The following is a 115,343-nucleotide window of genomic DNA, read 5'->3' as shown; positions in this document are numbered from 1 at the left end:
CATTGCACCGCGTCGAGCAAGTCGTCATGCATCTTGCGGCCCCACTGCAGGTCGCCGGCCGAGATGAATTGCTTGCCAAATCCCGTCGAACCCCGGTAATTCACCGACAGCACGGCGTAGCCGCGGTTGGCCAGCCACTGGTGGTAGCCGTTGTAGCCATAGGTATCGCGCGCCCATGGCCCGCCGTGCACCAGCAGCACCATCGGCACCGCCTGCGATGGCACGCCGCCGGCGCTCGCCTTCGACGCCTGCGGCAAGGTCAGGTAAGACACCAGGGTCAGGCCGTCGCGTGCCTTGATTTCCTGTGGGTACATGGGCACCAGCGGCGCACCCTCCAGCTCCGGGCGCGTGACGTAAAGCTGCGTCAGCTTCTTGGTCTTGCGCTCATACAGCCAGCTCGATGCCGGCGCCGTGACAGCATCGACGCCCACCAGCCACTTGTCGTCGGCTTCCGTGCGCGAAGTCACGTTGAACTGGCCCTTGGCATGCTTTTTCAGGAAGGCCAGGTCGGCCTTCAGGTCGTCCGTCAGCGGCAGGTATTCCTGCTGCAGATAGTCGACGGAATAGGCTTGCACCTTGCCCGTGCGCGTGTCGTACAGGGCGTCAGAAATATCGGCGCGCGGATCTTGCGCCACCAGCGTGGTCTTGCCGCTGGCGACATCCTGCGCCAGCAGCGCCGAGGTATTGCGGCCGCGCGAGTCGGTCCAGTACAAGGTCTTGCCATCGACCGTAAACGCCAGCGGCGCCGTGGTCTGCGAGTCTTCCAGGCCCACCTCGGTCAGCGGCGTGCTCTCGACCTTGCCGTCCGTCAGGCGGAAATACTGCATGCCGCCATCGGCGCGCGCCTTGCTGGCCATACGCAAATTGAGCAATTCATCGGCCAGGTAGCCGCCATAGCCATCATTCTGCTGCACCAGGGTCAGCTTGCCGCTGGCCAGCTCCAGGCTGTACACGTCATGCCAACGTGCATCGCGGTTATTGATGCCCACCAGGATGCGGTCCTTGACCTTGCTACTGATCTGGACGATCCGCACGCGGGTCTTCTCGAACGGCGTGTAATTGATCTGCTTGCCCGTTGCCACGTTCACGCCATACAGCAGGAAGTTTTCATCACCGCCCTTGTCCTGGATGAACAGCAGGGTTGTCGAATCGGGCGACCAGAAGCTGCTGCGGATGGGACGCACCTTCTCTTGCGTCAGCGGACGCGCCTGCGCCAGGTCGCTGGCCGGCGCCACCCACACATTGAGCACGCCATCGCGCGGCGCGATCCACGACAGCCACTTGCCATCCGGGCTGATGCGCCCGCCGGACTTGCTGGGATTGCCAAAGATCTTCGCCCGCTCGATCAGCAGTGGGTGATCGACAGGGGCTTGGGCGTGCGCCGGCAGCGCGGCGGCAAACAACAGGGCAGGCAGGGCATAGCGAATCATGGACACCTCATGGTTGTTGGATGAAGGGAAACATCACACATACACGTGCCAGCAAATCATAGGCGAAAGCCGTGTTGCCAGGTTGATTACAGCGACAGGGGACGGAAAGCGGAGGATGGAATGACGAAAACGCGGGATGGCAGGTCCGTCAAGTCACTGACGCAGGCGCGGCCAGGGGGACTTAGCAAACGCCGCCAGCCTCGCTCGTGCCTGTACGCAGGTCAAGCCCAAGCAGGCAGGTGTAGCCGTTTTCCCTGCTGTAGACGCACAGAAGATGCCCTCGGCGCCGCTCGCGGTCTTCAGGATCGCCGCTGCAGGCATGCTCGCGCCGCACGTCAGGCCCGATGCCATTGAACAAATCCCGGGCACTCTGCCCTTTGAACCTGAATGACACATGGCGGTCGTTCGGTGTCGGCGGCAGCATCTCGGCAAGGCTGCCGCCGTACACCTGATAGCGGCCGCTGAGTACCTTGGCGGCAGCCGTTTCCACGCTACTTTCGGCAGACTGTGCCAACGAAATCAGGGCGCACGCACCCAAAATTCCTGCTCTGTGAAAATTCACGCATACCTCCTGATCTCGACGTGAAAGTGATCGTCATGGCGTATCGCCGAGCGAACTCTTCCACCGCCAATCGCCTTCTGCACTTCCGTGTCATTAAAGTAAATGGTACGGACCATCATGTGCCGTGCAAATAGTCGAATCAGCCGGGTTGTTGCCTCACGATCATAGGCAGCATCAAAACGTGTCAACCGCGCCTCCTGCCCTGTCAGCTTGTCCTTCCGGACCGGCCGAATATCCATTTCAAGCCCCTTCTGGTGCGTGACGTGGCCATCATATTCGGCGCCACCAGCGACACTGATATTGCCAATACCAAACTTGCGCTCGTCAATGGCTTGCCACTCACGTTCAATGCACAGAATAAGAGTCATCAGGTTGGGGTGGGCATACTGGGCCTGATGGCCAGTATTGAGCCTGCCGCCCACATTTCCATAAACGTAATAACCCGCCCCCTCAGGCGCCTGGGGCAGCATAAAGTAACCGCGCTTATCTTTCGGTTGAAGCTCCAGCATGATGGTCTTCACTAAGCGAGTAATACGACATGCACACTACAAGAGGTGACCAGACAATGCGATTATTGCTGGCGTCGTAGTTCAATGACTTGGGATAAATCAATTCTGTCTCAATAATAGAATGCAGGATCGATTCTGCATGTCTCCTGTGAGTCGACTCGGGGGGGAGGCCACAGTGGTCGTGGCGATGCATTTATCCAGCCATGCCAGCAATAACAAAATGCCTACGTTGAGTGTGGTAAGCGCACGACACGCTACGCCTTGCCGAGCCATCGTCTTTTTGATATGTTTGATCGAGGTCTAGAAGTTTGCAGATTATCTGGTTGTGAAATTTCCATCACGATCGACCTCATGCGTCCCCTGGTGACATCTCACACAAGCAGAAAATTATGCTAATTGTGTTTTTTAGGAGCTATTTGTCGATCAGCTCGACATGTCCGGCTACAAGACTGGACGGCGCGAGGTATTGGCCACGCATGTGCAAGTGCAAGTGCAAGTGCAAGCGATACGCGAAGCCAGCATGATGAGCAAGGAACGCAAAGGCACGGGCTTGAGCATCCCGACGGCCAGCGGCCCCATGCTCGCCTGCATCATCGACAGGTCCTACCTGCTGTGGGCGCGCGGCATAGATATCCCCATGCTGAAAGAATCACAGATCGAGGATGGACGGATCAGGATCAAGCCAAGCAAGACACAAAAAAACCAGCGACAAAGCGGTCGATATCGTCGTCACGCCTGAGATTGCCGAAGTGATCGCCCGCGCCCGTGGACTGAAAATCAAGTATGGGCTGATCAGCCAGTTCGTATTCCCGATGCAAAAAGGCGGCGCCTACACCCGCTCCAGCCTTGGTTCGATGTGGGATCGCGCAAAGGAGCGCATTGGCATGAAGGATGATGTGGTGTTCCGCGATATCCGGGCCTTGGCGGCCACGGATGCCGCGCGCAGAGGAGAGAACCGCAGCGATATTCAAAAGCGCCTGGTGCACACATCAGGCAAGACCACGGATATCTACATAAAGGAAGTGATTGCGGATGTTTCCGAGATTCCGATGGCCTTGCCATTGTTAAGTAACGACCAAGGGCCATTGTTGAGTGACGACTAAGGGCCAATGTCAGTTCATTTCGATTCACTTTTCTTAAACAGCTCAGGCAAGGCCTTCAAAACATTTCGCATTAGTTCAGATTCGGCTTTGGCACGTTCAAGGTCCACAGTCGTCTGTCCTTTTTGCAAAATAAAATGTCGTTCAGTTTTGGCTAGTGAATCGAGCGCCACCTTGAGCGAATCGCGATCCGCCGATAAGAGCGCCACCTCGACGGCAATCATTTTTGACTCAAAGTTTGTCAGCTCATTTTGAAAATATTTTATTTCAGAAAGACCATCTCGATAGAGACGCAAGAAGAAGAAAGCAAAAATTTCGATGAAAATGACCAACGAAACTCTCGGGACGACAGGGAGAAGAATATCTCGAACCAAGTCCAATTCTACTGACGGCATAATCAGCTTACCTCCGGTCGCTCGCTCAATTTGGCCGACTGTTTCCCAAAGCATGAAGAGGCCGAGGCCCGTAATTGCCATGCCAATTAATAGGTTGAGGTTAGAGCGAAGGCGTAAATCGCGTATTTCACGCTCAATACGACGTACAGAAGCAAAGCTGGTGCGAAGCTGATCTAATTTAGCTTGGTGCAGGATGCTCTCGCGCAATTCAGCAGCTTTCGCCTCAAAAATATCGGCAATAGCACCAGCGCCAACCTTCTCTTTTAAGGACTCGATAATAGCCTCGCGGGTAGATCGGTCTGCGGTTAGCCCTGACTCTGGAATGGTTGTCGAAAGTTTATCAATCCTTTCTTCTAATTCGCAAATGCGCTCTGTTGCCAGCGTTGTTTCCCTTGCCGTCATTACCGCCAACTCTGGTCCCCGATTTGCTCCAGACTGCAAGTACGTAAACGCCCCCGATAGCGCGCCGCCTCCTAATGCGATGGAACCGACGATTCCTTGGGCGATCCCGAACACATCGCCGAATCGATCAAATGGCAACATGTAACTTATTATCCCAAATATGCTGAAGAAAGCGCTCAATGTATAGGCACGTCTCGTCGCTCGGGCTTGCTGCGCAATACGAAGAGAAAAGTCCATTTCGTTTTCTGATTGGCTCATGCATAACCTTGTGCAATTAATGAAATGATATTTTACCAAATGACAAGATTGGCAAAGTCAAATTACTGACAATTATTCGTCGCCCGGCATTACCGGGTATAAGTCAACTCTTGAGGTCGAACAATGTGGAAGAAGTTCTGCTTCTCCAACCTCAACTACGTTGAGTCGTTCCACAAAATCTTGCGTTCTCTTTTTAGCTGGCATATTGAAGCCACTGCTGCGTAAGCAGTGCCAATCCATGCTTATTACTTTTTCAGTAAGGTAGCAGGTAAATTTATTCCCTGAAAACGGAAAAACCCAGCACCTATATTATACAAACGTATAATATACAGTACTGGGTTTCTATACAGCTTGCGCTGTAACTCCTTGAATCTGATGGTCGGGACGGGAAGATTCGAACTTCCGACCCCATGCACCCCATGCATGTACGCTACCAGGCTGCGCTACGCCCCGACGAGGTGAGAATTATAGCAGAGGCTTTTAGGTTTTTGCCATGCTTTGCGCATGATTCATAGCGAACTGCGCAAAGTTTTTTTTCAGCCTGGGGGCACAGCGTTCTACTCGCCCAGCAGCAATGCCGTCAGGACGATGCGGAAACCGGCGATCAAGGGTTCGACCTTCATGTCCGGATTGTGCACCGCCCGCACGGGCAAGCCCTGGTACATGGCGATCATGGCGTTCAGGCGCCCTTCCAGCATCTCTTCGTCGGCCGGCAAGCCGCGCTTGATGCGCGCATCGCGTATGATCGACAGAAACAGCTTGCGCGAACGCACATCCGCGCAGTGCAACATTTCCGCGATGGCGGGGTTGCGCGACGCTTCGGCAAAAATCTCCAGCGGCATCACCCACGTTTTCGGGTCCAGGCTTTCCAGCACATGCTCGCCAGCATTGTCGACCACGGCCTGCAGCGGGTCTTCGCGCTGCGCCAGGTCCTGCATCAGGTTGGTGACCCGCTCCATGTTCTTCAGGACGAAGGCGGCGATGATCGCATCCTTGCTGTCAAAATAATTATAGATGTGGCCCGCGCTCATGCCGGCCGCCTTGGAGATCTCGGCCATGCTGGCGCCGTGGAAGCCGCGGCGGCTGAAACAGCTTTCGGCCGCATCGAGCACCTGCTTGCGCCGCGTGTTGGCGCGCTCGGGATCCGGATGCTTCTTTTCAACTTGGTTCATGATTTTCCAGTAGCGCGCCGGCCCTGCCCCTGCGGACAAGGGCAAGGCCGGCGTCGGCGTCCCCGTGATTATTGGACGCTGCCAGCCGCCGCGACGGCTGTCTGCTCAGGTTGCCAACCGCCGCCCAGCACCTTGTACAAGGTCACCAGGTTGGTCGATTTGGCCAGGCGCGCCGTGATCAGGCTTTGCTGCGCCGTGTACAGCGCGCGCTGGGCCACCAGGGCGTTCAGGTAGGACTCGGCGCCCTGCTTGTAGCGCGCATCGTGGATGGTGTAGCTCTTCGTCGACGCCTCGACCAGCGAAACCTGCGATTGCAGGCGCTCGTCGATGGTGCCGCGCTGGGCCAGCGCATCGGACACTTCACGGAAGGCGACCTGGATCGCCTTTTCGTATTGCGCCACGGAAATTTCACGCTGCACCTTGGCGATATCGAGGTTGGCGCGGTTCACGCCGCCATCGAAGATCGGCAAGCTGATCTGCGGAATGAAGCTCCACGTGCCGCTGCCCGCCTTGAACAGACCCGACAGGTTGTCGCTCAGCGAACCGGCCGTGGCCGTCAGCGAAATGCGCGGGAAGAAGGCCGCGCGCGCCGCGCCGATGTTGGCGTTGGCAGCACGCAAGGTGCGCTCGGCAGCCAGCACGTCGGGACGGCGTTGCAACACGTCCGACGGCACGCCGGACGGAATGTCCGCCAGGGCCGTCACGGCGCCGAACTCGGCTGGCGGCAGCAAGTCGGCCGGCACGGGGCCGCCCACCAGCAGGACCAGCGCGTTTTGATCCAGCGCCACCTGGCTCGTGAAGACAGCCACGTCGGAACGGGCCGACTCGACGCTGGTCTGGGCATCGTACTTGTCCAGGCCGGAAGTCGCACCGGCACTGAAGCGGCGCACGGCCAGGTCATACGACGACTGCTGGCTCTTCAAGGTATCTTGCGCCACGCGCAGGCGCTGCTGGTCGGCCACCAGGTTCAGATAGGTGCTGGCCACTTCGCCCACCAGGCTGATCTGCTGTGCACGGCGTGCTTCTTCCGTGCCCAGATATTGTTCCAGCGCGCTGTCGGACAGGCTGCGCACGCGGCCGAAGAAGTCCAGCTCGTAGGCCGAGACGCCCAGGTTCGCCGTGTACTGGCGATTGATGGACGCTTCGCCGTTGGCGCTGGCGTTCTTCGGCACGCGGCTGGCCGACTGACCGCCGGACGCCGACAGGGTCGGGATCAGCGCGGCGCGCTCGATGCCATACGTGGCGCGCGCCTTCTCGATGTTGAGGATCGAGACGCGCAGGTCGCGGTTGTTGGCCAGCGCCAGTTCCAGTACCTGGCGCAAGCGCGCATCGGCAAAGAACTCGCGCCAGGCGACGTCCGCCACCGGCTTGGCGTCGGCGGCGGCCGTGTCGGCCTTGTAGGAAGGACCGGTCGGCCACGCCGTGGGCGCCGGCGCTGCCGGACGCTCATACGTGGGAGCCAGGCTGCAACCGGCCAGCAAGGCCAGTGCCGCCATGGAGAGTAGTGATTTTTTCATATTAATGTGCATCCTTGGAAAGCGTGACGGCTGGCGAGCCAGGCGTCGCCGGCGTGGCGGGCGCGTCCGGCTTCGAGAAGAAGCCGCGCACCAGCACGAAGAATACCGGCACGAAGAAGATACCGAGGAAGGTGGCCGTCAACATACCGCCCAGCACGCCGATACCGATGGCGTTCTGGCTGCCGGAACCGGCGCCGCTGGAGATGGCCAGTGGCAACACGCCCAGGCCGAAGGCAATCGAGGTCATCAGAATCGGACGCAGACGCAGACGCACCGCATGCAAGGTCGCGTCCAGCAGCGACATGCCCGATTCCTGCATTTCCTTGGCAAACTCCACAATCAGAATCGCGTTCTTCGCCGACAGGCCCACCACCGTGAGCAAGCCCACCTGGAAGTACACGTCGTTCGACAGGCCGAACATCCACGTACCGAGCACGGCGCCGATCACGCCCAGCGGTACCACCAGCAGCACGGAGAACGGGATCGACCAGCTTTCATACAGCGCAGCCAGGCACAGGAACACGATCAGCAGGGACAGCGCATACAGCTGCGGCGTCTGCGAACCGGATTCGCGCTCTTCCAGCGAGACGCCGGTCCAGCTGAAACCGATGCCAGGCGGCAACTTGGCGACCATTTCTTCCATCGCGTTCATGGCCGCGCCCGTGCTCTGGCCCGGCGCCGGCGTACCGAGGATCTCTACCGACGGCAAGCCGTTGTAGCGTTCCAGGCGTGGCGAGGCGTAAATCCACTTGCCGGTGGCAAAGGCCGAGAACGGTACCATCTGGCCAGCGGTATTGCGCACGAACCACTTGTTCAAGTCTTCCGGCAGCATGCGCGATTCGGCATTGCCTTGCATGAAGACTTTCTTCACGCGACCACGGTCGAGGAAGTCGTTGACATATGAACTACCCCAGCCCACGCTCAGCACGCGGTTGATTTCCGAGAGCTGCAAGCCCAGCGCGGTGGCTTTCTGCTGGTCGATGTCGATCTTGTACTGCGGCGTATCTTCCTGGCCGTTCGGGCGCACGCCGACCATGGCCGGATTCTGCGACGCCATGCCCAGCAACTGGTTACGCGCCGCCATCAGAGCGTCATGCCCGACACCGCCGATATCTTGCAGCTGCATGTCGAAACCGGTGGCGTTACCCAGTTCCAGCACGGCAGGCGGGGCGAACGTAAACACCATCGCATCCTTGATCTGCAACAACTTGCCCATGGCGCGACCGGCCACGGCCGGCGCTTTTTGCGCCACGTCCTTGCGCAGCGACCAGTCTTTCAGGCGCACGAAGGCGATACCTGTATTCTGGCCGTTACCGCCGAAGCTGAAACCGGCGACGGCAAACACGGAAGCGACGTTGTCTTTCTCGCTGTTCATGAAGTGGTCTTCGACCTGCTCGATCACTTTCAGGGTGCGCTCTTGCGTGGCGCCCGTCGGCAATTGAATCTGCGTAAACAGGATGCCCTGGTCTTCTTCCGGCAGGAAGGAGGTCGGCAGGCGCATGAAGACGAATACCAGACCGGCCAGCAAGATGACATACAACAGCATCGAACGGCCGCGGTGACGAATCATGCTGCCAACCACGCTCTGGTACTTGTTGCTGCTGCTGTCGAAGCTGCGGTTGAACCAGCCGAAGAAACCCTTGTTGCTGGCGTGATGGCCCTTCTCGACCGGCTTGAGCAAGGTGGCGCACAAGGCTGGCGTAAACACCAGCGCGACAACCACTGAGAGCACCATCGACGAGACGATGGTGATCGAGAACTGGCGGTAAATCACGCCCGTCGAACCGCCAAAGAAGGCCATCGGCACGAACACGGCCGACAGCACCATGGCGATACCGACCAGCGCGCCCGTGATCTGCGTCATGGACTTGCGCGTCGCTTCCAGCGGCGACAAGCCCTCTTCGCTCATCACGCGCTCGACGTTTTCCACCACCACGATGGCATCATCGACCAGCAGACCGATGGCCAGCACCATGGCGAACATGGTGAGCGTGTTGATCGAATAGCCGAACGCATTCAGGATGCCGAAGGTACCGAGCAGCACGACCGGCACGGCCATGGTCGGGATCAAGGTGGCGCGGAAGTTTTGCAGGAACAGATACATCACCAGGAATACCAGGATGACCGCTTCGACCAGCGTCTTGACCACTTCTTCGATCGACAGTTTCACGAACGGGGTGGTGTCGAACGCCACCTGGTAGCTCATGCCTTCAGGGAATTGCTTGCTCAGGTTGCCCAGCATGGCTTTCGCCGCATTCGCCGTATCGAGTGCATTCGCGCCCGTCGCCAGCTTGATCGCCACGCCGGTGGCCGCATGGCCGTTGTAGCGGGCCACGGTGTTGTAGTTCTCACGGCCCAGTTCCATGCTGGCCACGTCCTTCAGGTACACCATGGCACCGTTGGTCGTGGTTTTCAGCAAGATGGCGCCGAACTGCTCCACCGTTTGCAAGCGGCTTTGCGCCGACACGGTCGCGTTCAGCTGCTGGCCCTTGACGGACGGCGTGCCGCCCAGTTCACCGGCCGACACTTCGGCATTCTGCGCCTGCACGGCCGTGATCACGTCCGCCGGGGTCAGGTTGAAGCTTTGCAGCTTGGCCGGGTCGAGCCAGATACGCATGGCGTACTGCGAACCGAACAGTGTCACATCGCCCACACCGGCAACACGGCTGAGCGGATCGACGACGTTGGCGGCAACATAGTCGCTCAAGTCGGTCTGGTCCATCTTGCCGTTTTCGGAAATGAAGCCGAACACCATCAGGAAGTTCTTCGTGGCTTTCGACACGACCAGGCCTTGCTGCGTGACAGCCGTCGGCAGCAGTGGCGTGGCCAACTGCAGCTTGTTCTGTACCTGCACCTGGGCGATGTCGGGATTGGTGCCGCTGCTAAACGTCAGCGTGATGCTGATGCCGCCAGTGGCATCGCTCGACGAGGCCATGTAGCGCAAGCCGTCGATACCCTTCATCTTTTGTTCGATGACCTGGGTGACAGCATCTTCCACGGTCTTGGCGGAGGCGCCAGGGTAGGAGCCGCTGATCGAAATCGACGGCGGGGCGATGCTCGGGTACTGCGCGATCGGCAGGCTGAGGATCGAAATCACGCCGGCAAGCATGATCACGATCGCGACCACCCAGGCAAAAATCGGGCGGTCAATGAAAAAACGGGCCATTAATATTCTCCTGAATTAGTGGGCGCTGGCAGCCGATGCGGCGGCAGAAGCGGCGGCGGCAGGAGCAGGAGCAGCTTCAGCCTTGGCCGGCACGGCAACGGCGGGCGCGCCTGGCTTGACTTTTTGCAAGCCTTCCACGATCACGCGGTCGCCTGCGGCCAGGCCGGACGTCACCAGCCAGTTGGTGCCGACGGTGCCGCTGGTGGTCAGCACGCGCTGCTCGACCTTGTTTTCCTTGTTCAGGATCAAGGCGGTTGCCTGACCCTTCTGGTTGCGCGTCACGCCCACTTGCGGCACGGTAATGGCTTTTTCATCCACGCCCGTTTCCAGCTGCGCACGCACGTACATGCCTGGCAGCAATTCGCCTTTCGGGTTCGGGAACAGCGCACGCAAGATCACGTTGCCGGTGGTCGGATCGACCGTCACGCCGGCGAACTGCAGCTTGCCCGGTTCGCTGTATTTGCTGCCGTCCGGCAGGATCAGGTCGACCTTGGCCTGGCCATCGCCCACTTTCTTCAGCGAGCCGTCAGCCATCTGGCGTTTCAGGCGCAGCAGGTCGGTGCTCGACTGGGTCACGTCGACATACATCGGGTCGAGTTGCTGCACCGTCGTCAGCGCTTCGGCCTGGCCTGCCGTCACCAGCGCGCCGGCCGTCACGGACGAGCGGCTGGTGCGGCCGCTGATCGGTGCCGTCACGGTGCTGTAGCGCAGGTTGATGTTGGCCGATTCCAGCGCCGCAGTAGCGGACTCGACGTCTGCCTTGGCTTGCTCGAACGCAGCGATGGCATCATCGTATTCCTGGCGGCTCACGCCTTCGATGGCAACCAGTTCCTTGTAGCGCGAGGCTTTCGGACCGGCCGTCAGCAAGTTGGCCTTGGCTTTCGACAGCGCGGCCTTGGCCGAATTGGCGGCAGCCTGGTAGGTGGCGGAATCGATCTGGTACAGGGCCGTGCCCGCTTTCACATCGCTACCCTCGACAAACAGGCGCTTCTGGATCAAACCGCCGACTTGCGGGCGCACATCGGCGACCTGGTAGGCATTCGTACGGCCGGGCAATTCGGCGCTCATCGGCAACGCGGCCGGATTAACAGTAAACACGACCACCTGTGGCGCTTGCTGCGCGTGAGGTGCTTCCTGTTTTTTACCGCAGCCGGCCATGATTACAGTGGCGCACAGAACGGCAATAGCGCCGCTCGTACGCGGCGACGTCAATGAAAAGGTTGGTTGCATCTTGGACTTTCTGAAAAAGAAGCTGGCTAGTGTCGTTAGAAATGACTAAATTTATTAACGCAGATCAAAGAATGAACGATCATTCTAAAATCGTCAAGCATCGTTACAATTGAAACATAGCAACTAACAAGCTAATTAAATTATCAATACAGCAATAAATAGAGGACAGCAACAGCGTCGGCACACCAGCAAAGTCAAACAAAAACCTGGTGGACGGCGGCAATATGGCAAAGCGGGAAGGTTGGATTGAATGGATACTGTAGCAGGGTAATGCGTTTTTTGCTGAAGCGGCGATCATGTGTGCAACACTTCCCGGCACGGCCAAGCCCACCGCCATGAATATTTACCAATGGTATCGAAAAGACATGCCCCGGCAGACGCGCTACTATCCTGTCAACGGCGTGGCAAAGCGGGGGCGCGATGATGACAGCACAGGCGCAAGGGCAAGTGCAAGGAGCGCAAGGAACGGCGCAACACGGGGGCGCGAGCGGCCCCGACGCGCCACCACTGCTGTCGACGGGTGTCCCCGGCCTCGACACCGTACTCACGGGCGGCTTGCTGGCCGAGCGCCTGTACCTGCTCGAAGGCGTGCCAGGCACAGGCAAGACCACCCTGGCGCTGCAATTTCTGGCTGAAGGCGCGCGCAGCGGCGCGCCCGTGCTGTATCTCGCCTTGGCAGAGTCCGAGATCGAGCTGCGCGGCGCCGCGCTGTCGCATGGCTGGGACCTGGCCGGCATCGCCATCGAAGAGGTGGCGCCCAGCGACGACATGCTCGACCCCGAGCGCCAGTACACCATCTTCCATCCGTCCGAAATCGAGCTGGCCTCGACCAACCAGCGCATCCTGGCCGCCATCGACAAGCACCGCCCGGCGCGCCTGGTGCTCGATTCGCTGTCCGAACTGCAGTTGCTGGCGGAAAATCCCCTGCGCTACCGGCGCCAGGTAGTGGCATTGAAGCAATACCTGGCCAGTCGGCACTGCACCACCATCCTGATCGATGACCGTTCCCCGCTCGACGACGGCTTGCAAGTGCGTAGCGTGGCCCATTGCGTGATCTCGCTAGAGCTGCAAAACCAGGCGTATGGCAATGACCGGCGCCGCGTGCGGGTGGTGAAATACCGGGGCGTGCCGTTTCGCAGCGGCACGCACGACTACAAGATCGCCCGTGACGGCCTGGTCGTCTATCCGCGCCTGGTGGCAGCCGATACGCGGCGCGATGGCGACCATCGGCGCCTGTCGAGCGGCGTGCCCGAACTCGACGCCATGACAGGCGGCGGCCTGGAAGAAGGCACGAGCACCCTCATTTCCGGCCCCGCCGGCAGCGGCAAGTCCACCCTGGCGGCGCAATTCGTGCACGCGGCAACGGGCCGCGGCGAACCGTGCGCCATGTTCCTGTTCGAAGAAGCGCGCAGCAAGCTGCTGAACCGGGCCGACAACGTGGGCATGCGCCTGCAGGCGGCGCTCGACACAGGCTTGCTGAGCGCACAGCAGATTGATCCGGCCGAGCTGACACCGGGCGAATTCGCCCAGGCCGTGGTCGACGCGGCGGGACGGGGCGCCCGCGTGATCGTCATCGATAGCCTGAACGGCTACATGCATGCGGTGCCCGATGAGCGCTTCCAGAGCACCTACCTGCATGAACTGCTCAATTACCTGGGCCAGTGCGGCGTGGTCACCCTGCTTGTCGGCGTGCAGCAAAACATGCTGGGCAACTACATGACCACCTCGGCCGACGCCAGCTACCTGGCCGACAGCGTCATCATGCTGCGCTATTACGAAACGGAAGGCGAGGTGCGGCAAGCCATTTCCATCTTCAAGGAACGCGGCTGCGCGCACGAACGCAGCAGCCGCCGCTTCGAAATCAGCCCGCAGGGCATCCGCATCGGCCCGGCCCTGGCCGGTTTTCACGGCATCCTGTCGGGCTTGCCCTAGAAATTGCCATGGAGCAGCGCATCCTGATCTACGCGCCTGCCGGCCAGGATGCCGCCCTGGCCGGCACGGTATTCGCAAGCAGCGCCATCGCCAGCCACGCCTGCCGCTCTCCCGGCGATCTGGCCGAGCAGCTGGCGCTGGGCGCCGGCGGCGTGCTGACGGTGGACGAAGCGCTGCAAGCAGGCGTCTACTCCGTGCTCGACGCTTACGCCCGGCAGCAGCCGGACTGGTCCGACTTGCCCATCATCCTGCTGACGCACGCGGGGCTCGATTCCCTGTCTTTGCGGCAAGCCATTGCCACCCTGGGCAACCTGACCCTGCTGGAACGCCCCGTGCACATATTGACCCTGATCACGTCGGCGCACGCCATGCTGCGCGCGCGCCAGCGCCAGTACCAGGTGCGCGAGACGCAGCGGCGCAAGGATGAATTCCTTGCCAGTCTCGGGCATGAACTGCGCAATCCGCTGGCGCCCATCAAGTCCTCCGTGGCCCTGCTCAAACGCCTGTTCCCGGCATCCGAGCAGGTCGGCAAGGTGAGCGACGTGATCGAACGCCAGGTGACGCACCTGACGCGGCTGGTGGATGACTTGCTCGACGTGGCGCGCATCACCAGCGGGAAGGTGTTGCTGCAGCGCAAGGAGTTTGAGCTACAGCAAGTGCTCGACCATGTGAGCGAGCTGTGCCAGCCTGCGGCAAGCAAGCGGCACATCCGCATCACCCTCGATCTGCCACCGCATGCCGTGACCTTGCACGCCGACTACGCCAGGGTGGTGCAAATCTTTGCCAACATCGTCTCGAATGCCGTGAAGTTCACGCCGGACGGCGGCCACATCCACATCACGGCACACCAGGCGCAAGACCAGTTGCAGGTGGTCATCGAAGACAATGGCATCGGCATCGAGCCGGATGCCATCGCGCGCATCTTTTCCATGTTCGAACAGGGACGCACGGTGGTGGGCGAAATGACCAGCGGCCTGGGCATTGGCCTCAGTCTGGCGCGCCAATTTGCCGAGCTGCACGGTGGCAGCATCGACGCCTGCAGCGACGGCCCCGGCCGTGGCAGCCGCTTCATCGTCACCTTGCCGGCCAGCGCCAGCGACATCCCGGCCGCCACGCCGGCCGCCGCCGGCAGCGAGTCGCCCGCCAGCGCACACCAGCCGCTGCAAGTGCTGGTGGTGGACGACAACCGCGATGCGGCCGATACCTTGCAAAGCCTGTTCCAGCTGGAGGGCTATGCCGCCAAGGTCGCGTATGGCGGCGCGCAGGCGCTGGCAGCGGTCGACATGGCCTGGCCGCAACTAATCGTGATGGATCTGGGCATGCCGGGCATGGATGGCTACGAAGCGGCGCGCCAGATCCGCCAGCGCGCGCAAGGGCGCGACGCGCTGCTGATCGCTCTGACGGGCTGGGGCCAGGGCGAAGCGCGCGCACGCACGGAGCAGGCCGGTTTCGACCACCACCTGACGAAGCCGGTGGATTTCGCCGCCATCGCCGCCCTGCTGCACGCGCACCTGGCGCAGCGCGCGGGCGCCGCTACGCGAGCGGAATGACGTTTATTTCCACTTGCCGCGCAATTCCTGCACCTTTTGCTGCAACAACTCCGGCGTGGCGGCCTCGGGCGCCACGGGCATGCCCACGGCTAGCGACAGACGCGAGCGCAAGCCTGCCTTGAAGGCGCGCTCGAACAAATGGCCATTGCGGTGGCTCAACAGATGGCCCCACAAGCCGCGCAGCGCCAGCGGAATCACGGGTACCTTGCTGCGTTCGACGATCTTGGCGATACCGCCCTTGAATTCGCTGATCTGGCCCGTGCGCGTCAGCTTGCCTTCGGGGAAGATGCACACCAGTTCCCCCTGGTGCAGCGCTTGCGCGATATCGATGAAGGCCTTTTCCATCAGGAAAGGATCTTCCTTGGCCGGCGCGATGGGGATCGCCTTGGCCGTGCGGAAGATCCAGCCCATCAGCGGCATCTTGAAGATGCGGTGGTCCATGACGAAGCGGATCGGGCGCGGGCTGGCCGCCATGATGACGATGGCGTCCACATAGCTGACGTGATTGCACACCAGCACGGCTGCGCCTTCTGTGGGGATGCGCTCGCCATCGACGACTTTGACGCGGTGCACGGTCTGGATGAGTATCCACGCCAGGAAGCGCATGAGGAATTCCGGCACCAGCGAGAAGATGTAGGCCGCCACCAGCGCGTTCAGAATGGCCGTGACGAGGAACAGCTGCGGAATCGTGAAACCCTGGCCCAGCAGCACGATGGCCACGCCGGCCGCCGCCACCATGAACAGGGCATTCAAGATATTCATGCCGGCAATCGTGCGTGAAATGTGTTTCGGGTCGCAGCGCGTCTGGATCAGGGCGAACAGGGGCACGATGAAGAAGCCGCCAAACACGCCGATCATGACGATGTCGAGCAAAATGCGTGGCACGCCCGCCTGGCCCACAAAAGCCAGCGCGTCGACCACTTGCGTATTTGCATAGGCATTGCTGGCGAAATACAGGTCGATGCCGAACAGCGACAAGCCGATGGAGCCGAACGGCACCAGGCCGATCTCGATCTTGTGGCCAGACAAGCGTTCGCACAGCAAAGAACCCGTGCCGATGCCGACGGAAAACACCGTCAGCAACAGTACGAAGACGCTGTGGTCGCCATGCAGGAAATCCTTCGAGTACACAGGGAACTGCGCCAGGATCAGGGCGCCGTAAAACCAGAACCAGGAGTTGCCCAGCATGGCCAGGAAGACGGGACGGTTCTTGCGCGAAAAATTCAGGTTGCGGAACGATTCGGCGACAAAGTTCAGGCTCACCTTCAAGTCCGGCTCGGGCGCGGGCGTGTGCGGCACGCGGTAGCTGGCGATCAGCCCGAAAATGGCCACGGCAATCGTCGCGCCGGCCACCAGTTCCACGCCCAGCGGCTTGTGCACGATCAAGACGGCGCCGAGGATTTCGCCCAATAAAATGCCGACAAAGGTGCCCATCTCGATCAGGCCATTACCGCCGACCAACTCCTCGCGTTTCAGCTGCTGCGGCAGATATGCATACTTGACGGGACCAAACAGGGTCGAATGCACGCCCATGCCGACCACGGCCGCTACCAGCAGCCACAGGGTATGCGTCATCCAGCCTGCGGCGGCCACGGCCATGATGGCCAGCTCCATCCATTTGACGAAACGCGCCAGGCCCGCCTTTTCAAACTTGTCGGCCAGCTGGCCCGCCGTGGCCGAAAACACGACATAGGGCAGGATGAACAGGCCGGGGATCAGGTTGGTGATGGTGGACGGGTCGAGCGTGGTCCAGCTCAGCGCGTCATAGGCGAGGATCACCATCAGCGCCGTCTTGAACAGATTGTCGTTGAAGGCACCAAAGAACTGGGTCCAGAAAAAGGGCCCGAAACGGCGCTGCGACAATAAGGAAAACTGGCTACTTTGACTCATGGCATGGGGAACTGGCAATTAAGGAATTGCTAAAATACAGCACTATCCTGCGCACGACAATCTGAATGTCGTCATCTTGCTCGGCGTCAATACGGAAAACAGCCTGTCGCGTCATGCTCGCCTTGCCGCCGCACGCGCTTCCTGGCACTTGCCCAGCCACAACAGAAATCGCTTGTTTCTTAATAATAAGGTAATGTGCGCATATCGCTGGCGCCCCTGCCTGCCCCTCCCGGAAAGCTGCCTCCATGTTTGGAATGACATCATTGACCATCCTGGCCTTGCTGGTCACCGCCTTCGTGCTGGTGCTGCAGCACCGCAGAAAAGTAGCGGATCTGGAGTTGCTGACGGCGCGCTTGCGCAAGGAAGTCGACGCCATCGGGCAGCGCCTGCGAGCACTGGAAGGCCAGGCCGAAGCGCCGGCCGCAGGGACCGTCGTGCCCATCGCACCCGCCGTACCCGCTAGCGCGGCGCCAGTGGCAGTGCCGACACCCTTGCCGCCGCCCACACCCGAGCCGCAAGCGGCCGCGATCAAGGTGACCGAACTGGCGAAGGTCACGCCGGCTGCAGTCCCCGCACCTGCCGCACCCTTGCCGCCGAAACCAGCCCCGCCGATTCCAGCCAAGCCAGTTCCTGCCGTACCGAACACCCCATCCTGGATCGCGCACCCGGACGGTCTCGTTGCCAAGGCGAAGAACTGGTTATTTACCGGCAACCTGGTTGCCAAGCTGGGCTTGCTGATCCTCTTCCTCGGCGTCAGCTTCCTGCTCAAATACGTGTCGGCACAGGTGACGCTGCCCATCGAGCTGCGCCTGGCCGGCATCGCACTGGCCGACATCGCCCTGCTGGCCTGGGCCTGGCGCATCCGGCTCCAACGCCCCGGCATCAGCTTGCCGCTGCAGGGCACGGCGCTGGCGATATTGATGCTGGTGACGTTTGGCGCCTTCCGCCTGTATGAACTGATTCCGGCGGGCCTGGCGTTTGCCGTGCTGTTCGTGCTGACGGCGTTCACGTGTTTGCTGGCCGTGCTGCAAAACGCCGTCTGGCTGGCCGTCTTCGGCATCGTCGGCGGTTTTGCCGTGCCCTTGCTCGTGTCGACGGGCAGCGGCAATCATATCGGCCTGTTCAGCTATTACGCGCTGCTCAATGCGGGCGTCTTCGCCATCGCCCTGAAACGCGCCTGGCGCGTCCTGAATGTGCTCAGCTTTGGCTTCACCTTTGTCGTCGCCACCACCTGGGGCCTGCTGCGCTATACGCCCGAGCACTACCTGTCGACGCAGCTGTTTTTGATCCTGTTCGTGCTGTTCTATATCGGCATCGCCATTGCCTACTGCGCACGCCAGGCGCCGCGCCTCAAGCATTACGTGGATGGCACCCTCGTCTTCGGCACGCCGCTGGCGGCCATGGGCCTGCAATACGGGCTGGTGCGGCACTTTGAATTTGGCCTGGCGTTTTCCGCGCTGCTTGCCGGTCTGACCTACACGGGACTGGCCGTGGCGCTCTGGCGCAGGAACGGTTTCAAACTGCTGGCCGAAGCCTTCCTCGCGCTGGGCATCGTGTTTGGCACGCTGGCCATCCCGTTTGCACTAGATGGCCGCTGGACGTCCGCCGCCTGGGCGCTGGAAGGCGCGGGCATCGTCTGGGTCGGCTTGCGCCAGCGCCAGACCCTGGCCTGGGCCTTCGGCCTGCTGGTACAGGCGGCAGCCTGGATCTCCTTCCTCGTCGCCATGCAAGGACTCGATACGGCAGCTGCCCTGCAGGCCAACATCTGGCTCGGCTGCGCGCTGCTGGCCGCCGCCGCGCTGGTGATGGCCTACAATTTCCGCCGCCACGCCAGCCACCTGTATCCGGAATTCATGCGCAGCCTGTCCGTGCTCTTCCTGACGGCCGCCACGGCCTGGCTGCTGGGTGGCCTGTGGAGCGAAATCCTGCTGCGCACGGATGCTGCCACGCAACTGAACCTGCTCACCGTCAGCGCCCTGGGCGTGGCCGCCCTGCTGGCGGCGCTGGCGCGGCGCGAACAATGGCATGCGCCGCGCGCCCTGCTGCTGGCAGTGCAGGTACTGGCCGGCATGGTCATGCTGAGCCGCGCCAGCTGGGCCTGGGACCAGCATCCGGCCAACCTGTTCCACGGCTCCTTCCTCAGCGCCCTGCTGCTGGGCGCCGCCGCCTTTGCCAGCGCCCGTTTCCTGGCGCTGCGCGCGCGCGGCGGCGACGCGCTGCTGGCCCTGGTAGCGCGGCCCCTGCTGGTCTGGAGCGGCTTGCTGTGGTTTGCCGCCATCCTCGTGCCCTTCACCAGCTGGCTGCTGCGCCTGATCGACGGCGACTTGGAGCTGCAAGCGCACGCGGGCGAGCACTGGCTGGCGCTGTACCTGATCGCCGTGTGCGTCACGACGCCCGCGTTCGCCGTCCTGGCGCGGCGCCTGGACTGGCCGCCACTGCGCTGGTTCAGCGTGGCCGCCTGGCTCGGTTTGGGCATGTGGAGCGCCAACCTGCTGCTGGCGCTGTATCTGCGCGACTACCTGCCGACGGGCTTGAGCTGGCTGGCCCTGGCCGGCGCCCTGGCGGCCGGCGAATACCTGCTGCTGGCCTGGCCGCAAGCGGGCTGGCAACTCGACGTGCGAGCGCTGCGTTTCTTGCATACGCTGCGCACGGCCGCGCCCTGGCTGATGCTGTGGCCCGTGGGCGCCATGTACGTCAACGCCTGGCTGGCACGCCACGAAGACAGCGTCAGCCCTGCCTGGGCCCGCTACTTGCCGGCCTGGGCCATGATGCTGGCGCTGGCCTGGCTGATCCGCCGCTGCCGCGCGGGCGCCTGGCCGGTGGCGCCAATTGCCGCATGGTACCAACGCACCCTGATACCGCTGGGCGCCCTGTGGTCGCTGCTGCTGATCGCCGTGTGGAATATTGTCGACGACGGCGCCATGGCACCGCTGCCCTATTTGCCACTGCTCAATCCGCTGGACCTGAGCACGGGCTTTGCCATCCTGCTGGCCATCGCCAGCTACCGCTTGCTGCCAGCAAAACAAGTGCCATTGCCCGCCCTGTGGCAAGCGCGTTTGCCCGCCGTGGCCGCCTGCTGCGTGTATGTCTGGTTCAACCTGATGCTGCTGCGCACGGTCTCGCACTATCTGGGCGTGCCATACACCTTTGACGCCATGCTGGCCTCGCAGTTCGTGCAAGCCATGCTGTCGCTGGTGTGGAGCGTCACGGCCCTGCTGCTGATGCGCCACGCGGCGCGCCAGCAGCGGCGCCAGCAATGGAGCATGGGTGCCGTGCTGCTGGGGCTGGTCGTGCTGAAACTGTTCCTGATCGACCTGTCGAACGTGGGCGGCATCGAACGCATCATCTCCTTTGTCGGTGTCGGCTTGCTGATGGTCTTGATCGGCTACCTGGCGCCCTTCCCCAAGGCTGCCGCGCCAGCGCCAGCCGAACCTCAGCAAGGAGCCGCATGAAAGCCTCATTGATCTGCTGCAGCCTGCTGGTGACAGGCGCCGCGCTGGCCGGTCCTGGCCAGGACCGGCCACAGGACTACGGCTGGAGCATGCCGATGACCGTGCCGGCCGGCGCAGGCATTGTCCAGCTTTCCCTGCCCCGGGAAGTCTACCTGCACGCCAGCTCGGTCAGCCTGGCCGACCTGCGCCTGTTCGACGCCGACGGCAAGCGCCTGGCCTATGCCATCGGCGCGCCACCGGCGCAATCGGCCACGCAGCGCACGAACATTCCAGCCCGCATTTTCCCCGTGACGGGCGCGCCTGCAACTGGCGATGGCTTGCAAGGCATCGACATCCGCACGGCCGACGATGGCCGGCTGCTGTCGGTCAGCACGCGGGCCGGCACGGCAGCGACCGGGGCGGCGCTGCAAGCGCTGATCCTCGACTTGGGCAAGCAAACGCAAGACAAGCGCATCGCCGCCTTGCGCTTCACGCCACCGGCCCGTACGGACAATTACAGTGCGCAAGTACTGCTGGAAGTAAGCGATGACCTGAAGCAATGGGACGCCATCGGCACCACCACCCTGAATTGGCTCAGCAACAGCGACACGCAAACCCTGGCCAACGACAGCATCGCCTTTGCGCCACGCGCTTTCCACTACGCGCGCCTGAGCTGGCAAGCGGGCGAACCGCTGGCCTTTGCGGCGATTACGGCGCAAGCCGTCAGCGAAACGGACATCGCCGCGCCGCACGCCAGCGTCGTGCTGCAAGGTTTGCCCGGCAAGCAGGCGAATGAATGGCGCTACGCCACGCCCCTCGCCATTCCCGCCGACAGCATCGCCCTGCAATTGACGCAGACCAATACGGTGCTGCCCGTGACTCTGGGCGTGTATCGCCAGAACAGCTATGTTCCCCGGCACCGGCTGCACCTGCGCCAGCACGCGCGTCCCGCGCAAGGCGTATATTTCGATCCCCTGCTGAGCACGACGTTTTACCGCATCGGCCTCGACGGCAAGGAACGGATCTCGGGCGATCTGGCCATGCCCGTGACGCAGACCGGAGAATGGGTACTAAAGACATCCACGGAACACCCGCTCTCCGCCGACAATGCACCCACCTTGCGCCTGGGCTGGACACCAGCCACTGTCGTCTTCCTGGCCAGCGGCAAGCAGCCCTACCAGCTGGCATTCGGCAACAGCGACGCCGCCGCCGTCGCGCAACCGCTGTCGCAGGTGGCGCCCGGCTTCAAGGCGGATGAATTGCTGGCGCTGAAGACGGCCAGCGCCGGCCCGCTCCAGACCAACGCCGGCGCTGAAGCCCCTCCACGCGTCACCAAGGACGGGGCACCGTGGCGCCTGGCCGCACTGTGGGCCGCACTGCTGCTGGGCGTGGCCGTGCTGGGCTTTTTTGCCTGGCGCTTGCTGTCGCAGATGAAAGAGGAACAAGGAAGTGCCGACAAGCACGAGCATTAGCCTGACCGCGACATCGCCACCGCTACTGCCGCAGCAGTGCCTTGAACGTCTGCGGCATCCACGGCCGCGCCGCCAGCATGAAGCTGATGGCCAGGCGCTCGTCGCCAGGCAGGCGCGCGTCTTCCTGGTGTTGCTGCGAGAATTCCACCGCCACTTGCTTCAATCGCTCCAGCAAGGCTGCCGTGGATTTCTTCGACAACATCACGTTCACCAGGCGCAGCAATTCTGTCTCGCCATCGAATTGCGAATTCAGGTAATCGCCATACGCTTCCTTTTTGAAATAGGTATGAATCGGGCCATTCGGTATCCACGCAAACGTGCGCGCCACCAGCAGTTTGACCCGGTTATTCGGCAGCAGTTCCAGAAAACCGATCTTGTCGAGGCGCAGCAGGTATTTCACGGCTTGCGCCTCGCTGATGTCGTAGATGGCGACGATCTGTTCCAGCGGCAACAAGTTCAGGGCGGAGACGGCCACCACGAACAGCCTGGTGTCTTCGATGATTTCCTTTTCCTGCGCATACGTCAGCCCCGTGATCAGGGTCGGTGCGGCATGCGCCGCCTGCACGGCCATCGCCAGCTGCTGGAAATCGCTGCCCACGGCCACCAGTATCTGGTCCAGCCGCTGCAGGGTGAATTGCTTCTGCGAAAACATCCGCTTGACGCTGGCTTCGGACACGCCGATGCGCTGGGCCAGTTCGGCGTACGTGACGGCGCGCGCTTTCAACAGGCGTTTCAAGGCTTCGATCAAGGCGTGGGTTTGCGGCATGCACTTCCTTTATAAAAATTGCATCGGTTCCAACGGTAAAAAAGTAGCGCAATACGCTACCTGCGGTATGCCTGCCCGCTACGAGTAGCGTTTTCATTGACCAATTGCCCACAGTCTACAATGATGGCGTTGCCACTTGGCACACTTGAAGGAGAAACACATGAAACGCTTGCTGCCCCTCTGCCTGTCCCTGTCGCTGTTGACGTTCTCCGTAACCGCTCCCGGCCTGGTCCATGCCGCCGCCTCGGAGAACCTGTCGAAAGGCTCGCAAAACCTCAGCCAGGGCTCCGCCGTCGTCGTCGCAGGTTCCATGTCGATGCTGGTCGCTTCCGGCCAGGTGGTCGTCGCCAGCGTGGAAACGGTGGGCGAAGGCATCGTCATCGTGCTGAAAGGCGCGTCCGAAGCGGGCGGCGCTTCCATCCAGATGAGCACGCAAGCAGCCAAGGGCCTGTCGCTGGCGGCCGGCACCGTGGTCAACGTGGTGGCGCTGTCCACCGGCCATATGCTGGTTCTTTCCGGCAAGGCCATCGCCTTTATCCCGAACGAACTGGGCAAGGCCCTGCTGCACCACTCCAAAGTGTAACTCCCCCATGCAAAGCCACTATCCCATGAAACATCTGCTCGCCATCGCCGTGCTGTGCGCTGCCACCCTGCATGTCCAGGCCGCCAACTCCGACACCACCAATGCCTCCGACAACGCCAGCATGGCCTCGGCCATCGTGCTGGTCGGCTCCATGTCGGTGCTGGCCGCCGCCGGTGAAATCGTCATCGACAAGGTGGAAGACGTGGCCGACGGCAGCGTCCTCGTGCTGAAAAGCGCAGCCAGGGGCGCATCTTCCGCCGCCACGGCCTCCGTCAAGCTGAGCCAGAAGGCCACGCAAGGCCTGTCGCTGTCGGCCGGCACGGTGGTCAAGGTGGTGGCCGTCTCGACGGGCCACATGCTGCTGCTGTCGGGCAAGGCCATCGCCTATGTGCCGAACGCGGCCGGCAATGCCATCCTCCACCATTCGAAAGCGTGAACCCCATGAAACGCCTGACCGTGATGATCATCAGCCTGGCCCTGGCCGGCGCCGCCCATGCGGGGCGCTCGTGCGAGGAAAAACCAACGGATGCGAGCACCCTCGTCAAATCGATGGAGCTGGCGCAAAAGACCCTGCAGGCGCTCGATGCCTCCGGCGCGCAAGTGGCGCTGGTGGCGCGCGCCGGGCAAGACCTGTCGAAGTACAATTTGCGCTATTCGCACATGGCGCTGGCCTGGCGCGACCACCCGAAAGGGCGCTGGCTGGTGGTGCATGAACTCAATGAGTGCGGCACGGCGCAATCGTCGCTGTACAACGAAGGCTTGGGCAATTTCTTCATGGACGATGTGTTCATGTATGAAACCTTGATCCTGGTTCCCGGCCAGGATACGCAGCAGCAACTGGTGCGCCTGCTGACCAGCAACACGCCCAAGCGCCTGCATGAGCCGCACTACAATATGCTGGCCTACCCGTTTTCCACCAAGTACCAGAACTCGAACCAGTGGGTACTGGAAACCCTGGCCGCGGCCAGCAACGAGCCTGGCAAGATCGAAACGCGCGCCGAAGCGCAAGGCTGGCTGCGCAGCGCCAGCTACGCGCCGCAAACGCTGAGCATCCCCGCCGCCACGCGCCTGGGCGCGCGCATGTTCCGCGCGAATATCGCTTTTGACGACCACCCGTTCGAGCGCCGCATGACGCGCCAGATCGACGTCGTCACCGTCGACTCCATCGTGCGCTTCATGCGCCAGCGCGAACCGAAGGTGCAGGAAATCGTGGTACGGGGAAACTAAGGACGTTGCAGCACGGACGAGGTGGCCAGGATGGCCACCTCGTCACCGTTAAAACACCCAGAGTTTATCGGCCGGCATGTGCAGCCAGTACTTGCCCGCTTCGAGCTTGTGGCGCGAATACGCGCGCAGGCTGATGTTCTCGGCACCGCCACGCTCGAACAGGCATTCCCAGCGGTCGCCCAGGTACATGCAGGTCAGGAGCGGCAGCTCGATGGCGTTGTCCACCTGCGTGGCGCTGATCTTCACTTCCTCGACGCGGATCATGGTGGTCACGTCCGTGCCCACGTTGGCGCCGCGCGCCACGCCCTGCATGGCGGCGCCGTCGACCAGCAGGCGCACCTGGTTGCCATCGCGCTGCACCACCTTGCCTGGCAGGCGGTTGTTACTGCCCATGAATTCGGCCGTAAACAGGGTGTCCGGCGTTTCATACATGCTTTGCGGCGTGCCCTGCTGCTCGATCTTGCCGTTATTCAGCAGCAAAATACGGTCAGAAATGGCCATCGCCTCGCCCTGGTCGTGCGTCACCATCAGGGCTGACAGGCCCAGGCGCACGATCAGTTCGCGCAAGAAGGCGCGCGCTTCCTCGCGCAGCTTGGCGTCCAGGTTCGACAGCGGTTCGTCGAGCAGGATCACGGGCGGGTTGTACACCAGTGCGCGGGCGATCGCCACGCGCTGCTGCTGGCCGCCTGACAGCTGATGCGGATAGCGTTCGCCCAGATGCCCCAGGCCCAGCTGCGTCAACACTTCCTTGATGCGCGCGGCGATCTCCGTGCTGCCCATCTTGCGCAACTTGAGGCCGTAGGCGACGTTGTCGAACACGGTCTTGTGCGGCCACAGTGCGTACGACTGGAACACCAGTCCCAGGTTGCGATGCTCGGCCGGCATCTCGAAGTGTTTCGCGCCATCGTAGACATTGCGCTCGCCGATCTGGATGGTGCCCGCCTTCGGGCTTTCCAGCCCCGCGACGGCGCGCAGCAAGGTGGTTTTGCCGCTGCCCGAAGGCCCCAGCAAGGCGACCACTTCGCCTTTTTTCAGGTGCATCGAAACACCCTTCAGTATCTGGTTGGCGGCAGCGCCGGTGCCATAATCGAGGTACAGCTCATTGACGGTCAATTCATTCATGATCTTGTCTCAGTCTCTAGTCTATATATTTAGTTATGTAACTTGACGCCGAAGCGCAGCGCGATGCCCAGGCCGATGGCCACCAGGGTGATATTGATGAAGGACAGTGCCGCCACCAGGTCGGTCGAGCCGCCGGCCCACAGCGATACCAGCATGGCGCCGATCACTTCCGTGCCCGGCGAGAGCAGGTACACGCCCGTCGAATATTCGCGCTCGAAGATCAGGAAGACCATCAGCCAGGCGCCCAGCAAGCCGTATTTGATCAGCGGCAGGGTCACGTCGCGCGTCACCTGGCCGCGATTGGCGCCGACGGCGCGCGCCGCCTCTTCCAGTTCCGGCCCCACCTGCAGCAGCGCGGTGGAAATGAGGCGCATGCCATAGGCCATCCACACCACCGAATACGCCAGCCACAGGGCGAAGATGGTCGAGCGCACTTCGCGCAGCACGGGGATCACATGGCCGCTCAGCCACAGGGCCACGCCGTTGTCCATGCCTTTCAACATGCCGTCCAGCCAGGCCGGCACGAACAGGAACACCCACAGGAACGACAGGCCAGCCAGCAGACCCGGCACGGCGCGTGGCACCAGCACGCTGTAGTCGAGCAGGCGCGTGATGCCGTCCTGCTTGCGGTGCATGGCCAGCGCGATGAAGCTGTAGCAACCCACGGCCAGCGCGCCGCCGACGACGCCGATCAGGATGGTGTTGACGATGCCGCGCACCAGCGACGGCTGGTCGAAAATATCGCGGAAATGCTGCAGGGTCAGCACGTCGGCCAGGTGCACGCCTTCGCCCCAGTACTGCACGAAGGAGCGCAGCACGATGCCAGTCAACGGCAGGATGATGGTGAAGATCAGCCAGCCCGCCAGCAAGGCAAAGGCCAGCCACTTCCAGCGCCCCAGCGGCATGGCCTTGCTGCGCGCGCCCTTGCCCTTGATCGACACATACTTGTTGGCGGACTTGAGCAGCCAGCGCTGTATCATCACCAGCGGCATGGTCACCATCACCAGACAGACGGCGACGGCGGCCATCAGGTGGTACGACGGCGTACCGAGCTTGTTCGTCAGCTTGTACAGATAGGTCGGCAGCACCAGATGGCCTTCCGGATCACCGAGCACCAGCACCAGGCCGAACACCTCGAAGCCGAGGAAGAACACCAGCACGCCCGCATACGCCAGCGCCGGCATGATCATCGGCAGCGATACATTGAGCATCACCTGGATCGGCGAAGCGCCCGCCACGCGGGCCGCTTCCTCCACGTCCGAGCCCAGGCTTTTCAGGGCCGACGAGGCATACAGGTAGACGTGCGGCACGTGCGTCAGGCCGGCGATGATGACGATGCTGGTGAACGAGTAAATATTCCAGGGCACGAAGCCGAGCAGCTCCTTGGCCCAGATCGAGTAAAAGCCCACGGGCCCCATCGAGACGACGTAGCCAAAGCCCATCACCATCGGCGAGACAAAGATGGGTACCAGCAGCATCGGCGCCACCCAGCCGCGGCCCGGCAAATCGGTACGCACCATCAAAAAGGCCAGCATGCCGCCCAGCGGCACGGCGATGACGGTCAGGCCGAAGGCCAGCATCAGGCCATTCTTGAAGGCCATGGCAAAATCGGGATCATCGAAGATGAAACGGTAGGAGTCAAAGCCGAATTCGCGCACCGGCATGAAGAAGGGCGCGTTCAAAAAGCTCTGGTAAAAGATCAGGAATAGCGGCAGGAAGATGGCGACCAGCGTGATCGTCACGACCACGCCGCGCGACCAGTTCAGGCGCGACAAGGGAGAGCGCGACCGTGCAGGCAGCGGCAAGATGGCAGTTTGCATGATGAATCCAATGAATGAAGGGTGCGGCATCCGTCCGCAGGCATGCGCCTGCGGACGGCCAGGACGGCATTATTTTTTGCCGGCTGTCTCTTTCCATTGTTTCAGGAAGGCCATGCGCTTGGCCGGTCCCAGAAATTGCAGGATGATCGGGTGCACGGGAATCGGCTTGACGTTGGCCGCACCGATTTGCTTGATCAGGTCAGCCGACGTGGTTTCGCCCGTGACGTCGGCGCGGATGGCGAACAGCTTGGCGCCGTTGGCGATGATGGTCTGGCCGCGGTGCGACAGGATGTAATCGAGCCACAGCTTGCTGGCGTTGACGTTCTTCGCGTTCTTGTTGATGAACTGCACGCGCGACAGGATCAGGGTGTAATCCTTGGGCAGCACCACGCCGATCGATGGGTCGGTCTTGGCGCGCACCAGGGCATACGAGCCCAGTACGTTGTAGCCGATCAGGTTTTCACCCGAGGAGATACGCTCCATCATGGTGCCCGTCGACGACTGCACGCGTACCTTGGCGGTACCAAACGCGTTTTCCAGCGCCAGGAATTGCGGATATTCCTTGGCATCCTGCGCCATGAACATGAAGCCCACGCCCGATTTTTCGATGTCGTAGGTGGTGACCTTGTCCTTGAATTTCGGCGTGGCGATCAGCTTGACGAAGTCATCGTGATTCTTCGGCACTTCCTTGGGGTCGAGCAAACGCTTGTTGTAGACGATGGCGGCCGGCTCGAACGTGGTGCCGTAGGCCTGGTCGTCCCACATGGCCCAGCCAGGAATCTTCGCCGCTTCGACCGATTTATACTTCAGGGCGTAGCCGTCCGAGGCCAGGCGCATCTGCAAATCCATCGCCGACGACCACATCACGTCGGCCGTGTTGCCGCCCGCCGCCACTTCGGAAATGAAGCGGTTGTACACCTCGGTAGAATTCATGTCGTTGTATTCGACCGAGATGCCGGGATACAGGGCGCTGAAGTCCTTGATCAGCGGCGCGGCGGCCTTGCTGTCGGTGGCGCTGTAGATCACCACCTTGCCTTCCTTCTTGGCCGCGTCCACAATCTTCTGGTAATCGGCCGGATAGCCGGGCGGCACTTGCGCGAAAGCGGCGCCGGCCAGGCTGGCAAACGCGGTGGCAAGGGCGGCTTGAAGCAGGGTCTTGGTTTGCATGGGATTGTCTCCGTCTGTGAAATAGTTTTTTTAAATGGAATGCCGTTCAGCGCATCAGGCCAAGCTCATTCGCCTGCCTCGCATACTCATCGACCGCCTTCCTGACATACGCGGTCAGCTTCGGCCCCGTCAGGGCGAATGGGTACAAGCCGGCCTGCGCGCGCCACTCGGCGAACTGCGGCGTGGCCATGACGCGGTCAAAGGTGGCCACCCAGCGCTGGTAGTCCGCCTCGGGCACCTGGGGTCCCATCCACACGCCACGGATGATGGGCCAGACCACGTCGAAGCCCTGCTCGCGCGCCGTCGGCACGTTCGCCAGCACGCCGGGCAGGCGTTTTTCCGACAGCACCGCCAGTACGCGCGCATGGTTGGCGCTGGCGTTCAGGGTGGCCTCCGACGTGTCGCCCGAGACCACCTGCACATAGTCGGCCTGCATCGCCGTAAACACTTCGCCGCCGCCTTCGAGCGCCACGAAGCGCAGCACTTTCGGGTCGATGCCGGCGTGGCGCGCCAGCAGCGCCATTTTCAGCCAGTCCTGGCTGCCGATGGTGCCGGAGACGCCGATCAGCACCTTGTCCGGATGCTGGCGCAGCGCGGCGATCAGGTCGGCCAGGGTCTTGTAGGGCGAATCGCTGCGCACGGCGATCATGCCGTAGTCGGCGCCCAGCGCCGCCACCCAGCGCACGTCGCCCGTCTTGGCGTTGCCGAACTTGCCTTGCGCCAGATTGAGCAGCGAACCGCCCGAAAACGCCACCAGGGTGTTCGCTTCCGCGCGGCGGCGTTGCGATGCCATCGAATGCCAGGCCACGGCGCCGATGCCGCCGGGCAGATAACTGATGCGCATCGGGCCCGCCACGCCAGCCACGCCCTCCTGCGCCAGGCCTTTTTTCGCCAGCTTGCAGGTCAGGTCCATGGCGCCGCCCGGTTTGGACGGCACCACGCACTCGACCGGCGCTGGCGTAGCCACCTGTGCCCCGGCAAATACGGGCAGCAGGCATGGCAGCAACAGAAACAGGAAGCGCAGCATGGTCATGGCTTAGAAGCGGTGCTGGATGCCGGCGATCACGCCACGCTGCGTGTCGCCGAAACCGGCGTCGTCACGCGACAGGCTGACCAGCTGGTTGTGCTTGGCCTTGGCGTAGGCGCCGGCCACGTACAGGTCGGTGCGCTTGGACAGCGCATAGCGCACGCGCGCCACGTACATGATCGGATCGGCATCGAGGTTGGCAGCCACGTTTTTCACGTCCTGATAGTAGATCACGCCCGTCAGGGTGATGACCGGCGTGGTCTTGTAGCTGACGCCGCCCCAGTACAGGGTGCCGCGCACGTCGGCCTTGCCGGAAGCAGCCGGATCGAGCTTGTAGTCGCGCGCCGCCGCCTGCACTTTCCACGGGCCGTCGTCATACATGGCGCCCAGGTGGTACACGACGTTCTTGTCGCGCGCGCCGCCGGCGATGGCATTGCCGTTGACGCGCTCATACGTGGCCAGCAGGCTGACAGGACCCGTCTTGTAGGTGACGGCCGTCGACAGCTTGGCGCTGTCCGAGTTGCCCGTCGACTGTTCGCCGAAACCGTACGATGCGCCGTAGCTGAAGTCGCCCGTCTTGCCCGAGTACTTGACCATGTTGTCGAAGGCCGTCGTCATGCCGTATTTGCTCGGGCCCGTCGCGTTGGCCGAGGTGGCCCACGAGTAGAACGGCGCATAGGCCATCGGATCGAACGGCAGCACGAAATCATACACGGTGGTAAACGAGCGTCCCAGCACGACGCGGCCAAAAGCGCCTTCCAGACCCACATTGGCCTGGCGCTTGAACAGCGCGCCATCGGCCGCTCCCGTGTCGACCAGGATGCCGCCTTCCAGATTGAACACGGCTTTCAGGCCACCACCGAGGTCTTCACTGCCCAGGATGCCCCAGCGCGAGGTGTTCATGCCACCCGAACTGACTTGCGTCATCGAGCTTTTGTTCGGACCGGCGTTGCTGGTATTGCTGATGCCGGCGTCCAGGCGGCCGTACAGGGTGACGTTCGACTGGGCGTGGGCACTGCCGGCAGCGGCGAGCACCGCCATGGCGGCCAGCGAGAATGCAGTTTTTTTCATGTAAAGTGTCTCCCTTAGATATAGTTATTGGTGATATGCCTGATTCATTTCGTGAATCAGGATCACACTATATAAGCGCCATCCTTTCAATTGGCTTTCAGCATGACAGGTGTCGCCGGCCAGCCACAAGGGGCGCAAACATATTCATCGCCGCCCCTGCCGCCAGGCTTACACTGCATCATTTCAACGAATGGCGGAGACCATGCGCATATTATTAGTGGAAGACCATCTGGAGCTGTCGCACTGGCTTGCAAAGGCCCTGCGCGACGCGCACCTGACGGTGGAGACCGCCCACAACGGCGCCGATGCCGACGCCCTGTTGCACACGCAGGAATACTCGCTGGTGCTGCTCGACCTGACCCTGCCGAAGATGGACGGCCTGGACGTGCTGCGCCGCCTGCGCGCGCGCGGCGGCACGCGCGGCAAGACTCCCGTCATGATACTCACGGCGCGCGGCGGCCTCGATGACAAGGTACAGGGCCTGAACCTGGGCGCCGACGACTACATGGCCAAGCCGTTCGAGCTGGCCGAACTGGAAGCGCGCGTAAAAGCCCTGCTGCGCCGCAGCCAGGGCAACGAAGCACTCGTGCACAGCTGCGGCGCGCTCAGTTTCGACACCGTCACGCGCATGTTCAGCTATGCCGGCGCGCCTTTTCCCCTGACGCCGCGCGAACACGCGGTGCTCGAGGCGCTGATCACGCGCTCGGGGCGCGCCGTATCGAAGGAAAAGCTGTTCGACGAAGTCTTCGCGCTGGCCGACGACGTCAACCTCGACGCCATCGAACTGTACATCCACAGGGTACGTAAAAAACTTGAAAACGGTGTGGAAGCCGGTTCGCCCGACGGCGCCGTCATCACCACCCTGCGCGGCATCGGCTACCTGCTGCAGCCGCGCAGCGCCATGGCGCCGGCCACGCCAAAATGAAGGCGCACGCCCCACGCCTGCCCCTGTTCGAGCGCCTGCGCCGGCGCTGGGCGCAAGGCCGGCCGCTGGGCAGCCTGCGCAGCCAGCTGCTGCGCTGGCTGCTCATCCCGCTGGTGATGCTGGTGCTGCTCGACGCTTTTTTTGTTTACCGCAATGCGCTCGACGCGGCCGACATGGCCTATGATCGCTCCTTGCTGGCGTCGACGCGGGCGCTGGCCGAGCGCGTCTCCATCGTCGGCGGCAAGGTGGTGGCCGAAGTGCCTTACGTGGCGCTCGACAGCTTCGAGACCGACACCCTGGGCCGCATCTACTACAAGGTCACGGGCATCAACGGCGAACTGGTCTCGGGCTATGGCGACTTGCCGCCCGTGCCGAAAAACGTGCCCCGCTCGCAGAACTACCCGGCCCTGGTGCGCTTCTACCACGCCGACTACCACGGCAAGCCGATCCGCATCGCCGCCCTGCTGCAACCCGTGTACGACGACTCGATGCGCGGCATCGCCCTGATCCAGGTGGCGGAAACGCTCGATGCGCGGCGCGGCCTGTCGAACCAGATCCTGTTCGATACCCTGAGCTGGCAGGCGGCGATGATACTGGTGATGGGCGCGCTCGTATGGTTTGCCGTGCGCCTGGTGCTGCGGCCGCTGATGCGCTTGAAAACGGAAGTCGAGACGCGCACCCTGTCCGACCTGTCCGACGTCGATCCCGCGCTGGTGCACAAAGAAATGCGCCCGCTGGTGAGCGCCATGAACGGTTCCATGTCGCGCCTGCAGCAACTGATCGCCAGCCAGCGCCGTTTCATCGCCGACGCCTCGCACCAGCTGCGCACGCCGTTGACGGTGCTGAAAACCCAGGCCGAACTGGCCATGCGCGAATGCGACCGCCAGGCCGGCACGCCGTCCGACATGGCCGCCCTGCGCGACATCGTGCGCTCGATCGCCGCCACCACCGATTCGACCGTGCTGCTGGCCAACCGCCTGCTGACCCTGGCGCGCATCGAGCATGGCGGCGACAGCCTGGCCATGGATACCGTCGCGCTGCGCGACGTGGCACAGCAGGTAGGACTGGAAATGGCCATGACTGCCGTCGGCAAGAATATCGATTTATCGCTGGAAGCGCCCAACGACGCGCCCGTGCATGGCCAGGCCTTGCTGCTGCACGAACTGCTGGCCAACCTGGTCGACAATGCCCTGCGCTACACACCGCAGGGCGGCAGCGTGATCCTGCGCGTGCATGCTGCACAAGCGGGGCGCGGCGCGGTACTGGAAGTGGAGGACAGCGGCGCCGGCATCGCGCCCGCAGAACGCGAACGGGTATTTACGCCGTTCTACCGGGTTGGCACGGCGCTCGAGAGCAACCCTGGCGGCGCGGGACTAGGCCTGGCCATCGTGTGCGACATCGCTGCCCTGCATGGGGCACGGCTGGAACTGGCCACGGCCGCGAATGGACATGGATTGAAGGTCGGCGTGTATTTCGCGCCCGGCGCCAGTCGATGCTAAGATCGCGCCCTGAGATTTTAATGAAGGCCCACTGCCATGATGACCAAAGAAGACGTAACCGAACTGTTTGCCAATATCGCCGAAAACGCGCCGTGGGACCTGTCCCAGCCGCTGCTGTGGGGCTATTACTTCACCAACCCCACTTCCGAGCCGCTGGAGCAGGCCGCCACCTTGCTGGCGCTGCAGGGCTACCGCCCGGTGGAACTGTACCAGCCTGAACTGGACGACCCGGCCGCCGCGCCCGTGTGGGTGCTGCACGTGGAAAAGGCCGAAGTGCACAGCGTCGACAGCCTGCACGCGCGCAATGGCGAACTGATGGCGTTTGCCCAGGAAAACCAGCTGGCCAGCTATGACGGCATGGATGTGGGCCCGGTCGGTACCGCAGCGTAGGTCGGATTAGGCGCAAAGCGCCGTAATCCGACAGCACATCACAAATAAAAAAACGGCGCCCGCGGGCGCCGTTTTGCGTGGATCACTGAAAACGCTCAGCTGAGGTTTTCCAGGCGGATCTTGGTGACCGTGCCCACCACGCTATTGAGCGCTTCCATCTTCTCGATGGCGGCCGTGACGTTCTTTTCCTGCGTCTGGTGCGTCAGCATGATGATGTCCGTATGCGTCTCGCCCTCGGCCGGCTCTTTTTGCAGCATGGCGTCGATCGAGATGCCGCGTTCGGCCAGGATGCGCGTCAGGTCGGCCAGCACGCCCGGCTGGTCGGCCACGTGCATGCGCAGGTAGTAACTGGTGGTGATTTCCGACATCGGCAGGATGTCGATGTTGGTCATCGCGTTCGGCTGGAACGCCAGGTGCGGCACGCGGTGTTCCGGGTCGGCCGTGGCCAGGCGCGTGATGTCGACCAGGTCGGCGATCACCGACGAGGCGGTCGGCTCGGCGCCCGCGCCGCGGCCCGAGTACAGGCTGGCGCCGACGGCGTCGCCGTGCACCAGCACCGCATTCATGGCGCCTTCCACATTGGCGATCAGGCGCTTGGCCGGGATCAGGGTCGGATGCACGCGCAGCTCGATGCCTTCCACGCCATTCACGGTAGCGCGCTTGGTGATGCCCAGCAGCTTGATGCGGTAGCCCAGTTGCTCGGCGTAGCGGATGTCGACGGCGTTAAGGTTGCTGATGCCTTCCACGTAGGCCTTGTCGAACTGCACCGGGATGCCGAAGGCGATGGCCGACATGATGGTGGCCTTGTGCGCGGCATCGACGCCTTCGATGTCGAAGGTGGGATCGGCTTCCGCGTAGCCGAGTTCCTGCGCCTGTTTCAGCACGGTGGCGAAATCGAGGCCCTTGTCGCGCATCTCGGACAGGATGAAATTGGTGGTGCCGTTGATGATGCCGGCGATCCATTCGATGCGGTTCGCCGTCAAGCCTTCGCGCAACGCCTTGATGATGGGGATGCCGCCCGCGACGGCCGCTTCGAAGGCCACCATCACGCCCTTGTCCTGGGCGGCGGCAAAGATTTCGTTGCCATGCACGGCCAGCAAGGCCTTGTTGGCCGTCACCACGTGCTTGCCGTTGGCAATCGCTTGCAGCACCAGGGTTTTCGACAGGTCGTAGCCGCCGATCAGTTCAACGACGATGTCGATCTCGGGATCGTTGACGATGAGCATCGGGTCATTGACGACCTTGCAGGCGCCGGCGACCAGCGCTTCGGCGCGCGCCACGTCGCGCACGGCGACGGCGACGACTTCAATGCCGCGACCCGCGCGGCGCTTGATTTCTTCCTGGTTGCGTTTCAGGACGCTGAACGTGCCGTAACCGACATTGCCCAGGCCCAGCAGGCCGATCTTGATGGATTTCATAGTTGTGCTTGACTGCTCATAAGTGGCGCCCCCTTGGGCGGCGCCAGGTTGATCGAGATTGCTGCTGGCTGATTCAGCCCCGGCCGTGACGCTTGCGGTAACCTTCGAGGAAGCGCGCGATGCGCCCCATGGCCTCGGTCAGGTCATCGGAGTTGGGCAGGAAAACGACGCGGAAATGGTCGGGCGCGATCCAGTTGAAGCCCGTGCCCTGCACGATCAGGACCTTCGCTTCGGCCAGTAATTCATAGGCAAACTGCTGGTCGTCGGCGATCGGGTAGATCTCCGGGTCCAGGCGCGGGAACATGTACAGCGCGGCCTTCGGCTTGACACAGGTGACGCCCGGAATATCGGTCAGCAGCTTGTGCGCCAGGTCGCGCTGTTTCAACAGGCGCCCGCCGGGCCCCACCAGGTCTTGTATGCTCTGGTAGCCGCCAAGCGCCGTCTGGATGGCAAACTGCCCCGGCGCATTGGCGCATAGCCGCATCGAGGCCAGCATGTTGAGGCCCTCGATGTAATCTTTTGCGTGGCGCTTTTCGCCCGAGACCACCATCCAGCCGGAACGGTAGCCGCAGGAGCGGTAATTCTTCGACAAGCCGTTCATGGTGATGAACAGCACGTCGTCGGCCAGCGAGGCGATCGACACGTGCTCGGCTTCGTCGTACAGCACCTTGTCGTAGATCTCGTCGGCGAAAATGATCAATTGGTGCTGGCGCGCCATGTCGACGATCTGCTGCAGCACGGAAACCGGGTACAGCGCGCCGGTGGGATTGTTCGGGTTGATGACGACGATGGCTTTCGTTTGCGGCGTGATCTTGCGGCGCATGTCCTCAATATCAGGATACCACTCGTTCTGCTCGTCGCACACATAATGCACGGGATTGCCGCCCGACAGGCTGACGGCGGCCGTCCACAGCGGGTAGTCGGGCGCAGGCACCAGCACTTCGTCACCGCTGTTGAGCAGGGCGTTCATCGACATGACGATCAGTTCGGAAGCGCCATTGCCCAGGTAAATGTCATCGATGGTCACGCCGGCGATATTCTTGCCCTGCGTGTAATGCATGACGGCCTTGCGCGGCGCGAACATGCCTTTCGAATCCGTATAGCCGGCCGCGTTCTGCAGATTGAGCATCATGTCGCGCACGATTTCATCGGGCGGATCGAAGCCGAACACGGCCAGATTGCCGATATTGAGCTTGGTGATCTTGTGGCCTTCTTCTTCCATTTGCCTGGATTTTTCCAGGACCGGGCCGCGGATGTCATAGCAGACGTCCGCCAATTTATTCGATTTCTGAATCGGTCGCAAAATAAATCCCTGTCGTGATGCGGCGCGGCCGGCCTACGCTTGCAGCATGAAAGCCGCGCCAGAACTGTGAACCCGTGAGACTGCAATGCGAAAACAACCATTCTCGCCGAAAGCAGGCCATTTTATCAAATTAAACATGGCAAATTGCAGCATTTCTCGCCGTTTATGCCACGCTGTCCGGCACGCGCGTGCTTTTCCCCGCGGACGCTCTTCATCTTCTCTTAATCTTCGCCTACTACTATGGCAAGCACCGCATGCCACTGTTGCGCAAAAAAATTGTCCATAGATTGCAAATTGGAAAGGATGTTGCTTTTCAGTCGCTCTTTTCTGTCATTTATGGCATGCTTACGCCCTTGGCCGCAGCGCGCATCCGCACAGCGCGCGCACCGATCAACCGACACGAACAGCCCCGACATCGCCATGAAACTGCATGCCAGCAGCACCCAACAATACCAAACCGTCACAGGCTACGATGAAAATGGCGTGGAGATCAATGCTCAGCCGTACAACTACAGCCTGATCGTCATGCCGGAAACGCCGCCACGCGCGTGGGAGGTGGGCAGTTTCGAAGAATTGACCGAGGCGCATTTCGCGCAAATCCTCGCCGACGCGCCCGACGTGGTCATCCTCGGCACGGGCGAGCGCCAGCGTTTCGTGCATCCGAAGCTGACGGCCGCGCTGACCATGCGCCGCATCGGCGTCGAGTGCATGGATAGCCAGGCAGCCTGCCGCACCTACAACATCCTGATGGGCGAAGGCCGCAAAGTCACGCTGGCCCTGATCCTGGCTCCCGGCGCAGGCAGCGCCACATGAAAATCAATGTCAACGAACTGCACAGCTCGCGGCTGCTGATGTGGTCCCTGCTGGGCATCTTCATCGTCGTCACCCTGTATGCGCTGGGCGTGCGTACCCTGGTGCCGCCCGACGAGGGCCGCTACGCCGAGATGGCGCGCGAAATGTTCGTCACGGGCGACTGGATCACCACGCGCCTGAACGGCATCAAGTACTTTGAAAAGCCGCCGCTGCAAACGTGGATGAATGCACTCAGCTTCGCCGCCTTCGGCCTGGGCGAATGGCAGGCGCGCCTGTGGACGGGCCTGTGCGGCATCATCGGCGTGTGCATGACGGCCTATGCCGGCAAGAAAGTGTTCGGGCCGCGCGTGGGCTTATATGCCGGCCTGGTGCTGGCGTCGAGCCTGTTCTGGCTCGCTTCCGGCCAGATCAATTCGCTGGACATGGGCCTGTCGGGCATGATGACCATCGTGCTGATGAGCCTCTTGATCGCCCAGCGCGACGAAGCCGCCCCCGCCGAGCGGCGCAACTGGATGCTGCTGTGCTGGGCAGGCATGGCGCTGGCCGTGCTGGCCAAGGGGCTGATCGGCGTCGTGCTGCCGGGCGCCGTGCTGGTGCTGTATTCGCTGTGCGCGCGCGACTGGCGCATCTGGACCCGCTTGCATCTGGTCAAGGGCTTGCTGGTGTTTTTCGCCATCGCCACGCCATGGTTCGTGCTGGTGGCCCTGCGCAATCCGGAGCAGCCGCATTTCTTCTTCATTCACGAGCATTTCCAGCGTTTCCTGATGAAGGGTCACAAGCGCGAAGGCGCCTGGTACTACTTCCTGGTCCTGCTCATTCCCGGCATCCTGCCATGGATAGGCGTGCTGCCGCAAAGCCTGGCTGCCGCCTTCAAGCGCCAGGAAGGCACCTTCCAGCCCCGTTTGATGGTGCTGATCTGGGCCCTGTTCATCACTTTCTTCTTCAGCTACTCGACCTCGAAGCTGCCCGGCTACATCGTGCCCATCTTCCCCGCGCTGGCGCTGCTGATTGCGCTATTCCTGGAGTCGGCCTCGCGCCGCCAGCGCCTGTTTGCCGCCGGCCTGCTGTGCGTGCTGGGCGCCGCCATCCTGATCGGTGCGCCGATCGGCTTCAATCACGCCAGCGCACGCGATCCGGCAGAGCTGACGGCGCTGAAAGGCTACCAGCCGTGGCTGATGGCTGCCGGCTTCTTCGCCCTGGCAGGCGGCGCCCTGGCCTTGCTGCATGCGCGCCAGCTGCGCCGCGACATGACCGTGCTGACCATCGCCGGCGCCGGCTTCCTGGCCACGCACTGCATCCTGGCCGGCTCCGAACTGTATGGCCAGAACCGCGCGGGCACCGACATGCTGCCGCAGATCCAGGCCGAACTGACGGCCGATACCAAGCTCTATTCGGTCGGCATCTATGAACAGTCGCTGACGTATTATCTGCAGCGGCCCGTGATCCTCGTCGATTACTGGGATGAGTTCACGTTTGGCCTGAAACAGCAGCCGGAACTGTCCATTCCGAGCATCGAGCCTTTCATCACGCAGTGGACGAACGATGCCAACGCCGGCGTGCACGACATGGCCATTATCAGCCTGAACCGTTACAAGGAATTGCAACAGCGTGGCGTGCCCATGCGTGTCGTTGCCGAAGATGCGCGCCGCATGGTCGTTGCCAATAAATAAATATTTAAAGGGGCGCGAGGCAGCACGAATCGCGCCCCCGGCCAGCTTGCCCCGCCCCCGCATCAGCAGGATTTTTCACCGCTGAACCGGCTGCGCCGCCATACTGACAAGATAAAATAGCCATGCCTGCCGGCGGCCTTTGACCGCATTGGCAGCCTCGGCGACGCCGATACCCTGACAGAATACAGACCCAAGAACCGCGCCCATGACCTCTACCCTGCCCTTTTTGCCTTTTTCCAAACCCACCATCGATGAAGCGACCATCGCCGCCGTCGGCGAGGTGCTGCGCTCGGGCTGGATCACCAGCGGCCCGAAAGTGCAAGCCTTCGAAGCCCAGTTGTCCGAATATTTCGGCGGACGCCCCGTGCGCACCTTCAATTCCGGTACCTGCACCATGGAAATCGCGCTGCGCATCGCCGGCATAGGTCCCGGCGACGAAGTCATCACGACGCCCGTGTCGTGGGTAGCAACGGCCAACGTCATCATCGAAGTGGGCGCCACGCCCGTGTTTGCCGATATCGACCCCGTCACGCGCAATATCGACCTCGACAAGCTCGAAGCGGCCATCACGCCCTGCACGAAAGCCATCATTCCCGTCTACCTGTCCGGCTTGCCTGTCGACATGGACCGCCTGTACGCGATTGCTGAAAAGTACAATTTGCGCGTCGTGGAAGACGCGGCGCAAGCGTTCGGCTCCACCTGGAAGGGCAAGCGCATCGGCGCGTTTGGCGACTTCGTCTCGTTCAGCTTCCAGGCCAACAAGAACATCACCACGGGCGAAGGCGGCTGCCTCGTCCTCAACAACCTGGAAGAAGCCAGGCTGGCCGAGAAATACCGGCTGCAGGGCGTCACGCGCAGCGGCGTCGACGGCATCGATGTCGATGTGCTGGGCGGCAAATACAACATGAGCGACATCATGGCTGCCATCGGCCTGGGCCAGTTCGCCAATATCGACGCCATCACGGCCCACCGCCGCGCGCTGGCACGCCATTACTTTGAGCAATTCGGCAGCGACTTCGAAACCCAGAGCGGCGCCCAGCTGCCCGTACAGGATTTTGAAAACAGCAACTGGCATTTGTTCCAGATCATCCTGCCCGACAACGGCCCCGGCACGCGCGCCGCGTTCATGCAGCAAATGGCGCAGCAAAACGTGGGAACGGGCTATCATTACGCACCGATCCACTTGTTTACCATGTACCGCGAACGCGGCTTTACCGAAGGCATGTTCCCTGTCTCGGAAAAGATCGGCCGCCTGACCGTGACCTTGCCGATGTTCTACGCCATGACGACACAGGACGTGGAACGCGCCGTCGCCACCGTCAAATCCATTCTCATCAAGTGAGCAGCGCGCCGATGAAACCTGAACTGTCCATTATCATTCCGATCTACAACGAGCAGGATGGCCTGGCCAGCCTGTTCGCGCGCCTGTATCCAGCTCTGGACGCCTTGCAGACGAGCTACGAGATCATCTTCATCAACGACGGCAGCCGCGACAACTCGGTGGCCATCCTGGCGGAACAGTTCCGCCAGCGCCCCGACGTCACGCGCGTCGTCCTGTTCAACGGCAATTATGGCCAGCACATGGCCATCCTGGCCGGCTTCGAAGCTTCGCGCGGCCAGATCATGATCACGCTCGACGCCGACCTGCAGAACCCGCCCGAGGAAATCGGCAACCTGGTGGCAAAGATGCGCGAAGGCTACGATTACGTGGGCTCGATCCGGCGCAAGCGGCAAGATTCCGCCTGGCGCACCCTGGCGTCGAAAATGATGAACCGCCTGCGTGAAAAGATCACGAATATCAAAATTACCGACCAGGGCAACATGCTGCGCGCGTATGGCCGCAATGTGATCGACCTGGTCAACCAGTGCGCCGAAGTCAACACCTTCGTGCCCGCCCTGGCCTACACGTTTGCCCGCAAGCCGACGGAAATTACCGTCGAGCACGAGGAACGCTCGGCCGGCGAGTCGAAATACTCGCTGTACAGCCTGATCCGCCTCAACTTCGACCTGGTCACGGGCTTTTCGCTGATTCCCCTGCAAATCTTTTCCATGCTCGGCATGCTGCTGTCATTCAGTTCGGCCGTGCTGGTGATCTATTTGCTGGCGCGCCGCTTCCTGTTCGGCGCCGAGGCGCAGGGGGTGTTCACCCTGTTCGCCATCGCCTTCTTCCTGATGGGCGTGATCCTGTTCGGCATCGGCCTGGTGGGCGAATACGTGGGACGCATCTTCCAGCAGGTACGTGCCCGTCCCCGCTATGTGGTGCAAACCATCTTGCAGGATGGCATGGTCCAGGCGGAAGCCGAGGCGACATCGTATGTGCGCCTGGAAAAGCGCCAGGTGGGCCGCTGATGGGCGCCCCACGCGCCGTCGTCTTCGGCTACCACAATGTGGGCGTGCGCTGCATCAAGGTGCTGCTCGCTGGCGGCGTCGATATCGCCCTGGTCGTCACGCACGAAGACAGCCCCACGGAAAACCTGTGGTTCGAATCCGTCGCCAGCCTGTGCCAGGCTGAAGGCATCCCGTACATCACGCCTCTGGACGCGCGCGCGCCCGAACTGCTGGCGCAGGTGCAGGCGGCAGCACCAGACATGCTGTTCAGCTTTTACTACCGTCACATGTTGCCCGCTAGCATTTTGGAAGTGGCTCCCGCCTACAATATGCATGGCTCGCTGCTGCCGCAGTTCCGCGGCCGCGCGCCCGTCAACTGGGCCGTGCTGCACGGCGCCACGCAGACGGGCGCTACCCTGCATGAAATGACGGTCAAACCCGACGCCGGCGCCATCGTCGCGCAAACGGCCGTGCCCATCCTGCCCGACGACACGGCCTTCGAAGTGTTCGGCAAGGTCACCGTGGCAGCGGAGCAAACCCTGTGGGGTGTGCTGCCGGCCTTGCTGGACGGTACGGCGCCGCGCCAGTTGAACGATTTGCGCCAGGGCGGCTATTTTGGCGGACGCAAGCCGGAAGACGGCCGGATCGACTGGAAGTTACCTGCGCAACAGGTATACAACCTGCACCGGGCCGTCGCCCCGCCCTATCCCGGCGCGTTCACCGAAGTCAATAATGTCATTTACATCATCGAAACCGCCCGTTTGAGCAAGCGTTCCGCAGGAAGTTTGCCAGCGGGCTTGGCGGTAGTGGATAATTGCATCTTTGGCGTCTGCGGAGACGGCCGCATGCTGGCCATTTCCGCCCTGAGGGCTGCCGGGGAGCCGATTTCGGCTCAGCAATTGCAAGCAAGTCTGACCGCCCGCGTCAGCACACACTGATATCACTCAAGAGAATCTCACATGAAAAAAGTCCTCATCTTAGGCGTCAACGGCTTCATCGGCCACCACCTGTCCAAGCGTATCCTGGAAACCACCGACTGGCATGTCTACGGCATGGACATGAACACGGACCGCATCACGGAACTGCTGGAAAATGACAACTACAAGTCGCGCATGCACTTCTTCGAAGGCGACATCACGATCAACAAGGAATGGGTCGAGTACCACGTCAAGAAATGCGACGTGATCCTGCCGCTGGTGGCCATCGCCACGCCGTCGACCTACGTCAAGCAGCCGCTGCGCGTGTTCGAACTGGACTTCGAAGCCAACCTGCCTATCGTCCGCTCAGCCGCCAAGTACGGCAAGCACCTGGTCTTCCCGTCGACCTCGGAAGTGTATGGCATGTGCCACGACGAAGAATTCGATCCGGAAAACTCGGAACTGATCTGCGGCCCGATCAACAAGCCGCGCTGGATCTATTCGAACGCCAAGCAATTGATGGACCGCGTGATCTGGGGCTACGGCATGGAAGGCTTGAACTTCACCCTGTTCCGTCCCTTCAACTGGATCGGCGCCGGCCTGGACTCGATCCACACGCCAAAAGAAGGTTCTTCGCGGGTGGTGACGCAATTCTTCGGCCACATCGTGCGCGGCGAGAACATCTCGCTGGTCGACGGCGGCGCGCAAAAACGCGCGTTCACCTACATCGATGACGGCATCGATGCGCTGATGCGTATCATCGCCAACAAGAATGGCATCGCCAGCGGCAAGATCTACAACATTGGCAATCCGGTCAACAATTACTCGATCCGCGACTTGGCCGGCATGATGCTGACCCTGGCTGCCGAGTATCCTGAATACGCCGAAGGCGCGAAACACGTGAAAATCGTGGAAACGACGTCGGGCGCCTACTATGGTGCCGGCTACCAGGACGTGCAAAACCGCGTGCCGAAAATCACGAATACCTGCGAAGAACTGGGTTGGGCGCCAAGCACCACCATGGCCGATTCCCTGCGCAATATCTTCGATGCCTACCGCAGCCAGGTAGCCCAAGCCAAAGCCTTGATGGATTAATGTTGAGCAAGCCGTTCCTGACCCTGAAAATCGACGTCGATACCTATCGCGGCACCCGTGAAGGCATGGGCAATCTGGTGCGCATGCTGACCGCGCACCAGGCCAAGGCCACCTTTCTATTCTCGCTGGGCCCTGACCACACGGGTTGGGCACTGCGGCGCGCCTTGAAGCCCGGCTTTTTCAGCAAGGTGTCGCGCACCTCGGTGGTCGAGCACTACGGCTTGAAAACATTGATGTACGGCACCTTGCTGCCGGGCCCCGATATCGGCAAGCAATGCGCGGCGCAATTGCGCGCCGTGCGCGATGCCGGTTTCGAGTGCGGCATCCACACCTGGGATCACACCCTGTGGCAAGACAACGTGGCCAAGCGCAACGCTGCCTGGACCATCAACATGATGCGCAAGGCCGCCAACCGCTACGAACAGGTGTTTGGCACCAAGCCGCACACGCACGGCGCGGCCGGCTGGCAAATGAATGTCAGCGCCTTTGTCGAACACGACACGGCCGGCTACCGCTTTGCCTCCGATGGTCGCGCCATGCTCGACGCGCGCGGCGCCATGGCGCAGCCGTCGCAAGGCCCGCACCGCGTGCGCAATGGCAACACCATATTGCAGTGCATACAATTGCCCACCACCCTGCCCACCCTGGATGAATTGCTGGGCTGCGAAATCGACGGCAAGCTGATCACGACCGGTAATGTTGCCGCGCATATATTGTCGCTGACGGCGGACAATCCGCGCGACCACGTGTATACCTTGCATGCGGAACTTGAAGGACAGAAACTTGCCCCCATTTTCGAACAACTGCTGGCTGGCTGGAAAGCCCAGGGCTACCAGTTTGCAGCGATGGGCGATTATTATGAAAAGATAAAAGAGTCGGACTTGCCCGTTTGCCCCATCACCTGGGATGAGTTGCCCGGACGTTCGGGACGCCTGATTGTGCAGGGCAAAGCGGCCTGAATGCTGTATTGTTGCACCTGGATGCGTTGCCAGATTAAAAAAACAGCGCTGATGATCACCGTTCAGGAGAGAACCTGTGGCTGATAGCCAATCCCTCGTTAGCATACCCGACTTTAGTGCCGCCATGACCAGCGGCAAGACCTTTCAGTTGCTGGGCCGTCCGGCCAAGGCCACGGTGCTGTTTTTCTATCCAAAGGACAACACCCCCGGCTGCACCACTGAAAATATCGCCTTCCGTGACGCGTATGCGCAATTTGTCGCCGCCGGCGTGGAAATCTACGGCATCAGCCGCGATTCCCTGCGCTCGCACGAAAGCTTCAAAGCCAAGCTGGAACTGCCATTCGAGCTCATTTCCGACCCGGACGAAGCCGTTTGCCTGCTGTTTAACGTCATGAAGATGAAACAGATGTATGGCAAGACGGTCCGTGGCGTCGAACGCAGCACGTTTGTGATTGACGCCCAGGGCCGATTGGTGAAAGAATGGAGAGGCGTGAAGGTCGCAACTCACGTGGAAGAAGTGCTGGAATTCGTGGCGCGTCTGAATTGATCATCTGTTCTGATCGCATGCGCGTTGTCGGCATCCAGCCAGCTTGGTTCGACATTAGCTCAACCGCAGTTCAGTTCACGGTACCTATCGCCATTTTGAGTCAACGAAGCGCCTCCACCCACTCCGCCAGGCGGGCCTGCAGCCCGCCGATGGCGTCCATGACCAGCCATGTTGCCGGCCTCCCGGCAGTCTCTCGTCCTGTAGCATTGTTGTTCCCCCGCATCCACCCCATGAGAAGTGCCGCCAGAAGCTGGCTGCCCATGGGCGATTCATTCCAGAAATTTTTTGATTGAGATCCTGATGCCACTGCCAAAATTACCGAGCAAGCCAGCCACCATCCTGGCCACCCAAGATTACCCAACCGCAGGCGCAGCGCGCCCGGCCACCAAAACCCCGGCAGCCAAGAAAGTGGCTGCACCGATCATTGAAGCGGCGATCGCCGAAGTTGCCAAGCCGGTCCGCAATGCGGCCACGAAGATCAAGCAAGTGGCGGCCCTGATGGTTGCCAAGCCGGCGCCTGCGCCAGCCGCTGCCGCACCTGCGGCGCCGGCAAAAGCCGCGCCGGTGGCGAAGGCCAAGGTCACGCCGATCAAGTCCGTCAAGCAGGTCGAGCAGCCGCATCCGGCCAAGCACAAGGCGGTCGAAGTACAGCTCAAGTCGTCCGCCAGCCGCGCCGCCGACCAGCGCGGCATCAGCAAGCTGTTCGTGCTCGACACGAACGTGCTGATGCACGATCCATCGTCGCTGTTCCGCTTCGAGGAACACGATGTGTACCTGCCGATGATGACCCTGGAAGAGCTGGACAACCATAAGAAGGGCATGACGGAAGTGGCGCGCAATGCACGCCAGGTCTCGCGCACGCTCGACGCCCTGATCAGCAACACGGACGACGACGCCATCGAACACGGTATCTTGCTGTCCAAGCTGGGCAACAAGGATGCCAAGGGCCGCTTGTTCTTCCAGACGCGTTTGCAAAGCGCCGACCTGCCGGCTGGCTTGCCAGTGGGCAAGGCCGACAACCAGATCCTCGCCGTCGTGCGCTCGCTGGAATCGGAACAGGAAGGCCGCCCCGTCGTGCTGGTGTCGAAAGACATCAACATGCGCATCAAGGCGCGCGCCCTGGGCTTGCCGGCCGAAGATTACTTCAACGACCATGTGCTGGAAGACACGGACTTGCTGTACTCGGGCATCGTGCAATTGCCGGACGACTTCTGGAACAAGCACGGCAAGGACATGGAATCGTGGCAGGAAAGCAAGAACGGCTACAGCTCGACGTTCTACCGCGTGACGGGCCCGTTCATTCCATCGCTGCTGGTCAACCAGTTCATCTACCTGGAACCGAAAAACGGCGAAACACCGTTCTACGGCCAGGTAAAACAGATCAACGGCAAGACGGCCGTGCTGCAAACCCTGCGCGACTTCAGCCACACGAAGAACAATGTGTGGGGCGTGACGGCGCGCAACCGCGAACAGAATTTCGCGCTGAACTTGCTGATGAATCCGGAATGCGACTTCGTCACCCTGCTGGGCCAGGCCGGTACCGGCAAGACCCTGCTGGCCCTGGCCGCCGGCCTGGCGCAAGTGCTGGAAACCAAGCTCTACAATGAAATCATCGTTACCCGCGTGACGGTACCGGTCGGCGAAGACATCGGTTTCCTGCCAGGCACGGAAGAAGAAAAGATGTCGCCATGGATGGGCGCCTTCGACGACAACCTGGAAGTGCTGAACAAGTCCGACTCCGATGGCGGCGAATGGGGCCGTGCGGCAACGCAAGACCTGATCCGTTCGCGCATCAAGATCAAGTCGCTCAACTTCATGCGCGGTCGCACGTTTGTGAACAAGTTCCTCATCATCGATGAAGCACAGAACTTGACGCCAAAACAGGTCAAGACCCTCGTCACGCGCGCCGGTCCCGGCACGAAGATCCTGTGCCTGGGCAACATCGCGCAGATCGACACGCCGTACCTGACGGAAGGTTCGAGCGGCCTGACCTACGTGGTCGACCGCTTCAAGGGCTGGACCCACAGCGGCCACGTCACCCTGGCCCGCGGCGAGCGTTCGCGCCTGGCCGACCACGCCAGCGAAGTGCTGTAACTTATAGCGGGCGGCGCAAGCTGCCCCAGTCATTCGAAGCCCCGGCTGCAGCGATGCAGGCGGGGCTTTTTTCATGTGCGCGACTTTTTCCTGCGACATGGTCTAATACCGCTCTCTTTCCTCCAGGACACCGTATCCGATGCCTCCCGCCTTCCAGCTGCTGCTTTGCCTCCTCATCTTCATGTTGATCCACATTTCCGTCATGGCGGCCTGTGCCAGGCTGTTCGGCATCACGCTGCGCAGCATCAGCTACGGCGTGGGCCCGACCTTGCTGAGCTGGGGTAAAGTGCGCGTCAAACTGCTGCCCCTGGCCGGCAATGTGGTGCTGAAAGATACGCGTGAAGAAACGCTGTATGACGACGACCCCTGCCTTGACGCCTGTAACTTCCAGCCGCTGTGGAAGCAGTTCGTGTTGCCGCTGAGCGGCGTGGTCGTCTTGCTGGCCTTGTCGCTGGGCATCATGGGAGCCTCGGGCTGGGAACGCTTTGTCGCCGCCTTCGGGCAAATCTTCCACGGCGCGCTGGCGCCGCTGTCGACGGCGCAGGAATTGCTGGGTGAAGGGGAAACGTTTGCCCGCACGCACGGCTTTGCGCTGGTGTTCGCCCTGTTCTCCTTGAAACTGTGCGCCTTCAACCTGCTGCCGTTCGCCGGCTTGAACGGCGGAGAGGCGCTGCTGGCCATCGCACGCGGCGGACGCGCTTTTGTGGCGTGGGAAGAAACGCTGATGAAATGGATGCTGTTGCCGGGGCTGGCGATCTTGCTGGCGTGGGCAGCGGCACTGGCCGTGTATTGCTGGCGCATGCCGGGGCTGTAATAGCACGGCCCCGGTTGGCTACCGCCTAAAAATTCACCCTCAGGCTCAACAGGGCTTCGCGTTCCGCGCCACGGAAGATGCCGCCAAAGTATTTTTTGTCGAATACATTGCCGATATTCAAGGCCAGGCGGTAACGCGCCGTTTCGTAGGCCACGGCGATATCGGCCAGCGTGTACGGATCATTCATGTACAGCGCATTGGCGGCGCCATTGTAGGGAGAACTGCCACGGTAGCGCAGGCCGCCGGCGAGCATCAGGCCGGGCACGGCCATGGGCCTGTAGTCGAGCCAGACGCTGGCCGCATGACGTGTCGTCTGCAGGGTCTGGCGGCCGATTTCATAGGCGTGGTTGCTCTTCGTCGTGCGCGGGTCAAGATAGGTGTAGCCGGCCAGCACGCCCAGATCGGGCAAGGGTTTGAACGTGCCTTCCAGTTCCACGCCCGTCGAACGCACCTCGCCCGTCTGTATCGACGAACGTGGGTGCAGCGGGTCTGGCGTCGTGACATTCGTCTGCGTCAGATCAAACAACGATGCCGTCAGCATGGTCGATGTGCCCGCAGGCTGGTACTTGATACCCAGCTCCACCTGCTTGCCCTTGCGTGGCTGAAAAGCCTTGCCGTCAAAGTCGCGGCCCGTGGCCGGGTCGAACGACGTGGCATAGCTGGCATACGGCGCCACGCCATTGTCGAACAGATACAGCACGCCGGCACTGCCCGTGGTGGCATGGTCGTCGATGCGCGTCGTCGCGGCATTGACCTGCGTGCTGCGCGCACGGTCGCGGCGCAGGCTGGCGTTCGCCACCCATGGTCCCAGTTTGAACTGATTCAAGGTGTAGATGCCCATCTGCTTGAGGTCAGTATCCGTATGGTCGAGTTCAGGCGCGGCGATCGCCTGATGGTACACCGGCAAATAAATATCCAGGTTCGGCACGTCCCAGCCGAAGCCCAGGCCGTCATTCTCCTTGTATTTCAGGTAATCGATGCCCGCCACAAAACGGTGTTCGATCTCGCCCCAGCGAAAGTCCTTTTGCGCGCGGCTGTCGACCGTCCAGGTCTTGCCGTCCACTTTTTCCGCCAGGCTGCCGCGCGTGGCCGTGCGGCCGTCCGCCAGCAAAGCCATGGCGTAGATATGCTGGTAATCGACCTTGATGGTGGCATAGCGCAAGTTTTGCGTCAGCTTCCAGCCATTCCCTGTTGCATGCTCGAACATATAGCCCAGGGCGCGCGTATCGCGGTCGAAATAGTCGAAGGACGGATCGCCCGCCGTGCGGCTGACGGGCAAGTCCTTGATTTGCGGATAGACAAACAGGCTGGGCCACCATGGTTTCGGCGTGCCCCGCTCTTGCGAATACGTGCCCAGCACGGTCAGGCTGGTACGCGCCGAGATGTCCCAGCGCAGCGAGGGCGAGATGGAAACGCGGTTGTTCTTCGACTCGACGGGACGGTCGTCGGCATCGCGGCCCGTCAGCGTGACGCGGTACAGCAAGTCATCCTTGCCCGCGACGGCGCCGCCCAGGTCGGCATTCATCTGATAGCGGTGGTAGCGCCCTGCGGAAACGCCCACGCTATTGACGTGGTCGGCACTCGGCAGCTTGGAAGTGACGTTGATCATGCCACCCGGGCGGCCCTGGCCGTAGAAGACGGAGGCGGGACCCTTGATGACTTCGACGCTGTCAAGGTCTTCCATTTCGCTGTTCCAGGAACCATAACTACCCGCCGACAACAGCTTCAAGCCATCCTGGTAGTACGAGCTGCCATCGCTGAAGCCGCGGATGGTGGCGCCCGACATGCGCACGTCGGCGCCCGTCACGTCCGTCAGCACGCCCGCCGTATAGGCCAGCGCTTGTTCTATGCTTTTCGGTGCCTGCGTCTTGATCTGTTCACGCGTGACGACGGAAATGGCGCGCGGCGTCTCGATCAATGGCGTGCCCATCTTGGTGGCGGCCACGCTGATGGGCACATAACCGCGCGACACCGTGCCCTCGCCCGCGTCAGCCGCCGCCTTGACGGTAATCAATGGCATGACGGCGTCAGGCGCCTTGCTGGCCACGGCGGGCGCGGCGCGCAGCACGTAGCTGCCCGCCTCCAGTTCGACTGCCTGCAAGCCCGTGCCCGCCAACAAGACGGCCAGGGCAGCCTGCGGCGTGTACTGGCCTTGCAAGCCGGCCGTGCTCTTGCCGCTGGCCTGTTCGGGCGTGTAGCTGAGCAAGACATTCGCGGCGCTGGCCAGGCTGCGCAGCGCAGGCGCCAGCGGACCGGCAGGGATGCTGTAGGCCAGGCGCGTAACGCCAGCCTGCTGGGCATTGGCTGCTTGCGCCTGCGCCAGGACTGGCATGGCAACGTATAGCGCCAGGCTGCACACGGCCAGCGACACGGCACGGGCGATGGGAAGGATTTTTGGTGCGGAAATATAGTGGTGTTGCTTGCGACTGACGGACATGGTGTAAAGCCTCTCAAATGGACTGCTGAAATGATTCCCCTACTTAGCAGGTGCCTTGAGAATGCGAATCGGTCAGGCTGGGCGCGAAAAATCTTGCCCCTGCTGGCGCAGCGGCTTTGAGGCTATTATTTTTTGGATACTTATCGTATGCTCGCACCACTGTCTTGACGCCATCAGCAAAAGGAGCTGGCATTTTCTCATTCGACACCTGCGGCAAGCACCTGGCCCTGTGGGCGATCCGCGCCTACCAACGCTATGTATCGCCCCGGAAAGGCTTTAGCTGTGCCTACCGCGTGCTGACGGGACGCGACAGTTGCTCCGCCTACGGCTACAAGGTCATCGCACACCATGGCTTGCGCCCTGGACTGGTGCTGTTGCAACGGCGTCTGCGCGCCTGCGGCGCACGCCATCGCCAGCACCTGGCGCTGCATCCGCAGGCGCGGCGCAGCACGCGCCGCCAGGCTCAGGCGGGATATTGCGACTGCGACGTGCCCCTGGTCGACTGCGCCTGCGACTGCGCCGACGTGGCAAATGTGCTGAGCTGCGATTGGCCGGGTCGCAACAAACATACAAGCTGGTTTCGTAACAGCTATACAACAAGCGAGACATTGAAACAGCAGCAGGCAGCACACCGCAAGAAGATCAGGCAGCGGCAGGATACGGAGAGCTGAAATTCACACAAATACTTACAAATGAAATATTCATTCATGAAATGAATAACCGCTATCGCCACTGTGAATTGGCTGGAAACAGGTCTGCGGCCTATACTCAAGCCGTCTCCCCTACATTGTTTCCCATGCACACCCTGCTCAGCCCGCACACACAGCGGGCTTTTTGTTCCCGGTATTTGCCATTCTGTCTTTCCCCCTTTACCAATCACCGGTCCCAAACCGGGAGCACAGCATGATCGTGCGCGAGCGTCCTTCGGCGCTAAGGCTGTTCCTTGTGGTGCGCGGCTCCGTCCTGCCGCGCATCCGCACCACTCTCATCGTCAACACCCTGATCGCCACCCTGGTCACCTGGTGCCACGGCACCCTGTTCGATCACAAGATCATCCTCACCACCATCCCGTTTACCCTGATCGGCTTGCCGCTGGCCATCTTCCTGGGCTTTCGCAACACGGCCGCCTACGACCGCTACTGGGAAGCGCGCAAGCTGTGGGGCGAACTGGTGTTGCGTAGCCGTAATTTCTCGCGCCAGTGCCAGACCATGATCCGCAGCGATACGCCTGCCCACGCCCGGCTGGGCCTGGACGATGTGCGCGTGCGCATGATCTACCGCACCATCGCCTTTTGCCACGCCCTGCGCCACCAGTTGCGCGACACGCGCGGACCGGACGACTTGCAGCCGCTGCTGCGCCCGGCTGAATGGGAAGCGGCCTGCAAGGCCTCGAACCCGTCCGACTACCTGATGCTGCAGATGGGCCACGACCTGGCCGACTGCGTCCAGCAGGGGCGTATCGACAGCATCCTCACCGCACAGATCGATAACACGGTCTCGGCCATGGTAGCGGCGGGCGCCTCGTGCGAACGCATCCGCAGCACGCCGATTCCCTTTTCGTATTCGCTGCTGCTGCACCGCACGGCGTATCTGTACTGTTTCCTGCTGCCTTTCGGCCTGGTCGACTCGCTGGGCTTCATGACGCCGTTCGTCGTCGCCATCGTCGCCTATACCTTCTTTGGCCTCGATGCCCTGGGCGACGAGATCGAGGAACCGTTCGGCGAAGATGCCAACGATTTACCGCTGTCAGCCATGTGCCGCGCCATCGAAATCAGCTTGCGCGAATCCGTGCAGGATGAGAATGTGCCGCCGCCCATGCAAGCTGACGATTTTCTGCTGAATTGATCCGTACGGCAGCTTTCCCCTTGACCTTACCATCGGGGGAAGGCTTACAGTGGAAGCACTTAATCATTCAAGGAGTGCTTGCATGTATCAGTTACAAGTTGAAAACATGAGCTGCGGCCATTGCGTCGGCTCGGTCACGAAAGCGGTGCAAGGCGTCGATCCTGCCGCACAGGTGCAGATCGACCTGGCCAGCAAGCGCGTCACGGTGGAATCGCCCGCAGAACTGGGCGCCATCAGCGCCGCCATCGTCGAGGCGGGTTACCCCGTCACCAGCGCACAATAAGCGACACGCACACAGAACAGCCGGCCCTTGCGCCGGCTGTTTTTTTTATCCGTCCAGCTCGGGGTAGTGGCGGAAGATGCCCTCCTCGTTGAACGCAATTCTGCGCGTCGACCGCAGGTAGCGGGCAATGTTCGGCCGCGCCGCCACGGCATCGTGCAACTCGCACAAGGCGGGGTACTGCGGCGCCAGGCGCGCCATGGCTTGCGGAAACGCATAATGCAGGCCCGCCAGCATCTGGAACAGCGACAGGTCGCCATACGTGAGTCTGGCCCCCACCAGATAAGGAGCACGGCTGTTCAGCAAGACTTGGGTGAAATAATCAAGGAATTTGGGCAACCGCGTGGCGCGGAAATCGGCGCTGCGCTGCAGGGCCGCCTGTTTCTGTTCCTCATAATATTGATTCATCGATAGCGGATGGTGCGTGTCGTGCACTTCCGTCAGCCAGTCGGCCATCGTCAGCTGCAGCTGGTTCAGCCACAGGCGGCCGCTTTCCGCGCGCGGCGCCAGGCCCAGGCGCCGGCCCAGGTACAGCAGGATATTCGTGGTCTGGCCGATCAGCACGTCGCCATCGCGCAGCACGGGCGGCGCGTAGGCGGCATGTGGCGTACTGTCGCCATCGAGGCATGCCAGCATGGCCGGCATGCCCTGCCCCTTGCGCTCGGGCAAGCGGGCGATGTCGCGGTAGTCGGCGCCCGCCTCTTCCAGGGCCAGGCGAATAAATTCGCCACGCCCCTGTATCGTGGGCCAATAGTACAGTTCATACGCCATACGTACCTCCGTTGATTTACATCAATGGCAACATGCTTTCGCTTCCGTATCGCCGGCCAGCCCCAGGCTTTGCAAGATGGGGCAATCAGGCTTGTCGTCGCCATGGCACGATTGCGCCAGGTGGGCCAGGGTATCGCGCATTTCCGTCAGTTCGGCGATGCGCTTGTTGAGCTCAGCGACGTGGGCCAGGGCGATGCCTTTCACGTCCGCGCTGGCGCGCTGGTCGTTTTGCCACAGCGACAGCAGTTCGCGGATTTGCTCCAGCGAAAACCCCAGTCCCCGGCCGCGCTTGATAAAACGCAAGGCGTGCAAGTCGTTCGGCGTGTAGATGCGATAACCCGCGTCGCTGCGCGCGCTGGGTTTGAGCAAGGTAATGCTTTCGTAGTAGCGTATCATTTTTGCCGATACGCCCGTTTCACTGGCTGCCTGGCCGATATTCATCCTTGTGACTCCTTGGTATGCGTGCTACCTGCATGACTGCGGGCTTTCCAGCGGCGCAGCAACAGGGCATTGCTGATCACGCTGACGGAACTGAAGGCCATCGCCGCGCCCGCCACCATGGGGTTGAGCAAGCCGAAGGCGGCCAGCGGAATGCCGATCATATTGTAGATAAATGCCCAGAACAGATTCTGCCGTATCTTGCTGTAGGTGCGGCGCGAGATATCGATGGCATCCGCCACCAGGGCAGGATCGCCACGCATCAGCGTGATGCCGGCCGCATGCATGGCCACATCCGTGCCCGTCGACATGGCGATGCCCACGTCGGCGGCCGCCAGCGCAGGTGCATCGTTGATACCGTCGCCCACCATGGCCACCCTGGCGCCCGCGCCTTTCAGTGCGACAATTTTAGCGGTTTTATCGGCCGGCAGCATTTTCGCCGCCACTGTGTCGATGCCCAGCAGCTTGCCGACGGCGTCGGCGCTGCCTTGGTTGTCTCCCGTCAACATCACCGTGCGGATGCCCAGGCTGTGCAAATGGGCAATGGCCGCCTGCGCATTCGGCTTGACCTGGTCGCTGAAGGCGAACAGCCCCAGCAACTGCGTACCCGAGGCCAGCCAGGAAATCGTGTTGCCCGTATTTTCCAGAGACAAGGCCTGTGCCGCCAACGGCGTCATGTCCACGTGCAATTCCTGCATCAGGCGCGAGCTGCCCAGTTTCAATTCCAGGCCATCGACCTGGGCCGCCAGGCCGCGGCCCGGCAAGGCCGACAGGGCCGTGGCGGGCAAGGGTTCGATATGGCGCGCACTGGCCGCATCCAGCACGGCCGTAGCCAGGCTGTGCTCGCTACCACGCTGGATGCTGGCCGCCAGTTGCAGCAGCCGTGCATCGTCGATGCCATGCGCATGCAGGGCCGCCAAGGCAGGCTTGCCCACCGTCAGGGTGCCCGTCTTGTCGAACACGACGGTATTGACGGCGTGCGCCACTTCCAGCGCTTCCGCATCCTTGATCAGGATGCCGTAACGGGCGGCCACGCCCGTGCCGGCCATGATGGCCGTCGGCGTAGCCAAGCCCAGCGCGCATGGGCAGGCGATGACCAGCACGGCCACGGCATTGATGATGGCATTTTCCAGCTCGCCGGTCGCAAACCACCAGCCCAGCATGGTCAGCAGCGCCAGCACCAGCACCACGGGAACAAAAATCGCGCTGACCTTGTCGACCAGATGCTGGATGGGCGCCTTGGCCGCCTGCGCGTCTTCCACCAGACGGATGATGCGCGACAAGGTCGTCTCGCCGCCCACGGCTTGCGTGCGCACCAGCAACAAACCATCGGCATTGATGGCGCCGCCCGTGACTTTGTCGCCCGGATGCTTATCGACCGGCAAGCTTTCACCCGTGATCAGCGATTCGTTGACCTGGCTGGCGCCTTCCACCACCACGCCATCGACGGCCACCCGTTCACCAGGGCGGATGACCACCAGGTCGCCCACCTTCACCTGTTCCACGGGCAAATCGATCTCGACGCCGTCGCGGCGCACGCGGGCCGATTCCGGACGCAACACTTGCAGCGCGCGGATGGCCGAGGCCGTCTGGCGCTTGGCGCGGCTTTCCAGCCATTTGCCCAGCAACACCAGGGTGATGACGACGGCTGACGCTTCGAAATACAGGTGCGGCAAGATCTCGCCCGCCGTCAGCCATTGATAGACAGACAAGCCATACGCGGCGCTCGTGCCCAGCGCCACCAGCAAGTCCATATTGCCGCTGCCGGCGCGCGCCGCCTTCCAGCCCGCCTTGTAGAAGCGCGCGCCAAAGTAAAACTGCACGGGCGTGGCCAGGGTGAACTGCAGCCAGCCTGGCAGCATCAGATGGATGCCGGCCCACTCGAGCAGCATGGGCAGCATCAGGGGGAAGGCCAGCACGGCCGCGAACGCCACTTTCATGCCGTCGCGGTTGGGCACGGCGGCAGGCGCGCCGGCCCGGCTGGCGGCAGGCACCGTGGCGGCATAGCCGGCCTTGTCGATGGCGGCAATCAGTGTGCCCGCTGCCACACCGCCCGTCACCTTGATGCGTGCGCTTTCCGTTGCCAGATTGACGCTGGCGGCCAGCACGCCCGGCACTTTCAACAGGGCTTTTTCCACCCGGCCCACGCACGAGGCGCACGTCATGCCGGCTACCAACAGGTCGATGTCCGTGCTGGCCAGCGCATAGCCGGCCTTGTCCACGGCCGCCTGCAAGGTGGCCAGCGGAACGTTCTGGCTGGACGCCACCCTGGCCGTATCGGTGGCCAGGTTGATGCTGGCGCTGGTCACGCCCGGCACGGCCGCCAGCGCTTTTTCAACGCGGGCCACGCACGAGGCGCAGGTCATGCCTTCGACCGTGAACGATTGCACATAAGGGGAAGCTGGCTGCATGGCGCGGATCCTGTAGACGAGAGATGATGTCTACAGGATCGTCCCTACCATGATGGGAAGGTCAAGCGAAACTTAGCGTACTATGCAGTCGACGTTGTTCGACTTGCCCGGCGTGCCGTTGCTGGCGCTCGGGCCGATGCTGGAATTGAACACGGGAGGCGGCGTAAACGGAATCCCAGGATTGGTCGGCAGCAGCACCGGTGGCTGCCGGAAATTCGGCGTATAGCCGAACTGGCCAGCGGAAAAATTACTCGTACCCGCTGGATTCGTCACATGAATCAGGCCATCGAGCACTTGCACATACAGCCCTGGCGGCCTGGCCGGCGTCGGTACGGTGGGTGCAACCGACGTTGGCACGGGCGTCGAGGCCGCCACGTACTCGGCAATAAAAAACGTGCCGCGGATGCCGATGGTGGCGACCGGCGTTTTCAGGGAAAACTTTTCCTTGCTGCGCTTGCCTAGCAAGCCCGACAAGGAGCGCAGTCCACCCTTGACCAGGTTGAACGAGGCCCGGTCGCCCTCGGGCTGATCGGCCTGGTAGGCGAACTGCTCGACCACAAAGGTGGTACTTGGCTTCAGGGTGATCTCGCTGTTGTCGATGAATTTCACCAGGGCATAGGTGTTTTTCTCCGTCACCAGCGTATCGCCAGCCTCCACCTCGGACTTGAGCGACAATATCTTGACCTTGCCGTCGGCCTTTTTCGCCATCATCGGCCCGCTCAGCTGCGTCACCGTGCCCGCCACCTGGGCGAACGCATGCAGGCTGATGCTCATCAGCACCAGCCATAGCATGGCGCCCGCCAGCATCGGCCTAGTTGCAAAAGGTCTTCTTGATACCATTTTGAGGATCATCTGTTGCTTCCTTCGTCGATTCTTTGGATGGGGCGGCCAGCAGCGGCGTGGCCACGTTGTTGGGCGTAGTGAACTGGTTGAGCGGGTTGTATTGCGCGCTGAGCGCCGGCAAGGTATTGACGGCGCTGATGATGATGCTTGCCGGCACCACGGGCGTCGTCACCGGCTGGGCCACCAGCACCGAGGCCGGCACGTTGACCCGGCCATTTGGCGCCAGCAGCGACACGGGTGCGCCGCGGCTGTTGATGCGCACGGTCTCGGCGGCCGTCAGGTCGCCGTTTTTCGCCAGCACGGCGATGCCGCCCGTGGCCTGCACATCGAGCCTGGCTGCGCCGGCAAAGGTGACGCCGGTACCGGCCGTGACCGCGATGGCGCGTGCCGCATTGACGCGCGCGCCGTCGCCGAAGGCCACGTCCGTGCTGGCGTCGACGGTGACGTCGTTGCCTTGGACGACGCCCTGCACATTGACGGGGCTGTGTGCGATCAGGCTCACATTGCCGCTATTGGCATTGATCGCATGGCTCTCGATGCCGCCCGTGCTTTCGATGCGCACGTCGCCGGAACCGGTGGACAGGCTACCCAGCACCAGCACGTCAGGCGCACTGTTATTGGTCAGGGCAATGCCACCGGCGCCGCTGTTGCCGGCGCTGAAGTTCTTGACACGGTTGCCGGCGTCGTTCAGCACGGTACCGGTTTGCGATTGCGTGGCCAGGCTGCCGGCAACCACGGCGCCGCTCTGGCTGATGGCGCCCGCGCCAGCGTTCAGGCTGATGGCATTGGCGGTCAATGCCGCGAAACGCAGGTCGCCGGCGGCCTGGGTCACGGCCAGCTTGCCGCCGATATGGATGGCGCCGGCGCTCTGGCTGAAGCTGTTGCTGACCGTAACATTGCCCAGGCCGCCCAGCAAGCCGCCGGTCTGCGCATAGTTGGCCACCGTCAGCGCATTATTGACCAGCAGGCTGCCGCCGGTGAGGTTCAGGCCGCCGCGCGAGCTCAAGCGATCAAGCACGGTGTCGCCGGCCGCCGCCGTGTACACCACGTTGCCGGTGCTGGCCGCGAAATCGGCCGCCAGCACATTGGCGCCGCTTGGCGCCACGCCGCCTTCCCAGTTGGCGGCGTCGCTCCACAAGCCACCGGCCGCGCCGATCCAGGTCGACAGGGCGCGCTGCGCAATGCTGGCCTGGGCCACGCCGCCGCTCGCGGTCAAAGCGTAGTTGCCGGCATCCGCGCCCGACAGGCCAAAACCCCTGACATTGACCGTCTTGCCGCTGCCATAGTTGCGGTCGGCAAACGTGCCGCTGCCGCCCACCAGGCTGATGGCATCCTGGCCGATCACGCCCGCCACGGTGCCGCTGACATTGGCCAATTGCGTGCCGTCGTACACCTTGTCACTGGCGCTGACGCTGGCCAGGGTCAATGCCGCGCGGGCAATAGTGGCCGTGGTCGCGCCAGTCGTGTTTGCCAGGCGGTAGTTACCAGCATCGTTACCGGACAGGCTGGCATTCTGTACCGTGATCGTCTTGCCGCTGCCGGCATTCTTGTCGGCAAACGCCGCGCTGGCCGATGCGCTCAGCACATCGCCTGCGATGCGGTCGTCGCTGATCGCCACCTGCGCGCCGGTCACGCCGTCATACACCTTGTCGACACCCGTATAGCCCAGGTTCAGCGCACGCTGCGCGATGCTGGCCATTGCCGTGCCACCGGTCGTGCCCAAGGTGTAATTGCTTGCGTCAAGGCCGGACAGGCTGGCGTTTTGCACCGTCACGACTTTGTTGCTGCCAGCATTCTTGTCAGCAAATGCGCCGCTGGCCGTTGCCGTCAGCACGTCGTTGGCGATACGATTATCGGTAATCGTCAATGACGCGGCGCTGTTGCCGTCATAGGTCTTGCCAGCGGCAGTAAAGCCCAGCGCCAGTTCGCGCTGGGTAATGGTGGCGCTGGTGGCGCCGGTGGTCGAGGTGAGTACATAGTTGGCCGCATCGGTGCCGGACAGGCTGGCGTTTTGCACCGTCACGACTTTGTTGCTGCCGGCATTTTTGTCCGCAAATGCGCCGGAAGCTGTTGCCGTCAGCACGTCGTTGGCGATACGATTATCGGTAATCGTCAATGACGCGGCGCTGTTGCCGTCATAGGTCTTGCCAGCGGCAGTAAAGCCCAGCGCCAGCTCGCGCTGGGTAATGCTGGCGCTGGTGGCGCCGGTGGTCGAGGTGAGTACATAGTTGGCCGCATCGGTACCGGACAGGCTGGCGTTTTGCACCGTCACGACTTTGTTGCTGCCGGCATTCTTGTCAGCGAATGCGCCGCTGGCCGTTGCCGTCAGCACGTCGTTGGCAATACGATTATCAGTAATCGTCAATGACGCGGCGCTGTTGCCGTCATAGGTCTTGCCTGCGGCCGCAAAGCCCAGCGCCAGCTCGCGCTGGGTAATGGTGGCGCTGGTGGCGCCGCTGGTCGAGGTGAGTACATAGTTGGCCGCATCGGTACCGGACAGGCTGGCGTTTTGCACCGTCACGACTTTGTTGCTGCCGGCATTCTTGTCAGCGAATGCGCCGCTGGCCGTTGCCGTCAGCACGTCGTTGGCGATACGATTATCAGTAATCGTCAATGACGCGGCGCTGTTGCCGTCATAGGTCTTGCCTGCGGCCGCAAAGCCCAGCGCCAGCTCGCGCTGGGTAATGGTGGCGCTGGTGGCGCCGGTGGTCGAGGTGAGTACATAGTTGGCCGCATCGGTACCGGACAGGCTGGCGTTTTGCACCGTCACGACTTTGTTGCTGCCGGCATTCTTGTCAGCGAATGCACCGTTGGCCGTTGCCGTCAGCACGTCGTTGGCAATACGATTATCGGTAATCGTCAATGACGCGGCGCTGTTGCCGTCATAGGTCTTGCCTGCGGCCGCAAAGCCCAGCGCCAGCTCGCGCTGGGTAATGGTGGCGCTGGTGGCGCCGGTGGTCGAGGCCAGCACATAGTTGGTGGCATCGGTGCCGGACAGGCTGGCGTTTTGCACCGTCACGACTTTGTTGCTGCCGGCATTCTTGTCAGCAAATGCGCCGCTGGCCGTTGCCGTCAGCACGTCGTTGGCAATACGATTATCAGTAATCGTCAATGACGCGGCGCTGTTGCCGTCATAGGTCTTGCCTGCGGCCGCAAAGCCCAGCGCCAGCTCGCGCTGGGTAATGGTGGCGCTGGTGGCGCCGGTGGTCGAGGTGAGTACATAGTTGGCCGCATCGGTACCGGACAGGCTGGCGTTTTGCACCGTCACGACTTTGTTGCTGCCGGCATTCTTGTCAGCGAATGCACCGTTGGCCGTTGCCGTCAGCACGTCGTTGGCAATACGATTATCGGTAATCGTCAATGACGCGGCGCTGTTGCCGTCATAGGTCTTGCCTGCGGCCGCAAAGCCCAGCGCCAGCTCGCGCTGGGTAATGGTAGCGCTGGTGGCGCCGGTGGTCGAGGCCAGCACATAGTTGGTGGCATCGGTGCCGGACAGGCTGGCGTTTTGCACCGTCACGACTTTGTTGCTGCCGGCATTCTTGTCAACAAACGCGCCGCTGGCCGTTGCCGTCAGCACGTCGTTGGCAATACGGTTGTCAGTGATGGCGAGCGTGGCGGCGGTGTTGCCATCGTAGGTCTTGCCAGCGGCCGCAAAGCCCAGCGCCAGTTCGCGTTGCGTAATGGTGGCGCTGGTGGCGCCGGTGGTCGAGGTGAGCACATAGTTGGCCGCATCGGTGCCGGACAGGCTGGCATTTTGCACCGTCACGACTTTGTTGCTGCCGGCATTCTTGTCGGCGAATTCGCCGATGGCCGTTGCCGTCAGCACATCGTTGGCAATACGGTTGTCGGTGATGGCGAGCGTGGCGGCGGTGTTGCCGTCGTAGGTCTTGCCCGCTGCCGCAAAGCCCAGCGCCAGTTCGCGCTGGGTAATGGCGGCGCTGGTGGCGCCAGTGGTCGATGTGAGTACATAGTTGGCCGCATCGGTACCGGACAGGCTGGCGTTTTGCACCGTCACGACTTTGTTGCTGCCGGCATTCTTGTCAGCAAACGCACCGCTGGCCGTTGCCGTCAGCACGTCGTTGGCAATACGGTTGTCGGTGATGGCGAGCGTGGCGGCGGCGTTGCCGTCGTAGGTCTTGCCCGCTGCCGCAAAGCCCAGCGCCAGTTCGCGCTGGGTAATGGTGGCGCTGGTGGCGCCGGTGGTCGAGGTGAGCACATAGTTGGCCGCATCGGTACCGGACAGGCTGGCGTTTTGCACGGCAACCACTTTGTTGGCACCAGCATTCTTGTCAGCAAACGCACCGCTGGCCGTTGCCGTCAGCACGTCGTTGGCGATACGGTTGTCGGTGATGGCGAGCGTGGCGGCGGTGTTGCCGTCGTAGGTCTTGCCTGCGGCCGCAAAGCCCAGCGCCAGTTCGCGCTGGGTGATGGTGGCGCTGGCGGCGCCGGTGGTCGAGGTGAGCACATAGTTGGCCGCATCTGCACCGGACAGGCTGGCGTTTTGCACCGTCACGACTTTGTTGCTGCCGGCATTCTTGTCAGCAAACGCACCGCTGGCCGTTGCCGTCAGCACGTCGTTGGCAATACGGTTGTCGGTGATGGCGAGCGTGGCGGCGGTATTGCCGTCGTAGGTCTTGCCCGCTGCCGCAAAGCCCAATGCCAACTCGCGTTGCGTAATGGTGGCGCTGGCGGCGCCGGTGGTCGAGGTGAGCACATAGTTGGCCGCATCCGCACCGGACAGGCTGGCGTTTTGCACCGTCACGACTTTGTTGCTGCCGGCATTCTTGTCAGCAAATGCGCCGCTGGCCGTTGCCGTCAGCACGTCGTTGGCGATACGATTATCGGTAATCGTCAATGACGCGGCGATGCCGCCATCGTAGACTTTATTGGCGCCGGCAAAGGCCAGGTTCAAGGTACGTTGCGTGATCTCGGCCGTGCCGATGGCGGTGGCAGCAAGGCTGTAGTTGCCCATCGCGTCGCCGGACAAGGTCAGTTCGCTGAGATTGACGGCCTTGATGCTGCCGGCGTTCTTGTCGACGAACTGCGCGCTGCCGGTCACGCCCACGGTATCGCCGCTGACCGTGTTGCCCAGGCTGAAGGTCGCGTTGGCAAAGCCGAGCTGACCGTCATACACTTTGCTGCCGCCCACGCTGACCGTCAGCGCGCGCGGCGTGATGACCAGGGTGGTCGTGCCGCCCAGACTGATGTCGTACTTGGTCGACCACAGGCCCGTCACATCGTAGTTGCCCACATTACGCGCCGACTGGAAGCCCAGGCTGCCGTTGGCCGCCGTGTCGCCATCGAGCAAGCCCAGATAGGCGAGCGTGCCGTTGAAGCTGGCGAACTGTCCATCGTAGACCTGGCTGGCTGGCTGGCCCGCCGCCGTCACTTGCAGCGGCTTCAGGAAAGCCTTCAGCATCGGCGTCGTGTAGCCGTCATAGATGCGCCAGATGGGCGAGGCGCCGAAGGCAAAACCGTCGAAGCTCGACCGGCGCGACATCTGCGCCGCCGTGCGGCCTATGCTGGTACCGCCATCGTCCGCCTGGCCGGAGCTGTCGATATTCCAGTAGGTGCTCGCCAAGGCGCCACTATTGCTGCCGACCAAGCCGCCCACCACACTGAAGCCCCCGCCAGCGATGGCGCCGCTGGCATAGGCATTGCTGATGCTGCCCGTGTTCTCGCCAGCCAGGCCGCCGATATGCTCGCGCGCGATCCCGGCATCCGCATTGCCGGCTGCCCCGACCGCGCCGGTGGCGTAGACATCAGCCAGCGTACCCTGGTTGCTGCCCACCAGGCCGCCCAGATTGCGTGCGCCGCTGACGCCGCCGCTGGCGTACGACACGGCAATGCGGCCCTGGTTGATGCCCGCCAGGCCACCGACGCCATCCTGGCCGGCCACGCTCATGCTGCTTTGCACCTGCTCTATCGTGCCGCCCGCGGCGACCACGCCGGCCACGGAGCCCACATTGTTGTTGCCGCTGGCATTGCCACCCAGCAGGTTCAACTGGCGCACCGTGCCTGTCGTGCCATTACCCAGCTTGCCGAAAAGACCGGTGTTCAGGTTGCCGTTCGGCGCGCTCTCGCCGTGGATCTGCAAGCCGCTGATGGCATAGCCGGCGCCGTCCAGCACCCCGGAAAAACCGCCCGAGTCGCTATGCGCGATGGGACGAAAACCGGCGCCGTCATTCCAGGCGCCCGTGCCGCTGGCGTCGATATTGCCGGCCAGGCGATAACTGTTACTCAGGTCCAGGCTGGCGATGCCTTGCAAGCCATACACGTCGGCGATGACATACGGTGCGCCCACGCTGCCGTCGCCGTTTGTAGCGCGCAAGAAACTGGCGCCGGGAGCGATGATGAAATTGCCGGCTAAAAAGGCTGGCAGGCCGGTCGTATTTTGCGTCCAGGTGCCGCTGGCCAACCTGAAGGTCGCCCCCACATTGACGGCGCCCGCCGCACTGACTGTCGATCCCGCAGTGAGGCTCAGGCTGCCGGCCACAGCTAGCGCATGATCGATCGCGATGGCGCCGCCCGTCACCAGCTGCAAGGTAGCCGGCCCCGTGGCACCGCTCGCCACCGTCACCGCCTGGTCGACGCCGATGGCGCCTGTCATGGCGGCATGGCCGAGCGTGAGGTTCGCTGCGGAAATGGCATTCAGGTCGGCGCTGGACAGGCTGAGTTTGCCAACCGCCTTGCTGCCGAGATTGATTTCACGGTTGGCCGACTCCGCGCGCAAGGTCACTACAGCGCCGCCTGCCTCACCGCCGTAGGCCACGCCGCCCTGCAAATTCATGTTATCGGCCTGCAACAGCAATGTCTGCCCCACCGCCGTGCCGACGATCTGTCCGCCGCTGCCATTGAGGCCGATGCGTCCGTCGAATTTGTTGGCGCGCAGTTCCGCATTGCCGCCGCCGACATTCAAGCTGCCCGCCACGCCGAAGACGATATCGGCGCCCGTCAGGGCAACGCTGCCGCCCTGGCTGGAGAGGGCCGCATCGACATGCAAGACGGCCGAGCTGCCTTGTGCCGTGGCGCCGCCATTGTCGTTGGCCGACAGAATCAGCGCGCCGCCATTGGTGGTAATGGCTTGGTTGACGTTGATGCTGTTGCCTGCCTGCGCCTTCAGTCCCACGCTGGCCTGGGTGATGGCGACGGCTGCGTTGAAGTTGATGTCGTGCTGCGCCTGCAGCACCACATTGCTGGTGGCCGCCGAAATCAGGCCGGCGCCGATAGTGGTGGTGCCCGTCGTCGGCGCATCCGTGAAATCGTTGACGCCGCTCAGCGCGCCGCCATTGCCGGCGACCACGTCGATGTCATACGGATCGAGCAGCCAGTCCCCCGTCTTTCCGCGCGCCGCGCGGGCGCGCGTATCGACCCTGGCGCCGTCGACGGCCAGGTAGTGCCCCGAGGTTTCCACGAAACCGCCATCGCCGCCGGCAGCGCCGCCGCGCGCCGAAATGCTGCCGAACACGCGCGCCGTCTCGTTGCCCCAGACGATGACCTTGCCGCCGTCGCCGCTTTGAATCGCGTCGGCGGCGATGGTGGCGTCCTTGCCGACGGCCACCTGGCGCGCATTGGCAATCGCCGGGTTTTTGCCCTGGTAGTCGCCGCCCAGCAGCACCGTGCCGCCGCCCGTGGTGCCGCTGGCGTCCACTTTGGCGTTGCCTTGCATGCCGACCTGGTCGCCCAGCACGGTAATCTCGCCGCCCTTGCCCACGGCACTGGTGGCGCTGGTGATGCTGCCGTTTTCCAGCAATGTTTTGCCGGTGGCTTTCAACACGATCTTGCCATTCTCGCCGAGCACCGCGCTATTGGCGTTGAGCACGCCACGCTGGTTCAGCAGCGCGCCGACCATGCCGATGCGCCCGCCCTGCGCCACGATCTGGCCCACATTGATGGCCTGGTCTGCGGGGGCAGACAGCACCACGCGCAAGTCGGGGTTGGCGGCGTCGGCCAGTTGCACGCTGTGGCCGGCGGCCAGCAGCACGTCGCCGTTCGGCGCGGTGATGATGCCGCTGTTTTCCACGTTCGGCGCGATCAGCAGAATCTGCCCGCCGCTGGCGGCATTGATGGTTCCCTGGTTGATAACGGCGCCGGCCTGCTCGCCGGCATTGAAATTCATCTTGCCGGCCAGGAAATCCTGGTTCGACAGCGCCAGGCTCGATGCCACCAGGCCCGCCACGTCAACCCGCGCATCGCGGCCGAACAGCACGCCGTTCGGATTGATCAGGAAGACCTTGCCGTTCGATTGCAAGGAGCCGAGGATTTTGCTGGGGTCTTGCCCCGTAATGCGGTTGAGCACGCTACTACCGGCGTTTTGCTGGAGAAAGCGCGTGATTTCGCCCGGATTGACGGAAAAGCTCTGCCAGTTAATGATGGTATTGGGCGTGTTCGTGATCGTAAACAGATTGCCCTGCTGGTTGAACGTAGCCTGGCCATGCACCACTTGCGGCAAGACCGGATTGGCGTGGGCGACGCTGAAACAGGCGGCAATCAGGAGCGCCAGCGCGGTGCGGCGCAGCGGCAGCTCCACAGGGCCGCCAGCAGGCACGCTGCGCAGTGGTTTTTGTTTGGTCATGGTGTTTTATCCTTGGAACTCAGTACATCAGTACGACAGCGCAACTCTGAAATGCAGGCGGTTGGCGTCGCGGCGCCCCGTCTGGCCGGGGTTGACCACATGCGCATAGTCCAGTTGCAGGTTGGCGTAGCGGTTCAGCAGGATGCGCAGGCCCAGGCCGGTTGAACCGATCGCCATGCTGTCGATTTCGCCGGGCAAGGCATGATTGCGGCGCACCCAGCCCGTGTCATAAAACGCCAGCGCGCGGCACTGGTAGCCGCCATCGCCGCACCAGTTCGGTGTGTACAGTTCCAGATTCAGGTTGGCGCCGGAATCGTTCGCCACTTCGCGTTCCAGGAAGCCGCGCACGGTGGCCGCGCCGCCGACGCCGAACTGCTCGCCCGGCACCAGCGCATCGGGCGTGTACTGGCCGTTGAACAACGCGCGCCATTGCCAGTCGTTGTCCAGCACCTGGGTATGACTGGCGCTCAGGCGCAAGGTGCTGTAGCCGGCCTTGGCGCCGAAACGTGCCAGCGTAAAATCCTGCTGGCTGCCATTCTTGCCGCCGGGAATATTGCGCGCCAGGGTCAGGCCCACGCTGGCCTCGCCACGTGGCAAGCTCCAGGCGCCGATATAGGCGATGCTGACGGGATGCACCGTCACGTCGGTGCCCAGCTCCATGCCGAAGAACTGCAGGCTGTTGCGGTAGGCCTTGAAGTCCAGGCCATACACCAGCTTGGGTTCATAGTTGTCGCGCTTGTCGAAGTTCTGGTTGTAGCGCGCGCCGGCGGTGGTGCCGCGGCCGCTGACGGCCAGGTCGAAGATACCGGCCGCGACGCTGCCCGAATCGACGTTCGAATAACTGGCAAAAAAGTCCAGCGAGTCGCCCAGCGCATACAGCGGCACATGGTAGCCGAGGCCGTACACAGCAACCTGGTTGGCATGCTCTAGCGAGGTGGTGTATTGCAGGCTGGCCACATGATCGCGACCCCACAGGTTGGCATGCTGCAGCACCACGCTGGCGTGGGTCTTGCCGGAGTCCTTGCTGCCGGTATTATCGAGGTTGAGCGTGGCTTTCCAGGCGCGTTCGTCCGCCACCGCGATGCTGGCGTCGAGCGTGCCGTCGGCCTCGCCGGTAGTCAGCTTGACTTCGAGCTTGCGCGCCGGATTTTCATTCGCCAGCTTCAGGCTTTGCCCCAGGGCCGGCATGTTCGGCGTCTGCCCTTCGACCAGGGCCGGCAAGGCGCGCCGCACATTGGCGTCATCGACATACTGGTTGCCGGTGATGGCCACCTTGCCAAGCTGCGTCTGCACCACTTCCAGGCGCACGGCGCCATGCGCCAGCTCCTGTTCCGGCAAGGCCACCTGCACCAGGGTGTAGCCGCGCGCGCGGTAGGCGTTTTCCAGCGCCTCGACGGCTTGCTGGATGGCGCCAAAGTCGCGCTGCCGGCCGGCGAACGGCGCCACCAGCGATTGCACCAGTTGCGGCCCCAGCAAGGTGTCGCCGCTGACCTCGTAGCTGGCGATATCAAACAGCGGGACGGCACTGTCGGCGGCGGGGGTTTGGGCGTTTGCGCATGCCGCGCAGAACAACAGCGCGGAACCTGCAAGCAGGCGCACCAGACGATAATTCATGTGTGAGAGTTCTTGTGGTTGCATGGCCAGCCAGGCGCGGCTGGGCCATCAATTAATTAAAAGCAAAGTTTAGACGGATTTTGATTTCCAGTCAGAAATATCTCCGCTGGCGATGCTTACTTGGTCTGGAAGTTGGTCACACCATCCCAGTCTTCGCCAGGCGGCGTTGCGCGATACTGGCGCAGGCGTCCGGCGTACAGCCGGCGCAGCCCATCATCTGGCATTTCCGACAAGATTGCCTCCGCGCCATCCCAGTCGCGCGCACGCAGCAGTTCCAGCACGCGCGACCAACGCGCCAGCAGCGCCAGTTCGCCGGCATCGGCTTCGGCCAGCAGGCAGCGCGGCTCGAAAATGGCCACCGGTTCGGTCTTGCCCTTGACCCGCACGCGGTCCAGTTCGCGGTAGGCGAATTGCGGCGCCTGCGCACGCGTGAATTCGCTCACGGCGATGCCCACGCCATACACTTTGGTCATGCCTTCCAGGCGCGCGCCCAGGTTGACGGCGTCGCCCATCACGGTATACGCGCGGCGGATGCGCGAGCCCATGTCGCCCACATGCATCAGGCCACTGTTGAGGCCGATGCCGATCTGCAGCGGTGGCCAGCCGCGCGCCTGGAATTGCTGGTTCAAACGACCTGCGCTGCGCTGCATCAGCAGGGCGCTGGCCACGGCGCGGCCCGCATGGTCGGGAAACGCCACCGGCGCGCCCCAGAACGCCATCACGGCGTCGCCGATATATTTGTCCAGCGTGCCGCCGTGGCTGTCGCGGATGTCTTCCGACATGGCCGTCAGGTACAGGTTGATATATTCGCGCAACTCCTGCGGCGTCATCTGTTCCGAAATGGCCGTAAAGCCGCGCACGTCGGCAAACAGCACCGTCAGCTCGCGGCTTTCGCCATCCATGCTGTAGCGGTCGGGATTGTCGGCCATCTGCGCCACCAGTTCCGGCGCCACGTACTGGCCGAAGCGCGACACTAGCGCCTTGCCCTTGCGCACTTCGAAAAAATAGCCCCAGGCCAGATTGGCGACGAACAGCGCCGCGATCAACAGCAGCAACACGGCAAGATCAAGCGCCGTGTCGAAGTAGTGATACAAGCACCAGTTCAGGCCCAGCGCGCCGGCCAGCGCCGCGCCGGCCAGCAACACGGCCGCCGCCGGCGTGGCCAGCGCCAGCGCGCCGCCGAGCAGCAAGCCCACCAGCACCACCTGGCCGAACTCGATCGCCAGCGCATAGTCGGGTCGCGACTTGAAATGGCCGTCAAGGATGGATTTGATCAGGTTGGCGTGCACTTCCACACCGGGAAACTCGGCATTGACGGGCGTGGCGCGAATATCATTCAGGCCGGCGGCTGTGGTGCCCACCAGCACGATGGCGCCGTGCAGCACGTCCGTCGGCACCGCCCCCATCAGCACGTCGGCCGCCGACACATAGCGGAAGGCGCCGCCGTCCGGGCCGCCCTTGCCGCGAAACTCGATGGTGGTGGTCAAGGCTTCGCCGACCGGGATATCGAGGCGTCCGCGCGGCGTAAATACGGCGATGCGATCCAGGCCGCCGTGCTCGCGCTCGGCCTCGGACAACTTGTCGGCAGTCTGGCCAAACACGGGCGCGATCGCGCGCACCTTCAGGTACACGCTGGCCGTGGCCAGCGACAGCGACGGGTAATACGCGTCGCCGATGCGCTGCAGCAGGGTCGATGAGCGCAGCACACCGTCGCTGTCGGTCAGGGCTGTGAAGATGCCGGCCCCTTGCGCCGCCTGTTGCAGCTGCGCCAGGTTGGCTTCATAGCCGGGCGACGTAAACGCCGTCACAGTACGCCCATTCAGGTCGGCTAGCGTAAAGGCAGGCTTGGGCAGCACGCCTTTCTTTTGCCGGTCCGACACGCTATAGCCCAGCACCACCGGCTGGCCGCGCATCGCCTCGGCAAACAGGGCGTCGTAATCCATCCGTGGTTTCAGGCGTTCCAACTGGTCGCTCAAACCCGGCACGCCGGCCAGTTCGCCCTTGGCCAGGTAGGCCAGCACGCCATAGCCGGAACTGCTGTCGGGTTCGGGAAACGAGATATCGAAGCCGAGCGCCGCCACGCCATAGTGGCCCGTCAATTGCGTCACCAGCCGCGCCTGGACGTCGCGGCCCCAGGGATAGCGGCCGATCTGGTTCAGGCTTTTTTCATCGATATCGACGATCACGATGCGCTTGTCGAGCTGCGGCGCTTCGGCACGCATGCGCATGTCGCCCAGCATGGCGTCCAGCCGGCCCAGGGTATCGACGCCGAACAGGCCGATGCTGGCGCAGGCGGCCAGCAGCGTCAACAGCGCACCCAGCAGCAGCCGCGCGCCATGCTTTTTCATTACCGCAAGCCAGCGCATCAGGGCACGTAACCGGGAATGGCCGCCTCGTCGACGGTGTCGATCTGTTCGGGATGCATGTGCTGCCGGGCAAACGCCAGGTACACCTTGCTGCGAATAAAGACATCGAACAGGTCGGGATCGATATGGCCGTTCAGGCTGAAGTGGCCCAGGATGCGCAGCGATTCGGACAGCGACTTGCCCTTTTTATAGGGACGGTCGCGCGCCGTCAGCGCCTCGAAAATATCGGCGATCGCCATCAGCCGCGCCGGCACCGACATCTGCTCGCGCGTCAGCCCGCGCGGATAACCCTTGCCGTCCATGCGTTCATGGTGGCCGCCCGCGTATTCCGGCACCTTTTGCAAATGCTTGGGCCACGGCAATGCTTCGAGCATGCGGATCGACACCGAAATATGGTTGTTGATGATCTTGCGCTCGGCATCGGTCAGGGTGCCGAAACGGATCGTCAGATTCTCCAGCTCATTGGCGTCAAGGAAATCGCGCTCGACACCGTCGGGGCCGGTCCAGCGCCGCGCCGCGATCGTGCGCACCCGTTCCTGGTCGGCCGGCGACATGCCTTCGCCGCCGATATTGGCATGGCGTAAAAAGTCGCGCTCTTCGCGCAGCATAATTTGCTGCTGGTGCAATGCTTGCGCAATCTGCTGCTGGCGTTCGGGAGCCGCCAGTTGTTCTTTTAATGCGGTAATTTCCACGTCGCGCAGCAGTACTTCGAAGCGCGTGTCGAGCAGGTGGATGCGGTCATGGATGGTTTCCAGCTTGGTGGCCTTGTCGACCACGTGCACCGGGGTGGTGATCTTGCCGCAATCGTGCAAGAGGCCAGCCAGCCACAGCTGCTTGCGTTCGTTCTCGCTCAGCTGGAAAGCGGCCATCGGCCCCGTATCGACCGCATGCACGGCGTCGGCCAGCATCATGGTCAGTTGCGGCACGAACTGGCAATGGCGGCCCGTGTAAGGCGACTTTTCATCGATGCCGATATTGATCAGGTTGACCAAGGACTCGAGCAACTGTTCCAGCTGGCGCAGCAGCAATTGATTGGTCAGCGCCACCGCCGCCTGCGCCGCCAGCGCCTCGATAAAGCGCTGGTCGGTAGCGGAAAACGCCTGCACCACGCCGGTCGCGCGATCCTGGGCATTGATCAATTGCAGCACGCCGATCAGCTCACCTTCATGATCGCTCATCGGCACCGTCAGGAAGGACGTGGAACGGTAGCCATAATGGCCGTCAAAGGCGCGCATGCCCGAGAAATTGAATTCGCCCGACTGGTACACATCGTCGATATTGACCGACACGCGGCGATGCGCGGCATACGCCGCCACCGATGCCAGGTTGGGCGCGCCGTCTTCCAGCCACAGCGCCACGCCCGGCACGCCGACCGCTACGCCGGCGCTGGCGCCCTGGCGCAGCCCCAGGCTGTCGTTGATACTGATATGAAATTCCAGGCTGCGCCCATCGGCGCTGGGACGGTACAAGGTGCCGCCGTCGGCGCCCGTCATGTCCTTGGCGACCAGCACGATGCGTTCGAGCAGGAGCGTGATATCGCCGCCGTGCAGCATGCCTGCCGCCGCGCCACGGCCCAGTTCGACGCTCAGTTCAGTCAGCTGGTCGAGCCGCTGGGCGATTTGCTCGGGGTGCAGCTGGAGCATGATGGAGGACTGGGAAAGTGGCAACAACCGCAAGTGTACCGTTGCCAGCTGCCGGCTGTACATTACAAAAAGGCAACAACTGGAAATAGATTTCCGAAACGCAACAACTATTAAAAATGCCGTTTCTTGCCCGACAATTAGAATAGAATCAACAATCGTTACACTATAACAAGGCAGTGATGAAATTCACCTTCAGGGGCGTGCGCGGTTCGATCCCCTCGCCTGGCCCGCACACGGTGCGCTACGGCGGCAACACGACCTGCATCGAAGTACGCACGGCCAGCGACGCCCTGCTGGTACTCGATGGCGGCAGCGGCATCTTTGCCCTGGCCGGCGCACTGCCGCCAGGACCCGCCACGGCCCACATCCTGATCACCCACAGCCACTGGGACCATATCCACGGCCTGCCCATGTTCGCCCCGCTGTTCATCCGCGGCAGCCGCGTGCGCCTGTATGGCGCGGCGGACGCGGCCGGCAATGGCATCGAACACGTGATGGCTGCGCAGCTGCAGAACAATTATTTTCCCGTCAGCGAAGCGGCCATGGCGGCCGAGATCGACTACCGCACCCTGGCCGTCGGCGAGCGCGCGGACGTGGCCGACGCCGTGGTGACGAATGCCAGAATGAACCACCCGGTGATCAACCTCGGCTACCGCATCGAGTCCGGCGGCGCCTCGCTGTTTTTCAGCGGCGACCATGAACCGTTCGACAATCCGCATGCCAGCGGCTCGCCCGCGTATTCCGCCTGCCAGGCCATGATCGCGCAGCGCCAGGCCGCCATCGACCAGACCATTGCTGGCGTCGACGCGCTGATCATGGACTGCTCGTACACGCGCGACGAATACGAAGCCAAGCGCGGCTGGGGCCACGGCACCTTCGACGGCGCGTTTGAACTGGCCCTGCGCTGTGGCGCCAAACGGCTGTATTGCACCCACCATGAACCGGGCCGCAGCGACGATCAATTGGAAGCGGTTTTTGCCGACGTGATGGCGCGCTTTGCCGGGCGGCTGGGGGCGTTACAGGTGTTCCTGGCGGCCGAGGGCATGACCGTAGAGCTGGGCTAAGAGCCTATCCCAGTAGGGAGCGTCTTCTGCTGGCAGTTCATCAGGAGTGCGGACAAGGCGTGAGGAGGACGCGTGGCGAGCCACGCGACGACGATCAACGCAGTCCCCGCTTCTGAGGGGCGCCAGCAGGGGATGTATTCATCTACTGGGACAGGCTCTAAGGCCTGTGTATGTTGGGTAGCGAACGGTGAAGCCGGCGCAAGCGCAGCATGATGACTGCTTGTTTATTCAAGGAGAGTGCCATGACCCAGCAAAGCGAAAAAGCGCGCGAACAGCAGCAGCGCGAAGATCAGCAAGCCCAGCATGAAGCGAACAAGAGCCGCCAGCAGGCCGAGCAGGACAAGGGCGCGATCCGCCAGAATGACGGCCTGAAACCGCACCAGGGTGGCGACAAGGGTCCGCGCGGCCAGTAATTCTCGACCACCTGACAGATAAAAAAAGGGAGCCTGGACGGCTCCCTTTTCAATCGCGACGGTACATCATCACATGATGTGGTGGCCAATCCACCAGGCGACTGCGGCGACAAACGCCGACGCGGGAATCGTGAAGATCCAGGCCCAGACGATGTTGCCCGCGACACCCCAGCGCACGGCCGACATTTTTTGTGCCGAGCCGACGCCGACGATGGCGCCCGTGATGGTGTGCGTGGTCGACACGGGAATGCCCAGCGCCGTCGAGACGAACAGGGTGATGGCGCCGCCCGTTTCGGCGCAGAAGCCGCCGACGGGTTTCAACTTGGTGATCTTCTGGCCCATGGTCTTGACGATGCGCCAGCCGCCGAACAGCGTACCGAAGCTGATGGCCGTGTAGCACGAGATGATGACCCACAGCGGCGGCATCTCGTCGGCCACGTTCGAGTAGCCGGCGGCGATCAGCAGCATCCAGATGATGCCGATGGTCTTTTGCGCATCATTGCCGCCGTGGCCCAGGCTGTAGGCGGCTGCCGATACCAGTTGCAAACGGCGGAACCATTTATCGACCTTGCGCGGCGTCGAGCGCACGAAGATCCAGGACACCAGCAGCATCATGATCGAGCCGAACACGAAGCCCAGCACGGGTGCGATGACGATGAAGGCCACGGTTTTCCACAGGCCGGCCGCGACCAGCGCGCCCGTGCCCGACTTGGCGACAGCGGCGCCCACCAGGCCGCCGATCAGGGCGTGCGAAGACGACGATGGAATGCCGTAGTACCAGGTAAACAAATTCCAGAAGATGGCGCCCATCAGCGCGCCGAAGATCACGTACTGGTCGATCACTGTCGGGTCAATGGTTCCTTTTCCCACCGTGGCGGCCACGGTCAGCTGGTGGAACACGAAAATGGCGACGAAGTTGAACGTGGCGGCCATGGCAACCGCGGTCTGCGGTTTCAATACGCCCGTCGAGACCACCGTGGCGATCGCGTTGGCGGCATCGTGGAAGCCGTTCATGAAGTCAAACAGCAGCGCGAGGGCGATCAACAGGCCTAGCACGTAGATGCTGATTTGTATGGTCATTGTAGTTTCTTTTCTGATTCTGGTTCAGGACAGGCCCAACGCTTACGCGTTTTCGACGATGATGCCTTCGATAATATTGGACACATCTTCGCAACGGTCGGTCACGGTTTCCAGAATTTCGTAGATCGCTTTCAGCTTGATCAGGTTACGCACGTCCGGTTCGTCGCGGAACAGTTTGGACATGGCGGCGCGCATCACATGGTCGGCGTCCGATTCCAGGCGGTCGATTTCTTCGCAGATGGCGACGATCTTGCGCGAGTTGTCCATGTTGTGCAGCATGGCGACGGCGTCGCGCACTTTTTCGGTACAGGCCAGCACCAGTTCGGCCAGGCGTTTGGCTTCCGGCGTGACGGCTTTCAGGTCGTACAGCGAGACGGTTTGCGCCGCATCTTCCAGCAGGTCGAGGATGTCGTCCTGGCGCGTGATCAGCTGATGGATGTCGTCGCGGTCGATCGGCGTGATGAAGGTCTTGTGCAGCATTTCCACGGTGGCGTAGGTGACTTTGTCCGCCTGTTTCTCGATGCTTTCGATCGCATGCACGCGGTTTTCCAGGTCGTCGAAATTGGTCATCAGGCCGAGCATTTCTTTAGCGCCCTTGACGCACAATTCAGCGTGCTGGTTAAACAATTCAAAAAACTTGCCCTCAGTGGGCATCAAGCGTCCAAACATGTCATTCTCCGTTAAGCATTGAGTCGTGTTATTTACTACAGAAAGCCGCCCCGTATGAGGGGGCGGCCAATGGAATATCAGTGCTGCTGAGTCTTAGTCGCCTTGGTAAAGCGCCAGGCCACCACTGTAATTGCCAAATTTGGTGTACTGCCCCATGAAGGTGAGGCGGATGCTGCCGATCGGACCGTTACGTTGTTTACCGATGATGATTTCGGCCGTTCCCTTGTCTGGCGAGTCGGGGTTATACACCTCGTCACGGTAAATGAACAGGATCACGTCGGCATCCTGCTCAATAGCGCCCGATTCGCGCAAGTCCGACATCACGGGACGCTTGTTCGGGCGCTGCTCCAGCGAGCGGTTCAGCTGCGACAACGCGATCACGGGACAACCGAGTTCTTTCGCCAGGCCTTTCAAGCCCCGTGAAATCTCGGAAATCTCCGTGGCGCGATTGTCGCCCGGACTATTGGCCGACATCAGTTGCAAGTAATCGACGATGATCAGGCCCAGCTTGCCGCATTGACGCGACAAACGGCGCGAGCGGGCCCGCAATTCGATCGAATTCAAGGCCGGCGTTTCATCGATGTACAACTGGGCGTCGTTCATCTTTTGAATCGCATTCGTCAGGCGTGGCCAGTCTTCGTCGTTCAGGCGGCCCGTGCGCAGGCGGTGCTGGTCGAGCTGGCCGACGGAACCGAGCATACGCATGGCCAGCTGGGCGCCGCCCATCTCCATCGAAAACACGGCCACGGGCAAGCCGCTGTCGATGGCCACGTTTTCGCCGATGTTGACGGAAAACGCCGTCTTGCCCATCGAAGGACGGCCCGCCACGATCACCAGGTCGCCCGGCTGCAGACCGGAGGTCATGCGGTCAAGGTCGATGAAACCGGTGGGCACGCCCGTGATTTCACTCTGGTTGTCGCGGCTGTACAGCTCGTCGATACGCTCGACCACCTGCGTCAGCAGGGGCTGGATGGCGGTCCAGCCCTGGGCACCGCGCGCGCCTTCTTCGGCGATGGCGAAAATCTTCGATTCGGCCTCGTCAAGCATCTGCTTGACTTCCTTGCCTTGCGGGCTGAAGGCCGTGCCGGAGATATCGTCGGCGACGGTGATAAGTTTGCGCAGCACGCCGCGGTCGCGCACGATCTCGGCATAACGCCGGATGTTCGCGGCCGATGGCGTATTTTGCGCCATGGCGTTCAGGTAAGCGAGTCCGCCCACATCATCGGCCTTGCCGAGCTGGGTCAGGGTTTCAAAAACAGTAATGACATCGGCTGGCCTGGAGCCGTTAATCATCTTGACGATTTGCTCGAAGATGATGCGATGGTCATAGCGATAGAAATCCTCCGCATGCATGAAGTCGGCGATGCGGTCATACGCTGCATTGTCGCGCAACAGACCACCGATAACGGATTGTTCTGCTTCGATCGAATGCGGCGGAATACGGAGGGAATCCAGTTGCGGATCAGAGGGGGCGTTCATGGCGCGAATTATACCCGCTTCGGCGTGCTGGCAAAAATAAAGGGCTGAAATTGAGCGAAAAAAAGGCCACAAAAAAGCCGGGCGAACCCGGCTTTTCATAGTGCGGCAATGCTTGCGGGCCAGGCCCGCAGACAATTACGCGTTCGCGTCTGGTACGACAGCGATAACAACTTCCACGACCACGTCGGTGTGCAGAGCAACCGAAACGTTGTGCTCGCCAACGATCTTCAGCGGGCCGGTAGGCATGCGGATTTGTGCTTTTTCAACAGCAAAACCTTGCTTGGTCAGCGCTTCAGCGATGTCGAAGTTGGTGACGGAACCGAACAGACGGCCATCAACACCAGCTTTTTGAGCAACTTGAACGGTCAGGCCGCTCAGTTTTTCGCCCTGGGCTTGCGATGCGGCCAGTTTGGCGGCAGCAGCTTTTTCCAGTTCGGCGCGCTTGACTTCGAATTCAGCCACAGCGGTTGCCGTGGCACGACGTGCCAGGCGTTGCGGGATCAGGAAGTTACGTGCGTAACCGTCTTTGACTTTGACGACTTCGCCGAGGTTACCGACGTTAACAACTTTTTCTAACAGAATGATTTGCATAGTTCTTCTCCAGGAATATCTGACCGATTAAGCGTGGTGCAGATCGGTGTATGGCAGCAGCGCGAGGAAGCGAGCGCGCTTGATTGCGGTGTCGACTTGGCGCTGATAGTGCGCTTTGGTACCGGTCAGGCGTGCTGGCATGATCTTGCCGTTTTCTTGGACGAAGTCTTTCAGCGTGTCGACGTCTTTGTAGTCGACTTGCTCAACGTGAGCTGCGGTGAAGCGGCAGAACTTCTTGCGTTTGAACAACGGGTTTTGCTGTTTGCGTTTTTCTTTAAGCTTGAGCTTATTTTTGTCGAACTTTTTACCGAATGCCATGTCAGGCTCCTGTATCTAAAATGCGCTAGTCAGAATTGACTGCACTAAAATCAATGATGTGAAACACCAAACTCTTGCTGTTGCGGCTCTTCCTGGCCAGGAAACCCGTGAACTGATACACCCCGCCCAAGCTTGCCTGGCTGAACCGGCCTGAAATTTCGCCAGCGGCTAGCGCGGCAACATCAAACTCGGTCAAACGGGCAATCCCTGCTTCCATCTGCTGCGAACTGTGTTGCAATACTGCATTCACAATCGGCAGCCCTGCCGGGGTATAGCGCAATATTTCGCGCTCGGCAATGATGGCGGTAACTTGTAGCTGGTTCAGCGCACGATCCTGGTCAGAAATTAAGCTGCTGCTGCGGCAGGAGCGGCTGCTGGTGCTTCGGTGCGGTGGCTTTTGGCCGCGTCTTCGCGTTGTACCGATTTCATCATCGGCGAAGGAGCTGTTTCAGCTTTCTTCATTTTAACGGTCAGGTGACGCAACACGGCATCATTGAATTTGAATGCTGTTTCCAACTCGACCAGGGTCTCGTTGTCGCATTCGATGTTCAGGCAGATGTAGTGTGCTTTAGGCAGCTTTTGGATCGAGTAAGCCATTTGACGGCGGCCCCAATCTTCCACGCGGTGAACCGAACCGCCGCGGGTGGTTACGCTGGCTTTGTAGCGTTCGATCATCGCGGGCACTTGCTCGCTTTGGTCCGGATGGACGATAAAGACTATTTCATAATGACGCATGCAAACTCCTTCAGGTCGGATTGATAATCGCCCACCCCGGCGTCAAGACGGGTGTGGGAAGGTCAGCCGAAGATTATAACCGCCTTTTGCAAACGTTTCAATCATTCCTTCAACAAGCGGCCCGCGCACGGGGCAGGCCAGGCGTTTTTTCCTGCCCATTCCGGTATTTCGCACGAAATTCGCGCAAATAACCGAAATCCCCTTGCATAGTGGGCGATACTGTACAAAAATACAGACTGTTCATATAGACAGCATTTTAGTATGCACCCACCGCTCATGATCAAGCTGACAGCACGACAAGAACAAATCCTGAACCTGATCAAGGACGCGATTGAAAACACGGGTTTTCCTCCCACCCGTGCCGAAATCGCCAATGAACTGGGTTTCAAATCGGCCAATGCGGCCGAAGAGCATTTGCAAGCCCTGGCCCGCAAGGGCGCGATCGAGATTTCGCCCGGTACCTCGCGCGGCATCCGCCTGATCGGTGCGGCGGCCGAAGCGCCGGCATCGAAAGTGCCGGCAGCACTGCTGATGTCGCTGCCCCTGATCGGCCGGGTGGCGGCAGGCTCGCCCATCCTGGCACAGGAAAACCTGGAAGCGAGCTACAACGTGGACCCGGCCCTGTTCTCGGCCAAGCCCGACTTCCTGCTGAAGGTGCGCGGCTGGTCCATGCGCGACGCCGGCATCATGGATGGCGACTTATTGGCCGTCAAGAAGGTCGACAGCGCCAAGAACGGCCAGATCGTCGTGGCCCGCATCGGCGACGAAGTCACCGTCAAACGCTACAAGAAGACAGGTTCCGTCATCGAACTGCTGCCGGAAAACCCCGACTTCAAGGTCATTACCGTGTCGCCGGAAGATGAGTTTGCACTGGAAGGTTTAGCGGTAGGCTTGATGCGCAGCTGGCATTAAGTTGCATGCCGGGGTCAGACCCGCCGGGTCTGACCCCAGTTTTTAGTTGCGGTTCCCTCTCATGCGTGACACGCAAGTTTCAATGCTCAAGCGCGCTGCGGAAGTCTTCAAGCAGGTCCGCTTCATCCTCAATACCCACCGACACGCGGATCAAGGACTCGGCAATGCCCATGCTGGCACGGCGCTCGGCACCCATCTCGTAAAAGATCGTGTGGGCGACGGGAATGACCAGGGTACGCGTGTCACCGAGGTTGCTCGCTGGAATGGCCAGATTCAGGCGATTCAGGAAATCGAAGCAATCGATGCCATCTTTTAATTCAAAGCTGAATAGCGAGCCATAGCTGCGGAACAAGTCCGTCGCCAGCGCGTGCTGCGGGTGCGACGCCAAGCCCGGGTAATGCACTGCCGCCACGCGCGGGTCGGCGGCCAGCATGCTGGCCAGCGCCAGGGCATTGGAACAGGTGCGGTCCATGCGCAAGGCCATGGTTTCCGCGCCCACGGCGATATGGTGCGCCGCTTCCGGGCCCAGCGATGCGCCGAAGTCACGCAAGGCCTTGGCGCGGATTTGCGCGATGCCCCACTGGGCTGGCGCCGCCTTTTTATAATTGTCGAAAATGTTCGGGTACTGCGTCCAGTCGAACACGCCCGTGTCCGTCAAGCTGCCGCCCAGCGCATTGCCGTGGCCGCCGATGGATTTCGTCAGCGCATTGACCACCAGGCCCGCACCCACCACTTTCGGGCGGAACAGGTAAGGCGTCGTCATGGTGTTGTCGACGATGTACAAAATGCCGCGTTCCTTGCACAAGGCGCCGATCTTTGCCAGGTCGGCGATCTGCGTGCGCGGATTGGCGATGGTTTCCACGAACACGATGCGCGTGGCCGGCGTGATGGCGGCCGCCACATTGGCCACCTCGGTGGCGTCGACGAAGGAGACGGCGATGCCCTGCCCCGTTACCGTTTGCCACAGGCTGTTGGTGTTGCCAAACAAAAAGGCCGACGACACCACATGGTCGCCCGCGCGCAGCAACGACTGCACCACGGCGCCGATGGCGCCCATGCCGGTCGCGAAACATAAGGTGGCCACGCCATCTTCCATCTTGTTGACCTTGTCTTCCAGCGCGGACACCGTCGGATTACCCTGGCGGCCGTAGCGGAAACCGGGCTCCTTGCCCTGAAACACGGAAGCGAGCTGGCGTGCGTCGCTGTAGCCGAAGGCGACGGAGGTGTGCACAGGCTTGTGCAGTGAGCCATGCTCGATACCCTTGCGGCGGTCGTTATGCAGGATGGTGGTGGTAAAGCCGTAGGTTTTTTTGGTGGTCATGGTGGAAGTTCCGGAGTTCGATTTGCCGCTTAACCCAAGGCAAGTGCTGGGGTCAGACCCGACGGGTCTGACCCCGAAAAAAAGCCCGGCATCGGCCGGGCAGGTTACTTATGCTTCTGTCGTCGCCAGGTTCAGGTTCAGCTGGGAACGTGGCGTATCTTCCGGCGCTGCCGCCTTCGGATGGTGGCGCGCATATTCCAGGCGGTCCAGATACTCCTGCGACACGTCGCCCGTCACGTACACGCCATCGAAGCACGAGGCCTCGAAGTTCGTCAGTGCCGGGTTGACGTCGGCAATCGCCTGCTTCAACGCGCCGATATCCTGGTACACCAGATAATCGGCCGTGATTTCGCGGCACACTTCTTCCGTCGTGCGGCCATAGGCGATCAGCTCATCGCGCGTCGGCATGTCGATGCCGTACACGTTCGGGTAAATCACCGGTGGCGCGGCCGAGGCGAAGATGACCTTCGTCGCGCCCGCTTCGCGTGCCATCTGCACGATTTCACGGCTGGTGGTGCCGCGCACGATGGAATCGTCGACCAGCAACACCACTTTATCCTTGAATTCGGATGGGATCGCGTTGAGCTTCTGGCGCACGGATTTCTTGCGCGCCGCCTGGCCCGGCATGATGAAGGTACGGCCGATGTAGCGGTTCTTGATGAAGCCTTCGCGGTATTCCAGGTTCAGCGCCAGCGCCAGCTGGATGGCGGCAGGACGCGAGGAATCGGGAATCGGCATGACCACGTCGATATGCACGTCCGGCAATTCGGCACGGATCTTTTCAGCCAGGTATTCACCCATCTTCAGGCGCGTGGCGTACACCGAGGCGCCGTCGATGACGGAGTCGGGACGGGCCAGGTAGACGAATTCGAAGACGCACGGATTCAGGCTGGCATTGTCGGCGCACTGGGCGCTGTGCAATTTCTTGTCGGCATCGATGAAGACAGCTTCGCCGGGACCGATGTCGCGCACGAAGCGGAAGCCCATGCCTTCCAGGGCCACGGATTCGGAGGCGATCAGGTATTCGGGGCCTTGCTCCGTTTCATTGATGCCCAGGCACAGCGGACGGATGCCGTGCGGGTCGCGGAAGGCCAGCAAGCCCACGCCGGCGATTTGCGCCACGGCGGCGTAGCCACCCTTGACGCGGCGGTTCAGCACGGTGATGGCCTTGAAGATGGCTTCCGGGTCCAGGTTCAGGCCCGTCGTCGCTTCCTGGATTTCATGCGCCAGCACATTGAGCAGCACTTCCGAATCGGAATCGGTATTGATGTGGCGGCGGTCATTTTTGAACATTTCCTGTTTCAACTGTTCCCAGTTGGTCAGGTTGCCATTGTGCGCCAGGGTGATGCCGAACGGCGCATTCACATAAAACGGTTGTGCTTCCTCTTCGCTCGACGAACCGGCCGTCGGGTAGCGGCAATGGCCGATGCCCGTCGTGCCTTGCAGCGAACGCATGTTGCGCGTACGAAAGACGTCACGCACGAGGCCATTGGCTTTGTGCATGGAAAACATACTGCTGTGATTGGTCGCAATCCCTGCCGCGTCCTGACCGCGATGTTGCAAGAGCAACAATGCATCATAGAGCAATTGATTGACAGGTTGATGGGAAACGACGCCGACGATGCCACACATGGTGTGCTCCTAAACTGTGCTACTGATTTTAAAAAAATTCAAAATTTCACATGCTGCGCGTAAACGGCAGGCAGATAAGGCTTGATGGCACGCGCGCCCTGCTCCGCGAACGGGCTGAGCAGCGCATTTTTCCAGAATGGCTGCTGCGGTATGGAAGTCATGCCGCACAAGATGACGGTGGTCAGCACGATCACCAGGCCGCGCGCCACGCCGAACAGGCTGCCCAGGGTGCGGTCGGCCAGGCTCAGGCCCGTCACTTTGACCAGTGCGTCGACCGTCATGGACAGCAATCCCATCAAAATGCGCACGCCGATGAACAGCACCACGAAGGCCAGCAACAGGCGGACGGCTTCGCCCGGCACGGCTTCCGGCAGGAATTTCGCCAGGGTGGCGCCATACGCGTTGGCGATGACGAACGCCACGATCCAGCTGACCAATGACAGTATTTCCTTGACCAGGCCACGCATCATGCTGATCAGCACGGACGTCACCAGCACGAACAGCACCAGGTAATCGAAGATCGTCACGTCCGTTCAGCCTTGCAACATCACGCCGGTACCAGACTGCCGCCCAGGCCCAGCTTCTGCAGCTTGGCGCGGGTCTTTTCAGCGTCCTCGCGGCTGCCGAACGGGCCCACGCGCACGCGGATGCGCTCGCCCGATGGGCTGGAGACTTTCTGCGTATAGGACTTGATGCCCGCTTCGCGCAGCTTGTCCTGCAATTCATCGACCTTGTCCTGCGTCGCCAGGGCCGCCACCTGCACCACGAACTTGCCGCTGCCGGCGTCGTGTGCCTTGTCTTGTGCTTTCTCTTGCGGCTTGTCCAGCGCCTTGCCTTCCAGAATCGCCATAGCGCGCGCGGCATCGTCGGCCGATTGCGCCGGCTTGGCAGGCTTCGGTTCAGGCTTGGCTTCCGGTTTTACCTCATGCTTGGGTTCCGGCTTCGATTCCACCTTGACCTCGTGCTTCGGTTCCGGCTTGGCTTCATGTTTCGGCTCAGGCTTCGGCTCCACCTTGACCGGCTTGGGCTCGGGTTTCGGTTCCACATAGGCCGGCTTGGCAGGCGCCGGCTGGACGGCGGCCAGCACGGGCGCCGGTACCGCTGCTGGTGCCGGCGTGGGCCTGGCCGCTGGCGGCAGCGGTGCGTCGATGATTTCCTCGGACTGGTCCAGGCCATTCTGCGCAGCCGCCTGAGCGGGCGCGGCCGGCACGGGTGCCGGTGCAGGCGCGGCAGCCTTTTCTTTCGAGGGAATGTCGATGGCGATATCGTTGAATGGCGCTTTCGGCTCGGAATCGAGCAGCATCGGCAAGCCGACAGCCACACCCAGGGCCAGGGCGATGGCCCCGACCAGGCGGCGGCGGGCGCGCTTTTTCTCAGGCAAGACCGGGTCCGGCGCTTCCTTGCCGCCACGGCGCGATCCGCCACCACCGGAGGTGTTGGCGGCGCGTTTGCGGGTCGGCGACTGTGCTTCGCCAGGGACATAAAAGCCGCTGTCTTCGCCAGAGGATTCTTGCTTGTTTTTAAACAGTTTCGAGAACAAGCCCATGCGTGATTTTCAGTCGAGTGCGTTTCAGTGAAGTGAGGATTTTCGGGCCTTCATCACGCCGGCGACGGTGAGGAAAGAACCAAAGACCACAATTCTATCATTCTCACCGGCCCGGCTCATTGCATTTGCAAAAGCTTGTGCCGGATCATCGAAAATAGACACAGTATGCTCGCTGCTGTCGGGCTTATCTTCGAGCATGATCTGCACCTTGGCCGCCAGTTCGGAAGCCGTGGCCGCGCGCGGCGAAGGCAAGCCCGCCAGGCACCAGTGGTCGACGTGTTCGCTCATCGCGGCCAGCACGCCATCGATATCCTTGTCGTGCATGGAACCGAACACGGCATAGGTGTATGGGTGAAACCCCATGTTGCCCAGGTTCTGGTTCAACGCCGCGGCCGCATGCGGGTTGTGCGCCACGTCGAGGATCACGCTGGGGCGGCCAGGCAAGACCTGGAAGCGGCCCGGCAATTCCACCGTCACCAGGCCCGTGCGCACTTCCTGCGCGCCCACGGGCAGTTTCAGCCTCAGCACTTCCAGCGCGGCCAGCACGGCCGTCGCATTCAGGATCTGGTTGGCGCCGCGCAAGCTCGGGTAGGCCAGCGAATTGCGGCGCTGCTCGCGCCCGCCATAGTTCCACTGCTGCTTGTCGCCCGAATAATTGAAATCACGGCCCATCAGCCACAGGTCGGCGCCGATGGCGGTCGCATGGTCGATCAGCGACTGCGGCGGCACGGGGTCGCTGCAGATGGCCGCCTTGCCCGCACGGAAGATGCCGGCTTTTTCAAAGCCGATCGCTTCACGCGTGTCGCCCAGGTAATCCGTATGGTCGATGTCGACGCTGGTGACGATGGCCACATCGGCGTCGATCACATTGACGGCATCGAGACGCCCGCCCAGACCCACTTCCAGGATGGCCACGTCCAAGTTGGCTTGCGACAGCAAATGCAGGATGGCCAGGGTGGTGAATTCGAAATACGTGAGCGGCGTGTCGCCGCGCACGGCTTCGACGGCATTGAAGCTGGCAACGAGCTGTTCGTCGCTGGCCATCTCGCCCAGCACGCGCGCGCGCTCGTTGAAATCGAGGAAATGCGGCTTGATGTACAGCCCCACTTTGTAGCCGGCACGCAACAGCACGGATTCCAGCATGGCGCAGGTGGACCCTTTGCCATTCGTGCCCGCCACCATGATCACGGGGCAAGTAAACGCCAGTTGCATGCGCGCCTTGACGGCTTGCACGCGGTCCAGGCCCATGTTGATCTGCGTTTCCGAATGGCGGGTTTCCAGCATGGCGAGCCAGTCTGGCAATGACGTAGGGAGGTTTTGCATGGGAGACTTCTTGAAGGATGCGATGCGCAAGGCGCAGAAGAGATATAACGAGGCAGGACGATGTAGGTCGGGTTAGGCCAAAGGCCGTAACCCGACGCCAGCGGCAAATTAAGCCAGCACTTCCACAGCCTGGTTCTGCAACAAGGCCAGCAAGCGGGCGATTTCTTCGCGCATCTTGCGGCGGTCGACGATCATGTCGACGGCGCCCTTGGTGACGAGGAACTCGGCGCGCTGGAAACCTTCCGGCAGTTTTTCGCGCACGGTGTTTTCAATCACACGCGGGCCGGCAAAGCCGATCAGCGCTTTCGGTTCGGCGATCACCACGTCGCCCATGAAGGCGAACGAGGCGGACACGCCGCCCATGGTCGGGTCGGTCAGCACGCTGATGAATGGCAATTTCTTTTCCGACAGCTTGGTCAGCATGGCCGTGGTTTTCGCCATCTGCATCAAGGAGAGCAAGCCTTCCTGCATGCGCGCGCCACCGGTGGCGGTGATGCAAATGAACGGCACTTTCTGTTCCAGCGCGATTTGCGCGCCGCGCACGAAGCGCTCGCCGACCACGGAGCCCATGGAGCCGCCCATGAATTCAAATTCGAAGCACGCCACGACGACTGGCAAGCTCATGATGGCGCCGCCCATGACGACCATCGCATCCGTCTCGCCCGTCGCTTCCATGGCGGACTTCAGGCGGTCCGGGTATTTCTTGCTGTCCTTGAACTTCAAGGTATCGACGGGCAGGATTTCCTGGCCAATTTCATAGCGACCACCCGCGTCGAGCAGGCTGTCGAGGCGCTCGCGCGCGCGGATGCGCATGTGATGGTCGCATTTCGGGCACACGTGCAAATTCGATTCCAGGTCCGTACGGTACAGCACGGCTTCGCACGACGGGCACTTGACCCACAGGCCTTCCGGCATGGTCTTGCGTGCGGCAGCATCAGAACGCTGGATGCGCGGTGGCAGCAGTTTTTCCAACCAACTCATATTTTCTCCTTGGGCCCTTGTAGGGGTAGCGTCGGTGGACGCCCCCGGCAGACGGTAAACGGCGACGCCCCGCAGGGCGCCACCAAAAATTTTATCTATTGCACAATAACAGGCAAATCAGTGGCCGAAGTGTAGCCGTTTATCGCCGGGCTGTCGAACTTTGCCGTCAACGCATCTTGCGTAAACGGCAAGCTTGCTCAGGCATCCAGGGCGGCGCGGATGCCTGCCGTAAAGCTGCGCACGGCGTCCACAGCGCCCCCTTCCGGCGCATTTTCTATCTCCTGGATGATGCGGCTGCCGATCACGACGGCATCGGCCACCTTGGCCACGGCCTTGGCCGTGGCCCCATCGCGGATGCCGAAGCCCACGCCGATAGGTAATTTTACATGCTGGCGGATGGCCGCGAGACGTTCCGCCACCTGTTCCGTATCAATGTTACCCGCACCCGTGACACCCTTGAGCGACACATAATAGCTGAAGCCGCCGCCAACCTTGGCCACTTGCGCGATGCGCTCTTCGGTCGAGGTGGGCGCCAGCAGGAAGATCAGGTCGAGGCCCGCTTCGCGCATGGCGGCCCCAAACTCCTCGCACTCTTCCGGCGGATAGTCGACAACGATGGCGCCATCGGCGCCGGCCGCTTGCGCTGCCGCAATAAAAGCGGCGCTGCCGATGCGCTCGATGGGATTGGCATAGCCCATCAGCACCACGGGAGTCGTCTGGTTCGTTACACGGAACTGGCGCACATAGCCGAACACATCGTGGATGCCGACATTGAATTTCAAGGCCCGTTCGCAGGCGCGCTGGATGACGGGACCTTCGGCCATGGGGTCGGAAAACGGCACACCCAGCTCCAGTATATCGGCGCCGCCCTCGACGAGCGCGTGCATCAGCGGCACGGTGGCGTCAGGGCCGGGGTCGCCAGCGGTGATGAAGGTGACCAGGCCGGTCTTGTTGTTGGATTTTAAATTAGCAAAGGTGGTGGCGATACGGGACATGGGGAGCTTTCTTTATCGGTGGGGGATGTCGGATTACGCGCTTGCGCGCTAATCCGACCTACGCGTTATTGAGAATTGACAGTTATTTAACTGAAATTCAATCCCATGCGCTCCGCCACGGTATGCATGTCCTTGTCGCCACGGCCCGACAGGTTGGCCAGCACGATCTGGTCTTTCGGCAAGGTGGCCGCCAGCTTGGCCGCGTAGGCCAGCGCGTGCGACGATTCCAGCGCCGGGATGATGCCTTCGATATGGCAGCAGTCGTGGAACGCTTGCAGCGCCTCGTCATCCGTGATGGACACGTATTGCGCGCGACCCAAGTCTTTCAACCACGCATGTTCCGGACCCACGCCGGGATAGTCCAGGCCGGCCGAGACGGAATGCGTCTCGATGATCTGACCGTTTTCATCCTGCAGCAGATAGGTGCGGTTGCCATGCAGCACGCCCGGGAAACCGGCCGCCAGCGAGGCCGAGTGCTTGCCCGTATTCAATCCTTCGCCAGCCGCTTCCACGCCGATCAGTTTCACATCCTTCTGGTCGATATACGGGTAAAAGATGCCCATGGCGTTCGAGCCGCCGCCGATGCAGGCGACCACATAGTCGGGCTGGCGGCCCGTCATTTCCGGCATCTGCACCAGGCATTCCTCGCCGATCACGGACTGGAAGTCGCGCACCATCATCGGGTAAGGATGGGGTCCGGCCACGGTGCCGATGATATAAAAGGTGTTTTCGATGTTGGTGACCCAGTCGCGCATGGCTTCGTTCAGCGCATCTTTCAAGGTCTTGGAGCCGGATTCGACCGGTACGACGGTGGCGCCCAGCAATTTCATGCGGTACACGTTCTGCGCCTGGCGCTTGACGTCTTCGCTGCCCATGTAGACCACGCATTCGAGGCCGAAGCGGGCACAGATGGTGGCCGTGGCCACGCCATGCTGGCCCGCGCCCGTCTCGGCAATGATGCGCGGCTTGCCCATGCGTTTGGCCAGCAAGGCCTGGCCGATCACGTTGTTGATCTTGTGCGCGCCCGTGTGGTTCAAGTCTTCTCGCTTGAAATAGATTTGCGCGCCACCGGCCATCTCGGACCAGCGCTTGGCGTGGTAGATGGGCGATGGACGGCCGACGAAGTGCTTGAGCTCATAGCGGAATTCTTCGAGGAATTCCGGGTCGACGCTGTAGCGGGCATAGGCATCTTTCAGCTCGGCCAGCGCGTGCGTGAGGGTTTCGGCAACAAACGCGCCGCCATACGGGCCGAAGTGGCCGCGCAGGTCAGGGAATGGGTAATCGGTGGCGTGGAACAATGCGGCGGCTGCGCCGGGCGCGGCGCTGTGGTCATTCGTGCGGTCATTCATGGTGGTTTCCTCTGGCAATGATGGCATCGGCATCCTGCACCGCGGCGATAAACGCGCGGACTCGGGATGCGTCCTTGATGCCCTTGGACGCTTCGACACCACTGCTGATGTCGACGGCGTAAGGGCGCACGCGCACCACTGCGTCAGTCGCGTTTTGTACGCTCAAGCCACCACTTAAAACGACCCGAGGCGCGAGTTCTTCTGGAATGAGGGACCAATCAAATACCTTTCCTGCACCGCCGTAGGCATCCACATAGGTATCGAGCAAGAGGCTCGAGAACAAGGGACTGGCGGCGCGATAGCGCTGTTCGTATTCTAGCAAATCTTCACGGGAGGTGTCAGGTTTGACGCGGAACACTTGCGTAAACGGCGTATTGACGGCGCCGGCCAGCGCAGCGCTGTATTCCGGCGTCTCGTCGCCATGAAATTGCAGCAGAGATAACGGCGCCACGGCCCTGGTGGCCCGCACCTCTTCCACGGTGGCGTTGACGAACAGGCCCACCGTCGTCACGTAGGGCGGCATGGCGGCGATCAGGGCCGCCGCCTGCTCGGGCGTCACATAGCGGGGGCTTTTCGGATAAAACACGAAGCCGATGGCGTCGGCGCCCGCCGCCACGACAGCCTGGATGTCGTCAACGCGGGTCAGGCCGCAGATCTTGATGCGTGTGCGTGGCATGTTATTCCTTAAGGTAAACCGTCAGAACCAGGGCAAGGCGCTGCTGCTGTCTTGCGGCAACTCCCACTTGGGATCGTAATCGATCTGCGCCAGGTACAAGCCGTCCGGCATGAAGGTGGGCGCGGCCGCATGGCGGTCTTTACTTTCCAGCAAATGTCCCAGCCAGTCCGGCTTTTCGCGCCCCGTGCCGATGTAGACGAGCGAGCCGACCAGGTTGCGCACCATGTGGTGTAAAAAGGCATTGGCCGTAATGGTAAAGATGACGCAATCGCCACGCCGCTCGATGCGGATATCGTGCATCAGCTTGACGGGTGACTTGGCCTGGCATTGCGCGGCGCGGAAGGCCGTGAAGTCGTGCCAGCCCAACAGCGGCTGCACGGCCTGGCGCATCAGTTCCACGTCCAGCGGACGGAAAAAGAAGCCGGCGCGCCCTTCCACCAGCGGCGAGCGGGTGGCGTTGTTGTACAACACATAATGATAGGTACGCGCGCGCGCGCTGAAGCGGGCGTGGAAGAAATCGTTGACGGTGGGGTCGCCTTCGAGCTCCTTGGCCCAGCGCACGGCGATGGATTTCGGCAGGAAGGCGTTGACGCCGCGCACCCACGAGTGCACGTCGCGGGTCAGTTCCGTATCGAAATGCACCACTTGCTCAAGCGCATGCACGCCCGTGTCCGTGCGGCCGGCGCAGGTGGTGGCCAGGCGCACGCGGGCAAACTGCTCCAGCGCGTTTTCCAGCTGGTCCTGCACCGTCTGCCCATCTTCCTGTTTCTGGTATCCATGCCAGGCCGTGCCGTCATACTGCAGGCCGAGGACGATACGCTTCAATGGCGTTGCTGTCGTAATATTTTGCATCGAAGCATTATACCGGCGCGGCAGCCTGCCGCGCCGGCGGGCATTGCTAGCTGAGGAGTGCCTTCATTGTGTTCGCCTTGGCGACCTGCTCTTCGCTGCCGCCTTTGATGACCTCATCGATCAACTCGCGCGCGCCTTCCTTGTCGCCGATTTCCTGGTAAGCGATCGCCAGGTCCAGCTTGGTATCCATTTCCATGTGGATGGCCGACAGCGGGTCGTCCACGCCCACGCTGGCCGTCTTGCCATCGTTGAGGTCCAGGTCGATGCCTGACAGGTCGAATTCTTGCGCGGGCGGTATGGCTTCCGGCAAGGTCGCTGGCGTTTGCGCATCGTCGAACAGGCTGTCGAGGGAAGGCTCGGCCGCCGCCACCGGCGCGGCAGCAGGCGCCACCGGCTCGTCGAGGTCGAAATGGGCCAGGTCGACATCCTTCAACGGGTCGGGCAAAGGCGTCAAACCGGCGCCCACGCCATTCACAGGGCCGGCTGGCGGCTCCAGATCGAGGCCGAAATCCATGCTGGCGTCATACTGCGCATCGTGCGCGGGGGACTGCGGCTTGCTGTCCGGTCCCGGCATGACGATCGGGTCGCTGGTGGAAACGGGCTCGAAATCGAGGCTGTCGAGGTCAAAATCGAGAGGATCGCGCGCATCGCGGGCGCTCACGGAGGACACCGGCTCTGCCGGCGCCAGGTCGGCCGCTGGGGCAGGCAGGTCGTCGGGCAAGTCCATGCTCTGGCCGCGCAAGTCGTCGCCGGCACCCTTGCTCAGGCTGACGACGGCATCGTCTTCCGTATCGCCATACAGGGGGTTGGTGGGATCGAGCGCCAGGCCCAGCGCGGCCGCCTGCGGCCACTCCTCGCCCTGGCCCCGCGTCAGGCTGTACAGCTCGCTGGCCTGGTCTTCAAACGCGCGTACGTCGTTGCGGGCCGAATAGATTTCCAGCAACTTCAAACGGGCCGCATGGCGCTCGGGGTGGATGCGCAAGGCTTCCTTGAGGATATCTTCCGCCTGGCCATCGCGGCCGTAGGCAATATACACGTCCGCTTCGGCGACGGGGTCCGTTTCATTCGCATCGAGCATGCTGGCGCCCGCCGCCGCGGCCACGCCGGCAGCGGCGGCACCCGTGCCGAACAGGTGGTTGCTCGCTTCGGACTGCTGGTCTTCCGGCGCCAGGCCCGATGGCGGCGTCACCGGCGCTTCCGGTTCAAGCACGGGAGCCACGTTCTCTGGCACAGGCGGCACGTCCTTGCGGCGACGCGCGACCACCAGCGCAGCCACGGCGGCCAGCAGCGCGGCGATGCCGATGCCGATGCCGATGGCGCCCAGGTGATCATTGATCTTGTCGGTGATGGTCGGTTCCAGCGGCGATGTTTTTTTCACCAGCGGCACCGGTTTCGCCTTGGGTACGGGCGGCTGCGCTTCGGCCGGCGCGCTGGCGATGGCGCTGGCGCTGGCCGGTGAGTTTGCCGATGCGCTGGCAGCGGCCTCGGCCGGTTTGGCGGGTGCCGGGGCGCTCTTGTCGGCCATGGCCTTGCTCTTGACCGCCATCAATTTTTCCAGGTCGCTGACGTTCTTTTCCAGCTCCTTGACACGCGCGGCCGCTTCATCGACCTGCTTCGCCTTGGCGATCTTGTCTTCCTCGCTGGCGACGGCGCTCTTGCCGGCCGACTTGGCCGCCGGCTGCGCCTTCGACAGTTTCAGCTTGTCTTGCGACTCACTCACGGCCGTCGGCTTTTCCTGGACCTTGGTCGCGCCGATCTTGCCAGCCGTGCTTTGCGTCGGCTGCGCCGCCTTGGCCGGCTTGCTTTGCGATACCTGCCCCGCCAGCTTGTTGCGGTAGGCTTCGAAATCGATGGCGTGCGCCGTCACGACGCCCTTCGCTTCGGCCGCGTCGGTGGCGCGCACGGCGTCCGCGCCCGGCACGGCCAGGATGCGCCCGGCCTGCATGCGGTTCATGTTCTCGCCCCTGAAGGCATCGGGATTGGCGCGGTACAGGGCGACGAGCATCATGTCGAGCGAAACGCCCGATGGTTTCAGTTCGCTGGCGATGCGGCTCAGGGTGTCGCCCGCCTTGACCTTGTATTCGCCCGCCGGCTTCTTGCGTGACTCTTGCGCCGCCGTCGGCTCCACATTGCGCCCGGCCCGGCCCGGTTCGGCCGGGGCCGTCACTTGCGCGCCGCGCGTCTGGCGCGCTTCGGGTGTGTCGAGCACGAATGCATATTCGCGTACCTGGCGTCCGCTCTTGCTGCTCAGTTCCAGCAGCAAATCCACCATGGGTTCAGCCACCGCTTGCGCCGAGCTGATGCGGATGAAGGACTTGCCGTTGCGGCTTTCCACGGCAAACGTCAGCGCATTCAGGGCCGGATTGAATTCCACGTTGGCCTGGCGGTAGGCATCCGGCGGCGCCAGCTTGGCCAGCAGGCTGCTTGCCTCGCCTGGCTTGACGGCCGATAATTCGACCTCGGCGCGCAGCGGCTGACCGGCGGCGGATAGCACCGTGATCTTGCCCAGCTCGGCTGCGGATACCGCCGGTGACAACAACACCGCACAGGCGACAGCGCTGCTGAGTGTTTTAATGGCAAGGGAGGCGACCCGGGGACGAGTATGTACAGGCATAGTTGGCGGCATCTTAGTTGACATGGGAAAACTGTTACTTTTCCAGAGGTATCAACATATCATCATGCCCAGAGCTATGCAAGCTCCGCATGGTTGAGCCTTGACGGGCTCAGGACGAAAAAAAAGCCGGGAAAACAGCCCCGGCTTGATCTGCAGCAGCAATTGATTGCTGATTGATTGCTGTTACGCGTCCAGCAAAATACGCAGCATGCGGCGCAGCGGCTCGGCCGCGCCCCACAGCAATTGATCGCCCACGGTGAAGGCGGACAGGTATTCGCCGCCCATGCTCATCTTGCGCACGCGGCCCACAGGAATCGTCAGGCTGCCCGTGACGGCTGCCGGCGACAGGTCGCGCACGGACGCTTCGCGCGTGTTTGGCACCAGCTTGACCCATTGATTGTTGCTGGCGATGATGTCGTTGATTTCATCGAGCGGCACGTCTTTTTTCAGCTTGATGGTCAGCGCTTGCGAATGGCAGCGCATGGCGCCGATGCGCACGCACAGGCCGTCCACAGGGATTTCCCTGGTGCCGAAATCGATGCCGCGACCGAGGATCTTGTTCGTTTCCGCGCCGGCTTTCCACTCTTCCTTCGACTGGCCGTTGCCCAGGTCCTTGTCGATCCACGGGATCAGGTTGCCGGCCAGCGGCGCACCGAATTGCTTGATTTCATCCGGGGAATAGCCGTGCTGGGTGGCCAGCACCTGACGGTCGATTTCCAGGATGGCGGAAGCGGGGTTCTCCAGCAGCGCCTTGACGGAGCTGTTGATGGTGCCAAACTGCGTCAGCAGTTCGCGCATGTGCTGCGCGCCGCCGCCCGATGCCGCCTGGTAGGTCATCGACGTCATCCAGTCGATCAGGTCGTGCTGGAACAGGCCGCCCAGGCCCATCATCATGCAGGAAACGGTGCAATTGCCGCCGATGTAATTCTTGACGCCTTTGCCCAGCGCATCCTTGATGACGTGCAGGTTGACGGGATCGAGCACGATGACGGCGTCTTTTTCCATGCGCAAGGTCGATGCCGCATCGATCCAGTAGCCATTCCAGCCCGCTGCCCGCAGCTGCGGGAAGACGGCGCTCGTGTAGTCGCCGCCCTGGCAGGAAATGATGATGTCGCACTTGGACAGTTCGGCGATGTTGTTGGCATCCTTGAGGATGGTTTCATTCTTCGCCATGGCCGGCGCCGCGCCGCCCGTGTTCGAGGTGGTGAAAAACACCGGTTCGATATGGGCGAAATCGCCCTCTTCCTGCATGCGCTGCATCAGGACCGAACCGACCATACCGCGCCAACCTACCAAGCCAACTAATTTCATTACCATTCCTCAAGATGAGACGGCGACTGCCGTCATTAGACTATTTTATCCCAGCGCTTTTACAACTGCATCACCCATCGCCTCGGTACCCACCAAGGTGGTGCCCGCTTCATGGATGTCGGCCGTGCGCAGCCCCTGCGCCAGCACTTTTTTCACGGCCGCCTCGATGCGGTCTGCCTGCTCTTCGCGGTGCAGCGAATAGCGCAGCATCATGGCGGCCGACAAAATCGTCGCCAGCGGATTGGCGATGCCCTTGCCCGCGATATCGGGTGCCGAGCCGTGCGACGGCTCGTACAAACCCTTGTTGTTGGCGTCGAGCGAAGCGGACGGCAGCATGCCGATCGAGCCCGTCAGCATGGCGGCCGCGTCCGACAAGATGTCGCCGAACATGTTACCCGTCACCATGACGTCGAATTTCTTCGGCGCCCGCACCAGCTGCATGGCCGCGTTATCGACATACATATGATCGAGCGCCACATCCGGGTATTCCTTGTGCACGTCGATGACGATGTCTTTCCAGAACTGGAAGGTTTCCAGCACGTTCGCCTTGTCCACGCTGGTCAAACGCTTGTCGCGCTTTTGCGCCGCCTGGAAGGCCACGTGGGCGATGCGGCGGATTTCGCCTTCCGCATAGCGCATGGTGTCAAAACCTTCGCGCTGGCCCTTGAACGGACCGTCCGGGCACTCGCGCACGCCGCGCGGCTGGCCGAAATAAATATCGCCCGTCAATTCGCGGATGATCAGGATATCGAGGCCGGAGACCACTTCCGGCTTCAGGGTCGAGGCGCCCGCCAGTTCCGGGTACAAAATGGCCGGACGCAGGTTGGCGAACAGGCCCAGGTTCTTGCGCAAGCCCAGAATCGCCTGCTCCGGGCGGAACTGGCGCTCCAGATTATCGTATTGGTAGTCGCCCACGGCGCCGAACAGCACGGCATCGGCCGCTTTCGCCAGCGCCAGGGTGGCTTCCGGCAGCGGGTGGCCATGGGCCGCATAGCCGGCGCCGCCTACGGGCGCCGTTTCCAGCTCGAACGATTCGCCCAGCACGTTCAACACCTTGACGGCTTGCGCGACGATTTCAGGACCGATGCCGTCGCCGGGTAAGATTGCAATTTTCATATTTTTATCGATTAGATGACGTTGGCCAGCCAAGGCTGATTGTTCAAATGACGCTCTTCGAAGGCGCGGATATCGTCCGCATGGCGCAGAGTCAGGCCGATATCATCGAGGCCATTCATCAGGCAATATTTGCGGAAGGCATCGATCTCGAACGGGTATGAGACGGAACCATTGCTGGTGCGCACGCACTGCTGCTCCAGGTCCACCACCAGCTTGTAGCCGGGGAAGGCCTTGACTTCATTGAACAGGTGCTCGACCTGGCTTTCCGACAGCACGATGGGCAGCAAGCCGTTCTTGTAGCAGTTGTTGAAGAAGATGTCGGCAAACGAGGGCGCGATGATGGCGCGGAAGCCATACTGATCCAGCGCCCACGGCGCGTGCTCGCGCGAGGAGCCGCAGCCAAAGTTCTTGCGCGTCAGCAAGATGGAAGCGCCCTGGTAGCGCGCCTCGTTGAGCACGAACTCGGGGTTCAGCGGGCGGCGGCTGTTGTCCTGGCCCGGTTCGCCATGGTCGAGATAGCGCCATTCGTCGAACAGGTTGGGGCCGAAACCGCTGCGGTGGATCGATTTCAGGAATTGCTTCGGGATAATCGCGTCGGTGTCGACGTTGGCGCGGTCCAGCGGGGCGACCAGGCCTTCGTAAATCGTAAATTTATCCATGCTGTCTCTACTCGGTAGGACGAGCGGCGCTATGCGCCGGCACGTCACGGTTTATTTTCCGCCGGCGCCAGTGACGACCTGGCCGACTTTCTGCACATCGCGGCCGATGCCGGAGACGGTGTTGCAGCCGGACAAGATGACGGTGGCGATGAGGAGGGCGAAGAGTTTTTTCATGATGATTTCTTGATAGTAAGTAAGGGACCGGAAACGCTAGTGTACGCCAGCGGCGCCAGTCCCAGCCCTCATCGCAAAGCCCGCACGTCGACAAAGTGGCCGGCGATACCCGCCGCCGCCGCCATCGCGGGCGACACCAGATGGGTACGGCCGCCCTGCCCTTGCCGGCCTTCGAAGTTGCGGTTCGAGGTCGAGGCGCAGCGCTCGCCCGGTTCCAGACGGTCCGCATTCATGGCCAGGCACATCGAGCAGCCCGGCTCGCGCCACTCGAAACCGGCATCCTTGAAGATGCGATCCAGGCCTTCGCGCTCGGCCTGGTCCTTGACGAGACCGGAACCGGGCACCACCAGTGCCAGGGTGACGTTCGAAGCGCGGTACTTGCCGCGCACCACGGCAGCGGCCGCGCGCAAGTCTTCGATGCGCGAATTGGTGCAGGAACCGATGAAGACCTTGTCGATGCGGATGTCTTCGATGGCGGTATTCGGTTTCAGGGCCATGTAGACCAGCGCCTTTTCCATCGCATCGCGCTTGACGCTGTCTTTTTCCTGGTCAGGATCGGGCACGCGGCCATCGATACCGACCACCATCTCGGGCGATGTGCCCCAGGTCACTTGCGGCACGATGTCTTGCGCGTTGAGGGTGACGACCAGGTCGAAGCGGGCGCCCGGGTCCGAATGCAGGGTGCGCCAATAGGCCACGGCGCGTTCCCAGTGCGGACCGGCCGGCGAAAACGGACGGCCCTTGACGTAATTGATGGTGGTGTCGTCCACGCCGATGATGCCGGCGCGCGCGCCCGCCTCGATGGCCATGTTGCACACCGTCATGCGGCCTTCCATCGACAAGGCGCGGATGGCCGCGCCGCCGAACTCGATACAGTAGCCGGTGCCGCCGGCCGTGCCGATCTTGCCGATGATGGCCAGCACGATATCCTTGGCCGTCACGCCGACCGGCAAGGCGCCGTCGACTTGCACCAGCATGGATTTGGATTTCTTTTGCAGCAAGGTTTGCGTGGCCAGCACGTGCTCCACTTCCGACGTGCCGATGCCGTGCGCCAGCGCGCCGAAGGCGCCGTGCGTGGACGTGTGCGAATCGCCGCACACGACCGTCATGCCAGGCAGGGTAGCGCCCTGTTCAGGGCCGATCACGTGCACGATACCCTGGCGCTTGTCGTTCATGTTGAAGTAGGTCAAGCCGTAGTGCTTGGCGTTCTTGTCCAGCGTTTCCACCTGCAGGCGCGAGACCGGATCGGCAATGCCGTCGATGCGGCTGGTGGTGGGCACGTTATGGTCGGCCACGGCCAGGTTGGCGGAAATGCGCCACGGCTGGCGGCCCGCCACGCTGAGCCCATCGAAGGCTTGCGGGCTGGTGACTTCGTGCAGCAGGTGCCGGTCGATGTACAAAATTGTCGTGCCATCATCTTCGGCCCGAACAACGTGGGATTCCCAGAGTTTGTCGTAAAGCGTCTTCATCATGATTTATGCAGCGTTGCCACAGCCTGTTTAAGTGATCTGTCGTACTGATCGAAGGGATCGGCAATGATTATGCCATATATTGTGCAATGCAGAAGCAAAAGCCGCCCCAGCGTGGGATGGACGATACAAAATTCGGCCTTCCTTGCGGATATGGTTAAAAAATTGCTGATGCGAAAATCCGCCAAAATGCCGGCGGGGTGAATAAAAATCGAAAAAATCGAAAAAAAAGCCCGCTGCAGAGGTCTGCAGCGGGCTTGGTATGCTTACCGGTGTTTCTAGGCAGCCATGCGCACACTTCCCCTGCAACCATCCATCAGGAACGATAGGCCCACGACCAGCACCAGCTCGCCCTCGGCCGAGCGGGCGGTACCGGTAATGCCTTCCACGGTGATGGCCGTCATCGGCTTGATCACCAGGTCGGCCGTACCATCGACGGCTGCCACGGCGAGAATGTACGGCTGTGGCGCAGCGACAACAATGCCCACGCGCTCGCTGCACGCTTCGTAACCCAGGGCGCCGGCCAGTGAACGCACGGGCAACGGACGGCCCTGGTCTTTCAGCACGGGCGCGCCGCCCACTTCCATGAAGGTTTCCGGCAATTCGACGACGCGCTGCACCACCGCCATCGGCAGCGCCAGCGCGGCGCCCGAGGTGGACACCAGCATGGTCGGCACGATGGACAGCTCAATCGGCAGGCGGATGGCAAACTTGGTGCCCTTGCCCAGCGTCGACTCGATGTGGATGGCGCCGCGATTTTTCTCCACGGCCGTCTTGACCACGTCCATGCCCACGCCGCGTCCGGAGACGCTGGAAGCGACTTCCTTGGTCGAGAAGCCCGGCAGGAACACCAACTGGAAGCATTCGTCGTTGCTCAATTGCGCGTTTTCGCTGATCAAGCCCTTTTGCTGGGCCTTGCTGCGCAGGAAGGCCGGGTCCATGCCCTTGCCATCATCCTGCAGCACGATCATGACACTGTTCGCTTCCTGCCAGGCCTTCAGTGAAATATACGATTTGGCGGGCTTGCCGGCGGCCAGGCGCGCTTCCGGCGATTCGACGCCATGGTCGAGCGAATTGCGCAGCATGTGCACCAGCGGATCGTACAGGCTGTCGACCACCACGCGGTCGACTTCCGTCTCCGCGCCTTCGATGGTCAGCTCAACATCCTTGCCCAGGTCTTTCGCCAGTTCGCGCACCAGGCGCGGGAACTTTTGGAACAGGCGGCCCACGGGCTGCATGCGCGTGGCCAGCGTGGCCCGCTGCAGTTCCGTCGAGTAGCGCGACGCGCGTTCCAGGGTTTCCGCCAGGGTCGCCATCAGGGTGGCGGCCTGGCCTTCGAATTTGAATTGCAGCAAGCGTTCGAGCAGCACGGCAGCCTGGTTGGCAGCCTGCACCGACTCGCCGGCCACTTCCAGCAGCGCGTCGAGCTTGACGGCGTCGACGCGGATACTGTCTTCCTTGACGGGCGCGGCATGGCGCACTTCCGGACGCTCGTCGCGGCGTTCCGCGCCATCCCAGGCCTTGGCGGCCGGCTTGGCAGCGGCTGCAGCGGCGGGCGCGGCGGCCACGGCGGCAGGCACAGCGGCGACGGCGGAGGCCGCTGCGGCAGCGATCTGGCTGCCCGCCGGCACGACGGCGTTATACATGCCTTCCCAGTCCAGGCCATCGGCGCTGGCGCTGGAAACAGCGGCGGCTGGCGCCGCCACGACCACCTCGGCAACCACCACGGCGACTTCCGCCACCACGGGGGCGGCCGGCGCGTGTGCGTCCATGCCCTTGCCTTCGATGGCGTTCGTCAGAATGTGTTCCAGCTCTTCCGGCATGGCCGGCAAGCTTTCCGGCGCGGCACCGTTGGCCAGTTCCGTCAGCTGGTCGGCGACGAAGCCGGACGCTTGCAGCGCCGCCTCGATGGCGATCGGGGTCACCGGCGCGGCGCCCGTGCGCAGTGCGTCGAACAGGTTTTCCGTCAGATGGCAGGCCGCCACCAGTGCGGGCAGGCCCATGAAGCCGGCGCCACCCTTGATGGTGTGGAAGGAACGAAACACGGCATTCAGTGTTTCCTTGTTGTCAGGATCACGCTCGAGGCGCAATAAGTGCTCTTCAACATTAACCGCAAGATCCATCGCCTCAACGACGAAATCCTTGAGCATATCGTCCATTAGAATCCCAAATCCGCAAGAAGGTCGTCTACATTATCCTGGTCCAGCGCCACCGACGGCACAGACGGGCCCTGCATCAGCGGCACCGGCTTTTGCGCCAGTTTTTCGCGCACTTCGGCCGGCGCGTTGTCGCGCAGCAGCTGGGCAAGCTCGTGCTCCACCGTCTTGGTGATGTTGACCACTTTTTTGATCAGCTGGCCCGTGATGTCCTGGAAGTCCTGCGCCATCATGATTTCCAGCAAGCGCGCTTTTTCCGCTTCCGTTGCCTCGGCAACGGCTTGCGCGAACTGGCGCGAATCGCCGGCCAGGGCCTTGAACTCTTCCAGGCTCAGCTTGCCATCGAACAGCGCCGTCCAGCGGCTGTCCATGTCCTTGGCTTTCTTCGACAGCACATCTTGCGCCGGCATGCCTTCGTCGAGCGTATTCAGGACCTTGTTGGCGGCCTGTTCCGTCAGGGTGGCGACATATTCCAGGCGGTCCTGCGCGTCGACGATCTGCGACGACGCTTCCGTCAACGCCTTGTCGTAGCCCAGTTCGCGCAGCGAATCGTGGAGCAGGCGCACGATGCCGCCCAGGCGTTCGAACATCGGCTTGTCGGACTGGTCGACAGGATCGGCCGCTTCGCCGGGCACGCCTGCGGCAGCTGCGGGCGGCGCTTCCGGCGCGGCGGCGACTGGCGCGGCGGCTGGCGGCACGGCGGCGCTGGCCGACACGGAGTCGAACAGCGCGTCAAAATCGTCGTCCGCGATCACGGCTGCGGGCGCTGCGGCAGGCGCGGGCTTGGGAGCGGCCGCACTTTGCGCAGATACTTCATCGAATAATGCATCGAAATCATCAGCGGCGTTGGTCATATCCCTGCTTCTCCATAATTTGTCAAAATTCCGCCTGAACTGTGCGTTTTACAGACTGATACCCACAATTTCTCGATTAAGATGATTTGAGGCAATACCGCTGCGATGGTGCGAGTGTAGCAGGGCGCCGCCCTGTTGGTAAATCTCAAAACGCGCTTCCTGGTGTAAAGCTGGCCCACAAGAGCTTTTCCGTGAGGAAATAAGTGTTCCTGCTGTTGTATTTTGAAATACTACCATTGGCATGGGTGCAAGAGCACGCGGCGCACAAGAAATCCTGCTTGCGGGCGCCTGCGCAACAGTGTCCATGGCCATCGTTGCGGCTAAAACACGATCTTTCTGCCAATGTTGTCTATACTAAAGGTGCAATAGTATTGATAATTATCAAGTCTTTACATGAATACCATGCTGCTGCCACGCCTACAATAAGGGGCGTTGCACGCGCTGAGTCACCGCCAAAGGACCTGCCATGTATAAGAAAATTCTGATCGCCACGGACGGCTCCACCGTCTCCAACCTGACGGCCTGTGCCGGCGTTGCCTTTGCCGAACAGATGCAAGCTGACATCCTTGCCGTGTACGTGGCGCCCGAGTACCAGTACCCGGTGTACATCGAAATCATTCCACCCAGCTATCCAAGCGAAGAGGAGTACCGCATCGCCATGCGCAAGGCGGGCGCCGACCACTGGCAGCCCATCCTCGACGCGGCCGCCAAGCGGGGCCTGGAAGCGACGGGCCTGACGGCCTTTTCCGACAGCCCGGCCCTGAAGATCGTGGAAGTGGCGCAATTGCAGCACTGCGACCTGATCTTCATGGGCTCGCATGGCCGCAGCGGCTGGGGGCAATTGCTGCTGGGCAGCGTGACCAACAAGGTGCTGTCGCACTCGAAATTGCCCGTGCTTGTGCATAGGCTGATCAAGGAACCCCCTTCGAAATAAGGGGTCACATGGCCACACAGGCCGCCGCAGCTCATATATCGGGTAAAAGGCAACACTGCGGCCTTTTCAGTTAAAATGACAATGTTTCTCGTTTCTTAACACCTGGCCGGCCGCCACGAAACGGCCAGGACACCTTACACGCTTCCAGATTGCGCGCCTATGATACGTATTGTGATTGCCGACGACCACACCATCATGCGGGAAGGATTGAAACGCATCCTTGACGGCGCGCCGGACATCGACATCGTGGGCGAAGCCATCGACGGCTTTGAGGTACTCAACCACGTGCGCCAGGGCGGCTTCGACCTGTTGCTGCTCGACCTGTCGATGCCGGGCCGCAGCGGCGTCGACCTGATCCGGCAAATCCGCAGCGAAGCGCCCAAGCTGGCCATCCTGATCCTCACCATGCACGAGGAAGAGCAATATGCGGTGCGCGCCATCCGCGCCGGCGCGCAAGGCTATCTGACCAAGGAAAGCGCGGGCACCCAGCTGGTGGGCGCGATCCACAAGGTGGCGTCGGGCCGTCCCTACATCAGCGCAGAGGTGGCAGAGCAGCTCGTGCTCAACATCATGATGCCGAATGAAAGCTTGCTGCACAAACAGCTGTCGGACCGCGAGTTCGAAGTCTTTTCCCTGCTGGTGGCAGGCAAGTCGATCACGGAAATCGCCAACAATCTGCACCTGAGCGTGAAAACCGTGAGTACGCACAAGACGCGCATCATGCAAAAGATGGGCATGAGTTCGCTGTCGGAAATGGTGCAATATGCCGTGGCACACCGCCTGCTATCCCCCTTCAAGACCTAAGCTATCCACGCGCGCGCCCGTAGGAACAATCCTACATCAACTGCCACAGCTCCTACTGCCATATTCAGCCACTGCTGATATTAATTGCATACGGTTGTTGGCATACTGAAACCAGTCATCAAGTTGCTGGGAAGTTATTTCATCACACAGCAAGTCTTCAGCGCATTGAGATTTACCCGCCTGGACGCGCGCCGCCCCTTCCTTGCCCGCCGCCCTGTGCACCTTGTCATTCAACTCTGAACTACCTGTCACCAGGAGATGAACATGCTGTCCACGCAAACGCCTGAAACCCGCGCTGCCGCGCCATCGCTGCCCCCCTCCTCTCCGATGGAAGCGGGGCGCCAGCGCCAGGGGCGGCTATGGTCGAACCTGAAGGAGGTGTGCGACCTGCTGCATATCTCCAGCGCCTGCACCATCGCCGCCGATGAACTGCTGTTCCAGCACGTGCAATTCAAGACGGGCCAGCGCGTGCACACCATCGGCCAGCCCTTCGACACCCTGTACATCGTCAATTCGGGCTTTCTGAAAACCGTGCTCATCGACGAATTCGGCAATGAGCAGGTACTCAGCTTTCCCATGAAGGGCGACATGCTGGGCGTCGACGGCATCCACTCGCGCCATTACTCCTCGGAAGCGGTGGCCCTGTCCGACTGCGACCTGATCCTGCTGCCATTCAAGAAGCTGACGGCGCTGGGCCGCGTGCACCTGGAACTGGAAAATGTCATGTACGGCGTGATGAGCCGCGAACTGGTGCGCGAGCAAGCCATGATCGGCATGCTCGGTGCCCTCAGCGCCGAAGCCCGCGTGGCGCGCTTCCTCGTCTCGCTGGCCGACCGCTTCGCGCAGATGGGCTACTCGAGCAAGCTGTTCAACCTGCGCATGACGCGCCATGAAATCGGCAGCTACCTGGGCCTGACCCTGGAAACGGTCAGCCGCACCCTGTCCGCCTTCAATGAAATCGGCCTGATCTCGGTCGACCAGCGCACCATCGGCATCAAGGACCCGGATGCCCTGAAAACCCTGCGCCGCCTGCCGCCCTCGCGCTCGCGCGCCAAGCAACTGGCCGCCGCCAAGCTCAAGGCCGACACCACGGCGGCCGCCACCGCCTCGGCGCAATTGCTGGCCACGATTTAACGCCAGCCGATTAACGCCACCCGATTCCTTCAAGCTTGGCACAGGCTTGACCCGGCCAAGGCACACCACCTTGCCGGGTCTTTTTTCTGCTGTCCGCCCCATCTCCCGCCCGCTGGCGCCACCGCGTGCCACGCCTACGGCACTCCCCTCCCCGGCAGTCAAAAAAAGCCTGCATCCGGCACAAATAAGCCTTGCTTTTCGGGCCACATTCAACAATAATGCAAATACGAATCATTCTCAACTGAGACAAAGAAAGCCCAACATGCAAAGCTCAAAACCAGCCTTGATCCAGGATGCCGCTACTGCCCACGTCCGTCCTCCCGTCAGCATGGCCCAGCCGGCGCGCCGCATCACCAGCGAAGCGCTGCTGCAGCAGGGCCGCGAAGTGGAGATTGAACACAGCGGCAAGATATATCGCCTGCGCGTCACCCAATTGAACAAGCTGATCCTGACTGCCTGAAGCAGCACGGCAGTCAGTCACCACACTCGCCAGCCAGTCGCGCCCCGTGCGTGCAGCCAGCCAAACCACCCGCACAGGAGTGTTTGATGGCGAACGACCGACCTTTCCCGATGTTTCCTTCCCCGCAAGGCCAGCAGCCTGAATTGCTGCTGTCGGCCGTGCTGCACCTGATGTCGCACTACCATGCGGGCAGTCCCTGCGAGAAACTGGCCGGTGTCATCGAACGCCATCTGCAAGTGCTGTCCAGTTCGCCCGGACTGGGTCCCGTGTTGCAAGCGACCTGCCAGCAACTGTCGCAGCAATGGGCCACGCTGGTGGCGCTGCACCGGCCTGCGCCGCCGAAGACCACCTTGCTGGATCGCCTGGTACGCCTGCTGAGCGCCAAGCGCCCTGCCTCGCCCCTGCCGCAATAATTTCTATTCAACACCTCCCACCGCCTAACAGGATATCGCCATGTGTGACAAAGACCAGTCCCTGCCCGTCATCAGCAATTGTTCCAGCGGCGAGGCCGAAACGGCCGCGCTCGCTTCGCGCCGCCGCCGGCTGTGGGAACTGTCGCACACCTGCCATTGTCCGCTGGTGGGCGTGGGCTTGCCATTGGGATACCTGCGCAAGCTGGTGGGCAAGATGACGGGCGGACGCGTGCTGGCCGACGACTACGAAGTGCATGTGGGCGCCGTGACGGAATGCGGGGTGCGCAACCGCCTGTCCGAAGCCCTGCAAAAGGAACTCGAACGCCGCTACGCTCCCGTCATCCTGCGCTTTCGCGGCGCCAAGACCACGCAACAAGTGGCCGAACTGTGGCGCACGGCCGTCGCCAACGGCGACGTGTCGGGTGCCTTCTGGGCCGGCCTGACGCATCCGCGCTGCGACGCCGAGCTGGAAGAGCAGATGTGCCGCGATTTGCACATGATTCAGCACCAGGCCGGCGCCTGCGTGCGGGCCGACATGGGAAAATTTACCGCCTTGCAGGAAGAAAATGCGCGCCTGACGCACGAACTGGCCAAGCTGCAACAACGCAGCCAGGCCATGCTGATGGAAAAAACGGGCGAACTGGAACGCCAGGAAGCCGTGCTGCTGCGCACGCGGGCTGAATCGATCGGTAAGGATAGCGTCATCGATGGCTTGCGCTTTGATCTGGCGCAATTGCAGGCCGCCATCCCGGCGCTGGAATCGCGCACGCGCCTGGTCGAACGCCTGGCGCAAATGGATGAGCGCGAGAAAGAATTACGCCAGCAAATCGCGGAATTGAAGCAGGCCCAGCCACGCCCGGCCGCCGCCGTGCCGCCACCGGCACCGAAGCTGGAAGTGCCGACGGGCGGCAAGCTGAAAATGCCGATCCGCCTGGTCGATCAAAGCGTCTTGTGCGTGGGTGGCCGCAGCGGCAATGTCGCCACCTACCGCGCCCTGATCGAGCGGGTCGGCGCGCAGTTCGCCCACCATGACGGCGGCCTGGAAGACAATGCCAACCTGCTCGATTCGAGCCTGGCGGCGGCCGACCTGGTGATTTGCCAGACGGGCTGCATCAGCCACAGCGCCTACTGGCGCGTGAAGGATTATTGCAAGCGCACGGGCAAGCGCTGCGTCTTCATCGACAACCCCAGCATTTCCAGCCTGGCACGCGGCTTGCAGGAAGTGAGCGGCGAGATGGAAACGACGCCGCTGACCGCGATCCAGCCGTAAGCAGCCCCTTCTGTATTAATACACGTCCCGCCGGTAGCGCCCTTCGGCTGCCAGCGCGTCGAGCGCGGGCCGGCCCAGGATTTCCTGCAGGGCTTGGTCGACGCCGCCCGCCATGCCGGCCAGGCTGCCGCAAATGTAGATGGCCGCGCCCTGCTGCAGCCACAATGTGATTTCATCGGCATTGCCGCGCAGCCGGTCTTGCACGTAGGTGCGCTCGGCCTGGTCGCGCGAAAACGCCAGGTCCAGGCGCGGCAAGTCACCGCTGGCATGCCAGCCTTCAATCTCTTCGCGATAATGGAAATCGTGGGCCGCGTTGCGCTCGCCAAAGATCAGCCAGTTGCGCCGCTGACCCGCCAGCACGCGGCTTTTCAAATGCCCGCGCAAGCCGGCGATGCCGCTGCCGTTGCCAATCAGAATTAATGGCCGCTGGGCATTGTCTTCCAAACGAAAACGTTTGTGCTGGCGCAGGCGCAATTGCAGCACCTCGCCCACTTGCGCTTGCGCCGTGAGCCAGCCCGAGGCCAGGCCCAGGCTGCCGTCGGGATGCGCATGCTGGCGCACCAGCAAATGTACGCTACCATCATGCGGGATCGAGGCGATCGAATATTCGCGCGGTTGCGATGGGTCGGCTGGCGCGGCCACTTGCACCAGGTCGCCCGACTGCCAATCCGGCAAGCTGCCTGCCACGGGCGCCAGTTCCACATGATAGATGGCGCCACCCGCGCTGCCCGGATTGAGCAACTGCCGCTGCATCAATTTCCAGTCGCCGAAGGCGGGGCCGCTCCAGTCCGGCGCGTCGCTGGTGCCGGCCAGGTGGCTCAGGTGCTGGAACCATTGTTCGATGGCGGCGCTGGCGCTACGGTCGACCTCGATGCGTTGAAACAGGCGCGAGGCGCCCTGCGTGGCCAGCCAGGCATCGAGCGCGCGGCCGAAGCCGCAAAACTGGCCATAGCTGCGGTCGCCCAGGGCCAGCACGGCGTAATGCAATTGCGGCAGCGCCAGTTCGCCCGTCATCAGGCGGCCCATGAAGGCGGCCGCATTGTCGGGCGCATCGCCTTCGCCATACGTGCTGACCAGGAACAAGGCCCGTTCCGCTTGTTGCAGATCAAGGGCCGTGAGTTCGGCCAGCGCGCACAGGCGCACGGGGATGCCGGCCAGTTGCAGGCTCTGCGCCGTTTGCGTGGCCAGTTCCTCGGCATTGCCCGTCTGGCTCGCATACGTCACCAGCCAGGCGGGATTGTTGGCCAGCGCCGCCCTGGCGGCAGCGGACGCGCGGCGCTTGGCGCGCGCGCGCAGCCAGGGCGCCAGGCATACGCCCGCGTAGCTGAGGGACAAGGTGGCCAGCAAGGCCAGCCGCGTCGTATCGTGCGTAAAAATCATGGGAAATAACTGTTCATTCGTCGAGCATGGCCAGCATGTGGCTGCTCAACGTTTCGTGGTAGCCATCGCCGTCGCGCTGCAGGAAGCGCGCGGCCAGGCCCTGCTCTTCGGCCAGCGCCATGCCAGCGTCTGGTCCCAGCACCGTCAGGGCCGTCGACCAGGCGTCGGCCGCCATGCATTGCTCGTGCACGACGGTGACGGAAGCGAGTTGATTGGCGATCGGCATGCCGCTGCGCGGATCGATCGTATGGGAAAAACGCACCGTGCCATCCTGAAAAAAACGCCGGTAGTCGCCCGAGGTCGCCACGGACAAGCCGTGCAGCGCCAGCAGCATTTCTGCCGGATGCTCTGCGGCATCGGCGCCATCGACCTGTTCCAGCATGACCCACCACGGCTGGCCGTCGGGCTTGCTGCCGGCGCCGCGCAGCTCGCCGCCCACTTCGACCAGGTAATGGCCGATGCCCTGGCTGTCCAGGTAGCGGGCCAGGCGGTCCACGCCATAGCCCTTCGCCACGGCCGACAAATCGAGTTGCAAGCCACCGGGCTGGCGCGCGCGGCGGGCCGGCAAGTCCAGCTCCAGCCGGCGGCGCTGGCGCTGCGACAGCAGCAGCGCCAGCGTATCGTCTTTCGGCGGCAGGAAGCCCGGTTCATCGTAGCGATTGCGGGGACCGAAGCCCCACAGGTTGACGAGCGCCCCCGCGCACGGGTCGTACGCGCCACCGGACGCCTGCGATACGTGCATGGCAAAGCCCAGCACCTCGCAAAAGGCGGCGGGCAGGCTGTGCCAACTACCCGGCCCGGCCCGGTTGAAACGGCCCAGGTCGGACGCGTCGCTCCAGTGGCTCATTTGCGCCACGACCAGGTCCAGCTGTTGCTGCAAGCCCTGCTGCAGGTCGGCGCTGCCGGCGCGTCCCGGCATGGCGGATTCGACCAGGCGCACCGACCAGCTGGTGCCCATCGTCAGGCCGTGCAAGTCCCGGATCGCGGCGCCGGGCGGCACGACCTGATCGGAAATATGCTGCGGCAGCAGGACCCGGCGCATCGGCGAGCTCGTGAAGAGGCCGCCGCTTACTGCGGCAGCACTTCCACGGTGGCCGCGTACGTCATGCGGCGCTCGGGCATGGCTGGCGGCTGACCGGCCACGGCCGGTGTGGCCGCTGGCCAAGTGCTGCTCAGGTAATACATGCCTGCCCCTGGTACCGTAAACGTGATCTCGCCCTTGGCATCGGTGCTCTGGCGGATTTCACCCAGCACGCCACGGTAGCGCACGCCGCCTGGCACCAGGCTGAAGGCCTGGTTCGCCGCCGGCTTGCCGTCGACCAGGAAACGCCAGGTGGCTTTTTCGCCCGCGCGCAAGTCGTTCGGGTGCGTCACGGGCACGAATTCCAGGCCTACGCCCGTCGGCTTGAACACTTCCGTGCTGGTTTCGCCATTGCTGAAGAAAGTTTCCAGGCGGCTGGCCGTGCGCGTGATTTTCACGTCTTGCGCATCGGCCGGCATGTCTTTCTTGAAGGTTTCCTCGTTGCCACGGAAACGCTTCTGCTCGCCATTTTGCTTGTAGCTGGCCATCACGTTTTGCGACACGATGGCCGCCTTGTACGTGCCCGGCTTTTCCATCTTCACATCAAACACGCTGCGCAAGCGGCCCGTGACGGTGTTCGCCGGCGCCACTTTCGCGCCATCCGGACCGATCACTTGCAGCGCGTCCAGGCGCAGCGGCTGGTGGTCGATCTCGAACAGGCCATCGGAGACGGCCGCGTCCACCGTCACCCAGGCGTCCTTGCTTTCCACCATAGTGCTCGATGGCACCATCCAGCCCCGGTGGGCGTGGGCGTTCATAGCCAGGCCGGCCAAGGCCAGGGCGATCAGGGGCTTATTGAGTTGCTTGAACATGATGTGCGCCTTATGGTTTGAGTTGGACGACGACATTGCCGAGTTCTTCCTTGCCTTTGGCAGGAACGGACTGGGCCGATTTCAGCGGCCACTGGAACGGCACGCGCACCAGTTCGCGTCCACCCGCTTCGCGCGCCGCTTCCACCACCACCTGGTATTCGCCGGCCGGCAGCTTGTCGAGCAAGGCCTTGGCACCGGGGAACGTCAGCGTATGTTCGCCCGGCGCACGCGTGGCGCCGCTGACGCCGTCGACGGGCATGGCCAGGTCGCGGCCGCTCTTGCGCCACCATTGACGCATGTCCTTCAGCCATTTCTCGCCTGCCTTGTCCTTCTTTTTCACGTCATACAGCACCGTCAGGTTGCCGACCACCTTTTGATCGGCCGTTTCCAGCCACGCCGCCACGTAGGGACGGTGGTATTCCGCCACGTTCAATTGCGGGATTTCAATCTTGAGGGCCAGGTCGGCCGCCATCGCCGAAGTGCCGATCAGGGGAAGGCCAAGCGCCAGGGAGTAGCGTAATTTCATGGTGTGCCTGTAAAAAGAAAAAATAAAAACGATCAGTGGATAAACAGCAAGGCGATCGCGCAAGGTATCAAGATACCGAGGCCAACCATCGGCCAGGTAAATGGCCGGTTGGCCGCGTGGAACTTCAAAATCAATAGCCCCGTCAGGCAAAACACGATGCAGGCGCCGGCAAAAATGTCGATGAACCAGCTCCAGGCCACGCCCGTGTTGCGGCCCTTGTGGACATCGTTGAGCCAGGATACCCAGCCCCGGTCCGTCAATTCGTATTCGGCGGCGCCGTCTTCCAGGCCGATGCGCACCCAGGCGTCACCACCCGCCTTCGGCAGCGGCAGGTAGATTTCGTCGACGCTCCATTCGGCGGGACGGCCACCCGCATTGAGCGACCATTGCTGCTTGAGCCAGGTCTCGGCGGCGGCCGGCATGGGCGCGTTGGCGCCATCGTGCTGGGCGGCATACGCGGCCAGTTGCGTGACCAAAGGGGCTGGCAACGTCGCCTTCTGGCGTGTGATAGCCGGCTTGGCCTCGATCTGGCCAGCGTGGTTCAGGGTGATGCCGGTGATAGCGAACAGAAACATGCCCAGCAGGCAAAGCGCCGAGCTGATCCAGTGCCATTGATGCAAGTTCTTCAGCCAGACGGCGCGGCTGGCGTTGTTCTTGGCCTTGTCTGCGGCGCCCGCATTACCCATAGCTCGCTCCCGGCAAGGAGCGGGCCAGGTGGCGCGACAAGTCAGTGTGCTTCATTCCCATCCTTCAATCAAAGTGCATGCTGATATTTTCAAACAAATGATAATGATTATCATTTATTAAGTCAATACATGGGGCACCCCGCCGGACCAGCGTTTTGTAACAGCTTTGAAACAAAGCTCCGCTGCTACGTAAGCTGCCGTACAGAGCAGCATGCAGCAAGCGCCTATGCTTGTTGTTCAGGACAACCAACAAGGGAGTACCCATGCAAGCTTATTCCAGCGAACAACTGGCCAGCATCGCGGCCAGGATCAAGGACGTCAAATTCGGCATGCTGACCACCAGCGACGACATGCGCACTCTCACCAGCCGGCCCCTGACGCAGCAGCAGGTCGACAAGGAAGGGCAGATCTGGTTCTTTGTCTCGGACGAGGCCGCCTACACGCGCGACTTGCTGAACAATCCGCAAGTCAACGTCAGCTTCGTCGACACGGGCGACAGCCTGTATGTGTCCGTCTGCGGCCATGCGCAGTTGCTGAAGGACCGCGCCAAGGCGGAGGAATTGTGGAATCCGCTGCTGAAAGCCTGGTTCCCGGGCGGACTCGACGATCCGAAACTGTCGCTGATCAAGGTGACGATCCAGTCGGCCGAGTATTGGGATAGCAGCGCCAGCAAAATGATGCAATTCTATGCAATGGCCAAGGCGGCCATCACGGGCGAGGCGCCGAAAGACCTGGGCGAACACGGCCGGGTTGAGCTGTAGCGCTGTAGCAGAGCCGTCCTGATGTAACCGCGCGCGGGCAGGCATGGCCAGCCGGCGTGCGCGAACACGCCTGACGGCTGCCCCTGCAGGGATGATCAGACAGCCAAGAAGGGCAGCTCAGACCCCCGTACTGCCCGTGGTGTCGGGTGCATCGTCAGCGCTCTGCCGGCTCTGGCCGGCGGAACCAGACTGATGATGGGGCAAGCGGTCGGCGCGCCGTACTTCGCCGATGGAAAACAGATCGTCGCCAATATCGAGGCCCTGCTCGCTATCGACCAGCACAAAGTTCTCGGCCGAATCGGCCGTACTTTGCTTGTTGCCCAGCGTGGATGGCATGGACGGCGTGCCGCCCTGGCTATTGCCGGGCTGCGGCGTAGTGGAGTTACCCATCATCTTCCCCCTGATCGTGAGTGCGAGTCGATTGCAGCTTGACTGTGCGTTGGCCGTGGCCGGCGCCGCTACTTCATCATAGTGCATGCCTGCTGCATTGCATCAAAATTTTGCGACTGGCCGGCGGCAATGCGCGATTCCCGCCGGCCAAACTTGCCTTGCTACGGCTTGCGCTTACTTGTTGCGCGAACCGGACGAGCCCGTCCCTGAACCTGACCCTGAGCCGCCGCTTTGCTTGTTACCACTGTCGCGGTTGCCCTCCTGGTTCATGCTGGCATTCTCACGCGAGCCGCTGGCGCTGGAGGTGGAGCTGGAGCTGGCGGCACTTTGCCGGCTGCCATCGTTCTTGTGGCTTTGGCTGCCTGCGCGGCGCGCTTCTTCCGACGTGAATTCATGCGCCGTGCCCTTTTCATGCGCTGCACGTCCGCCTTCGCTGGCGATTTCGCGCTGCTGGGCAGGGTCCATGGAAGCGAAGCCACGCTTGCTGGTATCGCTTTGCTTGTTGCCGCCGCTGCCGCTACTACTACCACTGCTGCTGGCTTTACTACCTTGCTGTTTATTGTCGCTCGATGTGGCCATGATGATCTCCTTGATCGATGGAATCAGAAACAGTGCAAACCATGCAATTCTTCCCTCTCGCACGGCAAGGGAACCCTCATCTTAGTGCGCACATGGGGCGCAAGAAATAGGAGGATGGCAAGAGCGCATGTAGGATGAGTCCCGCCCACGGTGGCACAGTTACTTTCAGTTTTCCACCAAAAGTACCAAACACTCAGCAGTTAGGGGGTATAGCGAAAATCGCCGCGTCGGCCGTCACATACACGCGTTCGCCAGCGGCAGGCCGCAGCGCATGGCCGCCCGTAAAGGCGCCAAACGCGGGCAGGATGGCGTGCGATGGCCCCAGCAGGAAACACGGCAGGCGCAGGCCGTCACCGCGTAATCCCCGCCCTGTTGCGCGCAGGTGAAACACGGGATGCACATGACCGGCCAGCACATAGCCGGGCGCCACGGTGTCCGGGTGATGGCAGAACGACAGATTGCCGACGCTGTGCGGTTCATCGACCATGCGGATGCCCAGCGCGGCGGCCGGATCGCCCGCGTGCGCATCGTGGTTGCCGCGCACCACCGTCAGGCGCACGTTGGGATGGCGCGCGCGCCAGGCCAGCATCGCTGCCACGGTGGCGGCCGCATGCGCGGCGCGCGCGTGCAGGAAGTCGCCGAGAAAGACGATTTCCTCGCAGGCGTAACTGGCCAGCAAGGCGTCGAGCGCCAGCAGGTTTTGCCTGGTGGTGCCGCGCGGCACGGGCACGCCCAGCGCGCGGAAGGCGGCCGCCTTGCCGAAATGGATGTCGGCGATAATCAGCATCCGGTGCGCCGGCCAGTACACGGCCTTGTGCGCCAACAGCCAAACGCTCTCGCCAGCCAGGTTCACCACGCAGTGCGCTGGGCGCAGGCCGCTCATGCGGCCGCCTTTTCCAGCGCGTTCACCAGGCGCGCCACCCGGTCCGACAGCTTTTCCGTCGTCAGCTGTTCGCGGAAACGCTCGACCATCAGGCCGAAGGCAAACGGCGAGGCGCGCTCCAACGCTTGCAGGGAAATCTGCCGCCCATGCAGCTCGCGCAGGGTGGCGCGCAAACGCGTCAATTCCAGTTCCTGCTCCAGCACTTCGCGCTGCGCCTGCGTGAGCAGCAAATTGGTCGCGTCGTGCTTGCGGAACACTTCAAAGAACAGCGAGGACGAGGCCTGCAGCTGGCGCGCGCTTTTCGGCTGGCCCGGATAGCCCTGGAATACGAGGCCGGCGATGCGGGCGATTTCACGGAAGCGCCGCTGCGACAATTCCGTCGCGTTCAGGCTGGCCAGCACGTCTTCCAGCAAGTTGTCCGTGCTGAACAGGGCAATATCGGCGCCGCTGGCGGCCGTCAACAGCGGCGCAAAATCAATGTCGTCCGCGCCCAGCAATTCAAAGCCGTAATCGTTGACGGCGATCGACAAGGTGGCCGGCTGCACGCGCGCGATGCGGTAAGCCAGCAGCGACGCCAGTCCCAGGTGCACGGAGCGACCGGCGAACGGATACACGAACAGGTGATGGCCTTCGCGGCTGGACAGGGTTTCCACCAGCAGGCTGGCGCGCGTGGGCAGGCTGGACCATGACTGCTGGATGGCCAGCAGCGGCGCCAGCGCGCGCATTTCCGGCCCGCTGGCTTTCCCTTCTTGCGCCAGCTGCAACTGGTCAAGCACGGCATGCGCCAGTTCCGACGACAGCGGCATCTTGCCGCCCTGCCAGCGCGGCACGGCGCCGCGGCTGCCCGTGGCGCGCCGCACGTAGGCCGTCATCTCATGCACGCGCACGAATTCCAGGATGCGCCCGCCAAACAAGAAATGGTCGCCCTGCTTCAGGCGCGCGATGAACGCTTCCTCGATGCTGCCGATGCGCCCGCCACCCAGGAACTTGACCTGGATCGCCGCCTCCGAGACGATGGTGCCAATGCTCATGCGGTGGCGCCGCGCCAGCGCCACGTCCGGCACGCGGTACGTGCCATCCTCATCGGGCAACACGCGCCGGTACTCCGGATACACGGTCAGGCTTTGCCCGCCGCGCGCAACGAAGTCGAGCGCCCATTGCCACTCGTCCAGGCTCAGGTGGCGATACGACCAGGCCGCGCGCACTTCCTCGTACAGCGCCAGCGATGCAAAACCGCCGCCCAGGGCAATCGTCACCAGGTGCTGCACCAGCACGTCGAGCGGCTTGTCCGGCACGGGGCGCGCTTCCAGGTGGCCCTGCGCCAGGGCCGCGCGGGCAGCCGCCGCTTCCAGCAATTCCAGGCTGTTGGTGGGCACCAGGGTGACACGCGAAATGCGCCCCGGCGCGTGGCCGCTGCGCCCCGCCCGCTGCACCAGGCGCGCGATGCCTTTCGCGCTGCCCACCTGCAGCACCCGTTCGACGGGCAGGAAATCGACGCCCAGGTCCAGGCTGGAGGTGCACACGACGGCTTTCAGTTCGCCCGTTTTCAGGTGCTGCTCGACCCACTCGCGCACTTCGCGGTCCAGCGAACCGTGGTGCAGGGCGATCAGGCCCGCCCAGTCGGGCCGCGCATCGAGCAGGTGCTGGTACCACAGCTCCGCCTGCGAACGTGTATTCGTAAACACCAGCGTGGTGGTGCTGCCCTCGATCTCGGCGATCAAAGGCTGCAGCATCTGGATGCCCAGGTGACCGCCCCAGGGAAAGCGCGTCGGGTTCACAGGAATCAGGCTGTCGACGAGGATGCGCTTCCTGACTTTGCCTTCGACCAGCACGCCATCGCTTTGTTCCCCCAGCAAGACGTCCTGCGCCTGCTGCAAATTGCCCAGGGTGGCTGACAGACCCCATGTCATCAGGTTTTCCTGCCAGCGGCGCAAGCGGGCCAGCGCCAGCTGCACCTGCACGCCGCGCTTGCTGCCCATCAATTCGTGCCACTCATCGACGATCACGGTTTCCAGCAGGCTGAAGCGTTCCTGCGCGTCCGCCTGGCTCAGCATCAGGGACAGGCTTTCCGGCGTCGTGACGAGCACTTCGGGCCAGGCTTTCGCCTGCCGTGCCCGCTGCGCGGCGCTGGTATCGCCCGTGCGCGCCTCGATGCGCCAGCCAGGGGCGAGCTCCGCGCCAGACGCCTGCAACGCACGCACGGTGTCGGCCGCCAGCGCCCGCATGGGCGTGATCCACAGCACGCGTAAGCCCTGCTTCCTGCTCTTGCGCGCCAGACGCTCGGCACGCAGCAAGGCGCCGAACCAGACAGCATACGTCTTGCCGGAACCCGTACTCGCATGCAGCAGGCCGGAGCGGCCCTGCGCAGCGGTGCGCCAGACGGCGCGCTGGAAGGGAAAAATCTTCCAGCCACGCCCGGCAAACCAGGCATCGATGCGCTGCGCCAGCATGCTTTTGCTCATGTAGCCTGGACCAGCATGGCCTTCAGGGTGGCCAGGGTATCGGCGTCGGCGATGGCCTTGTCGTCACGCCGACGCAGGATGCGGGGAAAGCGCACGGCGATGCCCGCCTTGTGGCGGCTGGAAGCGGCGATGCCCTCGAAGCCGATCTCGAACACCATCGTTGGCTGGACGCTGCGCACGGGGCCGAATTTTTCTATCGTCGTCTTGCGGATGGCCGCGTCCACTTGCGCGATCTGCGCATCTGTCAAGCCGGAATACGCCTTGGCGAAGGGCACCAGCTTGCGTTCCTCGCCATGCTCGCCATCCCACACGGCGAAGGTATAGTCCGTGTACAGCGACGCGCGGCGGCCGTGGCCCGCCTGGGCGTAGATCAGCACGGCATCGATGGCATACGGGGCTATCTTCCATTTCCACCACGTGCCCACGTCTTTCGTGCGGCCCACGCCATACGCGGCCGACACGGCCTTGAGCATCATGCCTTCCACACCGCGCGTGCGCGATTCCTCGCGGATGGCGGCCAGCGCCTCCCAGCTGGCAGCCATGATGCGCGGCGACAGGCGCAGCGCGGGAGCATCTACCTGCGCCACGACGCTTTCCAGCAGCGCGCGGCGCTCGAGCTGCGGCAGGTGGCGGACATCCACGCCATCGAGTTCCAGCACATCGTAGGCTACCAGCACGGCGGGCAACTCGGCCAGCAGCTTGGACGACACCGTCTTGCGGCCCATGCGTTGTTGCAAATCGGCAAATGGCGCCGGCACGTTACCAGGCTGCCAGATGAGGATTTCGCCATCGAGCACGGTGCCCTCGGGCAAGGCCAGCTGCGCCAGTTCGGGAAAGCGCTCCGTGATCAATTCCTCGCCGCGCGACCACAGCCAGTTCACGCCCTCGCGGCGCAGCAGCTGTGCACGCATGCCATCGTATTTCCATTCGACCAGCCAGTCGCCGATGTCGCCCAGCGTCTCCGGCCCCGCCTGCAAGGGGTGCGCCAGGAAAAAGGGGTAAGGCTGGCCGCCGCGCAGCGCATGCTCGCCCTCCGACTGCGCGGCGATCAGTTTCAAAAATCCCGCCCCCGTGGGGCTGACCTTGCCATCGGTCCAGCCCATCAGGCGCTGGGCGATCAGCTTGCTGTCGACGGCGGCGATGGACGCCAGCGCGCGCGTCACCAGCAGTTTGGACACGCCCACGCGAAAACCGCCGCCGATCAGTTTGATCAATAAAAACCGTTCGCGCGTTTCCAGCTCGTCCCAGTAGGCCAGCAAGTCGGCGCGAATCGCGTCGGGCGCTGCGCCGCGCAACGGTGCGATGCGCTGCTCGACCCAAACGGCCAGGCCGATATCGCTGCGCCTGGCGGGCGCGGGCAGGATCAGGGCGATGGTTTCGGCCAGGTCGCCCACGGCGTGGTAGGCCTCGTCGAACAGCCAGGCATCGAGGCCCGCCCGTTCGGTCGCGTATTCGCGCAGCAACCTGGTGGGCACGGCCTGACGCGGCTTGCCGCCGGCCAGGAAATACACGGCCCAGGCCGCATTCTCGGGCGCGGCGCCGCGAAAATAGGCTTGCAGCGCCGCCAGCTTGCGGCTGGTGGACGTGGTCTCGTCGAGTTCCGAGTACAAGCGGGCAAAGTCACGCATGGGGCGCTGCCTCCGGCTGTGCAACTACGCTGTCTTCCGCCTCGTCATCGCCATACT

Annotated in this window: 97 protein-coding genes and 1 tRNA gene (2 of these 98 only partly in view); 35 read left to right on the top strand and 63 right to left on the bottom strand. The window is 62.4% G+C overall.

What is annotated here, in order from left to right; all coding sequences use genetic code 11:
- From ACP7EG_RS01995 to ACP7EG_RS01985, 3 genes are all read right to left on the bottom strand, one after another.
- Positions 1-1,430, bottom strand: the 5' portion of a protein-coding gene (locus tag ACP7EG_RS01995) for a S9 family peptidase (RefSeq protein WP_426086216.1). 580 nt of this gene lie to the left of the window's left edge; only the first 1,430 of its 2,010 coding nucleotides appear in the window; it begins with the start codon at positions 1,428-1,430; its stop codon lies off the left edge, out of view.
- Positions 1,431-1,611: 181 nt separating this feature from the next.
- Positions 1,612-1,992: a hypothetical protein gene (locus ACP7EG_RS01990; RefSeq protein ID WP_426086214.1), complete on the bottom strand. Its 381-nt coding sequence runs from the start codon at positions 1,990-1,992 to the stop codon at positions 1,612-1,614.
- Complete coding sequence (locus tag ACP7EG_RS01985) at positions 1,989-2,501, bottom strand: penicillin-insensitive murein endopeptidase (protein ID WP_426086213.1); 513 nt, start codon at positions 2,499-2,501, stop codon at positions 1,989-1,991. Before ACP7EG_RS01985 ends, ACP7EG_RS01990 begins: the two co-directional genes overlap by 4 nt.
- 433 nt (positions 2,502-2,934) lie before the next feature.
- Here ACP7EG_RS01985 and ACP7EG_RS01980 point away from each other — a divergent pair, with 433 nt between their 5' ends.
- Both ACP7EG_RS01980 and ACP7EG_RS01975 read left to right on the top strand, forming a co-directional pair.
- Positions 2,935-3,240 (top strand): hypothetical protein, encoded by a 306-nt coding sequence (locus ACP7EG_RS01980; protein WP_426086212.1) that lies wholly within the window; start codon positions 2,935-2,937, stop codon positions 3,238-3,240.
- On the top strand, positions 3,164-3,604 hold the full coding sequence (locus ACP7EG_RS01975; protein WP_426086211.1) for a tyrosine-type recombinase/integrase: 441 nt from the start codon (positions 3,164-3,166) through the stop codon (positions 3,602-3,604). Before ACP7EG_RS01980 ends, ACP7EG_RS01975 begins: the two co-directional genes overlap by 77 nt.
- A gap of 14 nt (positions 3,605-3,618) precedes the next feature.
- On the opposite strand, the gene ACP7EG_RS01970 is transcribed toward ACP7EG_RS01975, so the two are convergent.
- From ACP7EG_RS01970 to ACP7EG_RS01945, 6 genes are all read right to left on the bottom strand, one after another.
- Entirely contained in the window at positions 3,619-4,656 is a 1,038-nt protein-coding gene (locus ACP7EG_RS01970; RefSeq protein WP_426086210.1) for a hypothetical protein, read from the bottom strand.
- 376 nt (positions 4,657-5,032) lie between these two features.
- Positions 5,033-5,109 (bottom strand) — tRNA-Pro (locus ACP7EG_RS01965).
- A gap of 104 nt (positions 5,110-5,213) precedes the next feature.
- A complete protein-coding gene (locus tag ACP7EG_RS01960; protein WP_426086209.1) occupies positions 5,214-5,828 on the bottom strand; it encodes a TetR/AcrR family transcriptional regulator in 615 nt (204 codons plus the stop codon).
- Positions 5,829-5,896: 68 nt separating this feature from the next.
- Entirely contained in the window at positions 5,897-7,345 is a 1,449-nt protein-coding gene (gene adeC, locus ACP7EG_RS01955) for an AdeC/AdeK/OprM family multidrug efflux complex outer membrane factor (protein ID WP_096237121.1), read from the bottom strand.
- A gap of 1 nt (position 7,346) precedes the next feature.
- Positions 7,347-10,511 carry an efflux RND transporter permease subunit gene (locus ACP7EG_RS01950; protein ID WP_426086208.1) on the bottom strand — a complete coding sequence of 1,055 codons (3,165 nt, stop codon included), beginning with the start codon at positions 10,509-10,511 and terminating at the stop codon, positions 7,347-7,349.
- A 15-nt stretch (positions 10,512-10,526) separates the two neighbouring features.
- A complete protein-coding gene (locus tag ACP7EG_RS01945; RefSeq protein WP_426086207.1) occupies positions 10,527-11,741 on the bottom strand; it encodes an efflux RND transporter periplasmic adaptor subunit in 1,215 nt (404 codons plus the stop codon).
- A 423-nt stretch (positions 11,742-12,164) separates the two neighbouring features.
- On the opposite strand from ACP7EG_RS01945, the gene ACP7EG_RS01940 reads away from it, so the two are divergent.
- A complete protein-coding gene (locus ACP7EG_RS01940) occupies positions 12,165-13,673 on the top strand; it encodes an ATPase domain-containing protein (RefSeq protein WP_426087119.1) in 1,509 nt (502 codons plus the stop codon).
- Between the two features lie 8 nt (positions 13,674-13,681).
- Positions 13,682-15,223 carry a hybrid sensor histidine kinase/response regulator gene (locus ACP7EG_RS01935; RefSeq protein WP_426086206.1) on the top strand — a complete coding sequence of 514 codons (1,542 nt, stop codon included), beginning with the start codon at positions 13,682-13,684 and terminating at the stop codon, positions 15,221-15,223.
- A gap of 3 nt (positions 15,224-15,226) precedes the next feature.
- On the opposite strand, the gene ACP7EG_RS01930 is transcribed toward ACP7EG_RS01935, so the two are convergent.
- The gene (locus ACP7EG_RS01930; RefSeq protein WP_426086205.1) at positions 15,227-17,113 is read right to left on the bottom strand and encodes an MFS transporter; all 1,887 of its coding nucleotides are present in this window, start codon (positions 17,111-17,113) and stop codon (positions 15,227-15,229) included.
- Between the two features lie 254 nt (positions 17,114-17,367).
- Between ACP7EG_RS01930 and ACP7EG_RS01925 the strand changes: the two genes are divergently transcribed.
- Together ACP7EG_RS01925 and ACP7EG_RS01920 are read left to right on the top strand one after the other, a co-directional pair.
- Positions 17,368-20,565: a DUF2339 domain-containing protein gene (locus tag ACP7EG_RS01925; protein ID WP_426086204.1), complete on the top strand. Its 3,198-nt coding sequence runs from the start codon at positions 17,368-17,370 to the stop codon at positions 20,563-20,565.
- Positions 20,562-22,016 (top strand): DUF3999 family protein, encoded by a 1,455-nt coding sequence (locus tag ACP7EG_RS01920; protein WP_426086203.1) that lies wholly within the window; start codon positions 20,562-20,564, stop codon positions 22,014-22,016. The genes ACP7EG_RS01925 and ACP7EG_RS01920 overlap by 4 nt, the downstream gene beginning before the upstream one ends.
- Positions 22,017-22,038: 22 nt before the next feature.
- Here ACP7EG_RS01920 and ACP7EG_RS01915 read toward each other — a convergent pair whose 3' ends face one another.
- Positions 22,039-22,782, bottom strand: coding sequence for a helix-turn-helix domain-containing protein (locus ACP7EG_RS01915; protein WP_426086202.1), 744 nt, complete (start codon positions 22,780-22,782; stop codon positions 22,039-22,041).
- A gap of 160 nt (positions 22,783-22,942) precedes the next feature.
- On the opposite strand from ACP7EG_RS01915, the gene ACP7EG_RS01910 reads away from it, so the two are divergent.
- From ACP7EG_RS01910 to ACP7EG_RS01900, 3 genes are read left to right on the top strand one after another with little or no spacing between them, the layout of a single operon-like run.
- A complete protein-coding gene (locus tag ACP7EG_RS01910; RefSeq protein WP_426086201.1) occupies positions 22,943-23,365 on the top strand; it encodes a hypothetical protein in 423 nt (140 codons plus the stop codon).
- A 25-nt stretch (positions 23,366-23,390) separates the two neighbouring features.
- The gene (locus tag ACP7EG_RS01905; RefSeq protein WP_426086199.1) at positions 23,391-23,801 is read left to right on the top strand and encodes a hypothetical protein; all 411 of its coding nucleotides are present in this window, start codon (positions 23,391-23,393) and stop codon (positions 23,799-23,801) included.
- A 5-nt stretch (positions 23,802-23,806) separates the two neighbouring features.
- Positions 23,807-24,592, top strand: a complete 786-nt coding sequence (locus tag ACP7EG_RS01900; RefSeq protein WP_426086197.1) for a DUF2145 domain-containing protein — start codon at positions 23,807-23,809, stop codon at positions 24,590-24,592.
- A 48-nt stretch (positions 24,593-24,640) separates the two neighbouring features.
- On the opposite strand, the gene ACP7EG_RS01895 is transcribed toward ACP7EG_RS01900, so the two are convergent.
- From ACP7EG_RS01895 to ACP7EG_RS01875, 5 genes are all read right to left on the bottom strand, one after another.
- Positions 24,641-25,714 carry an ABC transporter ATP-binding protein gene (locus tag ACP7EG_RS01895; RefSeq protein ID WP_426086196.1) on the bottom strand — a complete coding sequence of 358 codons (1,074 nt, stop codon included), beginning with the start codon at positions 25,712-25,714 and terminating at the stop codon, positions 24,641-24,643.
- A gap of 29 nt (positions 25,715-25,743) precedes the next feature.
- Complete coding sequence (locus ACP7EG_RS01890; RefSeq protein ID WP_426086195.1) at positions 25,744-27,534, bottom strand: ABC transporter permease; 1,791 nt, start codon at positions 27,532-27,534, stop codon at positions 25,744-25,746.
- Positions 27,535-27,603: 69 nt separating this feature from the next.
- Positions 27,604-28,701: an ABC transporter substrate-binding protein gene (locus tag ACP7EG_RS01885; protein WP_426086194.1), complete on the bottom strand. Its 1,098-nt coding sequence runs from the start codon at positions 28,699-28,701 to the stop codon at positions 27,604-27,606.
- A gap of 46 nt (positions 28,702-28,747) precedes the next feature.
- On the bottom strand, positions 28,748-29,734 hold the full coding sequence (locus tag ACP7EG_RS01880; protein ID WP_426086193.1) for a Bug family tripartite tricarboxylate transporter substrate binding protein: 987 nt from the start codon (positions 29,732-29,734) through the stop codon (positions 28,748-28,750).
- A 3-nt stretch (positions 29,735-29,737) separates the two neighbouring features.
- On the bottom strand, positions 29,738-30,799 hold the full coding sequence (locus ACP7EG_RS01875) for a porin (protein WP_426086192.1): 1,062 nt from the start codon (positions 30,797-30,799) through the stop codon (positions 29,738-29,740).
- Positions 30,800-31,001: 202 nt separating this feature from the next.
- Here ACP7EG_RS01875 and ACP7EG_RS01870 point away from each other — a divergent pair, with 202 nt between their 5' ends.
- Genes ACP7EG_RS01870 through ACP7EG_RS01860 form a run of 3 tightly spaced genes read left to right on the top strand, consistent with a single transcriptional unit; the run spans position 31,002 to position 33,613 of the window.
- Entirely contained in the window at positions 31,002-31,724 is a 723-nt protein-coding gene (locus tag ACP7EG_RS01870) for a response regulator (protein WP_426086191.1), read from the top strand.
- Entirely contained in the window at positions 31,721-33,223 is a 1,503-nt protein-coding gene (locus tag ACP7EG_RS01865) for a sensor histidine kinase (RefSeq protein ID WP_426086190.1), read from the top strand. The genes ACP7EG_RS01870 and ACP7EG_RS01865 overlap by 4 nt, the downstream gene beginning before the upstream one ends.
- A 36-nt stretch (positions 33,224-33,259) precedes the next feature.
- Entirely contained in the window at positions 33,260-33,613 is a 354-nt protein-coding gene (locus ACP7EG_RS01860; RefSeq protein ID WP_099762881.1) for a ribonuclease E inhibitor RraB, read from the top strand.
- 95 nt (positions 33,614-33,708) lie between these two features.
- Here ACP7EG_RS01860 and ACP7EG_RS01855 read toward each other — a convergent pair whose 3' ends face one another.
- Together ACP7EG_RS01855 and ACP7EG_RS01850 are read right to left on the bottom strand one after the other, a co-directional pair.
- The gene (locus ACP7EG_RS01855) at positions 33,709-35,031 is read right to left on the bottom strand and encodes a homoserine dehydrogenase (RefSeq protein ID WP_071076140.1); all 1,323 of its coding nucleotides are present in this window, start codon (positions 35,029-35,031) and stop codon (positions 33,709-33,711) included.
- Between the two features lie 73 nt (positions 35,032-35,104).
- Positions 35,105-36,334 (bottom strand): pyridoxal phosphate-dependent aminotransferase, encoded by a 1,230-nt coding sequence (locus tag ACP7EG_RS01850; RefSeq protein ID WP_426086189.1) that lies wholly within the window; start codon positions 36,332-36,334, stop codon positions 35,105-35,107.
- A gap of 420 nt (positions 36,335-36,754) precedes the next feature.
- Here ACP7EG_RS01850 and ACP7EG_RS01845 point away from each other — a divergent pair, with 420 nt between their 5' ends.
- The 10 genes from ACP7EG_RS01845 to ACP7EG_RS01800 all read left to right on the top strand — a co-directional run bounded on the left by ACP7EG_RS01845 (position 36,755) and on the right by ACP7EG_RS01800 (position 47,571).
- Positions 36,755-37,147 (top strand): Mth938-like domain-containing protein, encoded by a 393-nt coding sequence (locus ACP7EG_RS01845; RefSeq protein ID WP_096238617.1) that lies wholly within the window; start codon positions 36,755-36,757, stop codon positions 37,145-37,147.
- Positions 37,144-38,817: a glycosyltransferase family 39 protein gene (locus ACP7EG_RS01840; protein ID WP_426086188.1), complete on the top strand. Its 1,674-nt coding sequence runs from the start codon at positions 37,144-37,146 to the stop codon at positions 38,815-38,817. Before ACP7EG_RS01845 ends, ACP7EG_RS01840 begins: the two co-directional genes overlap by 4 nt.
- Before the next feature lie 205 nt (positions 38,818-39,022).
- Positions 39,023-40,159, top strand: a complete 1,137-nt coding sequence (locus tag ACP7EG_RS01835) for a DegT/DnrJ/EryC1/StrS family aminotransferase (RefSeq protein WP_426086187.1) — start codon at positions 39,023-39,025, stop codon at positions 40,157-40,159.
- An 11-nt stretch (positions 40,160-40,170) separates the two neighbouring features.
- Complete coding sequence (locus tag ACP7EG_RS01830) at positions 40,171-41,166, top strand: glycosyltransferase (protein WP_243136522.1); 996 nt, start codon at positions 40,171-40,173, stop codon at positions 41,164-41,166.
- A complete protein-coding gene (locus ACP7EG_RS01825; protein ID WP_426086186.1) occupies positions 41,166-42,083 on the top strand; it encodes a formyltransferase in 918 nt (305 codons plus the stop codon). Before ACP7EG_RS01830 ends, ACP7EG_RS01825 begins: the two co-directional genes overlap by 1 nt.
- A 21-nt stretch (positions 42,084-42,104) precedes the next feature.
- Positions 42,105-43,157: a bifunctional UDP-4-keto-pentose/UDP-xylose synthase gene (locus tag ACP7EG_RS01820; RefSeq protein WP_096237160.1), complete on the top strand. Its 1,053-nt coding sequence runs from the start codon at positions 42,105-42,107 to the stop codon at positions 43,155-43,157.
- A complete protein-coding gene (locus ACP7EG_RS01815; protein WP_426086185.1) occupies positions 43,157-44,116 on the top strand; it encodes a polysaccharide deacetylase family protein in 960 nt (319 codons plus the stop codon). The genes ACP7EG_RS01820 and ACP7EG_RS01815 overlap by 1 nt, the downstream gene beginning before the upstream one ends.
- Before the next feature lie 76 nt (positions 44,117-44,192).
- On the top strand, positions 44,193-44,663 hold the full coding sequence (locus tag ACP7EG_RS01810) for a peroxiredoxin (protein ID WP_168208442.1): 471 nt from the start codon (positions 44,193-44,195) through the stop codon (positions 44,661-44,663).
- 300 nt (positions 44,664-44,963) lie between these two features.
- Positions 44,964-46,757 carry a PhoH family protein gene (locus ACP7EG_RS01805; protein WP_426086184.1) on the top strand — a complete coding sequence of 598 codons (1,794 nt, stop codon included), beginning with the start codon at positions 44,964-44,966 and terminating at the stop codon, positions 46,755-46,757.
- Between the two features lie 139 nt (positions 46,758-46,896).
- Positions 46,897-47,571: a site-2 protease family protein gene (locus tag ACP7EG_RS01800; protein WP_426086183.1), complete on the top strand. Its 675-nt coding sequence runs from the start codon at positions 46,897-46,899 to the stop codon at positions 47,569-47,571.
- 25 nt (positions 47,572-47,596) lie between these two features.
- On the opposite strand, the gene ACP7EG_RS01795 is transcribed toward ACP7EG_RS01800, so the two are convergent.
- Positions 47,597-50,008: a TonB-dependent siderophore receptor gene (locus ACP7EG_RS01795; protein WP_426086182.1), complete on the bottom strand. Its 2,412-nt coding sequence runs from the start codon at positions 50,006-50,008 to the stop codon at positions 47,597-47,599.
- A gap of 164 nt (positions 50,009-50,172) precedes the next feature.
- On the opposite strand from ACP7EG_RS01795, the gene yidD reads away from it, so the two are divergent.
- The 3 genes from yidD to ACP7EG_RS01780 all read left to right on the top strand — a co-directional run bounded on the left by yidD (position 50,173) and on the right by ACP7EG_RS01780 (position 52,136).
- Positions 50,173-50,679 carry a membrane protein insertion efficiency factor YidD gene (gene yidD, locus ACP7EG_RS01790; protein ID WP_426086181.1) on the top strand — a complete coding sequence of 169 codons (507 nt, stop codon included), beginning with the start codon at positions 50,173-50,175 and terminating at the stop codon, positions 50,677-50,679.
- Between the two features lie 232 nt (positions 50,680-50,911).
- Positions 50,912-51,853 carry a bestrophin family protein gene (locus ACP7EG_RS01785; protein WP_426086180.1) on the top strand — a complete coding sequence of 314 codons (942 nt, stop codon included), beginning with the start codon at positions 50,912-50,914 and terminating at the stop codon, positions 51,851-51,853.
- Between the two features lie 82 nt (positions 51,854-51,935).
- A complete protein-coding gene (locus tag ACP7EG_RS01780) occupies positions 51,936-52,136 on the top strand; it encodes a heavy-metal-associated domain-containing protein (protein ID WP_099762867.1) in 201 nt (66 codons plus the stop codon).
- Between the two features lie 45 nt (positions 52,137-52,181).
- On the opposite strand, the gene ACP7EG_RS01775 is transcribed toward ACP7EG_RS01780, so the two are convergent.
- From ACP7EG_RS01775 to ACP7EG_RS01740, 8 genes are all read right to left on the bottom strand, one after another.
- Entirely contained in the window at positions 52,182-52,904 is a 723-nt protein-coding gene (locus ACP7EG_RS01775; RefSeq protein ID WP_426086179.1) for a glutathione S-transferase, read from the bottom strand.
- A gap of 21 nt (positions 52,905-52,925) precedes the next feature.
- A complete protein-coding gene (gene cueR / locus ACP7EG_RS01770) occupies positions 52,926-53,345 on the bottom strand; it encodes a Cu(I)-responsive transcriptional regulator (RefSeq protein WP_099762866.1) in 420 nt (139 codons plus the stop codon).
- Positions 53,342-55,753, bottom strand: coding sequence for a heavy metal translocating P-type ATPase (locus tag ACP7EG_RS01765; protein ID WP_426086178.1), 2,412 nt, complete (start codon positions 55,751-55,753; stop codon positions 53,342-53,344). The genes cueR and ACP7EG_RS01765 overlap by 4 nt, the downstream gene beginning before the upstream one ends.
- Positions 55,754-55,825: 72 nt before the next feature.
- Positions 55,826-56,545 carry a FecR family protein gene (locus ACP7EG_RS01760; protein ID WP_426086177.1) on the bottom strand — a complete coding sequence of 240 codons (720 nt, stop codon included), beginning with the start codon at positions 56,543-56,545 and terminating at the stop codon, positions 55,826-55,828.
- A gap of 19 nt (positions 56,546-56,564) precedes the next feature.
- Complete coding sequence (locus tag ACP7EG_RS01755; protein WP_426086176.1) at positions 56,565-65,171, bottom strand: YDG domain-containing protein; 8,607 nt, start codon at positions 65,169-65,171, stop codon at positions 56,565-56,567.
- Positions 65,172-65,198: 27 nt separating this feature from the next.
- A complete protein-coding gene (locus ACP7EG_RS01750; protein ID WP_426086175.1) occupies positions 65,199-66,785 on the bottom strand; it encodes a ShlB/FhaC/HecB family hemolysin secretion/activation protein in 1,587 nt (528 codons plus the stop codon).
- 116 nt (positions 66,786-66,901) lie between these two features.
- Positions 66,902-69,133: a CHASE2 domain-containing protein gene (locus ACP7EG_RS01745; RefSeq protein WP_426086174.1), complete on the bottom strand. Its 2,232-nt coding sequence runs from the start codon at positions 69,131-69,133 to the stop codon at positions 66,902-66,904.
- A gap of 17 nt (positions 69,134-69,150) precedes the next feature.
- The gene (locus ACP7EG_RS01740) at positions 69,151-70,794 is read right to left on the bottom strand and encodes an HD domain-containing phosphohydrolase (protein WP_426086173.1); all 1,644 of its coding nucleotides are present in this window, start codon (positions 70,792-70,794) and stop codon (positions 69,151-69,153) included.
- 179 nt (positions 70,795-70,973) lie between these two features.
- Between ACP7EG_RS01740 and ACP7EG_RS01735 the strand changes: the two genes are divergently transcribed.
- Positions 70,974-71,858, top strand: coding sequence for an MBL fold metallo-hydrolase (locus tag ACP7EG_RS01735; RefSeq protein ID WP_426086172.1), 885 nt, complete (start codon positions 70,974-70,976; stop codon positions 71,856-71,858).
- 242 nt (positions 71,859-72,100) lie between these two features.
- Positions 72,101-72,271, top strand: coding sequence for a hypothetical protein (locus ACP7EG_RS01730; protein WP_165829518.1), 171 nt, complete (start codon positions 72,101-72,103; stop codon positions 72,269-72,271).
- Between the two features lie 69 nt (positions 72,272-72,340).
- On the opposite strand, the gene ACP7EG_RS01725 is transcribed toward ACP7EG_RS01730, so the two are convergent.
- The 7 genes from ACP7EG_RS01725 to rpsF all read right to left on the bottom strand — a co-directional run bounded on the left by ACP7EG_RS01725 (position 72,341) and on the right by rpsF (position 77,143).
- A complete protein-coding gene (locus tag ACP7EG_RS01725) occupies positions 72,341-73,351 on the bottom strand; it encodes an inorganic phosphate transporter (protein WP_096237195.1) in 1,011 nt (336 codons plus the stop codon).
- Positions 73,352-73,393: 42 nt separating this feature from the next.
- The gene (locus ACP7EG_RS01720; protein WP_010400015.1) at positions 73,394-74,020 is read right to left on the bottom strand and encodes a DUF47 domain-containing protein; all 627 of its coding nucleotides are present in this window, start codon (positions 74,018-74,020) and stop codon (positions 73,394-73,396) included.
- Positions 74,021-74,113: 93 nt separating this feature from the next.
- A complete protein-coding gene (locus ACP7EG_RS01715; protein ID WP_071076107.1) occupies positions 74,114-75,499 on the bottom strand; it encodes a replicative DNA helicase in 1,386 nt (461 codons plus the stop codon).
- Positions 75,500-75,634: 135 nt separating this feature from the next.
- Complete coding sequence (gene rplI, locus ACP7EG_RS01710; RefSeq protein WP_034783456.1) at positions 75,635-76,090, bottom strand: 50S ribosomal protein L9; 456 nt, start codon at positions 76,088-76,090, stop codon at positions 75,635-75,637.
- Positions 76,091-76,117: 27 nt separating this feature from the next.
- Positions 76,118-76,408: a 30S ribosomal protein S18 gene (rpsR, locus tag ACP7EG_RS01705; protein WP_010400024.1), complete on the bottom strand. Its 291-nt coding sequence runs from the start codon at positions 76,406-76,408 to the stop codon at positions 76,118-76,120.
- A 25-nt stretch (positions 76,409-76,433) separates the two neighbouring features.
- Positions 76,434-76,733, bottom strand: a complete 300-nt coding sequence (gene priB, locus ACP7EG_RS01700) for a primosomal replication protein N (protein WP_034783455.1) — start codon at positions 76,731-76,733, stop codon at positions 76,434-76,436.
- Between the two features lie 20 nt (positions 76,734-76,753).
- Positions 76,754-77,143, bottom strand: coding sequence for a 30S ribosomal protein S6 (rpsF, locus tag ACP7EG_RS01695; RefSeq protein ID WP_034750499.1), 390 nt, complete (start codon positions 77,141-77,143; stop codon positions 76,754-76,756).
- 276 nt (positions 77,144-77,419) lie between these two features.
- On the opposite strand from rpsF, the gene lexA reads away from it, so the two are divergent.
- On the top strand, positions 77,420-78,055 hold the full coding sequence (lexA, locus tag ACP7EG_RS01690) for a transcriptional repressor LexA (RefSeq protein ID WP_071076106.1): 636 nt from the start codon (positions 77,420-77,422) through the stop codon (positions 78,053-78,055).
- Positions 78,056-78,134: 79 nt separating this feature from the next.
- On the opposite strand, the gene ACP7EG_RS01685 is transcribed toward lexA, so the two are convergent.
- From ACP7EG_RS01685 to ACP7EG_RS01600, 18 genes are all read right to left on the bottom strand, one after another.
- A complete protein-coding gene (locus ACP7EG_RS01685; RefSeq protein WP_426086171.1) occupies positions 78,135-79,376 on the bottom strand; it encodes a cystathionine gamma-synthase family protein in 1,242 nt (413 codons plus the stop codon).
- 108 nt (positions 79,377-79,484) lie between these two features.
- The gene (gene purF, locus ACP7EG_RS01680; RefSeq protein WP_071076105.1) at positions 79,485-81,008 is read right to left on the bottom strand and encodes an amidophosphoribosyltransferase; all 1,524 of its coding nucleotides are present in this window, start codon (positions 81,006-81,008) and stop codon (positions 79,485-79,487) included.
- A 38-nt stretch (positions 81,009-81,046) separates the two neighbouring features.
- Complete coding sequence (locus ACP7EG_RS01675; RefSeq protein ID WP_426086170.1) at positions 81,047-81,535, bottom strand: CvpA family protein; 489 nt, start codon at positions 81,533-81,535, stop codon at positions 81,047-81,049.
- A gap of 20 nt (positions 81,536-81,555) precedes the next feature.
- Positions 81,556-82,554, bottom strand: a complete 999-nt coding sequence (locus ACP7EG_RS01670; RefSeq protein ID WP_426086169.1) for an SPOR domain-containing protein — start codon at positions 82,552-82,554, stop codon at positions 81,556-81,558.
- Positions 82,555-82,578: 24 nt separating this feature from the next.
- Positions 82,579-83,877: a bifunctional tetrahydrofolate synthase/dihydrofolate synthase gene (folC, locus tag ACP7EG_RS01665; protein WP_426086167.1), complete on the bottom strand. Its 1,299-nt coding sequence runs from the start codon at positions 83,875-83,877 to the stop codon at positions 82,579-82,581.
- A gap of 108 nt (positions 83,878-83,985) precedes the next feature.
- Positions 83,986-84,858, bottom strand: a complete 873-nt coding sequence (gene accD, locus ACP7EG_RS01660) for an acetyl-CoA carboxylase, carboxyltransferase subunit beta (RefSeq protein WP_010400390.1) — start codon at positions 84,856-84,858, stop codon at positions 83,986-83,988.
- Between the two features lie 197 nt (positions 84,859-85,055).
- A complete protein-coding gene (gene trpA / locus ACP7EG_RS01655; RefSeq protein WP_289945065.1) occupies positions 85,056-85,853 on the bottom strand; it encodes a tryptophan synthase subunit alpha in 798 nt (265 codons plus the stop codon).
- A gap of 86 nt (positions 85,854-85,939) precedes the next feature.
- Positions 85,940-87,202, bottom strand: coding sequence for a tryptophan synthase subunit beta (gene trpB, locus ACP7EG_RS01650; RefSeq protein WP_426086166.1), 1,263 nt, complete (start codon positions 87,200-87,202; stop codon positions 85,940-85,942).
- Positions 87,195-87,878: a phosphoribosylanthranilate isomerase gene (locus ACP7EG_RS01645; protein WP_426086165.1), complete on the bottom strand. Its 684-nt coding sequence runs from the start codon at positions 87,876-87,878 to the stop codon at positions 87,195-87,197. Before ACP7EG_RS01645 ends, trpB begins: the two co-directional genes overlap by 8 nt.
- Before the next feature lie 21 nt (positions 87,879-87,899).
- Complete coding sequence (truA, locus tag ACP7EG_RS01640) at positions 87,900-88,703, bottom strand: tRNA pseudouridine(38-40) synthase TruA (protein ID WP_426086164.1); 804 nt, start codon at positions 88,701-88,703, stop codon at positions 87,900-87,902.
- Positions 88,704-88,776: 73 nt separating this feature from the next.
- Positions 88,777-91,266, bottom strand: a complete 2,490-nt coding sequence (locus ACP7EG_RS01635) for a FimV/HubP family polar landmark protein (RefSeq protein WP_426086163.1) — start codon at positions 91,264-91,266, stop codon at positions 88,777-88,779.
- Between the two features lie 261 nt (positions 91,267-91,527).
- The gene (asd, locus tag ACP7EG_RS01630) at positions 91,528-92,655 is read right to left on the bottom strand and encodes an aspartate-semialdehyde dehydrogenase (RefSeq protein WP_289945074.1); all 1,128 of its coding nucleotides are present in this window, start codon (positions 92,653-92,655) and stop codon (positions 91,528-91,530) included.
- 45 nt (positions 92,656-92,700) lie between these two features.
- Complete coding sequence (leuB, locus tag ACP7EG_RS01625) at positions 92,701-93,771, bottom strand: 3-isopropylmalate dehydrogenase (RefSeq protein ID WP_096237212.1); 1,071 nt, start codon at positions 93,769-93,771, stop codon at positions 92,701-92,703.
- 11 nt (positions 93,772-93,782) lie between these two features.
- Positions 93,783-94,430: a 3-isopropylmalate dehydratase small subunit gene (leuD, locus tag ACP7EG_RS01620; RefSeq protein WP_426086162.1), complete on the bottom strand. Its 648-nt coding sequence runs from the start codon at positions 94,428-94,430 to the stop codon at positions 93,783-93,785.
- 51 nt (positions 94,431-94,481) lie between these two features.
- Positions 94,482-94,604: a lipoprotein gene (locus ACP7EG_RS01615; RefSeq protein WP_010400408.1), complete on the bottom strand. Its 123-nt coding sequence runs from the start codon at positions 94,602-94,604 to the stop codon at positions 94,482-94,484.
- Between the two features lie 68 nt (positions 94,605-94,672).
- Positions 94,673-96,076, bottom strand: coding sequence for a 3-isopropylmalate dehydratase large subunit (gene leuC / locus ACP7EG_RS01610; RefSeq protein ID WP_426086161.1), 1,404 nt, complete (start codon positions 96,074-96,076; stop codon positions 94,673-94,675).
- Between the two features lie 275 nt (positions 96,077-96,351).
- Positions 96,352-98,232: a chemotaxis protein CheA gene (locus ACP7EG_RS01605; protein WP_426086160.1), complete on the bottom strand. Its 1,881-nt coding sequence runs from the start codon at positions 98,230-98,232 to the stop codon at positions 96,352-96,354.
- Entirely contained in the window at positions 98,232-99,083 is an 852-nt protein-coding gene (locus tag ACP7EG_RS01600; protein ID WP_071076093.1) for a protein phosphatase CheZ, read from the bottom strand. The genes ACP7EG_RS01605 and ACP7EG_RS01600 overlap by 1 nt, the downstream gene beginning before the upstream one ends.
- A gap of 466 nt (positions 99,084-99,549) precedes the next feature.
- Between ACP7EG_RS01600 and ACP7EG_RS01595 the strand changes: the two genes are divergently transcribed.
- The 6 genes from ACP7EG_RS01595 to ACP7EG_RS01570 all read left to right on the top strand — a co-directional run bounded on the left by ACP7EG_RS01595 (position 99,550) and on the right by ACP7EG_RS01570 (position 104,098).
- Positions 99,550-100,017, top strand: coding sequence for a universal stress protein (locus tag ACP7EG_RS01595; RefSeq protein ID WP_071076092.1), 468 nt, complete (start codon positions 99,550-99,552; stop codon positions 100,015-100,017).
- A gap of 159 nt (positions 100,018-100,176) precedes the next feature.
- Positions 100,177-100,821 carry a response regulator gene (locus ACP7EG_RS01590; protein WP_034750556.1) on the top strand — a complete coding sequence of 215 codons (645 nt, stop codon included), beginning with the start codon at positions 100,177-100,179 and terminating at the stop codon, positions 100,819-100,821.
- 327 nt (positions 100,822-101,148) lie between these two features.
- Positions 101,149-101,955 (top strand): Crp/Fnr family transcriptional regulator, encoded by an 807-nt coding sequence (locus ACP7EG_RS01585; protein WP_034750901.1) that lies wholly within the window; start codon positions 101,149-101,151, stop codon positions 101,953-101,955.
- Between the two features lie 262 nt (positions 101,956-102,217).
- Complete coding sequence (hemP, locus tag ACP7EG_RS01580) at positions 102,218-102,415, top strand: hemin uptake protein HemP (RefSeq protein WP_034750559.1); 198 nt, start codon at positions 102,218-102,220, stop codon at positions 102,413-102,415.
- Positions 102,416-102,501: 86 nt separating this feature from the next.
- Complete coding sequence (locus ACP7EG_RS01575; protein WP_426086158.1) at positions 102,502-102,828, top strand: hypothetical protein; 327 nt, start codon at positions 102,502-102,504, stop codon at positions 102,826-102,828.
- Positions 102,829-102,868: 40 nt separating this feature from the next.
- Complete coding sequence (locus tag ACP7EG_RS01570) at positions 102,869-104,098, top strand: DUF2325 domain-containing protein (protein WP_426086157.1); 1,230 nt, start codon at positions 102,869-102,871, stop codon at positions 104,096-104,098.
- A gap of 15 nt (positions 104,099-104,113) precedes the next feature.
- Here the strand turns inward: ACP7EG_RS01570 and ACP7EG_RS01565 are convergent, their stop codons facing one another.
- Genes ACP7EG_RS01565 through ACP7EG_RS01545 form a run of 5 tightly spaced genes read right to left on the bottom strand, consistent with a single transcriptional unit; the run spans position 104,114 to position 108,583 of the window.
- Positions 104,114-105,478: a sulfite reductase subunit alpha gene (locus ACP7EG_RS01565; protein ID WP_426086155.1), complete on the bottom strand. Its 1,365-nt coding sequence runs from the start codon at positions 105,476-105,478 to the stop codon at positions 104,114-104,116.
- A gap of 13 nt (positions 105,479-105,491) precedes the next feature.
- Positions 105,492-106,520: an FAD:protein FMN transferase gene (locus tag ACP7EG_RS01560; RefSeq protein WP_426086153.1), complete on the bottom strand. Its 1,029-nt coding sequence runs from the start codon at positions 106,518-106,520 to the stop codon at positions 105,492-105,494.
- A 26-nt stretch (positions 106,521-106,546) separates the two neighbouring features.
- Complete coding sequence (locus ACP7EG_RS01555; RefSeq protein ID WP_426086152.1) at positions 106,547-107,371, bottom strand: DUF4198 domain-containing protein; 825 nt, start codon at positions 107,369-107,371, stop codon at positions 106,547-106,549.
- Positions 107,372-107,381: 10 nt separating this feature from the next.
- Positions 107,382-107,897, bottom strand: a complete 516-nt coding sequence (locus ACP7EG_RS01550; RefSeq protein WP_034783417.1) for a DUF2271 domain-containing protein — start codon at positions 107,895-107,897, stop codon at positions 107,382-107,384.
- 32 nt (positions 107,898-107,929) lie between these two features.
- Positions 107,930-108,583, bottom strand: a complete 654-nt coding sequence (locus ACP7EG_RS01545) for a PepSY-associated TM helix domain-containing protein (RefSeq protein WP_426086151.1) — start codon at positions 108,581-108,583, stop codon at positions 107,930-107,932.
- A 263-nt stretch (positions 108,584-108,846) separates the two neighbouring features.
- Between ACP7EG_RS01545 and ACP7EG_RS01540 the strand changes: the two genes are divergently transcribed.
- Entirely contained in the window at positions 108,847-109,344 is a 498-nt protein-coding gene (locus tag ACP7EG_RS01540) for a pyridoxamine 5'-phosphate oxidase family protein (protein ID WP_426086150.1), read from the top strand.
- A 117-nt stretch (positions 109,345-109,461) separates the two neighbouring features.
- Here the strand turns inward: ACP7EG_RS01540 and ACP7EG_RS01535 are convergent, their stop codons facing one another.
- The 6 genes from ACP7EG_RS01535 to ACP7EG_RS01510 all read right to left on the bottom strand — a co-directional run.
- Positions 109,462-109,737 carry a hypothetical protein gene (locus tag ACP7EG_RS01535; protein WP_426086149.1) on the bottom strand — a complete coding sequence of 92 codons (276 nt, stop codon included), beginning with the start codon at positions 109,735-109,737 and terminating at the stop codon, positions 109,462-109,464.
- A 171-nt stretch (positions 109,738-109,908) separates the two neighbouring features.
- The gene (locus ACP7EG_RS01530; RefSeq protein WP_426086148.1) at positions 109,909-110,313 is read right to left on the bottom strand and encodes a KGG domain-containing protein; all 405 of its coding nucleotides are present in this window, start codon (positions 110,311-110,313) and stop codon (positions 109,909-109,911) included.
- A gap of 193 nt (positions 110,314-110,506) precedes the next feature.
- Complete coding sequence (gene pdeM / locus ACP7EG_RS01525) at positions 110,507-111,196, bottom strand: ligase-associated DNA damage response endonuclease PdeM (RefSeq protein WP_426086147.1); 690 nt, start codon at positions 111,194-111,196, stop codon at positions 110,507-110,509.
- On the bottom strand, positions 111,193-113,658 hold the full coding sequence (locus ACP7EG_RS01520) for a ligase-associated DNA damage response DEXH box helicase (protein ID WP_426086146.1): 2,466 nt from the start codon (positions 113,656-113,658) through the stop codon (positions 111,193-111,195). The genes pdeM and ACP7EG_RS01520 overlap by 4 nt, the downstream gene beginning before the upstream one ends.
- Positions 113,655-115,286 carry an ATP-dependent DNA ligase gene (locus ACP7EG_RS01515; RefSeq protein WP_426086145.1) on the bottom strand — a complete coding sequence of 544 codons (1,632 nt, stop codon included), beginning with the start codon at positions 115,284-115,286 and terminating at the stop codon, positions 113,655-113,657. The genes ACP7EG_RS01520 and ACP7EG_RS01515 overlap by 4 nt, the downstream gene beginning before the upstream one ends.
- Positions 115,279-115,343, bottom strand: partial view of a ligase-associated DNA damage response exonuclease gene (locus ACP7EG_RS01510; protein ID WP_426086143.1) — the final stretch only. Its footprint extends 967 nt past the window's final position; only the last 65 of its 1,032 coding nucleotides appear in the window; the start codon falls outside the window, past its right edge — the gene reads right to left on this strand; it ends in the stop codon at positions 115,279-115,281. Before ACP7EG_RS01510 ends, ACP7EG_RS01515 begins: the two co-directional genes overlap by 8 nt.

The sequence above is a fragment of the Janthinobacterium sp. PSPC1-1 genome (assembly GCF_049897625.1).
Lineage (GTDB): Bacteria > Pseudomonadota > Gammaproteobacteria > Burkholderiales > Burkholderiaceae_D > Janthinobacterium > Janthinobacterium tructae.
The sequence above is the reverse complement of the archived record's forward strand: the minus strand, read 5'-3'. Positions and strand labels throughout refer to the sequence as shown.

Bases quoted from the DNA above. Each gene is read 5' to 3' on its own strand.
- ACP7EG_RS01985 (WP_426086213.1), bottom strand. From the start codon at position 2,501: ATGCTGGAGCTTCAACCGAAAGATAAGCGCGGTTACTTTATGCTGCCC.
- ACP7EG_RS01980 (WP_426086212.1), top strand. From the start codon at position 2,935: ATGTCCGGCTACAAGACTGGACGGCGCGAGGTATTGGCCACGCATGTG.
- ACP7EG_RS01975 (WP_426086211.1), top strand. From the start codon at position 3,164: ATGGACGGATCAGGATCAAGCCAAGCAAGACACAAAAAAACCAGCGAC.
- ACP7EG_RS01970 (WP_426086210.1), bottom strand. From the start codon at position 4,656: ATGAGCCAATCAGAAAACGAAATGGACTTTTCTCTTCGTATTGCGCAG.
- ACP7EG_RS01960 (WP_426086209.1), bottom strand. From the start codon at position 5,828: ATGAACCAAGTTGAAAAGAAGCATCCGGATCCCGAGCGCGCCAACACG.
- adeC (WP_096237121.1), bottom strand. From the start codon at position 7,345: ATGAAAAAATCACTACTCTCCATGGCGGCACTGGCCTTGCTGGCCGGT.
- ACP7EG_RS01950 (WP_426086208.1), bottom strand. From the start codon at position 10,511: ATGGCCCGTTTTTTCATTGACCGCCCGATTTTTGCCTGGGTGGTCGCG.
- ACP7EG_RS01945 (WP_426086207.1), bottom strand. From the start codon at position 11,741: ATGCAACCAACCTTTTCATTGACGTCGCCGCGTACGAGCGGCGCTATT.
- ACP7EG_RS01940 (WP_426087119.1), top strand. From the start codon at position 12,165: ATGACAGCACAGGCGCAAGGGCAAGTGCAAGGAGCGCAAGGAACGGCG.
- ACP7EG_RS01935 (WP_426086206.1), top strand. From the start codon at position 13,682: ATGGAGCAGCGCATCCTGATCTACGCGCCTGCCGGCCAGGATGCCGCC.
- ACP7EG_RS01930 (WP_426086205.1), bottom strand. From the start codon at position 17,113: ATGAGTCAAAGTAGCCAGTTTTCCTTATTGTCGCAGCGCCGTTTCGGG.
- ACP7EG_RS01925 (WP_426086204.1), top strand. From the start codon at position 17,368: ATGACATCATTGACCATCCTGGCCTTGCTGGTCACCGCCTTCGTGCTG.
- ACP7EG_RS01920 (WP_426086203.1), top strand. From the start codon at position 20,562: ATGAAAGCCTCATTGATCTGCTGCAGCCTGCTGGTGACAGGCGCCGCG.
- ACP7EG_RS01915 (WP_426086202.1), bottom strand. From the start codon at position 22,782: ATGCCGCAAACCCACGCCTTGATCGAAGCCTTGAAACGCCTGTTGAAA.
- ACP7EG_RS01910 (WP_426086201.1), top strand. From the start codon at position 22,943: ATGAAACGCTTGCTGCCCCTCTGCCTGTCCCTGTCGCTGTTGACGTTC.
- ACP7EG_RS01905 (WP_426086199.1), top strand. From the start codon at position 23,391: ATGAAACATCTGCTCGCCATCGCCGTGCTGTGCGCTGCCACCCTGCAT.
- ACP7EG_RS01900 (WP_426086197.1), top strand. From the start codon at position 23,807: ATGAAACGCCTGACCGTGATGATCATCAGCCTGGCCCTGGCCGGCGCC.
- ACP7EG_RS01895 (WP_426086196.1), bottom strand. From the start codon at position 25,714: ATGAATGAATTGACCGTCAATGAGCTGTACCTCGATTATGGCACCGGC.
- ACP7EG_RS01890 (WP_426086195.1), bottom strand. From the start codon at position 27,534: ATGCAAACTGCCATCTTGCCGCTGCCTGCACGGTCGCGCTCTCCCTTG.
- ACP7EG_RS01885 (WP_426086194.1), bottom strand. From the start codon at position 28,701: ATGCAAACCAAGACCCTGCTTCAAGCCGCCCTTGCCACCGCGTTTGCC.
- ACP7EG_RS01880 (WP_426086193.1), bottom strand. From the start codon at position 29,734: ATGACCATGCTGCGCTTCCTGTTTCTGTTGCTGCCATGCCTGCTGCCC.
- ACP7EG_RS01875 (WP_426086192.1), bottom strand. From the start codon at position 30,799: ATGAAAAAAACTGCATTCTCGCTGGCCGCCATGGCGGTGCTCGCCGCT.
- ACP7EG_RS01870 (WP_426086191.1), top strand. From the start codon at position 31,002: ATGCGCATATTATTAGTGGAAGACCATCTGGAGCTGTCGCACTGGCTT.
- ACP7EG_RS01865 (WP_426086190.1), top strand. From the start codon at position 31,721: ATGAAGGCGCACGCCCCACGCCTGCCCCTGTTCGAGCGCCTGCGCCGG.
- ACP7EG_RS01860 (WP_099762881.1), top strand. From the start codon at position 33,260: ATGATGACCAAAGAAGACGTAACCGAACTGTTTGCCAATATCGCCGAA.
- ACP7EG_RS01855 (WP_071076140.1), bottom strand. From the start codon at position 35,031: ATGAAATCCATCAAGATCGGCCTGCTGGGCCTGGGCAATGTCGGTTAC.
- ACP7EG_RS01845 (WP_096238617.1), top strand. From the start codon at position 36,755: ATGAAACTGCATGCCAGCAGCACCCAACAATACCAAACCGTCACAGGC.
- ACP7EG_RS01840 (WP_426086188.1), top strand. From the start codon at position 37,144: ATGAAAATCAATGTCAACGAACTGCACAGCTCGCGGCTGCTGATGTGG.
- ACP7EG_RS01835 (WP_426086187.1), top strand. From the start codon at position 39,023: ATGACCTCTACCCTGCCCTTTTTGCCTTTTTCCAAACCCACCATCGAT.
- ACP7EG_RS01830 (WP_243136522.1), top strand. From the start codon at position 40,171: ATGAAACCTGAACTGTCCATTATCATTCCGATCTACAACGAGCAGGAT.
- ACP7EG_RS01825 (WP_426086186.1), top strand. From the start codon at position 41,166: ATGGGCGCCCCACGCGCCGTCGTCTTCGGCTACCACAATGTGGGCGTG.
- ACP7EG_RS01820 (WP_096237160.1), top strand. From the start codon at position 42,105: ATGAAAAAAGTCCTCATCTTAGGCGTCAACGGCTTCATCGGCCACCAC.
- ACP7EG_RS01815 (WP_426086185.1), top strand. From the start codon at position 43,157: ATGTTGAGCAAGCCGTTCCTGACCCTGAAAATCGACGTCGATACCTAT.
- ACP7EG_RS01805 (WP_426086184.1), top strand. From the start codon at position 44,964: ATGCCACTGCCAAAATTACCGAGCAAGCCAGCCACCATCCTGGCCACC.
- ACP7EG_RS01800 (WP_426086183.1), top strand. From the start codon at position 46,897: ATGCCTCCCGCCTTCCAGCTGCTGCTTTGCCTCCTCATCTTCATGTTG.
- ACP7EG_RS01795 (WP_426086182.1), bottom strand. From the start codon at position 50,008: ATGTCCGTCAGTCGCAAGCAACACCACTATATTTCCGCACCAAAAATC.
- ACP7EG_RS01785 (WP_426086180.1), top strand. From the start codon at position 50,912: ATGATCGTGCGCGAGCGTCCTTCGGCGCTAAGGCTGTTCCTTGTGGTG.
- ACP7EG_RS01780 (WP_099762867.1), top strand. From the start codon at position 51,936: ATGTATCAGTTACAAGTTGAAAACATGAGCTGCGGCCATTGCGTCGGC.
- ACP7EG_RS01775 (WP_426086179.1), bottom strand. From the start codon at position 52,904: ATGGCGTATGAACTGTACTATTGGCCCACGATACAGGGGCGTGGCGAA.
- cueR (WP_099762866.1), bottom strand. From the start codon at position 53,345: ATGAATATCGGCCAGGCAGCCAGTGAAACGGGCGTATCGGCAAAAATG.
- ACP7EG_RS01765 (WP_426086178.1), bottom strand. From the start codon at position 55,753: ATGCAGCCAGCTTCCCCTTATGTGCAATCGTTCACGGTCGAAGGCATG.
- ACP7EG_RS01760 (WP_426086177.1), bottom strand. From the start codon at position 56,545: ATGCTATGGCTGGTGCTGATGAGCATCAGCCTGCATGCGTTCGCCCAG.
- ACP7EG_RS01755 (WP_426086176.1), bottom strand. From the start codon at position 65,171: ATGACCAAACAAAAACCACTGCGCAGCGTGCCTGCTGGCGGCCCTGTG.
- ACP7EG_RS01750 (WP_426086175.1), bottom strand. From the start codon at position 66,785: ATGAATTATCGTCTGGTGCGCCTGCTTGCAGGTTCCGCGCTGTTGTTC.
- ACP7EG_RS01745 (WP_426086174.1), bottom strand. From the start codon at position 69,133: ATGAAAAAGCATGGCGCGCGGCTGCTGCTGGGTGCGCTGTTGACGCTG.
- ACP7EG_RS01740 (WP_426086173.1), bottom strand. From the start codon at position 70,794: ATGCTCCAGCTGCACCCCGAGCAAATCGCCCAGCGGCTCGACCAGCTG.
- ACP7EG_RS01735 (WP_426086172.1), top strand. From the start codon at position 70,974: ATGAAATTCACCTTCAGGGGCGTGCGCGGTTCGATCCCCTCGCCTGGC.
- ACP7EG_RS01730 (WP_165829518.1), top strand. From the start codon at position 72,101: ATGACCCAGCAAAGCGAAAAAGCGCGCGAACAGCAGCAGCGCGAAGAT.
- ACP7EG_RS01725 (WP_096237195.1), bottom strand. From the start codon at position 73,351: ATGACCATACAAATCAGCATCTACGTGCTAGGCCTGTTGATCGCCCTC.
- ACP7EG_RS01720 (WP_010400015.1), bottom strand. From the start codon at position 74,020: ATGTTTGGACGCTTGATGCCCACTGAGGGCAAGTTTTTTGAATTGTTT.
- ACP7EG_RS01715 (WP_071076107.1), bottom strand. From the start codon at position 75,499: ATGAACGCCCCCTCTGATCCGCAACTGGATTCCCTCCGTATTCCGCCG.
- rplI (WP_034783456.1), bottom strand. From the start codon at position 76,090: ATGCAAATCATTCTGTTAGAAAAAGTTGTTAACGTCGGTAACCTCGGC.
- rpsR (WP_010400024.1), bottom strand. From the start codon at position 76,408: ATGGCATTCGGTAAAAAGTTCGACAAAAATAAGCTCAAGCTTAAAGAA.
- rpsF (WP_034750499.1), bottom strand. From the start codon at position 77,143: ATGCGTCATTATGAAATAGTCTTTATCGTCCATCCGGACCAAAGCGAG.
- lexA (WP_071076106.1), top strand. From the start codon at position 77,420: ATGATCAAGCTGACAGCACGACAAGAACAAATCCTGAACCTGATCAAG.
- ACP7EG_RS01685 (WP_426086171.1), bottom strand. From the start codon at position 79,376: ATGACCACCAAAAAAACCTACGGCTTTACCACCACCATCCTGCATAAC.
- purF (WP_071076105.1), bottom strand. From the start codon at position 81,008: ATGTGTGGCATCGTCGGCGTCGTTTCCCATCAACCTGTCAATCAATTG.
- ACP7EG_RS01670 (WP_426086169.1), bottom strand. From the start codon at position 82,554: ATGGGCTTGTTCTCGAAACTGTTTAAAAACAAGCAAGAATCCTCTGGC.
- folC (WP_426086167.1), bottom strand. From the start codon at position 83,877: ATGCAAAACCTCCCTACGTCATTGCCAGACTGGCTCGCCATGCTGGAA.
- accD (WP_010400390.1), bottom strand. From the start codon at position 84,858: ATGAGTTGGTTGGAAAAACTGCTGCCACCGCGCATCCAGCGTTCTGAT.
- trpA (WP_289945065.1), bottom strand. From the start codon at position 85,853: ATGTCCCGTATCGCCACCACCTTTGCTAATTTAAAATCCAACAACAAG.
- trpB (WP_426086166.1), bottom strand. From the start codon at position 87,202: ATGAATGACCGCACGAATGACCACAGCGCCGCGCCCGGCGCAGCCGCC.
- ACP7EG_RS01645 (WP_426086165.1), bottom strand. From the start codon at position 87,878: ATGCCACGCACACGCATCAAGATCTGCGGCCTGACCCGCGTTGACGAC.
- asd (WP_289945074.1), bottom strand. From the start codon at position 92,655: ATGAAATTAGTTGGCTTGGTAGGTTGGCGCGGTATGGTCGGTTCGGTC.
- leuB (WP_096237212.1), bottom strand. From the start codon at position 93,771: ATGAAAATTGCAATCTTACCCGGCGACGGCATCGGTCCTGAAATCGTC.
- leuD (WP_426086162.1), bottom strand. From the start codon at position 94,430: ATGGATAAATTTACGATTTACGAAGGCCTGGTCGCCCCGCTGGACCGC.
- ACP7EG_RS01615 (WP_010400408.1), bottom strand. From the start codon at position 94,604: ATGAAAAAACTCTTCGCCCTCCTCATCGCCACCGTCATCTTGTCCGGC.
- leuC (WP_426086161.1), bottom strand. From the start codon at position 96,076: ATGATGAAGACGCTTTACGACAAACTCTGGGAATCCCACGTTGTTCGG.
- ACP7EG_RS01605 (WP_426086160.1), bottom strand. From the start codon at position 98,232: ATGGACGATATGCTCAAGGATTTCGTCGTTGAGGCGATGGATCTTGCG.
- ACP7EG_RS01600 (WP_071076093.1), bottom strand. From the start codon at position 99,083: ATGACCAACGCCGCTGATGATTTCGATGCATTATTCGATGAAGTATCT.
- ACP7EG_RS01595 (WP_071076092.1), top strand. From the start codon at position 99,550: ATGTATAAGAAAATTCTGATCGCCACGGACGGCTCCACCGTCTCCAAC.
- ACP7EG_RS01590 (WP_034750556.1), top strand. From the start codon at position 100,177: ATGATACGTATTGTGATTGCCGACGACCACACCATCATGCGGGAAGGA.
- ACP7EG_RS01585 (WP_034750901.1), top strand. From the start codon at position 101,149: ATGGAAGCGGGGCGCCAGCGCCAGGGGCGGCTATGGTCGAACCTGAAG.
- hemP (WP_034750559.1), top strand. From the start codon at position 102,218: ATGCAAAGCTCAAAACCAGCCTTGATCCAGGATGCCGCTACTGCCCAC.
- ACP7EG_RS01575 (WP_426086158.1), top strand. From the start codon at position 102,502: ATGGCGAACGACCGACCTTTCCCGATGTTTCCTTCCCCGCAAGGCCAG.
- ACP7EG_RS01570 (WP_426086157.1), top strand. From the start codon at position 102,869: ATGTGTGACAAAGACCAGTCCCTGCCCGTCATCAGCAATTGTTCCAGC.
- ACP7EG_RS01565 (WP_426086155.1), bottom strand. From the start codon at position 105,478: ATGATTTTTACGCACGATACGACGCGGCTGGCCTTGCTGGCCACCTTG.
- ACP7EG_RS01560 (WP_426086153.1), bottom strand. From the start codon at position 106,520: ATGCGCCGGGTCCTGCTGCCGCAGCATATTTCCGATCAGGTCGTGCCG.
- ACP7EG_RS01555 (WP_426086152.1), bottom strand. From the start codon at position 107,371: ATGTTCAAGCAACTCAATAAGCCCCTGATCGCCCTGGCCTTGGCCGGC.
- ACP7EG_RS01550 (WP_034783417.1), bottom strand. From the start codon at position 107,897: ATGAAATTACGCTACTCCCTGGCGCTTGGCCTTCCCCTGATCGGCACT.
- ACP7EG_RS01545 (WP_426086151.1), bottom strand. From the start codon at position 108,583: ATGGGTAATGCGGGCGCCGCAGACAAGGCCAAGAACAACGCCAGCCGC.
- ACP7EG_RS01540 (WP_426086150.1), top strand. From the start codon at position 108,847: ATGCAAGCTTATTCCAGCGAACAACTGGCCAGCATCGCGGCCAGGATC.
- ACP7EG_RS01535 (WP_426086149.1), bottom strand. From the start codon at position 109,737: ATGATGGGTAACTCCACTACGCCGCAGCCCGGCAATAGCCAGGGCGGC.
- ACP7EG_RS01530 (WP_426086148.1), bottom strand. From the start codon at position 110,313: ATGGCCACATCGAGCGACAATAAACAGCAAGGTAGTAAAGCCAGCAGC.
- pdeM (WP_426086147.1), bottom strand. From the start codon at position 111,196: ATGAGCGGCCTGCGCCCAGCGCACTGCGTGGTGAACCTGGCTGGCGAG.
- ACP7EG_RS01520 (WP_426086146.1), bottom strand. From the start codon at position 113,658: ATGAGCAAAAGCATGCTGGCGCAGCGCATCGATGCCTGGTTTGCCGGG.
- ACP7EG_RS01515 (WP_426086145.1), bottom strand. From the start codon at position 115,286: ATGCGTGACTTTGCCCGCTTGTACTCGGAACTCGACGAGACCACGTCC.